Here is a 115343-nt window from a genome sequence, read left to right as displayed (position 1 = left end):
GCTGCCGCTCGCCGCGGGCAGCGTCCGCGTGGGCTTCCGGGATCGCGACGGGGCGCCGGATGCGTTCGCGCTCGAGGGCGCGTCCCTCCAGCGCGGCGCGGGCGCCGCCGCGCCGCCCGGCGCGCTGCGGCCGGAGCGCGGCGTCCTGAGGCAGGCGCGCGTGCTGGTCGCCGACAAGGAGATCGCGCGCACCGACGTCGCCTGGTCGATCGGCGCGGCCTCCGTCTCCGTGGGCCTCGGCGGCGAGGAGGTGGCCACCGCGCCGCTCCGGGCCGAGCTCCGGCCGCGCCCGTCGCCGGGCGCCGCGATCGAGATCGCGCCGACGCCGCTCACCTCGGTCGCCGCGCTGCTCGGCGTCGACGTCGGCGCGTCGCGGATGATCGTCTCCGGCACGCTCGATCTGCGGCTCGCGGACGGCGCGGCCCGGACGGCCCTGTCGGAGGCGCCGATCGAGGGCCCGATCGCGCTCACGGTGAAGGGCTTCACGCTCCCCCACCCCAGGGAGCTCGACGGGCTCCTGTTCGGCGACACCACGGTCCTCAAGGCGGACGCGCACCTCTCGGCGGACCGCCAGCGCGTCGCGCTCAGCCGCGTGGAGGTCGCCGCCGGCGCGCTGAAGCTCGGAGGAACGGGCACGATCCAGCGCGACGGGGCGGACGCCTCGATCGCGATGGATCTGTCCGGTTCCATCCCGTGCTCGCTCCTGGCCGGCTCTGCCGCGCAGGCGCACCTCGCCGGCGTCGTCGGGCTGCTCGCGGGCGACCTGGCGAGGCGCACGCTCGCGGGCACGGTGGCGGTCCGGCTGCGCGTCGATGCGCGCGCGAGCCGCCTCACGGCCGCGCGTGTCGATCCGAGCGCGATCTTGCGGTGCAAGGTCCGCTTCTAGGGCGGCGCTCGTTCCGGAGGCGGGCGGCGAGCGTTCCGCCGGCGGATGGCGCTCGTTCCGCAGGCGGGCGCGCGCGGGAATACCGCTTCCCCTCGGTCGCGTCGCACGCTAGGGCACCGGGACCGGTGCTGATCCTACCGAGAGAGCCGCGCCCAGACCTCGACCTCGTGAAGGACGCGATCGCCGCGTTCCGCGAGAAGGGTCGCGAGCGCGTCCGGCCGAACGACCTCGACGCGCGCGATCCGGCGTTCATCGCCCGGGTGCTCCCGCTGCTCGGCCTCCTCTACGACGACTACTGCCGCTGCGAGACCGAGCTCGAAGAGGAGCTGCCCGATGGCCCCTTCCTCGCCATCGGCAATCACAACGCGATGACCGGAATGCCGGATATGTACTGCCACATGACGGCGTTCTGGCGGCGTTACGGGACCTCTCGCCCGGCCTATGGGCTGATGCACGACCTCCCGTTCAACGTCCCGAAGGCCGGCGCCTGGCTCAACGCCAGCGGCGCCATCGCCGCGTGCCCGGAGAACGCCCGGCGAGCGCTCGCCCGGGGCGCGGCGCTGCTGGTCTTCCCAGGCGGCGATCTCGATGCGTGCAAGCCCACCTCGGCGCAGTACACGATCCGCTTCGGCCAACGCCGCGGCTTCGTCCGGCTCGCGATCCGCGAGGGCGTGCCGATCGTGCCGATCGTGAGCGTGGGCGCGCACCAGTCGCTCTACATCGCCACCGACGGGCGCCGGCTCGCCGAGTGGCTCGGCTTGCCCCGCCTCGCGCGCTCGAACGTCGCGCCGCTCGGCCTCGCGCTGCCATGGGGGCTCATCGTCGGCGTCCCGATCCCCCACGTGCCGCTGCCTGTGAAGATCCACACGCGCATGCTCCGCCCGCTGCACCTCGGGCTGCCGAGGGGCGCGGCCGACGACCCCGTCCAGGTGGAGCGCGCGTTCGAGCGGATCGTCGCCGTGATGCAGGCCGGGCTCGACGAGCTCCGGGCGGCGGGCCGGCACGGCCTCTTCCCGCGCGCCGAGCGGGGCTCTCCGCGCGTCGAGCGGGGCGCCCCGCGCGCCGAGCAGGGCGGAGCACCGCGCGGCGGCGCGGCCGCAGCGTTCGCGCCGAACGTGTGGGCCGGCGCGCACGCCGCGCCGGGAGCAGCGCGCGCGCGACAAAGGGCGGTCGGCCTCGCGGGGCTCTCGGAAAAATGAGCCCGTTCATGTAGGCTTGACCGCCAGCCGTGACCCCCGACCGCACCGCGCAGCTCCTCGCACCGCTGGCCCAGCCCGGAGAGCTCATCGCGGCCAAGTACCGCGTCGAGCGGGTCATGGCCATCGGCGGGATGGGCGTCGTGCTCGCGGCGCGCAACGAGGATCTCGATCAGCAGGTCGCCATCAAGATCCTGCGCCAGGACGCCCTCGCGAACCAGGAGGCCGTGGCGCGCTTCCTGCGGGAGGCGCGCACCGCGGCGCGCCTCCAGGGCGAGCACGTCGCGCGCGTGTTCGACGTGGGCACCACCGAGGGCGGCGTGCCGTTCATGGTGATGGAGTTCCTGAGCGGGCTCGACCTCCAGCAGGTCATCGACACGCGCGGCCCGCTGCCCGTCCAGGATGCGGTCGACTACGTGCTCCAGGCGCTCGAGGCCGTGGCCGAGGCGCACGCGGCCGGCGTCGTGCACCGGGACATCAAGCCTTCGAATCTGTTCCTCGCCGAGCACGCGGACGGGACACGGCGCATCAAGGTCCTCGATTTCGGCATCTCGAAGGGGCAAGGCCTCGACTCGCCCGCGGAGCCGGGGCTCACGTCGACGAAGCAGGTGATGGGCTCGCCCGGGTACATGTCGCCCGAGCAGATGATGACGCCGAGGAGCGTCGACGGGCGCGCCGACGTCTGGTCGTTCGGCGTGCTGCTGTACACGCTCGTGACCGGCGAGCCGCCGTTCCAGGGAGAGACGGTCGCGGCGGTGATGGCGAACATCCTGCACCAGCCGGTGCCGCGGCTGCGCGACAAGCGCAGCGACGCGCCTGCCACGCTGGAGCGGATCGTCGCCCGCTGCCTGGAGCGCGACGTGAACGCCCGGTACGCCAACGTCGGCAAGCTCGCGCAGGCCCTCGAGCCGCTCGGGTCGAGCTTCGCGAAGCTGTCGACGTCGCGCATCCAGAGCGCGATCGGCGCGGCGTCTCCGGCGGGACAGACGCTGCTCAACGCGAAGGGCGCCGAGGAGAGCGACAGCCTGTCCGGCGCCTCGTGGACCCGCACGAACCTCCGCGGAAGGTCACGCCGCAGGCTGCTCGTGGCCGCCGGCGTGACGTGCGTGCTGGCCGGCGTGGTCACCGCGGCCGTGTGGCTGATCGCGGGTCCCCGCGGGGCGCCGGACACGTCGGGCCCTGTGGCGGCGCGCGAGCCCGAGCGCGCGAGCCCGAGCGCCGTGAGCTCCGGCGCGCCGCTCGGCGCCGCGTCGCCGAGCGCGCCGTCTGCCGTCCCCGGGACCGCCGAAGCGGCGAGCCCGGCGGCGCCGGGGCCCGCGCCGTCCGCGGCCTCGTCGACGACGCCGGGGCCCGCGCCGTCCGCGGCCTCGTCGACGCCGCCGGGGCCCGCGCCGTCCGCGGCCTCGTCGACGCCGCCGGGGCCCGCGCCGTCCGCGGCCCCGGGGGGCACCGCCGCCTCCTCACCGCCGAGGGCCTCCTCCTCCGGGGCGCCGCTCAGGCCCGCGCCGGCGCCAAGGCCGCAGAGATCGATGAGCGAGGACGATATGCTGAGGAACCGCCATTGAGATCATCACGACCGCGACACACGGGTGCATGGTTGCTCACGCTGCTCTTTGGGATGAGCCTGTCCGCGCCGCTGCGGGCCGAGCCCACCGCGGCGGACAAGGCCCTGGCCGAGGGGCTGTTCCAGGACGGCAAGCGGCTCATGGACGAGGGCAGGCTCCAGGAGGCGTGCGCCAAGCTCGCCGAGAGCCAGCGCGTGGATCCCACCGTCGGGACGCTGCTGAACCTCGCCGTCTGCCACGAGAAGGAAGGCAAGACGGCCAGCGCGTGGGCCGAGTTCAAGGAGGGCTCGTCGCTGGCGGCGAGCCTCGGGCAGCAGGATCGCGCCGAGTTCGCGGCCAAGCGCGCGGCCGACTTGGAAGCCCGCCTGACGCGCCTCGTCCTCGAGGTGGCGGACGCGACGCCGGGGATGGTGATCACGCTGAACGGCAACGAGCTCAGCGCGGCCGCGGCCACCGGCTCGGGCATCCCGGTCGACCCGGGCGAGGCGACCATCGAGGCGAGGGCGCCGGGCAAGCAGCCCTGGCAGATGCGGGTGACGCTCGATCCGGGGCCGAGCGCGAAGCAGGTGACCATCCCCGCGCTCGCGAACGCCCCCGCGCCCGCCGAGGCGAGGCCGGCGTCCCCTCCCCCGCCGCGCCCGCCGCCGGCGCGCCCGGGGGTCGAAGCGACGGGCAACTCGATGCGCACGCTGGGCTTCGTCGCCGGCGGCGTCGGGCTGGCGGGCATCGGCGTGGGATCGGTGTTCGGGGTCATGGCGATGCAGAAGGCCGGGGAGGTCGAGGAAGGCTGCAGCGGCAACTTCGGCTGCAGCCCGGCGGATGTGGCCAACAACGACGACGCCCGGACGAGCGCGATGGTCTCGAACATCGCGGTGGGCGCCGGGCTCCTGTGCCTCGGGGCCGGCGTCGTGATGGTGCTGGTGTCCCCGTCGGCGGAGCGCGCCGTCGCGGGACAGCCGATCTGGGTCGCGCCCAGCGTCGCCTCGGACGGGGGGCGCTTGACGCTCGGAGGCCGATGGTGATGCGAAGCTCAGCGACGACCGCCGTGACGCTCGCGCTCGCCGCGCTCGCGCCGTGTCTCCACGGCTGCGGCGAGATCGCGGGGATCGAGGATCGCGAGGTGATTCCCCTGATCGTCATCGCGGCGAACCAGACGCAGCCCCACGCGATCGCGCTCGACGAGGAGGCGGTCTACTGGACCAACCTGGGCAACGACGGCACCCGGGGCGACCACACGGGCGGCTCGCTCCGGAAGCAGATCAAGGACGAGAGGGAGATCATCGACCTGCTCGCGCCCTCTGGCGAGGCGCCTTACGCCCTCGCGCTGGACGCGACGCACATCTACTGGTCGCTCACCGACAACGACCTGCCCAGGGGCTGCGCGGACACCAACATCGAGCGCGACAAGCTGCGGCGATTGTCGAAGCAAGAGCCATTTCCGGCGACCTACGCGCCGAGCCTCTGGGGAGGCTGCGGCAAGGCAGAGACGATCGCGGTGGACGCCACGCGGGTCTACGGCGCGCGCCCCACCGCCGACCGCGTCACCTGGGTACCCAAGGAGGACGAGGACAGCGACGGCAAAGGGGTGTCGCTGGAGACGAACGGAGATCCCACCGGCGTCGCGACGGATGGTGCGCGCGTCTACTGGACCGACAGCGCCCTCGGGAGGCTCGCCGTCACGGATCCGAGCGAGGCGGATCCAGATACGATAACGGTCCACGTCGAGCGCGCTGGTGCTCAGCCAGGCTTGCTCGTGATGGACGACGTCAACCTGTACTGGCTCACCGAGGACAGCGTCCTGCGATCTCCGCGAAGCCCGTCGCCCGCGACGGCCGAGCCGGTGGTCCTCCGCGGTGGCCTGGCGCGCCCTGCCGGGATCGCCGCCCACGGAGAGTACCTCTACGTCACCGACGCGGAAGAGGGGGTCGTCTATCAGATCCACAAGGATCAGAAGGTCCCGACGAGGGCGATCGCGGAAGGCCAGGACGGCCCGACGGGGATCGCCGCGGACGACACAGGCGTCTACTGGGTGAACAAGACCTCCGGCGAGGTCGTGAGGTTCTTCGAGGGCTGACACGCGGCCGCCACCCGCCGGGCAGCGGCGCCGCGGGGAGCGCTCGGCGGCTCCGGCTCCATCGACCTGCGGGTGGACTCCGTCGACCCGCAGGCGGGCTCAGTCGACCCGCAGGCGGGCTCAGTCGACCCGCAGGCGGGCTCAGTCGACCTGCAGGTGGAAGTGCGGCGGCCGCGACTCTTCGAGCGCGAACACGCCGCCCACCTCCTCCACGCCGTCGAGGAACGCGCGCTTCTCGGCCGAGGTCATGTCCCGGTTCCGGATGTCCACCGCGCCCTCCCGGAGGTGCGCCGAGATGAACACGCCGCGCTCGACCTGGGAGCGAATCACCTCCTCGATGGCCGCGGTCACGGCCCCGGGCGGCAGCCCGGCCGACCGCGCCTCCTCGTAGGCGCTCAGGATCTCGCGCGCCGCCGTCTTGTCCCTGTACAGGCCGAGGACATCGGCGCCGTGCCGGAAGAGATCGAGCATCGCCTCCGCCTGCCGCGCGGGATCCCGCGTGCCGCTCGTGACCACGATCTCCTTTCCGGTCCGCCGGAAATAGGCGTCGGCGATCTCCGCGACCTTCTGCTCCACGGCGGGCGCGAGGGTGATGCCGGTCAGCAGCACGTAACGGCGCTCCTCCTCCGGCCCCGGCGACGGCGCGCGCCGCCGGGAGGAGGCGCGCGCCTCCCTCCCGGGCTCGTCCGGCCCGTCGTCGCCCTCCGGGACCTGCAGCGACAGCACCCTGGCCGCGGGTCCGTCGGGCATCCAGAAATGAATCCCCACCTGCGCGCCGGGGGCGCTCGCGGAGGGCGACGCCCGTCGCGCGCCGGAGAGCTCGGGCTCGGGCGCGGGCCGGGAGGCGCAGCCTCCGGCGGCGAGCGCGAGGAGCAGGGCCGCGGCGAGCCGGGCGCGCTGGAGAGAGGAGGATCGCGAGCGCAACTTGCGAGCCACGGGCGCCTCCTACTTCGTGATCGTGAACGAGGCGCGCGCGAGCTCGCCGCCCGCCGCGTCGCTGACCGCCACCGACCAGACCCCCGCCGCGCGCGCCTTGCGCGTCGCCGCCCACGTGCGAAAGCGCCGCTGCGCGCCGACCGGGAGGCGGATGCGCAGCGGCGCGCTCCCGTCGGGCGGCGTGAAGGTGACGCGGATCTCGGAGGCGGCCTGCTCCTTGTTCGAGAGCTCGACGAAGGCGTAGAGGCGGTCGGCCTCCGCGCGAGAGAACGAGGTCGCCGCCTCGATCGGCTCGCGGCCGGCGATGCCGCGTGAGACGACGAGCCGCACCACCTCGAGCTCGGGGACCGCGACCGCGCCCCCGTCCTCCGCGCCGATCTGCGCCCCGCGCCCTGCGCCGTCCGCGGCGCGCGCCGTCGTGGCCGATCCCGACCTGCGACGCCGCTCCTTTGCCGCCCCGCGCGCTGCCCGGGACGCGCCCTTCTCCGCGACGCGCTCTGCCCCGCTGTCCTCCGCTCCGGCCACGCCGTCCGCGGGCGCCGAGCTCGGCGGCGCGTCGCCCTCCGGCCCGCTGCCCGGCCTCTCCTGGGCCGCCCGGCTCAGCGCGGGAGGCTCCTCCCGGACGATCCGCGCGATGGCCTCGCTCGGATCGCTGCAGCCGGACGCCGCCCCGCCGAGAGCGGCGGTCGCCAGCGCCAGGATCCTCATCCTCCGTGTCGTTCCCCGGGTGTCCACGCCCGACGAAGTGCCACGGTTCAGCCGAACGGGCGAAAAAACGGCCACCCGGCCGCCGGGGCCCCCCTGTCACCGCGGCGCCGCGCGCCGGTCCGTCGGCGGGGCCCCCTCCCGGCGCGCGCCTCGAGGCGCCCCGCCTCAACGCTTCAAGCGGGACCAGCGTGGGCTGTTTGCCAATTCACCTTCTGACGCATCACCGAAATCCGTCACCGCGCTGTCTTCGATCATGAGGATGAGCAGCCCCCCGCTCGCACCTCGTGCCGTCGTCGCCCGGGATCCCTGGCTTGCCTCCCGAGACGGATGGTCCGAGCCTGCCGCTGCGATCTGCTTCATCTCCAGCTCCTTGCCCCCTTCAACATCGAGACGCACGCCCCGTCCGGCCTGTCTGCACTCTCGTGCACCGTACCCGAGGCGAAAACCGAGCTAGGCGCGGGAACGCCAGTGTTCGCAGAATAGTCATAATCCCGACTGAAAATCACCAGAAAAATCTCTTCTTCTGGGTTCTGTCCATCGTCTTTCATGTCGCATGCTCCCAGGGCTCGCGCGGTTCGCGTGGTTCGCGTGGCGCACGTGATGCGACAGGACACCGAAAGTTCTGCCCGGACCGCACTCTTCTGTTACGGCTCTTCAGGAGCGCGATACCAGCAGGAACGTGAGGTCTGGTGACTTCGCGCCTGCGCGTCGGCCCCGGAGGCACCGTGGCTCCTGACCCGGCGGCGCTCGGAAGACGGGTTGCCGTGTAAGCCCTGGGCCCTGCTCGTACGTAATAGCTACGCCCCGGCCTGAGAGAGGAGACGGCGCGCATGGAGCAGATCGGCGATTACCTCGTTCGGCGCCTCCTCGGCGAGGGGGGGATGGGCAAGGTCTACGAGGGCGAGGAGCGCCTGTCGGGCCGGCGGGTCGCGCTGAAGGTGCTCCGCCCGGAGCTCGCCCGGAGCGAGCAGGGACGGCGCCTCTTCCTCAACGAGATGCAGATCCTCGCGCGCCTCGAGCACCCGAACGTCGTCCGGAGCCTCGCCAGCCTGGAGGCCTCCGGCGAGCTCGTGATGGTGCTCGAGTACCTCGACGGCCAGACGCTGCGATCCGTGCTGGGCGCCGCAGGTCGGCTCCCCTGGCCGGAGGCGGTGCGGATCGTCGCCTCCGTGGCGAGCGCGCTCGCCGCGGCCCACGGCCAAGAGCCGCCGGTGATCCACCGCGATCTCAAGCCCGAGAACATCATGGTGCAGCGGGATGGCAGCGTGAAGGTGATGGACTTCGGCATCGCCAAGGTCGTGGAGGCGATGAACCAGACCAACACGCAGAGCGTCGGCACCCTGCAATACATGAGCCCTGAGCAGATCGACGCGCGCTCCATCGACCACCGCTCGGATCTCTATTGCCTCGGGCTCATCCTGTACGAGGCGCTCTCCGGGCGCCCGCCGTTCCAGTCGGCCTCGCCGCGGGAGCTGCTCAACCTGCAGTGCACGGCGGAGCCGCCGCCGCTCGACGACGACGTGCGGGGCGCGTTGCCCCGCGGCATCGAGCAGCTGCTCTTCGCGCTGCTCGAGAAGGCGCCCGAGGACCGACCGTACCTCGCGCAGGACATCGTGGACCGGCTGGAGCCGTTCCAGGCGGCGACGACATCGCCGCGCGGGACAGGCGGCGACCGCGGAACCAGCGGCGACCGCGGAACCAGCGGTGACCGCGGAACCAGCGGCGACCGCGGGACAGGTGGCGAGCGCAGGACCGGCGGCGACCGCGACGCGACGCCGTCGCCGTCGCGCCCGGGCCGCGCCGCGCGGGAGAGCGCGCCGGGCGACGCGCGCATCTCCTCCGGGGCGGGCGCGCCGCCCGCCGATACGATCGCCCTCGTCGACCAGCTCGACCGGACGCGCGACGTCCCGACCGGGGTCGCGATCGCGATCATCGTGGCGCTGTCGGCGCTCGCGGGCCTCGGGACGTACGCGCTGCGCTCGACGCCGAGCGCGCCGCAGCCGCCCGACAGCGCCGCCATCCCGGCCCCGCCGGCGGGGGCGCGGTGAGGCGCGCATCGCCGGCCCCCGCGGGCCGCGGCGCGATCGCGCGCCTGCGGCAGCTCGCGCCGCTCGGCGTGGGCGCCCTGGTCGCCGCGGCCGCGCTGGCCGCGCTCGCGCCCTCGCGATCCGGCCCCGGGGCGAGCGCGCGGCCGAGCGCCGCCGTGGCGCCGGCCCTCCCGCTCGCGCAGCCGCGGACCTCGGCGCAGGACTGCGCCGCGTGCCACGGCCGCCAGGCCGCGGAGTGGCGCCGCTCGGTGATGGCGCACGCGGTGACGAGCCCGCTCTTCAACGCCCTGGAGAGCCTCATCGAGGAGCAGGTCGGGCGCGACGCCGGCTGCCCGGACGGCGCGGGCATCCTGCGCAAGGCCGATCCCGCGCGGGCCTGCCGCGATCGGCAGAGCGGCCTCGCGGTGACCGGCTCGGGCGGCGAGCACTGGTGCGTGAACTGCCACGCGCCCGCGGAGAACCTCGACCCCGCCATGCCCGCGTGGGACGGCCGCCCCGGCGGCGATCCGCGCACGCGCTTCCCCGTGCGCGACCTGCTCACCCGCCGCGGCCTCGAGGGGATCTCGTGCGGCTTCTGCCACCAGGTGCACGGCCCGGTCGGCCCGCGCGAGCGCGCCGGCTACCAGGGCAACCCGACGTGGAGGTCCACCGTGACGGGCGCCGTCTTCGCGGCGCGCCCCGAGGACGTGCGCGGCCTGTTCGGCATCGCGAACAGCGGCTACGCGCTGCGCCCGGACGAGCTCCTGCTCCCCGCGGGCCGGAGCGCCGCCCTTCGCGCCGGGCCCCCGCCGGCGGACCCGGGCGGCGGAGCCGATCCCGTGGTGCACGGGCGACCGTCGGGACGCGCGAAGGCCTACCTGCGCTCGAGCGAGTTCTGCGGCGCCTGTCACGACGTGCGCCTGTTCGGCACCGACAGCCTCGCCGCGGCGAAGGGCGAGCATTTCAAGCGCCTGCGCAATGCGTACACCGAGTGGTCGGACTGGGCGAGATCCGAGGAGCGCGCGGGCCGCCGCGCGGCGACCTGCCAGGACTGCCACATGACCACGTACCCGGGCGTCTGCGAGGCGGCCCCCGGGGCGCCCGGGCAGGATCCCGAGTGCCCGCCGGGCACGCGCTTCACGCCGCGCCCCCCGGGCGCGCGGCCGCGAGGCCGGGTGGCCCACGACTCCGCCGCTCCGTCGGAGGTCGCGACGCATTACTTCTCGGGGGTCGATGTGCCGCTCTCGGACGAGTTCCCCGACGCGCTCGTCGACGAGCCGTCGCTCGATGTCCACGGCATCCCGGCCAGCGCGCGCCGCCGCCGCGACATGCTCCTCCGGCGCACGTTCCGCTTCGGGCTGGGCGCCGCGAGGCGCGCGGGCGCGGGCGGCGATCGCCTCGAGATCCCGGTCGAGATCGAGAACACAGGCGCCGGACACAAGGTGCCGGCCGGCTTCAGCCAGGAGCGCGAGATTTGGATTCACCTCGCGGTCAAGGATGGAAACGGGCGAGTGCTCTACGAGGTCGGGCGCGTCGACCGCGCCGACGAGGATCTGCGAGACAAGGTGTTCGCCCGCGTGACCACGGATCCGGACGCAAACGCCCCCTTCGGGGCAACGAGCGCCCGAGGAGGCCTGTTCGGCGCCGACGTTCGCGACGGCCCCGATGTCCCCCGCTGGGATCCACCGCCGCGGCTCGGCGGCACGTCGTTCCGCGGGCGAGGGCTCATCAACTTTCAGAACGGGTTCCTGCGGTGTGTCCGCTGCATCGGCGTCGTGGCCGCGGACGGCACCTGTCAGCCCGGGCCAGGCCAGGGGCTCCACCACGCCGACCGCTTCGCCGACGGCGACTACGACCCGGACACCGGGGCGTGCGGCTCGAACCTCTCGGGGCCCAACGCGTTTCTGGAGGTCTATTTCCCGGTCGGCGCGCTGGACGCGAGCCGCGGAGTCGTCAAAGGGCCCGACGCGATCATCGACACGCGCTCCGTGCCGCCGGGCGTGCCGATCCGGTACACGTACGAGCTCTCGACCGGGGGTCGGCGCGGCCCCTTCCGGGCGGAGGCGAGGCTGCTGTTCCGGGCGTTTCCCCCCTTCCTGATCCGCGCCTTCGCCGCGTACGAGCGGGAGCAGGCGCGGCGCGGCCTCAGGCCGAGCGGACCGCTCGTCACCGGCGCGATGCTCGATCGCCTCGAGGTCGTCGAGCTCGCGCGCGCCGAGGTGGAGATCCGCTGACGGGAGGTCACCGCGATGGATCCGCCGGAGAGACAGGCGCCCCGACGCGCCGGAGCACAAATAGGGGCGAGCCCCCACCCCGGCCTGCGGGGTAAGGGCTTCGCTGAGGTGGAGCTGGAATGTTCAGCCCGTCGCGCTCATGAGAGGTGTCCCGGACGATCAGGGAGGAGGCGGGGGCGGCTCGGTCGACTCCGGCGGAGGCAGCTTGACCAGCCTGGCGATCCGGTAGGGCTGCTTGGACGGGGACTCATAGCTCTTCAACGACGAGGTGAGGCTCCAGGTATAGCCGAGCAGGATGTCCGTGCTCGAGTCCGTGTACACGCGCATGTAGCCCACCCCGATGCCGCCCTCGCCGGTCGCGCACCTGCTGTCCGAGTACTCGCCGAGGTTGCACCCGTGCGGCGAGTTGGTCGAGTCCACGATCGGCACCATGTACTGCTTCGTCCCCGAGTAGCGGGGCATGATCTGCCGGGTGAGCTCGACGGCCGGGCCCGTGATCATGACCGTGTGACCGCTGTAGAGCACCTCGTCCTCGATCCCGTCCCCGTCCTCGTCCCCGTCCTCCCTCACGAGGCCGACGACGAGGACGTCGCCCTTCTGGATATCCACCGCCTTGGTGACGCGGCGGAAGTGCGTCTCGACCCACGGGGTCGGCGCGCCGAGCGCCGGGCTCATGCTGATGAGCTGGAAGTAGTAGTCGGACGTGGGGCTGGTCGAGTCCCACATGTTGTAGAGGTCTGCCGGCGAGTACCCCATCGCCTTCCGCAGCGACAGCGTGAAGAAGCACGCGGCCTTGGTGCTGGCGGACCACGCCGGATGGGTCTCGGACGGCTCCTCCCAGTTGACGTAACACCCGCCCTCGGTGCTGGAGCTCCACTCGTTCACGACCGCGTTCTCGGCGATCTCGAGGGCGTAATCCACGTGGTCCTTCTGGACCTGGGCGCTCGCGGGCGCCGGATCGAACGTGACGAAGGACGCGGCAGCCAGGGATGCGACAGCTAAACTCGTCGTGCGCCTACTCATACATCTACCTCGTTGATCTGAATGACCTTGCATGTGTGCTCTGGAGCAGATGCCCGTCATTTCATGCTGAGCCACCAAACGAACCCTGGCGCCGAAGATGCCGAGTATAGCAGGATGGATATTCACGACGTTCGGCTTGGGTGTCAAGGCCCTTCTCCGGGCGCCGTCTTTTTTTTTCGTTCGCTTCTGCTTGTTATGTGTTCCTCGAACATGAAGTAAGACCATGTCGTCCTTCGAGACAGCGGATGCGTGATGGTATGAAGCGATGATGTCCCGCGGAGTGGTGCGTCGTCGCCCGGGCGCGCGTCTCGGGGTCGATCTTCGCGGCGAATTTCCCTTCATTTGCGAGACGTTGGCTCCGATCGCCGGCCTGCCCCTCCGGAGCCTACCCCCGCCCGCAGCGACCGGGAGCCGTGCTGATGCCCTCATCAGACCACACGCGAGAAAACGTGCACGATGCAGAATTCCAACGCGACCACATGTGGCCGCCAGGGGTGTTCAACACACCTTGGCTGCGAGGGCTCGACGAGCGCGCCCGGCGAGAGATCGCCGGGGCGGGCAGGCTCCGTTCGATCGCTCCGGATGAGGTCGTTTATCGCGCCGGCGACGCCGGCGACGCCTTCTTCGTCGTGGCGTCCGGGCGCGTCGGCCTGCGCGCGACGCGCCGCGGAGACGACCGCGACACGGAGGTGCGCGCGGCCGCTCCGGGCGATGTCCTCGGCGAGGAAGCCGTGGTGGGCACCCCGCGCAGGACCACCGCGGTCGCGCTCGCGCCCAGCGTGCTCGCCGAGATCCCCGTCCACCTGTTCCGCCGCGCCGCCGGCCGCTCCGGCAACGCCGAGGCGGCCGAGGAGCTCGAGCGCGCGCTCTGGAGGAGCGCCACGCGCGACCTCCTCGGCACCCTCGCCTTCACGCGCGATCTCGATCCCGGAGACCTCGACGCCCTCCTCGACGCGGCGAGCCACCGCCGCTTCGAGCGGGGGCAGGCCGTCTATCGCGCCGGGGATCCGGCGACCGAGCTGTGGCTCATCGCCGACGGCATGGTGCAGATCCAGGCCGAGGAGGGCGATCGCATCCATGTGCGCGCCTACCTCACCCGGGGCGATTTCTTCGGCGATGTCGAGCTCGACGACGGGCGCTGCCGGGAGGCGACCGCGGTGGCCAGCGGGGCGACGACGCTGCTGTCCGTCCCCGCGGGGGTGTTCGCTGCCCTCGCGCGGAAGCACCCGGGCCTGATCCCGCGGCTCCGGCGCTTCACCGGCGAGCGCCACGCCGCGCAGGACGCGGTCGTCGCCGGCCCCGCGCGCCACCACACGGCGCACGTGTTCCGGGATCTCTACCGGCTGCAGATCGCGCGGTCGCTCCTGGTCATCGACCTCGAGACGTGCGCCCGGTGCGGGCACTGCGCGTGGTCCTGCGCCGACCTGCACGGGGCCTCGCGGCTCGTCCGCCGCGGCGACAAGGTGGTCGCGCGCGTGGAAGAGAGCGGCGACGACGCGGGGCGGATCGCCCGGCAGGCGGCGCCGCGGAGCCTCCTCCTGCCGAACTCCTGCCAGCATTGCGAGCGCCCCGCCTGCATGATCGAGTGTCCGACCGGCGCCATCGGCAAGGACACGGGGGGCGAGGTGGTCATCCGGGACGCGCTCTGCACCGGCTGCGGCGCCTGCGCCAAGGCGTGCCCCTGGGAGAACATCGTGATGGCGCCGCGGCCCGCCTCCGCGCCGCGCCCGGGCGGGGGCGCGCGGGGAGGCGCCGATTTCCCGGACCTCGCGGTCAAGTGCGATCTCTGCCGCGAGCACGACGGCCCCGCGTGCGTGCAGGCCTGTCCCACGGGCTCGATATTCCGCGTCAACCCGGCGGAGGAGATCGCCGACGTCCGCGATCTGCTCGGCGGAGCGCGGCGCGCGCAGGAGCGCGGCGCGAGCGGGGGCGCGCCGCGGGGCGACGCGGCGCTCCTCGCCGGGAGCGCGATCGCCGCGGCCGGGATCGGCGCGGCGGGGCTCATGGCGCACGCGGGCGGCGGGGCGCGGCCGGGCGAGGGCGCCGCCCTCTGGGCGGGCGCCGCCGCGGCGGCCGGGATCGCGCTGCTCCTGCTGTACGCCGTCCCGAAGCGCGCCGCCCGGTGGCTGTGGATGCGGCCCCGGCGGCGGGGCGGCGCGGCCAGGGGCGCCGGCGACGCAGCGACCAGGGAGACCGGCGACGCCGCGCCCGACGCAGCGACCAGGGAGACCGGTGACGCCGCGCCCGTGCGGAGCCGACTGCGCTGGCACCTGTCGGGTCACCTCGCGACCGGCCTCGTCACGGCCGGCCTCGCGCTCGCGCACGCGCCGTGGCCGCGGTCCGGCCGCCCGACGCTCGGGGCGGCCCTGCACCTCGTCTTCTGGGCGACCGCGGCGGCCGGCGCGTTCACGGCCGCCGCCTACCGGCTCGCGCCGCGGCGCCTCGCGCGGATCGAGCGCACCGCGGCGCTCCCCGAGGATTTCGCCGCGGCCCGCGCCGAGCTCCTCGAGCGCCTCTACGGCGAGGTGAGCGGCCGCAGCGATCTGGTGAAGAAGATCGTCGAGAAGGTCCTCGTGCCCTACGTGCGGAGCCCCCTCGGCCCGCTCGCGCTCCTCGCGTCGGGGCGCGGCCTGCGCGCCGAGGAGCGCGCGCTGCGCGCCCGCATCGACGCCGTCCTCGAGGGGCGCGGCGCGGAGCGCCTCGCCGGCCTGGCCGAGCTCATCCGCATCGCGGTGGAGCTGCGCGCCCTGCGGGCCCAGCGCGCGCTCCTCCTCGCGCTCCGCGCGGGCCTGCCGGTGCACATCGTCACCTTCGGCGTCGCCGTCGCGTTGCTCGCGCTCCACGCGATCACGGCCGCCAGCGGGGTTCGATGAGCGCGATACGCCACGCACCATTGCCCACATCGCATCATGCGCCGTCGCCCACATCGCATCACGCACCGTCGCGCACATCGCCTCATGCGCCGTCGCCCACATCGCATCTCACGCACTGTCCCCCACATCGCGAGGGACCGCGGCGCGGCCGACGGTCGGCGATCCACCGGGCTCGCTATGAAACCGTTGCGAGGCGCGGCATTTCTTTGTGCGTCGCGAGGCGCGCCGCCCGGCCCTCTCCGCGCCCGGGGGCGCCGCGCGCGTGCGCTGCGACCGCTTTTCGCGCGCTCCGCTGCGCGTTGACGACGGGCCTGGACTTTGCCTTCTGCGCCCAGGTACAATTTTCCGAACTGCACCCGAGTTGGAGGTAGAAAAGCCGATGGCTGGCCCCTCGACCAAGTGGAAGGGAGCGCTCTCCCGATCAGGCTCCGCCGAGGCGTGGGCGCCGAGAGCGTTGCTGCTCATCACGCTGTTCACGGCCGCGGCGGTCATCGCCGGCGCGTGCAGCGGGAACAACAGCGGCCTCCCGGGGCCCGGGGACGGGGCGGCCACGGGCGGCGGCTCCGACGGGGGGACGGGCGGACCGTGCGCCGAGGGCGAGGTGGTGGAGTGCCACCTCACCGTCGGCGAGCACGCGGGCGTGCTGACGTGCCTGGACGGGATCCGGCGGTGCGAGGGCGGGAAGTTCGGCGCGTGCAGCGGCACGACGACGATGCGGAGGTCGCCGCTCGGCCCCGGGCCCCGCGGGGGCGGCGAGGGCGCGAATCCGCGCCCGCTCGCCAACTCCGAGGCTTCGAATGGGGGTCTGTGCGCGACCAATCCGTGCGACCCGAGCTGTCAGTCGTTCGAGGAGACGCCGGACGGCGGTCCCATCGTGCTGGAGGGGGACGGCACGTCGTACACGTGGTCGGTCGGGGACATCAACGAGCTGCCCGAGACGGTCGCGCGGCAGGGAACGCACCAGCCCTGCACGACCGCCGAGGATTGCCAGTTCGACCAGTACTGCTCCGCCCCGTCGGTGGGCGCGTGCGCGCACGACCTGTGCGCGGACGGCGGCGCGCTGCTCTCGACCTGCAACGCCTGCGTCACGAAGGTCTGCGAGGAGAACCCGGCCTGCTGCGTCCAGACCGCCGTGCCGAGCGAATGCGGCCACGACGCCTGCGAGGTAGCCACCGGGATAGCCACCGACATGAACACGATCTGCGGCGATCCGTGCATCGCGGCGATCTGCGAGGCCGATCCGCGCTGCTGCGCGCCGCTTTGCAACCCGTTCCCCGACGATCTCTCCGAGAACCCCCATCTGCCGTGCATCGCAGCAGTGGGACCGGGGAGCGAGTGTAAGCCCGGAGGCAAGTGCAGCAGAATAGCCGGTATGGATTGCCCGCCAGGGCTGGTTCCGGACGGCACCACCGCGTGCAACGGCAGCTGGACCCAGCACTGCGTCGACCTCGTCGCCACGCACTGCCCTGGCAAGACGTGCGTCTCGTCCTCGGGCTGGACCAACGCCTGCGTGGAGCTGGCCGAGGCGAGGTGCGGCGCGAGCTGCGAGACCAGCGGCTCGTGCGCCCATGACAAGTGCCACACCGGCCCCCGGCTGATCGCGAGCTGCGATCCGTGCGTCACCCAGATCTGCGCTGAGGAGCCGAGCTGCTGCGCGCTCAACGGCGAGTGGTCCCAGCGCTGCGTGGATCTCGTGGAGACGGTCTGCGGCGAGACCTGCCCGCAGCGCGGCCTCTGCAAGTCGTACCTGCCGAACGAGACGAACCCCGACTGCGGCGGCGTGGACCTCACGCTCGGCGTGCCGTGCGGCGGGACGATCCCCGTGTGCAACCGCGGCAACACGCAGGCCCCGGCGGGTATCGAGATTCGCGCGTACCCCGCGGGCGCGGGGCAGCTCCCGTCCTCCGCCCCGGGCCGGATCCTGGACGCGTGCAACCCGACCGGGGGCACCGTCGCCTGCACGACGGCGCTGCCGATCGATCCCGGCGAGTGCATCAGCGTCGCCGATTGCGCGGGCCTCACGGATGGAATGGAGCTCTTCGTCAATCCCCCTGGCCCGGACACGGTCGTCGAGTGCCAGTGCGGCAACAACGGGAGCGTCTACCAGTCGGCCGAGTGCCAGTCCCCTGGCTGCATCGCCACGGCCAGCATCTCGCTGGTCCGGCCGGTCACCTTGTTCGTGTCGCTCGACAAGTCGCTCTCGATGGTGCGGAACAACGCGAATGAGGACGTGAGCGACGATCGGTGGGAACCGGCGACCGACGCGTTGAAGGACTTCTTCGCCGATCCGGAGTCGGCGGGGCTCGGCGTCGCGCTCAGGTTCTGGCCGCACAACAACCCCGGGAACTGCAACGGCGATCCCTACTGCCAGTACGACGGCTGCGCCAATCCGATCGTCCCGTTCGACGGCACCACGGCCCAGCGATTGACCGCCGACCTCGCGCCGATCGATCAGCAAGAGGTCAGGCTCATCAGCGCGATCGATAGCGTCGAGCCGCCCGCCGGCGGGACGCCGATGTACGGCGCGCTGCACGGCGCCACGACCTGGGCCATCAACTACAAGAACGCCCACCCCGAGGAGGAGGTCGCGGTCGTGCTGGTCACCGACGGCATCCCGACGGACTGCGTCACCGCCCCCAACACCATCGCGGACCTGGCGCGGGACGCCTTCCAGAATCACGGCGTCCGCGTGCACATGGTCGGGTTCGGCGGCTCGAACCCCGAGGTCATCAACCTCATCGCGGACGCGGGCGGCGGACGGGCGTTCAACCTCAGCGCCGGAGGAACGCTGCGGGGGAGCCTCCGCAACGCGCTCGTCTCCATCCGCGGCGAGGTGCTCCCCTGCAACGTCACCGTCCCTGTCGCCGGCGCCTCGGACCCGAACGCGGTGTCCGTCATCCACGTCAACAACGCCGGCACGGAGACCCTGCTCACGCGCGTGCCCGACGCCGCCAGCTGCGGCGCCGGCACCACCGGCTGGTATTTCCCGGACGCGACGTACTCGAGCGTGCGGCTCTGCCCCGGGACCTGCGAGAGCGTCCGCGAGCAGGCGGGCGGGAAGGTCCGGGCGATCGTCCCCTGCGTGGAGACGGGCCTGTCGGCCATCGACACGAGCTGGGAGCGCTACCACGCGGTCTGCCCGCCGGGGACCAAGGCGCAGTGGGGGTACCTCCGGTACCGCACGTCGACCCCCGGCGACTCGCGCATCGAGTTCTTCGTGCGATCGGCCGACGACCCCGAGGCGCTCGAGGCCGCGACGGTGAGGCAGGCGGCGACCGCCAGCGCCACGCCGACGGACACCCAGATCTGCGACGAGACCTCGACGCCGACCTGCGCGGTCGACCTCTTCGAGGTGCTGGGTGAGCTGCCGGATGCCCGGCGGGACTACCTGGAGCTCCGGATGAGGCTCCATCCGACGAGCGCCAGCGAGGGCGGCGCGCAGGTGCAGGACTGGGAGATCACGTATTCATGTCCAGATTCGGAGTGAGCCGCACCATCGCGGCAGTTGCCCTGCTCGGCGCCGCGACGGCGGCGGCCTCGGCGTGCGGCGGAGACGACGGGGGGCCCGCGAGGCCCAGGCCGGGGACGACCGGGACCGGCACCGCAGGCGGCGATGGCGGCGCCGGGAGCGGTGCGGGCGCCGGCGGCGCGGGCGGCGGCGGAAGCGGCGCGGGCGCCGGCGGCGCCGCCCCGGCCACGTGCGGGAACGACGTCGCCGACCCGGGCGAGGCGTGCGACGGCCCCGATCTCGGGATCGCGAGCTGCCGGAGCTTCGGGTTCGACGACGGCGAGCTCCGGTGCAGCGCGGCCTGCACGGTCGACACGTCGGGCTGCTCGGGGGACGAGGGGTGCCAGGACGGGCGGGACAACGACGGTGACCGGCTCGTCGACTGCGCGGATCCGGATTGCAGCGGGGCATGCGCGGACATGTGCGCCGCGCCCCAGGACCTGTCCGACCCGGCGTTCGTCACGGGAGACACGAGTGGTCACGCGACCGTCGCGAGCGCCTGCACGCTGGGGAGCCCGGGGGTCGCTTACACGTTCACCGCGACGACCACCGGGTTCCTGGACATCGTGCTCACGCCGCGGACCGACGCGAGGCTCGCGGTCGTCCTGCGCAGCGCCTGCGACGACGCCGCGTCGGAGATCGAGTGCAGCGGCTTCAGCGCGGGCACGGGCGTCGACACGCGGCTCACGGTGCCCGTGCGCGAGGGCGACAGCATGTACGTGGTCGTCACCGGCGCGGACGGGGACCAGGCAGGGCCGTTCGAGCTGGCCCTCAGGAGCCGAACGACCGTCTGCGGCGACGGGATCCAGGATCCGACCGAGGAGTGCGACAACCCCCTCGGGCAAGAAGGCGACGGGTGCAGCGATGAATGCCGGCTCGAGCCAACCGAGGTCGAGCCCAACGAGACGGTGGCCTCGGCCACCCCCTACGAGACGCCGTTCTATGCCGCCATCGCGCCGGCCGGCGATGTCGATGTCGTCAGCGTCGTCGTGCCGCAGGGCCCCACGGTGCTCATCGCGGAGACCATCAGCGTCACGACCGCCGACTGCATCGGCAACCGGCTCGACAGCACCCTCGAGATCCTGGACGACAGCGGCGATCTCCTCGTGCGCGCCCACCGGGGCGGCACCGGGCAGTGCGCCCGCGCCGTCGCGCCGTCGCTCGCGGCGGGCACCTACCACGTCCGGGTCACGGCGGGGCCCGGCGCCGCGCTGCCGACGTTCCCGTACCGGCTCGACGTCACGATGATCGAGGAGGTCTGCGGCGACGGGGACATGACCGCCGGCGAGCAGTGCGACGACGGGAACACGACGGCCGGCGACGGGTGCGGCCCGACCTGCCGCTTCGAGCTCGACGAGACCGAGCCCAACAACACCCCCGCGCAGGCGAACGACCACGCCGCCCCGTGGCTCGCCGAGATCGCCCCCGCGGGCGACGTCGACGTGATCGCGGTGAGCGTGCCAGGGCCGAGCTCGACCTTGAACGTCGTCGTCAGCGACAACGGCACCGGCGCGTGCATGGCAGGGCAGCTCGACAGCTTCATCGAGATCCTGGGCAGCGACGGGAGCACCGTGCTGGCATCCGACGAGGATTCGGGGCTCGGGTACTGCTCCTTCGCCTCGGTGCCGGACCTCGCCGCGGGCACCTACTACGTGCGGGTCCGGGCCGCGCAGCTCGTCCCCGACGCGACCTTCTTCTATCGACTGAATGTCACGCTCCTCTAGCGCGACCGGGGGGGGCCGCCGGGCGGATGCACCTCCCGGCGGCGCCGCGGAACAGGCGGCGTCGCGCTCTCCCGATCCCGCGTCGCGCTCTCCCGATCCCGCGTCGCGCTCTCCTGCTCTCTCGAGGACGCTCTACCGCGCGGACCTGTCCGATCCGCGCCAGCGCGCGGCGCAGCCGCGGGAGGTCGTGCGGGGGCGCGCCGCGCGCCGCGCGGAGCTGACGTCCGACGTCACCCGCTTCCGCGGCCTCTTGCCGGCCACGCTCGCGGGCGCGGTCGTGGCCGGCGCCGCGGCGCTCCTGTTCCCCCCGGAAGGGGGTCACGCGGCGCCGGGGCCGCTGTCGCTGCCCCACGCGCGCGCGGGGCTCACGTGCGCGTCCTGCCACGCCCACGCCGAGCAGGCGCCCGAGCCCGCGGCGGCACGGCGGTCCGCCGCGGCATCGAGCCCCGCGGCGGCACGGCGGCCCGCCGACGCCGGAGGGCCCGCCGCGGCGCCGGAGGATCGGCCGGGCGCGCGGCGGCTCGACCAGGCCTGCACCGGCTGCCACGGGCCCCACGGCTCGACCCGCGCGCGCCACGGGCAGCTCCTCGCGAGCGGCGCGCTGCGCTGCGCCACGTGCCACCCCATCCACCGCGCGGACCAGGGGGTCGTGTTCGCGCCGGGCAAGCCGCCGCTGCGCTTCGCGCCGGGCGCCCAGGTGGAGCTCCCGGCGACCGCCTTCCGCCCGAGCCAGCCGGCCACCGTCGCGATCGTCACCGCCGGGAGCTGCGCGCCGTGCCACGACCTCGGCGCCCCGCGCGACCCGGTCGCGCGCTGCCTCGTCGCGGCGCAGGCGGCGCTCGGCGATGCCCGCCCGGTCACCTGCTTCGACGAGCACCGCCCGGCCCTCCCGGAAGCCGCCGGAGGAGCCCGCGGCGGCCCCCGGGACGGCGTCTGCGGCGGCCAGCACACCGAGGACCGCGCCCTCGCCTGGGACGCGGCGCGCGAGGCCGCGGCGGCCGCGCCGGTCGTGGCGGCGGCCGGCGCCGCGGCGCGCGGCCCCCTGGATCGCCGCGCGCTGCTCTGGATCGGCGCGGGGCTCGCCGCCGCGGCGCTGACGCTCGCGGGCGTCCGCGGCGGCCACGCGCTCCGGGCGCGGCGCGCGCGGCGGGCGGCGCAGCCCGCGGCCGACGCGGCGCTGCGACCGCCGGCGCGCGCGCGCCTGCCCCGCATCGACCCCACCACCTGCCTCGGCTGCTACGCGTGCGTCGACGCGTGCCCGTACGACGTGCTCGCCGTCGAGCGGTACGTCGCGGTCGTGGCCCGCCCCGAGGCGTGCTGCGGCCTCACGCTGTGCGAGCAGCGCTGCCCCAACGGCTCGCTCACCATCGAGGGCGGCGCGCCGATCGCAGGCCGGCCGCGCCTCGGCGACGACCTCGAGAGCCTCGACGTGCCGGGCCTGTACCTCGCGGGCGACATCACCGGCCTGCCGCTCATCAAGAACGCCATCCACCAGGGCGCGTATGCGGTGACGCGCATCGCGGAGGATCTTCGGCGCGGCGGCCCGGGCGGCCTGGGGCTCGACCTGATCATCGTGGGCGCAGGGCCCGCGGGGATCAGCGCCGCGCTGCGCGCCAGGGAGCTCGGCCTCTCGTTCGAGGTGATCGAGCAGGGCAGCGTGGCGCAGAGCATCCAGAGCTTCCCGCGCGGCAAGCTGGTCTTCGATCAGCCGCTCGACCTGCCCGTGGCCGGCAAGCTGTGGCTCAAGGAGTCGACGAAGGAGGAGCTCCTCTCCCACTGGCTCCGCATCGTGCGCAAGGAGCGGCTCCCCATCCTGCAAGAGACCCGGATGGTGTCGGTCGCGCGCGGCGCCGCGGACGCGGCGGCTGGCTTCGTCGTGGTCACCGAGCCGCGCGAGGGCGGGCCGCGCACCGAGCGCCGGGCGCGGCGCGTGCTGCTCGCGCTCGGCCAGCGCGGCTCGCCGCGCCGGCTCCCGTTCGACCTGCCCGCCGACGTGGAGGGCCGGGTGTACTACCACCTCGCCGACGCCAGGAGCCTCGCGGGCTGCCGGGTGCTGATCGTCGGCCTCGGCGACGTCGCCATGGAGGCCGCCGTCGCGCTGTCCCGCCAGCCGGCCACCGCGGTCACGGTCGCCTACCGCGGCAGCGGCTTCCGCCGCGGCAAGTCGCGGAATATCGAGGAAATACGGCGGCTTGCGGCCGCGTCGCGGCTCTCGCTCCGGTTCGAGACCGACGTGACCGCGCTCGCCGGAGGCCCGGACGGCGCGCTCGTGGCGACCCTCTCCTCGCCGTCTGGGACGCAGGCGCACCCCTGCGACGCCGTGCTCGTCCTCATCGGGAGCATCGCGCCCTGGAGCGCGCTCCGCGCCGCCGGCGTCCGGCCGACGGAGATCGCCGAGGCGTCAGATCGTTCGGGAGCGGACGACGTACAAGGCACCACGCCCCCGGGCCCTCCGCCGTAAGCTCGAGGGTCGCCCGGAGTTCTCTGGAGGAGCCATGAAGCCGACCCACGTCGCCCTGTTCTCCGCCCTCGGCATGATGTTCACGAGCCTCACCGTCCACTCGCTGGCGCCGTCGTGGGACCGGAGCGCCACGACGGCCGTCGGTGAGGTGATCGCGGAGCCGCCCCGCGCGACGGACGAGGCGGCGGGCGGCGCCGTAGCGGCGGCGGATCCGAGCCGCTTCACCGCCGGGTCCAGGCTGAGGCTCGAGGGGCGCGCGGGGCACGCGCGCCTCCCCCGCTCGGCGCGCGAGACGTTCCTGATGTTCGAGGTGCGCGGCGACGCGTCGCCCGCGGAGGCGCAGGCGCAGGCGGACCTCTCGCTCGTCATCGATCGCTCCGGCTCGATGAAGGGCACCCGCCTCGCCAACGCCGTCCGGGCGGCGACCACCGCCGTCGGCCGCCTGAACGACGGCGACGTCGTGTCGGTGGTCACGTTCGACACCACGACGCGCGTGGTCGTGCCGCCCACGCCCGTCGGACCGGACACGCGCGGCCGCATCCTCGCGCGCATCGAGGGCATCGCGCTCGGCGGCGACACGTGCATCTCCTGCGGCATCGAGGAGGGCCTCGCCCTGCTCGATCCGGCGAGCGGCCGCGTGAGCCGGATGCTCGTCCTCAGCGACGGCGACGCGAACCACGGGGTGCGCGACGTCCCCGGCTTCCGCGCGATCGCGCAGCGGGCGCGCGATCGCGGCGTGAGCATCACGACCATCGGCGTCGACGTCGACTACAACGAGAAGATCCTGTCGGCGATCGCGCTCGACTCGAACGGCCGCCACTACTTCGTGGAGAACGCCGCCGGGCTCGCGCGGATCTTCGAGGCGGAGGCGGAGCAGCTCACCGCGTCCGTCGCGAGCGGGGCGGAGCTCGCGATCGACCTCGCGCCCGGCGTGGAGCTCGACCGGGTCTTCGATCGCTCGTTCCGGCGGGTCGGGGGCCGGGTCGTCGTGCCGCTCGGCGCGTTCGCGGCGGGCGAGGTGAAGACGGTCCTGCTCAAGGTGCGCCTCGACGGCCTCGGCGCCGGGCAGGACGGCGCGTCGCCCCTCGCCGGCGTCGAGCTCGCGTACCGGGATCTCGTCGCGGGGGCCGACGCCCGCTGCGAGGGCGAGCTGGGCGTCGGCGTCGTGGATCGCGACGTCGACGCGAGCGAGCTCGACGCGCTGGTCGCGGGGCGCGTGCAGCGCAGCGAGACGGCGGCGACGCTCAAGCAGGCGAATTTCCTGTTCGAGCAGGGGCGGCTCGACGAGGCGCGCCGCGAGCTCGCGGCGCAGCAGAGGGCGCTCGAGGCCGCGGCCGGCAAGGCGAAGCTCCGCGCCCCGGCGAGCCGCGCAAAGGACGTGGAGCGCGACTTCGAGGGCCAGATCGCGGCGCTGGAGAGCGCCACGTCGGATTTCTCCGCCGCGCCCTCGTTCGCGACGCCGCCGCCGGCCCCGGCGAGGCCTGGCGAGATCGCGGCGGCGCCGGCGGCGCGGCCGGCGCCGGCGCAGTCCCGCGAGGGCAAGAGCGCGGTCCGGCGCAACGAGGTGCAGGCCCTGGATCTCGCCCGCTGACGTGCGCGGCCCGGGCGCGGAGCGTTGACAGGGGTCGAGCTTTCGGGTTTTCACTCTCGCCGTGGGCGTGCGACCGAGGGCGAGCCGACCGGGAAACCGCCGTACGGGTGGCGACGGCGCGCAAGGGACGCCCTCGCGCGAGCCCCCTCCGCCCCGGAAGGCGGCCCCCGCGCGCCGCGCGCGCGGCGCCGGGGCAGGGCAGCGCGCGCCGGCGTCGCGGCGCCCGGCGCAGCACCGCCCGGGGCGCCGGCGGGCGCTGCTGATCGGGCTCGCGGGCGCGCTCGCGGTGGTGGCCGCGGGGCTGACCGCGCTGGTGCTCTGGTTCGGGCGCACGAGGGCCCCGGATCGGGGGCGCGTCGTGGAGATCAACTGGCCCGACGGGCTCGACGCGGACGAGGCGGCGGCGCTGCTCGCGGCCGAGGGGCTCGTGAAGAGCGAGCGCGCCATGGCGCTCTACCTGCGCACGACGGGCGGAACCCGGGCGTTCGTGCCGGGCCCGCACCTGCTCTTCGAGGGCGCGACGCCGAAGGAGCTCCGGCAGCTCCTCACGCGCGCGGAGGGGCGGCCCACGGCGAAGATCACGATCCCCGAGGGGTGGAACCGCTTCGACATCGCGGCCCGGCTGGAGAAGCTGCGCATCGCGGGGAAGAGGACGTTCCTCTCCGCGACGGCCGACGGCGCGTTCCTCGAGGCGCTCGGCATCGAGCGCGGCGGCGCCGTCGGGGCGGAGAGCGCGGAGGGGTATCTCTTTCCGGCGACGTACGAGTTCGCGCTCGACACGGACGCGCGGAGGGTCGTGAAGCGCCTCGTCGACGAGTCGGACCGGCGCTGGAAGGCGCTCGTGGCCCAGCGCGCGGACGGGCTCGCCGCGCTCCAGGCGACGCTCGGGTGGGGGCGGCGCGAGGTGATCACGCTCGCCTCGCTGGTCGAGAAGGAGGCGGTCGTGGAGGAGGAGCGGCCTCTCATCGCGAGCGTGTTCCTGAACCGGCTCCTCGACCCGACGTTCCGCCCCCTGCGCAGGCTGCAGTCCGACGCGACGGCGCTCTACGGCTGCGTGGCGTGGCCCGAGGAGGCGCCCTCGTGCGCAGCGTGGGGGGGGAGACCCACGCCCGAGGTGGTGAGGGATCCGCGGAATCGGTACAGCACGTATGCTCACCCGGGATTGCCGCCGGGGCCGATCGCGAATCCGGGGGCGGCGTCGATCGCGGCGGTGCTCGCGCCCGCGGCGACGAAGTATCTCTATTTCGTGGCGGCGGGAGGGGGGAGGCACGCCTTCAGCGAGAGCCTGGATGCGCATAACCATGCGGTGAGGAAACGCCGCGATGCGGTGGCGCCGCAGCAATGAGGAAGGCGGAGTCGTAGGGGGGTTCGTTGCGTCGTCACACGCCTCCTGTCGGAAGCTTTCCTCTCCGCGACGGAAGCTCCGCGCGCGCCGGAAGCCCTCCAGCCCACGCTCGACGTCTCCTCGCCCTCGCCCCCAGAAGCTCGCGAGCCCCCCCAAGGTCTTCACGCGCACCGCGCGCCTCGACGGGACGCGGCCGACGCTCGGGTGCACGGCGGCCCGCATCGCACAACGCACAGCGTCATCGTTTCCTGGACCACTGCGCTCACCGCAGTAGATTCGCGCGCCATCATGCGCCTCCCCTCCCCGCTTGCCTTCGCGCTCTGCGCTCCCCTCGCCCTCGCCGCGGCGGCGGGCTGCTCCTCGAGCGCCCCGCCGACCGCCGAGCGCGCCGCCATGCCCCGGGCCGACGCGGCCCAGCCCACCCCCCCGAGCGCCGCGCCAGCGCCGCCCGCGCTCCCGCCCGCCTCGGCCGCGCCCTCCGCCTCGGCCGCGCCCTCCGCCTCGGCCGCGCCCTCCCCCAGCGCCAGCGCCGCGCCTTCCCCGGACGCCAGCGCCACGCCCGCCGACGCGACCCCGCCGCCCGCCGCCGACGATGGACCGCTCCCCGACGTGAAGGTCGCGAACATCGGGATGCACATCGGCGGAGGGCCGCACGACGACGTCACCAAGGAGCCGATCCGGCGCTCGGTCGCGCCGCACTTCGACGCGTTCCGCCGCTGCTTCGCCCTCTCCGAGGACCCCACGAAGGGCGGCGACTTCGGCGTCGACCTGCGCATCGAGAAGGACGGCGGCAAGGCCAAGGTGAGAGCGCCGCGGACCGCCCTCAAGGGCGAGGCGTTCACGCGCTGCGTCGTCGGCGTCTTCGAGCGGATCGACTTCCTGAAGCCGCGGCGCGGCGCCACCGTGGTGAGCTACTCGCTCCGGTTCACGCCGTGAGCGGCCCGCGGCTCACTCGCGCGACGCGAGCGCCGGCAGCGAGCCGCGCGAGGCCTCGGCGGCCGTCTCGCCCGTGCGGTCGAGCGCGTACTTGAACAGGATCGGGCCGACCATCTCGTTCAGCGCGACGCACCCCACGACGAGCGCCCGGAAGCCGGCCCCGAGGCTCGGGAACGCCCGCTCGATGGTCAGGCTGATGCCCAGCGTCAGCCCGGCCTGCGAGATCAGGCCGTACCACGACCACTTCCGGAGCACCGGAGGGTCGTCCGCGACGCGGCTCCCGATGCGGCTCGCGACCCAGGTCACGAGGGCGCGCGACCCGCCGAAGAGCAGCGCGACCGGCCACATCTGCGCGAGCAGCGGCAGATCGAGGTGCGCGCCCGCGGTCGCGAAGAAGAGCACGAACACCACGCTCGCGGCGTCCTCGACCGCGTGCACCAGCTTCTCGCCCTGCCGCGACAGGTTCGTCACCACGAACCCGGCCACCACGAACACGAGCAGCGCGTCGAAGCGGAGATACCGGAGCATCTCGGTGGCGCCGAAGCCGAGCGCCACGAACACCAGGATGAGCTGCCGGCCGATGAGCCGCATGTACGCCGCGAGCGCGAGCCCGAGCGTCGTGCCGATGGAGATGCTGCCGAGGATCTCGCGGCCGAGCACCTCGATCTCGTGCATCGACATCGTCGCGCCCGGCTCGATGAGCGGCCGCACCGTGGACAGCGTGATCGCCGTGACCACGATGACGATGATGTCCGACGTCATCACGAAGGCGAGCGTGTGCATCGCGACCGGGCCGGTCGCGCGCGTCTGGGAGAGGATGCCGAGCACGGCCGAGGGGCTGCGCGTGACCGCGATGACCCCCCAGAGGATGGCCACCCCGAGCGCGGCGGTGGTCGAGAGCTCGGCGGCGAACGGGACGAGCGAGCGCGCGGCAAAGAAGACGCCCGTCATCGCCACGAACACGAGGACCGTCTGCACGAGGTTGTGCACGAGGAGGCTCTTCAGCCCCCTCTTGACGATGTCGATCCGGAGCTCGGCGCCGCCGGCCAGCGCGATGAGCGCCAGCGCGAGCGCGTTGACCCGCGAGATCTCCTCGACCGCGTGGTGATCGACCAGCTTGAGCACGTGCGGCCCGGCGATGAGCCCCGCGAGGATGTACCCCGAGAGGTGAGGCAGCCGGAGCGGCTCGACGAGCTCGCTCGCCAGCGTGCCCGCCAGGAGGAGGAAGCCGATCGAGGCGATGGTCCCCGCCGGCCCGTTGTCGTGCGGGACCGCGCGCGTGGTCGCGTACAGCACCCCGAACAGGAGCACGAGCGCCACCGCGTGCGTGAGGTGGCTCACCGGCCCCTTGGGCGGCGACGCGTGGGGGTGTCCGCCGGCAGGGCCGTGCGGCTCGGTGGGCGCAGCGGGCGCGACGGCGGGCTCGGCGGCGGAGGTGGCTGCGGCGCTCATGGTGGCGCCTCGTTCGTCGGTCGCACCTGGGTCTTGTAACCCTGTCGCGCCCGCCGGCATATCCCCAAGGGCTGGCGGCGGGTGGGGGTCGCGTCGGGGGAGCTCACCTCCGGGGCGTGCGTTCCTGCGGGCCCCTTTCGTGGCCCGCGTGCACGCGAGCCCCTCCGGCGGGCGGGCGCTACGGCCCCGCGGGCGTCAGGGCGAGTAGATCTCGGCGCTCGATCGCCATGCGCTGGCCCCGCTGCTGCCCACGGCCAGCACCCTGCCGTCCCCGAGCAGGAGCGCGGCGTGGGCCATACGAACGTCGTTCATGGAGTCGACCGCGGTCCAGGTGTTCGACACCGGATCATGGATCTCGGCGGACGAAAGCGCGGCGACGCCGCCGGAAGGGCTGTAGGTCCGGCCACCTGTCACCAGCACCCTGCCGTCATCGAGCCCCGTCGCGGCGTGCAAGGAGCGGCCGACGCCGAGCGACGGACCCGACGTCCACGTGTCGGACGACGGGTCGTAGATCTCGGTGCTCGCCAGGTAATCGAGGGGGCTGCTCTCGCCGCCGATGATCAGCACGTCGCCGTTACTCAGCAGCGTCGCCGTATGGTACATGCGCGCGCTGCTCATCGAGGTCGCGGGCGACCAGGTATCCGTCGCCGGGTCGTAGATCTCGGCGGTCGCCGCGTAGGCGGTGGTGCTGAAGCCTCCCGTGACCAGCACCTCGCCGCTCCCGAGCAGCGTCGCGGTATGGCCAAAGCGAGGGGCGCTCATCGACGCCTTCGCCGTCCAGGTGTTGGTCGCCGGATCGTACAGCGCGGTGGTCGCCAGGAGGGTGCTGCTCGTGCCGGCCTGCCTCCCCCCGATGAGCAGCACCTTCCCGTCGGCGAGCAGCGTCGCGGTGTGCTCGTACCGGGAGACGGTCGATGAGCCCACGGACGACCACGTGTCGGTCGCGGGGTCGTACAGCTCGGCGTTCGTCGCGACCGTCGTGCTGGAGTCTCCCGCGACCAGCACCTTGTCGTTCCCGAGTCGCGTGAGGGTGTGCCACCTGTGGCTCCCTGCCATCGGAGCGGCTCCTGTCCAGGTGTCCGTGGCCGGATCGTACAGATCGGCGGTCGTATGGGACACGCCGTCGGCGCCCGCGGCCAGCACTCGGCCGTCGTGGAGCAGCGTCGCGGCGCGCCAGCCGTGCGCGTTGGCCATCAACGGCGTCGATATCCACTGCATGGCCGCCGGGTCGTAGATCTCGGTGCTCGCCAGCGCCGTGGTCGAGGAGGGGGGGGCATACCGACGGCCGCCCGTGACCAGCACCTTGCCGTCCTGGAGCAGCGTGGCGGTATGCGAGCTGCGCTGGTCGGTCATGGCCTGGAGCCCGGTCCAGGCGTTGGTCACCGGGTCATAGACCTCGACGGTCGCGGTCGAGCTGTGCGAGCTCGACGAGGCGGTTCCGCCCGTGACCAGCACCTTGCCGTCCTGGAGCAGCGTCGCGGCGTGCCCGTTACGATTGATGCTCATCGAAGGGGCAGCCGTCCAGGTGAGGGAGGACGGGTCGAAGATCTCGGCGCTCGACAGCTCGAGAGACACCGAGTTGTAACCGCCCGTCACGAGCACCCGGCCGTCCTGGAGCAGCGTCGCGGTGTGGGCGTAGCGGGCGGTGCCCATGGCCCCGACCGATGACCACGAGTCGGTGCTCGGATCGTAAATCTCGGAGCTCGTCAGGAACGTGTTGCCCTGTTGCCCGCCGGTCACGAGCACCCGGCCGTCCTGGAGCAGCGTCGCGCTGTGCAGGTGGCGGCTCGTGCCCATCGGCGCGGCCGACGACCAGCTGTTCGTCGTCGGATCGTAGAGCTCGGCGCTCGTCAGGGCGGCGGTGACGTTGTTCCCGCCGGTCACGAGAACCCGGCCGTCCTGGAGCAGCGTCGCGCGGTGCCCCCAGCGCTGCGTGGCCAACGGCGCGGCCGACGACCAGGTGTTCGTCGCCGGATCGTAGAGCTCCGCGCTCGCGAGCCACGCTGAGTTGATGAAGTTCGTCCCCCCCACGACGAGCACCTTGCCGTTGCTCAGGCGCACCGCCGCGTGCGCGCGGCGGGCGGTGGCGAGCGATCCGGCCGGCGACCAGGTGTTGGTGGCGGGGCTGTAGAGCTCGGCGCTCGCCAGGACAGAGAAGTTGTCTCCCCCCGCCACAATCAGCACCTTGCCGTCCTGGAGCTGCGTCGCGGTATGCGACCAGCGCTCCGTGCTCATCGTGTCGGCCGGCGCCCACACCGGGTCGACCAGCGCGGGCTCGCCGCCGGCGTCGGCCCACAGCTCGAGGGTCGCCCCGCGCACCGCGAGGCGCGCGGCGATCGGACGCCCGCCGCGCGCGTACGCGGCCGGCGCCGTCACGCGCAGCCGCGCCGCGCCGGTCTCGTCGACGACCTCGACCGCGTCGCCCTGCTGCCTCAGCGTCGCGCCCTCGACCTCCCACGCCGCCGCGGGCGCGCCCGCGCGCGCGACGCCGGCGTCGAGCAGCAGCCACTCCTCGTAGCCTCCGTCGATCGCGGACCAGAACGACGTGCCGCCCTCGCGCGGATACGCCACCGCGCGCTCGACGACGGCGCCCTCGCCCTCGGCGCCGAGCTCCCGCACACGCACCTCGAAGCCGCCGGGCAGACGAAGCCGGATCGCTCCCTCGCCGCGCGCTGGCAGCGCGGCCTGCAGGTCGCCGCGGCGCCGGGGCGACGCCTCGACGTCGAGATCGAGGTTCAGGTCGCCGATCGAGGCGCGCGCGAAGCCGTCCTCGATCGCGACGAAGGCCCCGCTGGCCTCGAGGACCTGCGGCGCCTGCTCAGGGAACCGACGCCGCAGGTCGTCGCCCGCCGGCGACTCGGGGCCGAGCGCGCAGCCGATGCCGCTCGCCGAGAGCGCTCCACCCAGGAGCAAGGAAGATAAGATGAACAGCCAGCGTTGAAATGCGGAATGAAAGTGCATCAAGGAGCTCCTGTTCGCACCCTTAGTATTGCCGTCTGCCGCTCGGGCGGCGCTTTAGGAGAGAGAGCGCCGCCGAGGGACAAAGCAACGGACGCGCCAGCTCATCCGCATTGAGGCGCGCGCCTGCGCCGCAGCGCCGCGCCTTGGGTCGCCGCAGCCCCCGAGCGTCACGACCGCAACGAGCCCTGCGTCACCGAAGTTCGTCCCGGGGTCGTCGCGGAGGGGCCGGTGCGCAGGCGGGCCACAAAAGGGGCCCGCTCGGAGCGCACGCCCCGTGAGCGACGACCCCGGGACGACCTCCGGCGACAACGTACCCGCGCCGCGGCAGGAGGCCCCTTCACCAGAGGGCCAGGGCTAGGCGGCGCCTCTTGCTGAGTCGCTACTGCGATGTCATGGAGGGCAGCGTGACATGTCACGTTGCCTTTCGTGGCATGTCACGTGACATGTCACGCTGCCCGGGCCATCGCGGGCGCGCTCACCCCTCCACCTTCCCCGGCGGCGACGGCTGATCGCTCGGCGCGCCGTCGCGCGCGGGCCGGGCGGCCAGCGCGCGGCCGAAGAAGATCGACTCCCGCTCGGGCGCGGCGAGCTCGCCGGCCTTGCGCAGGGTGGAGCGCAGCGCCTGTGGGCCGACGAACTCGCCGAAGACGGCCGCCGCGGCCGCGACGAAGAGCACGGTGTGCCCGACCGGCCCGGGAAAGCGCAGCGCGAAGGCGAGGCCGACGCTCACGGCCACGGCGCCGGACGAGAGCAGCCCCACGCCGAGCCAGGGCGACGTGCCGCGCGCGTCGGGCGTCGCGACGCGCAGGACGAGGCCGGTCGCGAGCTTGCCAGCCACCCGCGCCGCGAGCGCGGCGGCCGCGACCCACGGCAGGAACGGCGCGGCCTTCGGGTTCAGGTGCGCGCCCGCGAGCAGGAGCGCCGGCAGGATGACCGGCCCCTCGGTCGGCGCGACCATGGCGACGATCTCCTCCCGGTGCTTCGAGACGGCGGCGATGGTCACGCCCATCGCGAACGTCGCGAAGAGCGGCGACAGGCCGACCCGGCCGCTCGTGCCCATCGTCAGGAGCGACGTGCCGAGCAGCACGCCCCAGCTCTGGATCAGGCGGAAATCGCTGCCGAGGAGCACGACCGCGATGAGCCCGAGCAGGACGCCGATGAGCGCCGTCACGATCGTCCACCCCCAGAACGGGATCTGCCAGAGGACCGTCGCCTGCGGCGAGAGCGCGAACGCGCCGCCCATGATGAGCAGCGGCCCGAGGTCGTCGCAGTCGGCCATGTCGGAGATGAGGTCCGAGAGCTTGCCGCTCGCGCTGTAGCGCTGCCGCACCCAGAGCACGGCGTGGCGCGTCGTCTCGGACGAGACCGCGCCCACCCCGGCCGCGAGCAGCAGCCGGTCGGCGTCGCCCAGCGACGGCGCGCCGCGGGCCGCCACGAACCAGGCCGCGACCGCCACCGCGAGGCCGGTCGCGAGGCTGAGCGACACGCCGAGCGCGATGCGGGACCGGCGGACGCGGCGGTTGCCGACGAAGCCGAAGTCGAGGCCGACGACCAGCGCGAGCCAGCCGAGCGCGACGCCCGCGATCGGCTCGAACGCGGCGATCGACGAGGGCTCGAGCAGCCCGAGCGCCGAGGGCCCGAGCACGAAGCCGAGCACCACGTACTCGGCGCCCGAGGGGAGCCCGATGCCGCGGAGCACGCGGCCGCTCACGAGCGAGCTGCCGAGGTACGACAGCACGAGCAGCCCCATCAGGAGCCAGATGGCGTTCACGAGGAGGCGCCCCGCTCGGCCGGTCCGCCGCGCCGCGCGCGCTCGGCGAGAGACGAGGAGAGCGGCGCCCGCCCGAGCGGGATGCCGGCCGCGGCGAGGGCCTGCGCCACGGCGGTGAGCCAGCGGCTCCGCACGTCGTCGCCGTCGCACGCCATCGTGGCCCGGAAGTGCGCGCCCCCCTCGTCGAGCGCGACCAGCGAGGCGCGGGCGCGGCTGCCGAGGCCCGAGCCCGTCTTGATGAGGAGCTCCCGCACCCGGTCGAGATCGGCCGCGGGGTCGACGCTGATCTCGACCGCGACGAGCGGAGGCCGGCCGCGGACGCGCGTCGGGTGGAACAGGCTGAGCAGGTGCGGCACGCGCACGACGCAGCCGTCCTCGTCCTCGAGGCGCGCCTCGATCAGCGTCAGCTCGCGGACCCGCCCCGACCGGCCGCCGACGTCCGCGATGTCGCCGACGCGCAGGCGCCGCCCGTAGATGACCGCGAGGCCGCAGGCGGCCGAGGCGATGAGCGGCGTGCTCGCGAGCCCGGTCGACGCGAGCACCACGAAGCCGACCCGCGTGAGCGCCCCCTCGTCGGTCCCGGTGATGAGCGGGGCCGCGAGGAGCAGCGCGGCCACGAGGATGCCGAAACGGACGAGCACCCCGGTGACGACCGCGAGATCGGACGGGAGCCACCCGAGCGATGTCTCGCCCCGGCCGACGCTCCCGAAGAACAGGCCCACGAAGCGGACGACGACGAAGACCGCGAGCGTCGCGACGGTCGCGAGCACGAGGACGGGGACGCTCCGGGCGATCCGCCCCATGAGCTCCGACACCGGCGCGAGCACGAGGCCGGTGAGCTTCTCGCTGTAGCCGCTCGTGGACTCGAACAGCGAGAGCGCGAAGAGGATCCAGATGTACGCGATGCCGGCCCGCGCGAGGAGCCCGGCGCCGCCGAGCGCGACCGAGAGCGCGCCCTGGGACGCGGCGGGCCGGAGCATCTCGATGCCGCGGACGTGCAGGGCCGGCAGCCGCTCCGGGTGCTCGGCGACCCAGGCGCGCGCCCGCCCGACGAGCTCGCCGACCTTGCGGAGCAGGAGCAGCGCGATGAGCCCCGAGAAGACGAGCAGCGAGAACGAGAAGACGCTCGTCGCGAGCCGGCTCCTGCTGTGCTCCTTGGCGAGCACGTCGCGCACGGTGGCGGCGATGCCGGCGGCGTGGACCGCGACCGTCGTGTCGCCCGCCGCGGCGGCGTCCTCGGGCCCGAGGTGCACGAGCGGGCTCTCGCCGACATAGATGATCGCCACCCCCGTCCGCTCGTCGATGCGGACCTCGGGGACGGTCTTCTCGTGGGCGGCGCGCTCCAGCACCTTCGCGGCCTCGCGGGCGCGCTCCTGGGGCGAGAGGCTGCCCCGGTTCACGCGGAGGCTGAAGACCGTGCGGCCGAGCAGCTCGACGTGCGCCTCGGGCTGCTCCACGACCGGCGGCGCCGGCGGCGGCGGGGGGGGGTCGGGGGGGCGCGCTTCGCCCTGGTCCGCGGGCGGCGCGCTCGGCGCCGGCGGCGGCGCGCTCGACGCTGGCCGCGGCGCGACCCGCGCGGGCGGCGGCGGGAGCCGCACGGGCGGCGGCGAGACCTGCGCGGACAGCGACGGCGAGATCCGCAGGGGCAGCGAGTCCGCCGGCGGCGACGGCGCGTCCTCGGCGGGCGGCGCGGCCTCCGCGGATGCCGGGGGCGAGGCAGCGTCCTCGTCGGGTGGCGCCGCCCTCGCGGGCGCCGCCGCCTCCGCGGAGGACGCCGCCTCCGCGGGCGGCGCGGCGGGCTCAGCGAGCGGCGACGCGCTCCGCGCCGGCGACGCGCTCCGCGCCGGGGGCGAGGCCGACCGCGCCGCCGGCGGCGACGGCCGCGCCGGCGGCGACGGCGCAGAGGGCGTGCGCGATGACGAGCGCGCGGGCGCAGCGGCGCCCGCCGGCTCGGCGAACGCAGCGCCGGCGTGCGACATGAAGCCGACGAGCGCGACCAGGAGCGCGGGGAACAGCCGCTGCACGCCGGCACTTTCGACCGGAGGCGGGGCGCGGGTCAAGCGAGGAGGGAGGCGGGCCGCCGCGAGACGTCGCGCGCGAGGTGCCGCCGCGCCACGGCCAGCGCGCGATCGATCGCCGCCCCGGGGCGCCCCGCGGCGATCTCTCCCGCCGCGTCCGCGCCCGTCCGCTGACGGATCGCCTTGCCGCCGAAGCGGGGCGCTGGCACGGCGGCCGCGTGGCAAGGACCAAGAGACCCGCGGCGCCGTCGCTGCTCGTCGGCGACATCGGAGGCACGAACACCCGGCTCGCGCTCTATGGCGCCTCCGGCGACCGGCCGCTCTCCGAGGCCGTCTTCCGCAGCCGGGAGCACGCGAGCTTCGAGGAGATCGCCCTCCCCTTCCTGGTCCGCAGCGACGCGCCCCTCCCGACCGTCGCCGTGCTCGGCGTCGCGGGGCCCATCAAGGACCACGTCGCCCACGTGACGAACCTGCCCTGGCGCCTCGCCGAGCGCGAGCTCTCGCGCCGGCTCAAGATCGCGCGCGTCGTGCTCGTGAACGACCTCGTGGTCGGCGCGCGCGGCTGCCTGCACGTCTCCCGCGCGTCGATCTCGCCGCTCACCGAGCGCCGGCCCCGGCCGCAGGGGAACAACCTCGCCGTCATCGCCGCCGGGACCGGGCTCGGCCAGGCCCGGCTCCTCTGGGACGGCGCCCGCCATGTGACGATGCCGGCCGAGGGAGGTCACGCCGACTTCGCCCCGCGCAGCGCGATCGAGATCGAGCTCTGGCAGTTCCTCGCCGAGCGCCACCCGGATCACGTGAGCTACGAGCGCGTCCTCTCGGGCGACGGGCTCGGCGCCCTCTTCGATTTCTTCGCCTCGCGCGCCGCCCGCATACCGCGCGCGATCGAGCGCCGCCTCGCCGAGGGCGATCGCAACGCCGCGATCGCCGAGCTCGGGCTCGCGCGCGCCTTCCGGCCCGCCGCGCGCGCGGTGGACCTGTTCGTCGAGATCTACGGCGCCGAGGCGGGCAACCTCGCCCTGCGCGAGCTCTCGCTCGGCGGCGTCTTCGTCCTCGGCAACATCGCGAGGCACCTCGTCGCCGCCCGGCGCGAGCAGTTCATGAAGGGCTTCGTGAAGAAGGGGCGCCTCACGCCGCTCCTCGAGCAGGTGCCCGTGGCGCTGGTCACCGATCCCCTCGTGGGCGTGCGGGGCGCGCTCGCCATCGCGCGGGAGCTCCTCGCCGAGGAGGAGCGCCCGCCCCGGGCCACGCGCCGCCGCTCCTGACGACGGGCCCCCGGAGAGGGGCCCCGGGGCCGAGCGCGGGCGGTGGCTAAGCGACCTGGGCGGCCGCCGCGTCGAGCAGCCAGACGAGCCGCCCGGCCCCGCCGCGCGCGACGCGCGCCGGCACCTCGTCGGCGGGCCCTGGTCGCTTCGCCTGCGCCACGACGTCGCGCTTGCCCGCCCCGCGCGCCAGCAGCAGCTTCAGGCGCGCCTCCCGGAGCACCGGCGCCGTCAGCGTGAGCCGCGCCTCGAGCCCCTTGTCCGGCTGCGCCGGGATCGCGGCGACCAGGCGGTCCTCGATGTGCACCGCGCCGGTCCCGGGGAAGAGCGACGCCGTGTGCGCGTCGTCGCCGATCCCCAGCGTCATCACGTCGAACGCCGCCGCCGCGGCGACGCCGAAGCGCGCGCGCAGCAGCGCCTCGTAGCGCGCCGCCGCGCCGGCCAGATCCGGCGCCTCGCCCTCCATGCGGAAGAAGCGCGCCTCCGGGATGCGGGCCGCCGCGAGGTCCCGGCGCGCGGCGCCGTAGTTCGAGCGCGGGTGCTCGGGCCCGACCGCGCGCTCGTCCACCCAGTACCACTCGGTCTGGTCCCACGGGAGCGCGAGCGCCGCGAGCCGCTGGTACGCCTCCGACGGCGTGCTCCCGCCCGAGAGCGCGATCCGCGCCACGCCCCGCGCCTCGATCGCCTCCGTGATCGCGCGCGCCATGAGCTCCGCCCCGAGCCGCGCGAGCTCCGCCGCGTCGCTCGCGACGCAGGTCTCCTCACCACCGTTCATCTCGTCGTCCCTCCGTGCAGCGCGCTGAAGGACGCGGCCGCGAGCACCGCGTCGCGCAGGAGGCGATCGCCCTCCAGCGCGTCGATCGTCTTGGCCAGCACCCACGTCTCGTCGCGGTAGCCGAGCGGGTGGAGGTGCTCGGCCGAGCGCGCCCCCGCCATCGTCCAGCGCACCGTCCCGGGCGCCCTGTCGAGCCGCACGCACGCGAGCTCGAGCGGCTCGCCGCGGAGCGACGTGGAGATGCGGACGCCGTCGAGCCGACGCCACCCCGGCTCGCCGGCCGGGGGCCCGTCGACCAGCGCGATCTCGAGCGGCCCGCCGTCCGCGCCGCGGGCGCGGCCGACCTCCGCGGGCGCCCCGCCCCCGCCCGGCCCGGGCCCCCTCGACTCGAACACCCAGCCGAGCCGCGAGCCCATCCAGCCGAGGAACAGCGCCGCCGGATCGGGCTTCGACCCCACGCTGCGCGTGATCTCCACCCGCCGGATCGACCGGCACGCCTCCGGCATGTCGTCGAAGAACCGGGCCACGAGCTCGCGGAACGAGAATGTCCGCACGAACGCGCGGTCCGCGAGCGGCGCCCGCGTCCCGCGCGCCACGTCCGCGATGCGCTCGATGCACGTCTCCGCCGAGTCGAACACCAGCCGATCGCAGATCGGCGCGAGCTCGTCGCCGAGCACGTTCGGCGCGCCCGGCGCGAGCTCGACGATCACGGGGACGTCGGAGATCGTGAGCGCGCTCACCACGGAGGCGGCGCGCTCGGCGGCGGCCACGCCGAACGAGAGCTCCACGCGGTCCTGGCAGATCGGCACCTCGCCGTCGCGGCGGCACGTCGCCGACCAGTCGGCGTCGACGCTGAGCGGCGCGAGCCGGTCGTCGATCGTGATGAGCAGCGTGCGGCCCGCGTGCGTCTCCGCGAGCGCCTCGGTCTGCTCCTTCAGGCGCTCGACCTCGGCGCGGCTGCCCACCGCGACGAAGTTCATCGTCGACGCGCGCGTCTTCGCGATCGGCTCGCCCCCCGACGCGTCGGGCGTCGACCAGAACCGGGCGAGCTCCGACTCGACCCGCCCGATCACCTCGGCGATGGATCCGGTGCTCACGGCCGCCTCCAGATCCGCGGCCGGCCCTTCCCCTCGGCGCCCTCCGCGCGCGGCGAGGGCGACAGCTCGACCAGGTCGTCGGCCTCCTGGGGCCCCCAGCTGCCCGCGGCGTAGCGCGCGATCGGCGCGTCGTGCGCCCTCCACCCCTCGAAGATGGGGTCGACGAAGCCCCACTGCGCCTCGACCTCGTCGGCGCGGGTGAAGAGCGTGGCGTCGCCGCGCAGCGCGTCGAGCAGCAGCCGCTCGTACGCCTCCGGCGTGCTGGGGCCGAACGCGGCGCCGTACCGGAAGTCCATCGTCACGCCGCGGATGGCGATGCCGCCGCCCGGGATCTTGGCGGCGAACCGGAGCGAGATGCCCTCGTCCGGCTGGAGGCGCATGACGAGCGCGTTCGGCTCCTCGGTGGCGCCCGGGGCGCCCCGGAACAGGCCGTGCGGGAGCGGCTTGAAGTGGAGCACGACCTCGGCCACCCGCTTCGCCAGCCGCTTGCCGGCGCGCAGGTAGAACGGCACGCCGCCCCAGCGCCAGCTGTCCAGGTGGAGCCGCATGGCGACGTAGGTCTCGGTCGTCGAGCCCTCCGCCACGTCCGGCTCCTCGGTGTAGCCCGGCACCCGGTCGCCGCGCACGATGCCCGGCGCGTATTGCCCGCGCACGGTGGACGTGAGCACGTCGCGCCCCGTGATCGGCCGCAGCGTGCGGAGCACCTTCACCTTCTCGTCGCGCACCGCGTCCGCGTCCCACGACGACGGCGGCTCCATCGCGACCAGCGTGAGCAGCTGGAGCGCGTGGTTCTGCACGATGTCCCGGGTGATGCCGACCTTCTCGTAGAACTTGCCGCGCCCCTCGACGCCGATCTCCTCGGCCACGGTGATCTGCACGTGGTCGACGTGCTGGCGCGACCAGAGCGGCTCGAAGATCGTGTTCCCGAACCGGAGCACGAGGAGGTTCTGGACCGTCTCTTTCCCGAGGTAGTGATCGATCCGGTAGATCTGCGACTCGGCGAGGTGGGCGAGCAGGTCGCGGTTGAGGGCGCGGGCGCTCTCGAGGTCCTCGCCGAACGGCTTCTCGATGACGACGTGCTGGAAGGGCGCGCCCTTCTCGTGGGACGGCGGCACGACGAGGTTCGCCGCGCGCAGGCCGCGCACGATGGTCGCGAACTGGTCGGGCGCCACGGCCAGGTAGAAGACGCGGTTCTTGCGGGTGCCGCGCGCGGCGTCGAGCCGCTCGAGCTCCGCGGCGAGGCGCGTGTACGTCTCGGGCTCGTCGATCGACCCCTGCACGTAGCTGATGCCCTTCTCGAGCTCGCTCCAGGTGGCCTCGTCGAGCGGGCGCCGCGAGTACTTCCCGACGGCCTCGCGCATCTCTTTTGCGAACTCCGGCTTCGGACGCCGCGCCACGCCGACCACGGCGAAGCCGCCGGTCAGGAGGCGGCTGAGCGCGAGGTTGTAGACCGCGGGCAAGAGCTTGCGGCGGGTCAGGTCGCCCGAGGCGCCAAAGATCACGAGCGCGGCCGGCGACGCCGTGCGCTCCTCGGGCATCCCTTCTCGAAGGGGGTTCTTCTCGGCTTCAGTCATGGTGGATGAGCTCCGGTCGGTGCGACGGCGCGATGCTCGCGCGCCGCGGGGGCGTAGGGTAGCCCCTATTGCACGTGCGGAGCCCGGCGGGGCCGAGATAAGCGGCGGAGGGCGCTCGTTTCGCGGGCGCGCCGCGCGGCGAGGGCGGCGGGGAGGGCGCCCTCGCGTCATGAGCGTGCCCGCCGGCTCTCGGCGCCCTTCCATCCGATCGCGACCGGTACTAGGCTCCTCCGCGCGATGGCCGCGCCGGTGCTCCCGCGAATCCGCGTCCCCCACCCTCACGTGCGGTGCGACAGCCAGGTCCTCGCCGGCAGCCCCCATGTCGTCGGGTCGCGCGTCCCGGTCCGGCGGCTCTGGGCGTGGCACCGCGGCGGCGCGTCGGTCGAGACGCTGCTCAAGCGTTATCCGAACCTCGGGGCGGCGCGCGTGCTCGACGCGCTCGCGTTCGCCTACGACAACCAGGAGCTCATCGAGGCCGACATCGCGCGCGAGCAGGCGCTCTTCAAGAAGAAGGGCGGCCCCACGGTCGGCGCGCGCCCGCTCTCGCAGCTCTCGCTCCCGTTCGACGAGGACGACGAGTGAGCGCCGCGCCCGGCGGGGCGCGGTGTCGGGGTGCGACGTCCTCCCCCCGCGCGCACGGGGTGGCACACCTTGTTTCTTTACAGCCCACGTGACTTGGGGCAATACGGGCCGTCTCTCGCTGGGGCCCGGAGTGCGGGGCTGCTCGGAATCTCGAGCGAGAGCCGCGCAGGATCGCGGCTGTCCCAGCGTTCACGGTCGCGGTCACCCATGTAGGGTCCGCGCTCCACGGGGTACCCATCGAGGTGCCGGAGGGTTTCTTAAATGAGCGTCAATCGATGGAAGTTGTTCGCGATGCCCGTGGCCCTTCTCGGGCTGGCCTCGCCTCTCCTCGTGAACTGCGGCGGCAAGGGGATCCCCGGCGCCGACAGCCTCCCCGGGCCCGCCGGGGACCTGGCGTCGGCCGCGGGCGGCTGCGAGGAGATGAAGAACGGCGGCATCGCGAACCTCAAGTTCGACGGCGGCGCCGAGGTCGAGGGCAAGATCAAGGGCTTCCTCGAGGCCGCGGCGTCGCTCGACAAGCTCACGGCGGACATGGAGGCGGATCTCATCGCCTCGTGCGGCAAGCTCGGCAAGGACCTCGGCATGAAGGACGAGGAGCTCAAGGCCGAGGCGGGCGGCGGCAAGGGCGCCGAGAAGGTCTGCAACGCGGTCTCGGCCAAGGTCAACGCCGCCGTCAAGGCGAACGCCGAGGCGAAGCTCTCGGTCCAGATCGACCCCCCGAAGTGCTACGCCGACATCCAGGCCATGCAGACGTGCCTCGGCGAGTGCGGCTCGCCGGTGCAGCCCGGCAAGCTCGAGGCGTCGTGCGAGGGCGGCGAGATCAGCGGCAAGTGCGACGCCGAGTGCAAGGGCTCGTGCACCGTCGACGCGGGCGCGCAGTGCAGCGGCACCTGCAAGGCGAGCTGCTCGGGCAAGTGCGACGCCGGCTTCAAGGGCACCTGCGGCGGCAAGTGCGACGGCAAGTGCGACGGCAAGGACTCGAAGGGCGCGGCGTGCGCGGGGGTCTGCGAGGGCAAGTGCGACGCCAGGGCCGAGGGGACCTGCACGGGCACCTGCGACGGCTCCTGCTCCGGCACGTGCGAGCTCAAGGCGGCGGCGAAGTGCTCGGGCTCCTGCTCGGGCGGCTGCAGCGCCGAGATCAAGGAGCCGAAGTGCTCCGGTGAGTTCAAGCCCCCGAGCGTCGATCCGACCTGCCAGATGCAGTGCACGGCGAAGACCGCCGGGCAGGCGAAGTGCGACGCGCCGAACGTCCGCGTCGTGGCCAACGGCAAGGTGAACGCCGACGCGCAGAAGCTCGTCGCCGCGCTCCAGACGTCGCTCCCGGCGATCGCGAAGGTCCAGCTCGGCACCGGCAAGAAGCTGGCGGCGGCGGTCTCGGGCGTCGCGAAGGCGGGCGCCGAGGTCAAGGACGTGGCGCTCAAGGCGGGCGGCAAGGCGGTCGCCTGCGTCGCGACCGCCATCGACGCGTCGGCGAGCGCGACCGCCTCGATCGACGTCAACATCCAGGCGAGCGCGAGCGTCAGCGGCTCGGCGAGCGGTTCGGCCAGCGGCGGGACCTGATCCCGACGCGGCGTGAGCCCGGCGGCGGCGGTCCCCTCCCGGAGGGGGCCTGCCGCCGCTGTCGTGTTCAGCGCCCGTGACATCCTTGTAACCACCGCGTTTCCTGGCCGGACATGCGGGTGCAGCGAGGCCGCTCCGGCGCGCCGCGACCCCGGCGAGCGGACCGGCGCGATCCCCCTTCTCCCCGATGCCCCCCGCGCGCCGCGGGCGTGGCGGACCCGAACGCTCTTCCCCCGTCCCCGCTTCAGCGCCGCGCCGCGCGCGTTCAGCGTCGCGGCGTCCATTGCGCGCCATCCCGGCGCCGCGTCCGGGCTATGATGGCGCTTCGCTTGGCAGTGCGACGGTACTCTTCAGGGCAGGTGCGATGGTCGGCGGTCCCTTGATCGAGCGAGGAGCCAGGATCGGCGAGTACACGATCGACGAGCCGCTCGGCGAGGGTGGCTTCGGCGCCGTGTTCCGCGCGCGCGACGAGGCCGGGAACGACGCCGCCATCAAGATCTTCAAGGACATGAGCGCCCAGAGCGCCGGGCACCTCTTCGTCCAGCAGAACGAGATCGAGGCGCTGCTCCGGCTGCGCCACCCGGCGCTGGTCAAGCTCTGCTCGTACGGCGTCCTCGACGGGATCGGCCTCTACCTCGCGATGGAGCTCGTGCGGGGCGAGACGCTCGATCGCTACCTCGCGCGGATGGGGCGGCTCGACACCATCGAGGCGCTGCGCATCGCGCGCCGGGTGGCCGAGGCGCTGGCCCACTGCCACGCGCTCAACGTGCTGCACCTCGACCTCAAGCCGAGCAACATCGTCCTCACCGATCCTTACGAGCCCAGGCTCAAGATCCTCGATTTCGGCCTGGCCACGCTCACGGTGAGCTTCCAGCCCGAGCACACCCGCGTCAACGCGGGCACCATCGCCTACCTGGCGCCCGAGTGCCTGAAGCGGGGCGCGCTCGCGCGGCCGAGCCCCCGGATGGACCTCTACGCGGTCGGCGTGATGCTCTACGAGCTGCTCTCCGGCCGGCTGCCGTTCTCGGGCAGCACCGTCGCCAGCATCATCAACCAGAAGGTCTACGGCGCGCTCGTGCCGCTCGCCCAGGTCGCGCCCGAGACGCCGGCCCAGGTCGTCTCGCTCGTGGACGAGCTCATGGAGCGCGATCCCGCGCGGCGCTTCTCGAGCGCGGCCCGGCTCTGCGCGCGGCTCAAGGAGCTCTACTACGTCACGCTCCACGGCGCCCCGCCGGCGCTCGGGGCCGAGGGCGCCCCCGACGAGCGCGACGCCGCGTCGCCCGAGGCGCTCGACGACACGCCGTTCCTCGGCCGCGAGCAGGAGCTCGGGCGCCTCGTGGATCTGCTGCAATGCGCGGTGCGCGGCGAGCCCCGGCCGGCCGTGGTGGTCGGCGACACGGGGGTCGGCAAGAGCCGCCTCATCGCCGAGCTGCTCCGGAGCGCGGAGGAGGCCGGCGCGGCGATCGTCGCCTACGGCCGCTGCCGGGAGCTCTCGGGGCTCGTGCCCTACTCGGCGCTCCGCGAGGCGCTGTCGCAGATCGCGCTCTGGCTGGAGCGCAACAGCGACAACCGCGCGGCGCGCATCCGGAAGCTCGTCAGCCTGGTGGTCGCCGAGGACGCCGGCCTGCTCCGCGAGCTCGTCCCGGAGCTCCTCCGGGCGGTCGGGCTCGCCGACGAGGGCGGCGCCATCGGCCCGGGCGGCACGCGCTGGATCGCCGATCTGATCCTGCGGCTGCTCGGCGCGATCGCCGAGGAGATCCCCGTCGTCCTCGCCATCGAGGACGTGCACTGGGCCGACGAGGCGACGCAGGAGGTCCTCACGCGCCTGTCGGACCAGCTCGGCGAGCGGCCGGTCCTGCTGCTCGGCACGGCGCGGCCGCCCCACGCGAGCGGGCGCGGCGCGCCCGGCTCGACGATGCCGCCGCCGGGCTCGGTCGGGCTGCGCAGCGGGCCCGGCTCGTCGCCGATGACGCCGCGGGCGGCGGGCTGGCTCTCCTGGAAGGACGTCGAGCGGCTCGATCTCGGCCCGCTCCCCCCCGAGGCGAACCGGGCGCTGCTCTCCGCGCTCGGTCGCGGCGCCGGCGACGACCTCGTGCACGAGCTCGTGCGCCGCGTCCCGCTGCTCGCCGCCGGCAACCCGCTCTTCAACATCCAGGTCGTCCGCAACATGGAGACCGAGGGCTTCCTGCAGCGCGGCCGGGGCGGCGCGCTCGAGCTCTCCCGCGGCGACGCGCACTACCGCGCGCCCGCGTCGGTCTCGGACGTCCTCTCCCGCAGCATCGAGGCGCTCGATCCCACGACCGTCCAGGTCCTCGGCGTGGCCGCGCTCATCGGCCGGCAGTTCCTGCGCGACGACCTCGAGGAGCTCGGCCTGTTCGACCCGGCGGAGGTCGACCGCGCCCTGCGCGACGCGGCCGAGCACTACGTCTGCCTGAGCGAGGACGGGCGGCTCACGTCGTTCTCGCACGACGCGGCGCGCGAGCAGCTCGCCGCGCGCGTGCCGGCCGAGGAGCGCGGCGAGGTCCACCGGCGGATCGCGCGGCGCATCGAGCAGCGCGGCGGCGATCCCGGGACGCTCGCGCACCACGCCGAGCGCGCGGGCGATCTCGACCGGGCCGCGTCGACGTACCTGCTCGCGGCCATGGAGGCCGATCGCCTCCAGGATCCGCTCGGCGCGAGCCGGCGGCTCCGGCAGGCGCTCGCGCTGCTCGAGCGGCTGCCGCTCGACCCGGCGCGCGTCGAGCTCCGGGCCCGCTGCGCGCACGAGCTCGCGCGCGTGGCCTGCCTGCTCGGCAGCACGGCGGAGCCGCTCGACCTGCTCCGGCGCGCGGCCGGCGCGCTGCCGGAGGCGCCGCTCGTCACGGCGGCGCTCTCCAGCGCGCTGTCGCGCGTGCACTACGTCCGCGGGGAGTTCGCGGACGCCGTTGCCCACAGCCGCAAGGCGCTCGCGGCGGTCGGCGCGAGCCCCGAGCTCCGCCCGTACCAGTGCCTGCCCGCGAACATCCTCGGGCGCGCGCTGTGCGCGGCCGGCAAGGTCGGCCCGGCGCTCGAGCCGCTCCGCCGCGGGTGCGAGCTCGCCGAGGCGGCGGGCGAGTACATCGAGCTCTGCCACTCGCGCGGCATCCTCTGCGTCGCGCTGAGCCAGGCGGGCCACTACGCCGAGGCCGAGCAGAACGTCGCCGAGGCCGCCCGCATCGCCGAGCGCCTGCACGACCCGGTGCGGCTGCTCGGCACGTGGTTCTACAACGCGGTGCTCGCCGAGGGCCGGTTCGACTGGGAGCTCGGCGTCCGGTCGACCACGCAGCTGCTCTCGTACGCGGAGGAGCACGGCCTGAGCGGGCTGTACCTGTACCTCGGCACGATGTACGCGGGCCGGCACCAGTTCCACGTGGGCCACCTGTCCCGGGCGCGCGTGCTGCTCTCGAACGCGTGCAACCTGAGCGGCGTGCTGGGCATCGGCATGGGGCGCGGCTGGGCCGAGGGGTTCCTGGGGGACGTGTTCTTCATCCAGGGCCTGCTCCCGGAGGCGCTCGCCGCCTACGAGCGGGCGATCGAGATCGGCTCGGCCGGGACGGGCGACGCCTACGCCGTGGGGCTCGGCCGGATCGGCAGGATGCACACGGCCGCGCTCCAGGGCCGCGACGCCGCCGAGGTGAGGGCGCAGGGCGACGAGGCGCTCGAGCACATCCGCGACTCGGGCAACCGCTCGCTGCTCGTGACGGCGCTCGAGCGCTTCGTCGAGGCGCTCGATGCGGTCGGGGACGCGGACGGCGCGCGCGCCGCCCGCGACGAGCGCGCGGCGCTGGTGCAGGTGCTCGGCCTCACGGCGCCGACGTTCTGGCCGCGGCCTCCGGCCGAGGCGGGCTCCCAGGGCTCCCCGCGGGACTACTGGACCGCGCTGCCGCGCGCCTCGCGGGCGCCCGGCCCGGGCAGCCTGGGCACGACGGAGATCGTCGGCGCGACCCTGGCGGGGCTGGCGGAGGCGGCGACGCTCGCGGTCCCCGAGGAGGGAGACGCCTCGGCCCCGACGCGGGTGGCGCTCCCGCGCCTCCGCCGCGTGACGCTGCTGGAGACGCTCGCCTCGGTGGAGGGGTTCGTCCCGTGCTTCGACGGGCCGGAGGCTCCCCCGGCGGCGCGGTGAGCGCGGCGCGTTCCGGCGGGGCGCCGGCGCGGGTAGCATGGGGATGGTGCAACCTTCCGATGACGGCGTCGCGCTCGGCGCCGGGGTGCGAAGAGGACCTGTCGAGGGCGTGCGCACGGCGCTGGCCTGCGCCTGGGCGACGCTGTTCCTCCTCGTCCTGCTGCCCATCGGCCTGGTCTGCTTCCCGTTCGATCGCCGGCAGCGGATGCACGATCGGCTCTCGGTCGTCTGGGCGCGCGGCGCGCTCTGGCTGGTCGGCGTGCGCGTCGAGGCCGAGGGCGTCGAGCACGTGCGGCCGGGCGAGCGTTACGTGATCGTCGCGAACCACCAGAGCGCGCTCGACATCCTCGCGTTGCTCGTGGTGCTGCAGGCGCGGGCGCCGATCCGATTCCTCGCCAAGCGCGCGCTGTTCCGCGTGCCGCTGCTCGGCTGGGGCATGCGCCTCTACGGCCACACGCCGGTCGACCGGAGCCGCGGCCGGGGCGCGGCCGCGGATCTCGACGAGGCGCGGCGGAACGTGATGCAGCGCTGGTCGACGGTGTTCTTCCCCGAGGGCACGCGGAGCGCGACGGGCCGGCTCCTGCCCTTCCGGCTGGGCGCCTTCCGGACGGCCTCGGCCGCGGGGGCGCGCCTCCTGCCGGTCACGCTCGACGGCTCGGGCGCGCTCCTGCCGAAGGGCCGCCTCGCCGCCGCGCCCGGGGTGGTGCGGGTCGTGGTGCACGCGCCGCTCGCCCCGCCCGCGGCGTCGCTCGCGGAGCTCCACGCCGCGGCGGAGGCGTGCGGGGCGGTCGTGGCGGCGGCCCTGCCGGAGGCGCTGCGCCGGGCGGGGTGAGGGAGCACGCTTCAGCGCGCTCCCTGGCGGCCCCCGCTCGGCGTCCTAGGTCGACTCGCCGCCCGGCAGCTTGCCGAACCGCTGCTCGTACGCTGCCAGCCGCGCCGCGAGCAGCTTCGCCTCGTCCTCCGCGGCGCGCGCGCGCCCCTCGGCGGCGCGGGCCTGCTCCTCGGCGGCGCGGGCCTGCTCCTCAGCGGCGCGGGCCTGCTCCTCGGCGGTGGGCAGCACGCGCCCCTCCGCGTCGAGCCAGCGCAGCCAGTCGACCTCGAGGTTGTGATACGTGCCGCGACGGACGCCGAGCCCGAGGTGCAGCCGCGAGCTCACCACATCGCCGTTCGCCGCGGGCGCGACGGGCACGTAGGACATCGTGGCGAGATCGAGCGTGTAGGCCTCGAGGACGCCAGTGAACGGATCGAACAGGTAGTACTCGGGCACGCGCAGGAGCTTCGCGTAGATCCGCATCTTGTCGGTGCGATCGACCTTCTCGGTGCTCTCGGAGAGCAGCTCGATCACCACGTCGGGCGTCCTGCCGTCCTCTTGCCAGACGACCCAGGACTTGCGCTCGCGCTTCACCGTATCGAGCACCACGAAGACGTCCGGCCCGCGGAAGTCGTTCTTCTTCGCCTGGAGCTCGCTGAAGTAGATCGCCATGTTGCCGCTGACGTACACGTCGTCGCGGTCCTTCCACAGCAGATCCAGCACCTCGATGAGGAGCTCCATCTGCTTGCGATGCCGCTGAGACTCCATCGGCTCTCCGTCGTCGTACGGCAGCTCGTCCTCGCCCGGCGGCGGGATCGGGACGAACGAGGTATCGCTCTGAAAGGCCATGCGTCGCTCCTTCGAGGAGGGTACCGCTCCTCGTCCCCTGGGTCGAACGCGTCGCGGGGCCCACCGCTACCACGGCGCGGCGCCGACCGCGACGATCGCGCCGCGCCGGCAGGCCCGGCCGGGATGAACGCTGCATGAAACGACATGGGGCGAGCGCGTGATGAGCGGGACGTTTACGGGATGGCCATGAATTTCGTCGTGGTTCGTGGTGGGATGTGGGCTGCTCGGAGCCCGGCAAGGCGACCGCCGCGAAACCGGCCAGCGCGGCCGCTGCGCGCGGCGACCGCGACAGGCTCGCCTCCGCCGCGGAGGAGCCGAGGGCCAGCGCCCCACCTCGCGCCGGCGCGCGCCGCGGCGGACCGGCGACGCGTTCTCCTTCGGGCCCCCTCCCCGCCGACGTCAGGTCACGTCGGGTGGGCCATCTCGACGGCCTGCTCGGGGGTGCCGAGCAGCTCCGTGCGCATGCACTGCTCCACGATCTGCCGGACGAAGATCAGGTGGTCCTCCTCCTCGTGCAGGCGCTGCTTGAACGCTTCCCTCGCCTCGTCGTCGCCCGCCTCGTCGGCGAGCTCGAGCAGGAGCTGCCAGCCGGAGTTATCGACGAGCTCCGCGGTGAGCATCGCGTGGAGCGTGTGGGTCGGGCTCGGGTCGCCGTCGAGCACCACCTGCTCAAGGCCCTTCGACTCGAGCGTGATCAGCCGTGACATCTCGGTCTCGGCGTGCGCATCCCCGCCGAGCGCGCGGATCTGCTCCTCGAGCCACTCCTCGTGCTCCTTCTCCTGATCCCGGTACTTCTTGAGCTGGCCGAGCAGGTTCTGCAGGCCGGGATCGGCCGTGCGGCGGATCTTCTCCATCGTGGAGTCGTACAGTCGGACGCTCGCGCGCTCGAACGTCAGCCGCTCGTTGAGCAGGTCGACGGCCTTGTCCTTGTTCATCTGTGCAAGCTTCTGCATGAGTGCCTCCGACCAGGGCAGATGCGATTCGCAGGCCGCGCGCTGACCGGCGACCACGCGCGCCCGGCCGGGGCGACCAGGCGTCGTGGACCGGTCTGGACGCCGGGCCCTCCAGGGACGCTCACCAGGATCGCGTGAAGGCGGCCCGGCTCGATCGCGCGCCAGCGGGGCGATGTCGGACGGAGCTCCGTCAGCTCGTGATGCGCCGGAGCACGATGACCGGCCGCCCCGCCTCGCGCGAGCGCTCGAGATCGACCTTGCAGTCGAGCATCCAGTCGTTGTCGTCGTCCGGATCGACGATGATCTGCTCCACCCCCCACGCCCCGCCGTCCTCGGAGGGGTGGATGATCGTGTTGCCCGGGCTCCGGGCCGCCGGATCGGTGCGGATGGAGGCGTGCTCCGCGTAATAGCCCCGGAGCGCCTCCTCCAGCCGATCCGCGGTCCAGGGCTGCTCCTCGCCCTCCACCATCTCGGCGGCGAGGTCGTAGTCGCGGCGGGACAGGGCGCGCAGGAAGAAGAACAGCTCGTTCCTGACGAGCACCGTGAACTCCTTCGGGTTCCTGGTGACGTCGAACGCGGCCGGCTCGACGACGCCGCCGGTGGCGGCCGCGCGGGGCTGGAACGAGGGGTCGCGCATCCGCTCCCACTCGTCGACCAGGCTCGAATCGACGCCGCGCACGATCGCCCGGAAATAGGCGATCATGTCCTCGGTGTCGCTGTCTTTCGCGTAGTCGGGGACCGTCTGGACGAGCGCCTTGTACACCTCGGAGACGTACCGGAGCAGGAGCCCCTCCGCCCGCTCCAGGCCGTATTCCTTGATGAACTCGCCGAACGACAGGTACTGCTCGTACATCTCGCGCGCGACGCCCTTCGGCCGGATGTTCTCCTGCCCGACCCAGGGGTGCCGCCGCGCGTAGTCGTTGAACGTGCCGTAGATGAACTCCCGGTTCGGCTTCGGAACCTCGAGCTTCTCGAGCTCCTCGATCCTTTGATCGTACTCCACGCCCGCCGCCTTGAGCTCCGCGAGCTTCTCGGTCTTCAGCCGATCGAGCTGCTTCTGCAGGATGAGATCGGGGTTTTCGAGGATCGACTCGACCAGCGTCAAGAGATCGAGCGGGTAGGTGCCGCTCTCGGGATCCAGCTTGTCCACGGTCTCGAGGACGTAGAGCGAGAGCGCGTGGTTCAGCGAGAAGTCCTCCTGGAGATCCGCGTTGATGCGGATGCGCTTGCCCCGCCCGTCCTCCCTCGGGACGAACTCGATGATGCGCGCCTCCACGAGCGAGCGGAAGAGGAGCATCGCGGTCTTGCCGTGCTGGCGCCGGACCGCCGGGCGGTCGTGGGTGCCGCGGATGAGCCGCTTCAGCGCCTGACACCCGCCCTCCTCGCGCCCGAGCACGTTGACCAGCATGCCGTGCGTGACCTGGAAGCGCGACACGAGCGGCTCGGGGGGCGACTGGATCAGCCGCTCGAACGTGCTCCGGTCCCAGTGGACATACCCCTTCTCCGGCGGCTTCTTCTTGACGATCTTCCGCCGCTTGGCCGGGTCGTTCCCCGCCTTGGCCTCGAGCCGCATGTTCTCGATGACGTGCTCCGGCGCCTGGGCCACGACGCTGCCCTGCGTGTCGTACCCTTTCCGGCCGGCGCGGCCGCTGATCTGCTGGAAATCACGGACGCTCAGGATCGCCGTCTTCTCGCCGTCGAACTTGCAGAGTTTCGTGAAGAGCACCGTGCGGATCGGGATGTTCACGCCCACGCCGAGCGTGTCCGTGCCGCAGATGATCTTGAGGTGCCCCTGCTGGGCCAGCTTCTCGACGAGCAGCCGGTACTTGGGCAGCAGCCCCGCGTGGTGCAGCCCGATACCGTGCTTCACGAAGCGCTGGACCTCGCGGCCGTAAGGGCTGGAGAACTTCACCTCGGCGAGCGCGGCGGTGATCGCCCGCTTCTCTTCCTTGGTGCAGTAATCCTGGCTCATCAGGTTCTGCGCCTCCTCGGCGCAGGCCCGCTGGGTGAAGCTCACGATGTAGATCGGGGCCTTGCCGCTCCTCACGAGCGTCGCGACGGTCTCGTGGAGCGGCGTCTCGCGGTACTCGTAGTCGAGCGGCACCGGGCGCTCGGTCGACCGGACGATGGCCGTCTCCGCGCCGGTGAGCCGGGTCAGCGCGTCCTGGAAGAACTCGGTGCCGCCGAGCGTGGCGCTCATCAGCAGAAACCTCGCCTGCGGGAGCGTGAGCAGCGGGATCTGCCAGGCCGCGCCGCGATCGCGATCCGAGTAGTAGTGGAACTCGTCCATGATCACGTAGTCGCAGAGCGCCCGCTCGCCCTCGCGGAGCGCGATGTTCGCGAGGATCTCCGCGGTGCAGCAGAGGATCGGCGCGTCGCGGTTCACCGACGCGTCGCCGGTCAGCATGCCCACGTTCTCGGGGCCGAAGTCGTTGCAGAGCGAGAAGAACTTCTCGCTCACGAGCGCCTTGATCGGGCACGTGTAGAACGACTTCATCCCCTCCGCCATCGCCTTGAAATGCATGGCGGCCGCGACGAGCGACTTGCCCGATCCGGTCGGGGTGTTGAGGATGAGGTTCTTGCCGCCGAAGATCTCGAGGATGGCCTCCTCCTGCGCCGGATAGAGCTCGAGCCCCCGATCCGCGACGTAGTCGAGGAAGCCGTTCAGCAGATCGTCGGCGGTGAAGTCGTGGGGCGACGGCGGGAGGCGCGCGTAAAGCGGGGCGACGGCGTGATCCATGGCGGCAGTGTGACGCCCGTCGGGGGCGCACCCTGCACAAGCCTGGTTCCGGGGGAAAATGCAAGCAAACTCCTCCATGTCTCCGCCGGATCGCCGACCTCTGCCGCGCGACGCAGGACGGACGGGGCTCCCGGGACAGCCGGGAGTCGCGGGGCGGCGCGAGCGGGGCTGCCGTCCTGCCCTTGCGCCGCGTGCTCGTGATACCGTTGCCGGACGAAACAGGGGGGACGCCGCGCGCACACGTCCAGGGGCACCTTCCGGATCGGCCTGGTGCGCGCGGGGGATCGGGAGGCCGGGGCGGACAGCGATGCACGAGACCGCCGGACGACGAGCCGGGGCGACGCGATCCTCGGGGAGAGGGTGCGCACAGATCGATGTGTCGAGCGGCCTCATCGTGCGCGCGGGCGGCGCGCTCTGCGGCATCCTGGGGTACGCCGAGCAGGAGCTCGCGCAGAAGCGGCTCCCGGATCTCGCGCCTCCGGAGGATCGGACGGGCTCGCTCGCGGCGTGGCGCGCGCTGATCGAGGGCGGGACGGACGAGCGCGCGTTCGAGATGCGATGCCTCCACAAGGATGGGAGCGTCCGGAAGCTCCACCTGACGGGCTTCCTCGTCCATGACATCCGGGAACCGCCCTCGTGCGCCGTGGTGTTCATCGAGGACATCACCGCCATGGAGCGCGCCGAGGCGCCGGGGGCCGCGACGGGCTGCGCGCTCGACACGACGGCGTTCCAGCGGACGGAGGAGACATTCCGGAGGAGCGAGTGGATCTTCCGCGCCATCGGGAGATCCATCGATTACGGCGTCTGGGTCAGCGACCGCGACGGCCGGAACGTCTATGCCAGCGAGGCGTTCCTGCGGATGGCGGGGATGACCCAGGAGCAGTGCTCGGAACACGGGTGGATCGACGCGCTCCACCCCGACGACCGGCACAAGGTCGCGATCTTCGAGCGGTGCGTGCGGACGGGTGAGCCGTTCGAGGAAGAGCTCCGCTATCTGGGCGAAGGCGGGGCCGTGCACCCCGTCCTGAACCGGGGTGTCCCCGTCCGCGACGAGCGGGGCGAGATCTGCTGCTGGGTCGGCCTCTGCCTGGACATCAGCCGTCACAAGCGCGCCGAGGAGGCGCTGCGCGAGAGCGAGCGCCGGCTCCGCGCGGCGCTCGACGAGGCGCGGCGGTCGCTCGCCGAGCGCGAGCGCCTCGAGGACGAGCTCCGCCGGCGCGAGCGGCAGCTCGCGTCGCTGATGGAGCACTCGCCGGACGCGATCTTCCGCATCGATCTGGGCCTGCGCTGCACCTTCATGTCGCCCACCTCGACGGGGGTCACGGGGTTCCCGCCGGAGCACTACCTGGGCAAGACGCCCCGCGAGTGCGGGTTGTCGGCCGAGGTGTGCGAGGCGGGCGAGGCCGCGTGCCGCGAGGCGCAGCGGACGCGCAGGCCGCAGCGGGCGGAGCTCAGCCTCGGCGAGCGGCGATACCGCATCCGGCTCATCCCCGAGCTCGGGCCCGACGGCGCGGTGGAGTCGTTCATGGGGATCACCGAGGACATCACCGCGGAGCGGCAGGCCGAGGAGGCGCGCTGGAAGCTGCTCGAGAGCGAGCGCGCCGCCCGCGACGAGGCGGAGCGCGTGAGCCGGGTCAAGGACGACTTCGTCGCGACGCTCTCGCACGAGCTGCGCTCGCCCATCAACGCGATCCTCGGCTGGGCGCGGATCCTGCAAAGCCGCCAGGGCCACGCGCCCGACGCCCACGTGCTCGCGCGGGGGCTCGAGGTCATCGAGCGCAACGCCCGGCTCGAGGCCGACATGGTGTCGGAGCTGCTCGACATGAGCCGGATCATCTCCGGGAAGCTGCGGCTCGACGTCCAGCCGGTCGACCTGCCCGCGATCATCCAGAGCGCGATCGAGTCGATCAAGCTCGCCGCCGAGGCCAAGGAGATCACGGTCGCCACGGCCATCGCCCTCGGTCCGACCTGCCTCCGGGGCGACCCCACCCGGCTCCAGCAGGTCGTGTGGAACCTCCTGTCGAACGCCGTCAAATTCACGCCCGCGGGGGGGCGGGTCGACGTCACGCTGCGGCGCGTGGGGGCCCACGCCGAGCTGTCGGTGAGCGACACGGGCGTGGGCGTCGGCGCGCAGTTCCTCCCGCACGTGTTCGAGCGTTTCCGGCAAGCGGACGCGTCGTCGGCGAGGAAATACGGCGGGCTCGGCATCGGGCTGTCGATCGTCAAGCACCTGGTCGAGCTGCACGGCGGCACGGTGGCGGTCGCGAGCGAGGGCGAGGGCCGGGGGACGACGTTCACCGTGAGGCTGCCGCTCGCGGGCGTCTCGCAGGAGGCACCCGGCGCGGCGCCGTCGAAGGGGGCGGCCCGCGCCGCGGTGCTGCTCGACGACGCCGGCGCGGAGCTCACCGGCGTGCGGGTGCTGGTGGTGGACGACCAGGCCGACGCGCGCGAGGTGGCGCAGCGGGTGCTGGCGGAGTACGCGGCGACCGTCACGACCGTGGCGTCGGCGGCGGAGGCGCTGGCCGCGCTGGAGCGGGAGCGGCCCGACGTGCTCGTGAGCGACCTGGGGATGCCGGTCGAGGACGGGTTCCAGCTCATCCGCAAGGTGCGGGCCCTCGGCGCCGAGCGCGGGGGGGCGACGCCGGCCGTGGCGCTCAGCGCGCTGGCGCGGGCCGAGGATCGCGCGCGGGCGCTGGGCGCCGGGTACCAGGCGCACATCGCCAAGCCGCTCGATCCGGCGGAGCTCGTGGGGGTGGTGGGCACCCTGGCGCGCGGGCGCGACGGCTGACGTGGCGGGCGGGGGGTGCGCGGTGGGGGCGCGCCTCCGGGGCTTGCGTTCCGGCGAGCCACTCTTGTGGCTCGCCTGCACTCCAGCACCCTCCGGTGCGCCCCCACCGCGCCCCCCCGCCCGCCACGTCAGCTCAGGTGTGGGGGGGGAGGAATGGGGGCCAGCTCGGGTGTGGGGGAGGAATGGGAGAGCTGCTGCGGTGGATCTTGATATAGGGTTCTTCACAGCATCGCTCCGCGCAGGAGGGTGAGCAGGCCATGGTTCAGCAGATTTCCGTGAAGGAGCTCTTTCTCAAGCTGAAGGCGAGGGAGCCCGTTTACCTCCTCGACGTGCGCACGCCCGGCGAGCACGAGATCGCGGCGCTGCCCGGCAGCACGCTGATCCCGCTGAACGAGCTCGCCGAGCGCGCGGAGGAGATCGACGCGAACGCGGACGCGCTCATCGTCGCGTATTGCCACCACGGGGTCCGGAGCCTGTCGGCCGCCGCCATCCTCGAGAAGCTCGGGCACGAGCGCGTGGCCTCGCTCCAGGGCGGGATCGACGCGTGGTCGGTCCATATCGACGAGAGCATCCCGCGGTATTGACGCGACCCGCGGGCGCCCGGCGAGGGACGAGCGCCCGGCCGGGCGCGGGCAGGGAGCGCCGGCGCCGCGGCTCACGAGCGGGGCGGCGCGGCGTGACGGCCGGGGTGGATCAGTTGAGGGCGGCGCCGCCGAGGCGGAAGTAGAGCAAACGCCCCGCGCCGCACGCGCTGCAGGCGACCTTCGCCACGCGGAGCCGTACCCCGTCCAGGGTCTCGGCCGTGTGGTCCTCCACGCGGAGGGCGCCGCGGCAGCGGGGGCACGGGATCGCGCGGGCCGCCACCTCGACCTGCGAGGCGGCGTCGAGCGCGATGGCGCGCCCGGGGGTGTGGCCCGGCTCGAGCAGCGCGAGCCGCTCGATGTCGCGCGTGAGCTTCTCCGACGCGCGATCGCTGGCGCGCCGTGCGGCGCGGGCCGAGAGCTTCTTCTTCGCCATGATCTCCGTACTCCCGTGCCCCGCCGCCCGACGTGGCGAGGCGGACCCGGGGCGCGGGAAGCATACGCGAAGCCGGGACCTCCACGGCGCGCGTGGAGAGGGGCGGGCGGCCCGACGGGCGCCCGCCGGCGGGCGGTCAGGGCGGCAGCGCGGCGAGCAGCGCGTCCACCCGGTCCGCCTCGCCCGATATCCCGAGGCGGCGGTAGAGGGCGAGGGCCGCAGCCCATCGCGCGCGGGCCTTCGCGTGATCGCCCTCTGCGCGGTCGATGCTGCCCAGCAGCTCGAGGCACACGGCCTCGTAGACGAGGCTGTGCGGGCCGCTCGTCCGCGCCAGCGCGTCGTCGAGGCGCTGCCGGGCCTCGCGGCGCCTGCCGTCGTCCAGATCGAGCGCGGCCAGGCCGAGGAGCGTGGCGATCTCGGCGTCCACGTTTCCGCTGCGACGCGCGGGAGCCAGCGAGAGATCATAGAGCCTGCGCGCCTCGGCGGCTCGGCCCGCCGCCTCCTCCAGGCGAGCGAGCGCTTGCAGCGTCTCGGCTTCCCCCCAGGCGTTCTCGATCCGCCGCCGGAGCGCGAGCGCCCCTTCGAGCTGCGCGCGCGCCTCGTCGGCGCGCCCCTCCTTCGCCGAGAGCAGCCCGAGCAGGTGCAGCGCCTCGGCCTCTCCCCACGGGTCCTCCAGCCGCCGCCGGAGCGCGAGCGCCTCCTCGTAGAGACCACGCGCCTCAGCCAGGCGTCCCTGCATCGCCTCCAGGGACGCGAGCACCTGCAGGGTCCCTGCCTGGCCAAACACGTTTCCGATGCGGCGCGTCAGCGCGAGCGCCGCCCTGTATCCCCGGCGCGCCTCGTCGAGGTGCCCCTCTTGCGCGTCCATGTTCGCGAGCGCATGCAGCGTCTCGGCTTCCCCTTGCAGATCCCCGCTGCGCCGCCACAGCGACAGCGACGCGCCGTAGAGCTCGCGCGCCTCGGCCGCTCGCCCCTCCCGCTCCGCGACGAGCGCGAGCGCGTGCAGCGTCTCGGCTTCCCCCGCCGCGTTCCCGGCGCGCCGGTCGAGCGAGCGCGCCGCCTCGTGGAGCTCGCGCGCCTCGGCCGCTCGCCCCGCTTGCACCTCCAGCCACGCGAGCTGGCGCAACGTCTCGGCCTCCTCCGCCCCGCTCCCGGCGCGCCGCCACAGCGACAGCGCGCCCTCGTAGAGCGCTCGCGCCTCGTCCGCTCGCCCTTGCTGCGCCGACAGCCACGCGATCCGGCGCAGCAGGCGGGCCTCTCCCCGCATGTCGCCGGCGCGCCGCCGCAGCGACAGCGCGCGCTCGTAGAGCGCTCGCGCCTCGTCCGCTCGCCCCGCCACGGCCTCCATCGCGGCGAGCTCGCGCAGCGCGAACGCGAGCCACGCGTGATCATGGTTCGCCTCCGCCCACCGCTGGATCGTGAGGAGGTGCTCCCGCGCGGCGTCCACCTTGCCCTCGAGCGCGTCGACGGCCGCGAGCTCGGCGCGCCCGTGCTGCTCCCAGCGCCCCGCGCCCGCCGCCGTTGCCGCCTGGAGGAGCGCCGCGGCCTGCTCCCGCGCCGAGACCAGCTGGCCCTCCATCCGCAGGGCGTACGCGCGCTGCTGCTGCGCCCGCAGCGCGTCGGTGCCCGCGAGCGCGCCGCGGCGCAGCGCATCGCCCAGGTGAACGTGCGCGTCGGCGTACCGCCGCGCCTCGTGGAGCGACGCGCCCAGGATCGCCGCGGAGAGCGCCGCGGGATCCAGGGACCGAGCGCCTTCGAGCGTGAGACCCGGCGCGACGAGGTCCTCCGGCGCGCCGGACCACTCGTCCGCCGGGAGCCTCAGTCGCCCCGGATCCACGACGGTGAGCCGAGGCAGCGCGCAGTCCGCCCGATCGCAGCGCATCGCGCCCCACACCACGACGTGGGCGCCGAGTCGCTCGCCGAGGGCCCGCGCCTGCGCGTGCCCGCCGTCTGCCGCCCCGGCGCCCCGCACGAGCTGGCCGACCTCGTGGCGCACCGAGACGCCCTCCGCCCCCGCGGCAGCGCCCCGGAGCGCGCTCGCCAGCCGCTCGGCGACCCCCCTGCCCGCCTGAAGCGACCGCGCGTCCTGCGCGCCGGCCGGCGCGAAGCTGAGGACGACGATCGACACCTTCGCGGTCGCGGACATTTCCTCGGCAGGGCGCAGGTACACGACCGGCTGCCCTTCGGCCGGAGGCTCGCCGTGAGCCGGCGCCGCCCAGGCGTGCCGATCGCCGAGCGCCTCGATCCGCACCCGGCCAGCGATCCCGCCCTCGTCCCCTGTCGGGTGCACCGCGTAGACATCGCCCACCGCGGCGCCGTCCTCACGGCCGACGCCGAGCAGCGCCCGGCCCCCCTCGACCCGCACCACGCGGCCCACGAACTTCTGCAGCGGCGGCCGCTCACCGCGGTCGATCCTGCGCGCGCCGGCCCCGTCGAGCCGCGCTTCGGTCTGGTACAGCACGCGCACGCGCGCGGTGTCCTGGAGAGCCTCCGCGACCACGGCGACGCCGACCGGCCGCGCCGCCGGCGCGCCAGGCGGCCCGTGCGAGAGCACCACCCAGTCACCCCGCTGCCAGCCGTGGCCGTGCGGCAGGCCCACCACGAGCGGCGCGCCGCCGTCCGCCGGCAGGCAGAACACCGGGCTCCCCGCCGCTTCCGGGCACGGCGATGGCGTACCGGCCACGGGCGCAGGCCTTCCGGCCGGCGAGCGCACGGGCGCAGGCGCGGCGCAGCCCGCGGCGAGCGCGAGCGCCGTCACGAGCCCCGTCCAGCAGCGCACGGCGCGTCGCACGCGCGCCCTTCTGGAGCCGGGATCGCGGAGGTCGCGGCACGGGCAGGCAGGCATGTGTGGAAGATACAGGAGCCATCCCACGCTGGCGACGGCCTGCATGAGCCTGATCCGCGGCGGCGCGCTGGACACCGAGGCCCGGAGGCCGACCGCCTCGGCCGGCAGGTCGTGTCGTTTCCACGAGACCCGTGAGCCCGTTGACGCACCGGAGCAGGCGCCTGGCTGTGCCGACCGTGCCCGTCAACAGGACACGCGGAATGCCGGACGGGCGAGCGCGGGGACGGGCGCCCGGCGGCGGGCGATCAGTGCGTCGCTCGCGGCGCCGGCGCGCGCAGCCGCTGCATGCAATACATGAGGCCGGCCCGCAGGTTGGCCTTGGTCACGATGGCGCTCAGGTCGAGCCCCAGCTCGACCACGGTCTGCGCGACGGTCGGGCGGATGCCGCAGATGATCCCCTCGGCGCCGAGCAGCTGGATGGCCCTCACGAGGCGGATCAGGTGATCCGCGACCTTCGTGTCCACCATCTGCACCCCGGTGAGATCCAGGACCGCGAAGCGCGCGCTGCGGCTGCTGATCGCGTCGAGCAAGCTCTCCATCGCCTCGGCGGTCCTCGCGCTGTCGACGACGCCGATCATGGGCAGCGCCAGCACGCCGTCCCACACCTCGATGATCGGGGCCGTGAGCTCTCGGATGACCCGCTGCTGCGCCTCGATGACGTCGAGCTTCATCTGGAGCACCTGCTGCGCCTGCCTCTCCTGCGTGACGTCGAGCGAGAACCCGATGACGGACTGGACCTGCCCCGTGGTGTCGTGGACGGGGACCACCCACGTCTCCCAGGCGTGACCGTGCGCCTCGGACAGCGCGCGCCCGGGGTGCCCCATCATCGCTCTCCGGAGCGCGCCCGACTCGTCGCCGTAAAGGTCGAAGACGTTCTGTCCGATGAGCTGGCCAGGGGTCTGGCCGGAGACCTTCATCCCGTTGCCCTCGTGGTAGGTGAACACGCCCCTGGGATCGACCACCCACACCACCACCGGGAGGGTCTCGACCAGGGCGCCGAGGATCCGCTCCCGCTCCCTCAGCCGGAGGACCTCGTCGAGGGCGCCGTCGTCGGGGGGCAGATCGCGGAACGACCCGTGGACCAACCCGTCCGCGGACGCGCCGCGCACCACGCACGCGACGGGCCTGTAGCCGCGCCCCACGCTCAGGATCCGGCCGCGGATCTGGATCGGCGTCGCGCTCGCGCGGACCTCTGCCCACCTCGTCGTGAGCGCGCCGCGATCCTCCGGGTGGAACAGCTCGGAGAGCGGGGTCCCCCGCGCCAGTAGAGGCCCGACGGTCCGGCCCAGGAGATCGCTCCATCGCAGGAGCGCGCCATCGACGCCCGCGACAAACAGCATCTCTGTCGAGTGTGCGACCAGGTCATCCAGCGAAACCAGCGTCCCATTTGCGTTGGCCATGGCACCGCGCCTCCCTCCCGCAAGCGGACAGATACGGACTCACGCAGGCTACGTTGGTGTCCGCACGTGTATAGTAGGGCGCAATCCGGAACGCGTATCAGGGCTCCGCCTTAATCGATCTCTCGAACGCACAGAGCGGAATCGGCGCCCGGAGCACCGTGATCACGCGACCGCCAGAGCACGTATGCCTCGCACAGATCGCTTCGTCTGTGCGAGACGCACGATGCGCGTCTATCGCCTCGTCCGGGAGAGGCGCACGATGCGTGTCCATCGCTTCCTTCGCGCGAGGCGCGTGTTGCGAGTCTGTCGCTTCGTCTGTGCGAGACGCACGATGCGCGTCTCGCTGGCTCAGCCACGCGACGGCTCGTGCTCGAAAGCGCTCCTCCCGGTCGACCTCGGTCGGGGCCACCGCCCGGCGCCGCCGCGCGGCCAGGCGCCTGGACGTCCCGCGCGCCCCGCCGAGGCGCTAAGCTCCCGCGCATGCCCCCGCCCCGCTCCCCGGAGCCCGCCCTCGCCCTCGCCCCCGCGCCCGCGCGGCCCGGCCGCCGGTGACGCCCATGCGCTCCTCCCGCTTTCGTCCGGGGCTCGGCCCGCCGCGCGGCGCGCTCGTCGAGACCGCCTGGTTCGCGTTCCACGGCGACGAGCTCCTCGTGCGCGTCGCCGCGCCCGGCGACCGCTTCGACATCCCCGTCGCGGCCGATCTCGCCGCCCTCGGCGTCCGCGTCGCGCGGGACCAGCCGCTCGGCGAGCTCGACGGCCGCCCGTGCCGCTCCGCCGAGCTCGCGCCGGGCTCCCCGGCGCCCGAGGGGTACGCGTACGTCTCGCTCCGGCGCCTCCACGGGCGCATCGACCCGGAGCTGTTCGACGTCTCGGGCACGGCCTACCAGGTGCAGTACTGGGACAGGACCCACCAGTACTGCGCGGCCTGCGGCGCCGCGCTCGACGCCGGGCAGGACGAGCGCGTCAAGCGCTGCGCCCGCTGCGCGAGCAGCTACTTCCCCCGGGTCACGCCCGCGACGATCGTGCTCGTCGAGGACGGCCCCCGCGTCCTGATGACGCGTCAGGCGCGGTTCCCCGCGGGCATGTACGGGCTCGTCGCCGGCTTCGTCGAGCCGGGCGAGACGCTCGAGGCGTGCGTCGCGCGCGAGGTCCGCGAGGAGACCGGCATCGACGTCGCCGACGTCGCCTACTTCGGCAGCCAGCCGTGGCCGTTCCCCCACCAGATCATGGTCGGGTTCACCGCGCGCCACGCCGGCGGCGAGCTCCGGGTCGACACGCGCGAGCTCGAGGACGCGCGCTGGTTCCACCGGGACGCGCTGCCGCTGCTGCCGCCGCCGCTCAGCATCGCCCGCCAGCTCATCGACGCGTGGCGCGCGCGCCCCCCGCGGTAGCGCCCCTCCGCGCCTCAGACCAGGCGCCGCTTCCAGGCGCCGCGGCGGAACAGGAGCCCGCCCGCGAGCGCGCACGTCGAGAACGCCACGGCGATGGCGATGAACACCCCGAGCGGGCCGAGCCCGAGGGCGCGCGCGAGCGCCCACCCGAGCGGGATCTCCCAGAGCCAGAAGCAGGCGAAGTTCAGCATCGTGGGCGTCCACGTGTCGCCCGCGCCGTTGAACGCCTGCGTGAACACGATGCCGAAGCCGTAGAACAGGAACCCGCACGCGACGACCCGGAGCGTCTGCGTCCCGAACCCGAGCACCTCCGCGTCGCCCGTGAACGCGCCGACGATCGGGCCGGCCGCGACCAGGAACACCGCGCCGACGACGCCGAGCACGACCGTGTTCCAGAGGCCCGCGCGGTAGACGGCGGCCTCCGCCCGCTCGGGGCGCCCCGCCCCGAGGTTCTGCCCCACCATGGTCGCGGCGGCGTTCCCGAGCCCCCACGCCGGCAGGATCGCGAAGGCGATGATCCGCATCCCGATGGTGTAGCCGGCGAGCGCCGCGCTCCCGAAGGGGGCGATGATGCGCACCATGCCGATCCAGCTCGCGGTGCCGATGATCGCCTGCAAGGCGCCGCTCGCCCAGAGGCGGAGCAGCGTCGCGAGCGCCCGCGGGTCGGGGACGAGGTGCCGCGCCCGGAGCTTCACCCGACCGCCGCCGCGCACGAGCAGCGCGAGCCCCAGCGCGGCCCCGGTCCCGCGGCCGAGCGTCGTCGCCACGGCCGCGCCGGCCACGCCGAGCTCCGGGAACGGGCCGAGGCCGAAGATGAAGCACGGGCCGAGCGCCATGTTCAGCGCGTTCGAGAGCCAGAGCACCCGCATCGACAGCGCCGCGTTGCCGGCCCCGCGGAAGACGGCGTTGATGACGAACAGCAGGAGGATCGTCGCGTTGCCGAGCAGCATGATCGCGGCGAAGGGCGCGCCGGTCGCGATGACGCGCTCGGTCGCGCCCATCGCCGCGAGCAGGCGCGGCGCGAGGAGCGCGCCGGCGGCCGAGATGGGGAGCGACACGAGCGCGCCGAGGGCGATGACCTGCCCCGCCATGGCGGCCGCCTCCTCGGGGCGCCCCTCCCCGATCCTGCGCGCGACGGTGGCGGACGCGGCGACCGAGAGGCCCATGCCCACGGCGTACACCACCGCGAGGAGCGACTCCGTGAGCCCGACGGCCGCGACCGCGTCGGCGCCGAGGCGCGAGACCCAGAAGACGTCGACCACGGCGAAGAGCGACTCCATGAGCATCTCCATGACCATCGGGATCGCGAGCAGGACGATGGCCCGGTCGATGGATCCGCTCGTGAAGTCGTGCTCCCCGCCGCGGACCGCGTCGCGCAGCGTCGACCAGAGGCCGGCGCCGCGGGGCGCGCCGGGCGAGGGCGCGTCGGCGCGGAGGCGCGGGGTGGGGACGGACGGGGAGGCTTCGCGGGGCATGGGGCGAGCAAGCTGATCGCGGCGGCGCGACGCGTCCAGCGCCTTGTCGAGCGCGGAACCCCGGCGGCGTGGGGTGCCGCTCCCCGGCGGCGCGCGGCGCTTCGCGCCGGACGGGAGGGGCTCGCCCGTCGCGGGCGCCTCGGGTCGTGCCCCTGCGGATCGGAGGCCGCCTGGCCGCGGTCGATCTCTGGAGCTTGCGTCCGTGTCGGTCGCGTTTCCGTTCACCCGTGTTCAGCGGTCGTCGAACCGGCGAAGCCACGCCTGGCTGCGCTCCAGATCGAAGCGGAGCCCCGGGCCGGCGTACTGGAAGGGCCGGTGCTTCGTGATGCGGATCGGCTTGAGATACTTCGACAGCTTCACATACAGCTCCGGCCAGATATTGCGTTCCGCATCGCCGAGCTGCGGACGCGGGCCGGCCTGGATCATGATGCCCCCATCGAACCGATGGACGACGAACCTGGGATCCAGCGCGTCTAGATCAGCCTCGATCTTGTCCAGACCCCCCATCTCCTGGACCCATCGGTCCGCCAACACCGTGAGCCAGTTGACTCCCTTGATACCCTCCCCACCACACCTGCCTTCTTGGAGCCAAGTCGAGTGGCTGGTAGGATAGTCGGCCTCCAACCCAGGAAAACGCTGAGCCCATTGATAGACAACAGGCTCATATAGGTTACTAACCGAACTATCAGCAGATTCGACCGCGCCAATGCCGCCATAGCCGCTCACCGGCTTCAGCTTGCGGCACACCTCAAGCATCACCTCCGGGAAAGACTCCGACGAATCCGCAAACCAGAGAAGCGGGAACGCCATCCGGAAGAATCCAAGCTGCACGAAGGGTCTACGAGGCAGCCCCAGCGCGCTCGCGAAGAAGGCATTTGCACCGCGGTCGTACTCGGCGCCGTGATAGATGAGCGAGAAGCTCTCATCTTCATCAAACCCCAAGAGCCACGCGCGAGGGAACGAGCCTTTCCCCTTGCCATACGGCTCCATCAACCGCCTTTCTGGGTGCAGCGCCCAGCGCAGGCGATGGCCGCAGCGACGAAAGTAGTCCTCACAACATGAGACCACCGCCTCGCGCACCTCCCGCTTGTACGCGTCCTCGAAGTACAGGGTCGCCAGGAGCGCCACTTGCAGGACCGGGCGCCCCTCGTCATCTTTTACCGTCAGGTGCTCGTCGAGCATCTGCATCATCTCGTTCGTTTCCTCTGACATCATCTCCTCCATCATGGAACAACCACTGGGCCCCGGAGCAGAGGCGCGAGCTTGCCGAGGATCCGCGCAATCGCGGGCGGGATGGCCACATCGTCGGCCTGCCCCCCGGGTACGGCGTCATTCAGCACCAGCGCCATCACGAGCAGCGTCAGCGCTGCCACTTCTGCTACGTCACCGGCCGTGATCTCCTGCGCCTGCGACTTCGTCTGGCTCGGGCAGCCGCACCGATCAGGTCCAAGCTCTCTAAACGGGGCTTCTCCGGCAATTGTTTCGTACTCTGTTCGCTGCTCATACCCGAGCTTGTCTGGAGGGAACTTGATCTCGATCACCTCCTTGATGTTGTCGCGCATGGGCGGCCTCGTACCATCCTTGACCACCACGACGTCGGGGATCCTGCTCCCCTTCGGGCTGCCCCGCGTGGCTCGTCGCGGGTCGTTCTTGCTCATGATGGGCTCTGGCGGCCGCTTGCTCATATCGTAGGGCACCTCAGCCTTGAGCGGGCTCGTGTGCGCCGAGGCATCCTCGAGCGCCCGGATGTGCCTAGTCACACATCGCTGCCGGAGTCGCTCCTCCTTACACCGGCAGATGAAGCCGCACACCGCGCCCTCCTCCGGTGTGAGCGGCCCACCTCCGCCGACGCCCCCCGCCTGCATCGGCGGCAGCCCCCCCGCGAAGCCGAGCAGCGGCAACCGTACAGGATCCGCCCGTACCGGCGCGCCCGGCGGCAGCACGGGCAGCGCCGGCCGCGCCGCGGGCGCCCCGCCAGGCGCGCCCCCTTGTTTGATCCTGACCGCTCCCCCGTCGATCGACACGCCACTCGCGTCGATCCGCACAAAGCCCCCCGGCCCGCGCAGCGTCACGTCGCCCGCCTCGATCACGATCGCGCCACCAGCCTTCAGATGGATCGCGCCGCCCGCCTCCAGCGCCGCCACCCCGCCGACCCGCTCGTGCCGATCGCCGTCGACCGTGAGCGACCTCACGCCGCCGACCCGTTCGCGCAGCTCCCCCTCCACGGTGACGTGGGCGTCCTTACCCACATACCCCACCGCCCGCCCTTCGGTCCGCGCGCACTCGTCGCCGCCGACGCTCTTCGCGCGGCTTCCGCGGACCACGAGCGCCTCGTCGCGCCCCACCTCGGTGCGCAGCTCCCGCTCGGCGCGCAGCGCCACCAGCTCCGCGCCCTTCCGATCCTCGAAGCGCAGCTCGTTGAAACCGCCGCCGCCCGGCGACGACGCGCTGCGCCACAGGCTTTGCGTCCGCTCCTCGGGCAGCTTCAGCGGCACCGGGTTGAGGGCGTTGGACACGCGTCCGACGACCACAGGCTGGTCGGGATCACCTTCGAGAAAAGCGACCAGCACTTCCTGCCCCACGCGCGGCAGTGCGAAGAGCCCGTACCCCGCACCCGCCCAGCCCTGGCCCACGCGCAGCCAGCACGAGCTGTGCTCGTCGTGCCCGCCGAGCCGATCCCACGGAAACTGCACCCGCACCCGCCCGTGGGCATCGGTATGGATCTCCTCGCCGGGCGGGCCGACCACCACGCCGCTCTGCATCCCGTGCACGCGCGGCTTCGGTGTGCGCCGCGCCGGCCGGTACGGCGCCGACGCGCGTACCGCCGTGCCGCTCACCGACCAGCCGCCGCGTGCGCGACCCTCGATCGAAAGCGACGTCACCAGCAGCCCCACGCCCGGGTCGAGTTCTGGCCGCGGGTGGCCATCGACCGCAAAAACCGTGCCGGGAAGCAGGTCGAGCGCGCTCGTGTGAAACGAGATCGCGCACGCGCCCGCAAGCTCCGCCTCCAGCGCCTGCGCCGCGAGCCTCGTCGCGCGCCGGTCCTCGTGCAAGGCGCCCCCGTCGCGTTCGACGAGGCACGCGCCTGGTTGATACCGGTAGCGCTCGGTGCGCGCGTCGGTGCAGCCGGCGCTCCGCGCCTGCCCGACCAGCGCCCACGACGGGCGCACAAAGTCGTGATCGCGCAGGGCGATCGCGCCGGCGCGCGCGTGCTGCTCGATCGCAACGCGCGTCACCCAGGCGTGCGCGCGCACGTCCAGCGGCTGATCGACGTACGCGAGCGGCGCCTCCCGCCGCGGCGCGCTCCGGTGCAAGGCATCCGCGAGCACCAGCCGCGAACGCTCCCCGTCGTCCAGCAGCGCGTACGCGATCCCCGCTTCCTCCAGCAGCCGATGGAAGAAGTCGAGGTCCGTCTCCCCGTACTGCACCTTGTACGCAAGCTGCGGGTGCTCGTCCTTGTCGATCTTCCACGTCGCCTCCAGTCCCCACGCATCCAGCAGCGCGCTCGCGATCTCGGGCGCTGAGAGATGCTGGTAGATCCGGTGGTCCGTGCGCAGCGAGAGCTGCCAGAGCGCCGGCACGATCGTCAGCGCGTACGTCGAGACGCCGAGCTCGCCGCCGCGCAGCTCCAGCGCGCGCACCTGCCGGACATGGCTGCACACGCCGGACCACACCCGCTCGCCGTGCAGCCCGCTGCCCTCGCCGGCCTCGATCCGCAGCGCCGCCGGCTGGCCGGCGATCGCGTCGAAGTCGACGCACGGCTCTGGCGACACCGCCTCCACCTCCACCGTGAAGGGCGACGACACCGCCTCGCGGATCGCCACCCGCTCGACGCGCAGACGCTCGCCGCACGCGAGCGACAGCTCGATCCGCAGCACCGCGTCGCCGCGCATGTCACCCACCCCCAAGGCGCGCCAAGACGCACGTCACGTTGTCCGGCCCGCCATGCTCGTTCGCGAGGTCGACCAGCAGGCCCGCCGCCAGGCTCAGCTCCCCGTGCCCCCGCAGCACGCCCGCGATGCGTTCCTCGGGCACCGGGCCCCACAGCCCGTCCGAGCATACGAGGAACACATCCCCCGGCGCCGTCGCCTCCACCCGCGACGCGATCTCCACCGTCTCATCGCACCCCAGCGCCCGCGTCACTGCGTCCGCCCGCTCGCTCAGTGCCACCGCGGCCTCCAGCACGCCGTCGCCGTCCTGCAAGAGCTCCTCCAGCAGCGTGTGATCCTGCGTCAGCCGCTCCAGCTTTCCCCCGCGCATCCGGTAGACGCGCGTGTCGCCCACGTGCGCGATGTACGCCATGCCCGGCGCGAGCAGCACCCCCGCGAAGGTCGTCGCCATCCCGCGCATCGCTTCCTGCCGCTGGCTCGCCTCGTAGATCGCGCGGTTCGCGCGCCGCACGCTCAGCACGAGCCGCACCTCGTCCCGCTCGCGCAGGCTTGCCTCGCCGCGCGGCCACGTCTCCTCCAGCTCGTCGTCCTCCTCGAAGCAGCTCTTGACCACCTCGATCGCCATCCGCGACGCCACCTCGCCGGCCGCGTGGCCCCCGAGCCCATCGGCCACCATGAACAGCCCGAGGTAGGGCAGCGCCGCGAAGCTGTCCTCGTTCCGACTCCGGCGGCGGCCCACGTCCGACTGCGCTGCCGCCTCGATGGCGAGCTGTGGATACACGATCGTCCTCCTCGCTGCTCGTCCACACGACGAGCCGAGCCAAGGCGCGCCGCGCTGCGCGGCGCGCGTCTCTCCGGTTTCTCTTGGTCAGGCCGCGCGGGGCGCGATCTCCGCTATCGCGCCACGCCCGCGCGGCCTTCGCTACGTCGTCACGTCAGCGCAGGCGCAGGATCGCGAGCACCACGCCGCACAGGATTCCCAGCACGAAGATCACCGTGCCGAGCAGCGCGAGGCGTGACGTGCGCTGGTCGCCCTCACGCTTCACCGGCACCGCGCTCACCCATGCCTCGCTCTGCTCCTGCTCTTGCTCGGCGGCGGCCAGCTTCGCCGCCCAGCCGGCCATCGCCACACGCACATGCTGCAACCTCGGGTCGTCCGCCCACGGCGCCCTCATCCCCTGCACCTCACGGAACAGCACCGACCCGCGTGCCTGCGCGTGCCCGAGCCTCCGGAGCTGCTCGTTGCGCGCTTCCGGCGTCGTCATGCCCCAGATCGGATCGACCCACGGCGGCAGCGGCCCCGGCGGTTTCCTCGGTGAGCTCATCACTTCATCCCTCCACACGGCGCTTGCGCCGCAAAATCCCAGCAACTCCCCTCGTTTCCCGACGCGCCCGCGCTCTCCGGCGCTCCTCCGGGCCCGGCGGCGCCGCCGAGCCCCGCGGTGCCGGCCGTGTACTGCACGACCGGCGCTTCGCTCGGCGCCACCGCATACGCAATGCCTACGGCGTAGCCGCCTCGCCCGCCACCTCCGGCCCCCCCGGGGCCTCCAGCACCACCCTTTCCGCCGTCGCAACCCGATTTGGAAGGCGCCGTTCCCGAAGCCAGTCCACCCGCGGCGCCATTGCCGCCGGCAGCGCCGCTTTGCCCCGCAGCCCCATCGCCTCCCTTCCCGCCCTGGCCCACCGCGATCGTCACCCCGGTCAGCGTCAGCCGGTTGCCCAGGCTCACGATCCCGATGCTCGATCCACCTGCCTGGCCTCCTCCGCCTCCCTTGCCGCCGCAGCCGCCCGCGCCGCCGCCTCCGCCGCTCGCCCCGGCGCCCTCGATCGGCACCATGGCCGCGTCCAAGCAGAACAGCCCCGCCTTCGCACCGCCGCCTCCGCCACCGCCTTGACCGCGCGTGCCGGTTGTGCCTCGGCCGCCATCGCCGCCGGCGATCCCGCCGAGCTCCAGCGTCGCTCCGGTCCCGCCGGTGCCGGGAACGCCGGCGGCCCCGCTCTTTCCGTTCGCGCCTTGCTCACACTCCAGGTCGGCCGTTTCACCAATCCCTCCAAGTCCTCGCCCCGTCGGATTCTCCTCCGGCACCGGCTCGCCATCCGCCCCCGCCTGTCCGTTGCCCTCGTTCATCCCGACGAGCCCGCCCGTCCCGCCGAGCCCGCCGGCCGTCTCGCCGTCCTCGCAGCTCGTCACGGCCCCGGCCCCGCCCAGCACCGTCTCCTCCGCCGCGCACGCCGCCGACACCTCTGCCGGCGCTGCCGCTCCTGCCATCGGCGCCTCGCTCGGCGTCGTTCCTCTCGCCCCCTCCATCCCGGTGCCCGCGGTCACCTCCACCGCCACGAGCTCCGCCTCCACGTCCGCCACCGCCACCCCGATCGACGACCCGCCTGGCTGCGTCGCGTCCGCCGCCCGGATCGCGAACCCCTCCACCCGCGCCCCGTCCGCGCCTTCCCCGATCGTCAGCGCCACCGTGTCCGCAGGCCCCTCGATCCCGCTCTTGCTCCCCTCCTCCAGCGTCCACCCCGCGCACGCGAACCCCCCGATCACCTCGATCCCGGCCTCGATCCTCACGCTCTCCTCGAACGCCTCCCCCGCCTCCGCGCACGCGTACACCCGCTTCCCTTCCGCGCCCGCCTTCTCGATCGCCTCCTGCAGCGACCCGTACGGCCTCTCCCTCGTCCCCTCGCCCTCTCCCGTCCCTTTCGCGCCTGCCCTCGCGAACACCCCGCACGTCTCGCTCACCGCGCTCGCGTCCTCGCGCGGATCCCCCTCGCACGGCCCCGGCGGCTCCCCGCCCCCGCCGCTTCCGACGCCGCCGCTGCCGTCGCACGCCGCGCCCGGGAACACCGCGCAGTCGTTGAAGTCCACGCCGAACACGCACCCTGTGCCGGGCACCATCGCCGCCCCGGCGGCGATCGCCGTGATGCCCATCAGCCCGCGCCAGTGCCGCATGCGTCGATCCTCCTCGCGCCTTCCTTCGTTCCTCACCACGTCCCCCGGATCACGAGCGCGCCGCCGCGGGCGGTCACGACGGGCGCCGCTGCAACGCCCGGTCGCGACGCGCTGCCGCCCCAGATCGCATAGGCCCCGGTCGCGAGCCCCACGGCCCCGGCGCCCACGAAGGTCCACAGCGCGGCGTTCTTCAGGTCCGCCGCGTCCTCCAGCGTGTCGCGCAGCGCCCCGCACCCCGGCGCCTCCCCCGCGCACGCCGCCGGGCCGCCGGCCTCCACGAGCACCTGCCGCTGCACGTCCGCGTCCCGGTCCCGGCCGCCCGCGAGCACCGCCAGCACGACCCCCGCGACCACGCCCGCGCCGGCGGCCACGCCGCCCGCGACGAGCACCTCCGAGCGCGGCCCGCCCGTGTCCGCCTCGGCACGCACCGGCACCAGCGCCGGCGCCTCGACGCGCGGCGGCGGCGCCGGCGGCGCCGGTGGATCCAGCGGCGGCAGCAGGGCGAGGCTCGCGGTGTTCGTCGCGCCGGCGGGCACGTCCAGCGTCACCCGCGCCGGCTCGTGCCCCGCGAGCCGCGCCTCCACCACGATCGTCCCGGGCTGGACGAACACCTCGTGCCGGAACGGCGTGCGCCCGATCGACTTCCCGTCGAAGAAGACCTCGGCCCCGTCCACGTTCGCCCGGACGACGATCGATCCCACCTCCTTGCGCACGGCGCGGAACTGCGCCCGGATCTGCTCGTGCTGCGCCGAGCTGCCCGTCGCCGGATAGCTACGCAGGCAGAACGCGAGGTGCTCCGCCGCCTCGATCTTCATCCCGCGCTGGAGCTCGGTGTTGGCGAGGTTCGCCGCGATGTCGTAGCTCTGCTTCAGCGACCACGCGGTCCGGTACGCCTCGTACGCGGCGTCGAGCTTCCCGAGCCGGTACAGCTCCTTGCCGCGCAGGAACGCCGCGTCCGCGTCGCGGGACGCTTGCGACGCCGGCGCCCCCGCCGGCGCCCCTTGCGCGCCCGCCGGCGCCCCCTGCGCGCCCGCTTCCGCGCCCGCCGGCGCTCCCGGGGCGCTCACCGGCGCTCCCGGCGCTCCCGCCGGCGCTCCCTGCGCGCTCGCCGCGCGGGGCGCCGCGACCACGGCCCCCGCGACCAGCACCAGCCAGCCCGCCGCGCGGGCCCTCCTCGCTCTCGCCTTCATGTCAGAACACCTCCGGTGGCAGGGAACCCGGACTCGCGCTGCTCTCCGGCGGCGGCGGCGCCCCTGCGGGCGCGGAGCTTACTCCGCTCGCCGTGGGATGGGGCGCCGCGACGCGGCCCGGCCGGCGAGGCGCGGAGGCGTCCGCCGTTCCCTTCGGGACCGCCGACGCCGCTGGCGGCGCCGCGCTCGCCGACGCCGCCGCGCTCGCCGGCGCCGCCACGCTCGCCGACGCCGCCGCCCGCGAAGGCCCGCCCCGGCTCCCGCTCCCCGCCGCTGCCGGCGCGGGCTCCGCGCCCCGGCTCCCGCTCCCCGCCGCCGCCGGCGCGGGCTCCGCGCCCGCCGCCGTCAACACGCCGCTCGCCCTTGGCGCCGGGGCGGGCTCCGCGCCGGCCGTCGTACCCTTGCCCGCCGGCGCCGCGCGCGACGGCGTCGGCGCGGGCGCCGCCGCGCCGCCGCGCCCCGCGGGCCACAGCGCGACCGCGCCGCCGATCCCCAGCAGGGCGGCCGCGAGCAGGACGATCACGCGCCGCCGCAGCGCGCGCGGCGGCGCCTCTGCCGCGCCGCCCGGCGCCGCCGCGCCGCCCGGCGCCGCCGCGCCGCTCGCCGGGGCGGCCACGCGCCGGGGCGCCTTGCGCCCGGCCCCGCGAAACCAGCGCCGCGCGACCGGATAGAATGGATCGCCGCCCTGCCCGTCGTGCCGGAGGTCCTCGATCAGCTTGTCGAGCCTTGGATCGTCGCCGGGCTTCACCACCGGTCGCTTCGGGTCGTCCCTACGCATCGCTCGTCCTTGTTCCACGCTCATTCGCGCGGAGGCATCTCCGTCACCCCGCCCTCGAGGAGCGCCGCCGCCAGGCGGTCGAGCAGCGCGTCGTGGCGGCGCCGCGCCGTGGACAGCGAGACGCCGAGCCCCGCCGCCACCGCGTGCATCGGCAGCCCCTCCACGTACCGCAGCGCATACAGCCGGCGATCCGCCTCGCCCAGCGCGGCGTACGCCCCGCGGACGAGCTCGATCGCGCGGCGCCGGTCCTCCACGTCGGCCGCCGCGTCGTCGAGGGTGTCGCCGGCCTCGACCACCCCGAGCGCCATCGCCCCCACGAGGCGCCTCGCGTAGTCCGCGAGCCGGGCGCCGTTCGTCGCCTCGTCGTCCCAGATCACGTCGAACCGGTCGGACGTCTCCGCGACGAACGAGCGCGCTGCCCAGCTCGCCGCGCGCTGCAGCCGGCGCTGTTGCCGCTCCCGCCGCAGGCAATCGAGGATCTCGCCGTCGATGAACCCGTACGCGTAGGTCGTGAACCGGACCCCGAGCGCGGGGTCGAACCGCGAGGCCGCCACCACCGCCCCGTAGTGCCCCCACGCGAGGAGCTCCTCCTTTTGCTCGGGCCGCGCATACGGCGCGCGCTGCTCCACCCTGGCCCGGACGAGGCCGATGACGTCCTTGACCAGGGCCTGCTGCTCGGGGTTGAGCGGATCCGGAGGCACCACGCGGAGCCGGCTCATCCCGCGCTCCCGCCGCGACGCCGCCCCTTGCCCGGTCGGCCGCGGCGCTCCACCGCCTCCTCCTCGGCGCCGGGCGCGCCGCCCCGCGCGAGCTCGTGGCTCTCGTCGGGCGGCGGTCGCCGCTGCATCGCCTGGAGCAGCGCGACCGGGTAGGGGTGCGCCGACATGAGCACCAGCGCCTCCTCGCGCATGTGCTCGATGAGCTCCGGCGACAGCTTGCCGCGGTACGGCGCGAGCGCGCGCTCCACCGCCTCCACCAGCACGGGATCGAATTCGCGCAACATCGTGGTCATCTCCGCCTCGCTTGGAACCCTCCAGGGTGGGGCTCGCCTCTCCGCCGGGACGCCCGGTCCCAGGTCCTCGCATCTCCAGTTCGCCCTCTCGTCCAGTTATCCAGGGATCCCCACGGGGCGGCTCACGAGCGCCGGGGAGCGCCGGGCGAGGGCGCCGCCTTCGCGGCGTTTCCGGTCGAGCACCCTCCCGGCCAGGTCGCTACTCCAGGAATTCGTCATAGAAATTGGGGTGCTGATAGGCCGGCTTGCGCTTCGGCTTCGGCCTCGGCCTGAGGGCCGGCGGCGCGGCGCTCGACGCCGCCGGCGCGGGATCTCGCGCGGGCGCCGCGGCCAGCCCGCCCTCGCTCCGCCGAGCTCCGCCGTCGCTCTCCGCGGGGACTGCCCCCGGTGGCCCCTCGGCGCCCGCGCTCGCGCTCACGGAGGGCACCGGCGCGGGACGGGCTGTGCTCGGGCTCTCCGCCGTCCCCGTCGCCACGAGCGGCTCGAGCGTCGCGGCCTCCGCGGCGCTGACGGGCAGCGGTCCTTGCGCCGACGTCGAGGTCGGCGCGCCGGCCCCCCTCGCCCCGCTCGCCGGCGGGACGCCCTGGAGCCGGAGGATCACGTCGATGGCCAGCAAGCTCAGCACCGCCCCCAGCGCGAACCCGAGCACCAGCGCGGGCGGCGTGACGTGCGCCCGCAGCCACGCATCGACCGCGCCGAGCGGGCGCGCCGCCGCCGCGGGCACTGCGGCCGGCGGCGTGCCCGCGCGAACGCCCCCGGCGGCTGTCGCCGCCCGGGGCAGCGGCACCGTGTGCTCCACCGGGACCCACACCGGCCCGGCCTGCTCCGGCGGCGGGTCCAGCGCGCGCTGCGCGAGCGCCGCGACGCAGCTCGGATCCCGCTGGCGCTCCGGCAGGCGCTCGGTCATGGCCCAGCCGACGCCGGTCTCCCGCGGCGCGGTCTCACCGCCGGCCTGCTGACCGGACGGCGCCGCCCGTGTCCCCGCTCCTCCCCCCGGCCCGGCCGCCGCCGCGGCCGGGTCGTCGGCGCGCACGGCCGCCTCAGCGCGCTCCGGCGCCGCCGGCCCCGTGGCCGCAGCGCGCTCCGGCGCCGCCGGCCCTGTGGCCACGACGATCGCCTCGTTGCCCCACCGCAGCACCTCCGAGATCCCCGGCTCGCCCGGGTTCGTGTCGCGCGCCCCCGGCGCGTCGCGGGTGGCGAGGAACGCGTCCCACAGCGCCTCGGCGAACGCCCGCCCGTCCCGGTGCCGCTCGCGCGGGACCTTGGCGATGGCCCGCGCGATCACGTCCGAGATCGGCTCAGGCACGCCGATCCGCAAGAGCGGCGGCGGCACGTCGTTCAGGTGCCTGGCGAACAGGGCGTCGATCCGACCCGTGGCACGGGCGTCGCCGAACGGGTGGAACCCGGCGATGGCCTCGTAGGCCACCAGCCCGAGCGCGTACACGTCGGTCGCCGACGTCGGCACCTCGTCCCGGATCTGCTCCGGCGCCATGTAGAGCGGCGACCCGTGGGTCTGCGCGTCCAGCGTGTCCGGGGTGCCGGCGAGCCGCGCGAGCCCGAAGTCGAGCAGCTTCACGTCGCGCGGCTCCCGCAGGACGAACAGGTTCTCCGGCTTGATGTCGCGGTGGACGCCGCCGAACGCGTGCAGGTGGCCGGCGCCGAGCGCGGCGGCGCGCAGCGTGGCGCACGCGAGCGCGAGGGAGAGCGCCCCGCGGCGCTCGAGCTCCTGGCGGAGCGTCATGCCCTCGAGCAGCTCCATCCGGTACCAGGCGATGTTCCCGCCGGCGAGGCCGACCTCCTGGACCTGGACCACGTTCGGGTGCCGCATCCGCGCGAGCACGTCTCCCTCCCGCAGCAGCCGGCGGCGCTGGCCCGGGTCGTCGAGGAACTCGGATCGCACGACCTTGAGCGCCCAGGTCCGGCCTTTCTCCGTGACGGCGTACACCGCCCCCATGCCGCCCTGGCCGAGGAGCCGATCGACACGGAATCGCCGCAGGAACCAGGTGCCTGGCTTGAGGAGCGGGAGACCGGTCCGGTGGGCCGTCGGCGGAGGCGCCTCGCGGCCGCGCCTGCCGGCGGCCTCGTCGTTCTCGTCCTCTGGCCTCCGCTTCACCCGTCCACCTCCGCACCGCGCCCCCGACGCCCGGGACCTCGCCCGGGCGCAGCGCTCCACACACGCCTCACGCCGCCCCGCGTCGCTTTCGTGCTGGTTATCCGCGGGTGACTTCCAATGTGTTCACAGCGCTGGCTGGAACGCCCGGCGCACGCCGCGCGCTTCATTGCTTCGATCGCGGGGGGGGTAGGGAGCATGAGGCTCATGGTCTTCCGCCGCCCCGCGACGGAATCAACGAGAGGTGTTCCCCTCATGGCCAAACGTTCTGCTCCGCTCAAGAAAAATCCAGCTCCCAAGAAGCCCGCGGCGCCGCCTCAGGCGGCAGCGGCATTCGACAGGGTCCTTCCCGAGATCGACGCGATGAGCACGGACGCGCTCATTCCCATCAACCTCGATATCCCCCGTGCGGTCTCCCAGGTGCTCGGGGTGCTGCCCGGCCTGCTCGCGTTGCGCCCCACCATCGCCGAACGCCTGCCGACGCATGATGTCGGGGTGCTCGACCGGCTGGAGACCTATGCGCTCGCTGCCTGGTATGCGCATCTGCTGTGGCTGTCCAGCGGAGGCGCGGAGAACGCGCTGAAGCCGCTCCTCGGCGAGGCGGTCCCGCTCCGCGAGAACCTCCTGAGCGACGCCGGGGCCCTGGCCCGCCGCGGCCTCCTCGACGCAGACGCTGTCGCGGAGGTCCGCGCGGGACACGGTCACATGGACACGGCCAACGACCTCGTCGCGCTCTCCGCGCTGTTCAGCGCGAGCTGGCCCGAGATCGCCAGCAAGACCGCGGCGACCGAGGACGAGGTGAAGCGCGCGGGCGAGCTGGGGCCGCTGCTCCTCGCCGCCCTCGGCGTGCGGGAGCACGGCGCTGCCCCCCTTCCAACCGACGCCACGGACAAGAGAGCGCGCGCGTTCAGCCTGTTCGTGCGCGCTTACGATCAGACCCGCCGCGCCGTCGCCTACCTTCGCTGGGATGAGGGGGACGCCGACGAGATCGCGCCGTCCCTCTACAAGGGCCGTCGAGGCCGCGGGGCCTCGTCGAGCGACACGGACGAGCAGGAGGCCGCGCCGCCAGCGCAGCCTGGCGGCGCGGCCGGGTCGGCGCCGGCTGGCACAGCGGTGCCTGCGCCGGCTGGCACAGCGGTGCCTGCGCCGGCTGGCACAGCGGTGCCTGCGCCGGCTGGCACAGCGGTGCCTGCGCCGGCCAGCACGGCGGCCCCTGCGCCGAACGGCGCGCCACCGAACGGCGCGCCACCGAACGGCGCGCCACCGGCGAGGTGAAACGCACGCTCATGGGGCTCCCCCGCTCCCTGGAACGGCGGTGAATGGGGGCACCTGCGCCGGCGCGGTCGACCTCGGCGCCGGCCGCGCCAGCCCTGAACGGTGGGGCACCGCAGCTTGACAGCACACGCGACCTCACGCGACCTTCACACACCGTGGGGAAGGTCACCGCGCTGGGGATGGATACGGTCCACGAGGGCTCCGGCCATCAGATGACCGGGATGGCCGTGAGCGTGTGCACCACGCCCGCGGCGCCGAGCCCCGTCCCGATCCCCTACCCCACGATGGGCACGGTGGCCGAAGGGGTCGTCGATCCCCCGATGCGCACGAAGATCGAAGGAAAGAAGATCCTGACGGTCGGCGGGTGCATGAAGGCGTGTCACGGCAACGAGCCGGGCACGCTGAAGGAGACATTGAGCCTCAACACGGGCGATCCGTGCTTCCCGTGGCTCGGCGCGCCGAACGTGTTCAAGGAGCGCGCCGCGGCGCTCGGGCCGGGGTGGGCCTTTACTTACGATCAATGGATCGAAGAGGGCGAGCAGGTCCTCGCGCTGCGCGACGGCGAGGGGCGATGGATCTGGTTCGAGAAGGTGGAGCCCGGCGAGACGACGTTCCACCGGCGCGAGCGGCTGGAGCTCCATCGCGATAGCGCGCGGGAGTACCGGGTGGTGGAGCTCGAGTCGCGGCAAGAGCGGGTGTTCGCGGCGGAAGGCGGGGCGAGGAGGGCGCTTCTGCGCGCGATCCGCGATGTGCACGGAAACGAGATCCGCCTGGACTACGAGGGGGAGCAGCTCGTCCGGATCGTCGACACGGCGGGGCGAGAGCTCAACAAGATCCGCGAGATCGACGCGCTCGGCAACGAGACGCGGTGGGAGGTCGAAGGCGACCTCGTCGTGCGGCAGATCGGCCCCGAAGGGCGGGTGACGCAGGTGATGCGCGACGCGCGCGGCGAGGTGAGCGCGGTGCTGCTGCCGACCGGCGAGGCATACTCGATCGCGCGCGACGGGCACGGGCGCGTCACGGGTATTTACGGGCATGACGGCCAGCTCTTCGGCTACGAGCACGACCCGCAGCACAACGTGATCGCCGAGACGGACGCGCGGGGCGCGCGGACGGTGTACACGCACGATGCGCTGGGCCGGCCGGTGACGACGACCGACGCGCTCGGGCGGACCACGCGCGTGACGTACGACCCGATGGGACGGCCGATCCGCGTGGAGCGGCCCGACGGGACGAGGACGTCCACGACTTACGATCGGATGGGCAACCCGGTGCGCCTGGTCGACGCGCTGGGACAGACGACGCAGCTCGCTTATCAGGGCACGGGCGTGCTGGCTCAGATCGCCGAGCCGGGCGGCGGCGTGTGGCGCTTCGAATATACCAAGAAGGAGCGACTGCACGTCATCATCAACCCCAAGGGCGAGAAATACGTCTTTCGTTATGACAGTGCGGGCCGGGTCGGCCAGGAGGACACGTTCGATGGCCGCAGGCTGCGGTATGGATACCGCAGCTCGGGGCGGCTCGGGCGCATCGAGCTCGCGGCGGACAAGACGTGGCGCAACCTGTTCTATGACCGCGCGGGGAACCTGATCGGCGACGAGACGCCGGACGGGGTGATCGGCTACGCGCGCGACCGGATGGGGCGGCTGGTCGGCGCCGTGCTCGAGGAGGCGAACGGGCAGCGCGTCGAGACGTGGTTCGAGCGCGACGCGTTCGGGCGCGTCGTCTGCGAGCGGCAGGGCGACAGGACGGTGCGGTACGCCCACGACGCGCGCGGACGACGCGTGGAGCGGGTGATGCCGAACGGCGCGACGACGCGGTATGCGTACGACGCGCTCGATGCGCTGATCGCGATCGAGCACGATGGGCACCGCTTGGGGGTCGAGCGCGACGTGCTCGGGCGGGAGATCCAGAGGACGAGCGGCGCGGTCGGCGAGACGGGCGAGGCCGCGATCGCGGTGCGCAGCGCCTATGATGCGATGGACCGGCTCATCGAGCAGCGCGCGACGGCGCCGGCGCCGGGGGTGCCCCAGGTGCTGATCGCGCGGCAGTGGCTCTACGACGCGCGAGGGCGCGTCGAGCGCATCGACGACGCGCGCTGGGGGGCGACGCAGTATCGCTACGATCGCGCCGACCGATTGCTGTCGGCGCAGCGCGGGAGCGTGCGCGAGGTGTTCAGCTACGATCCGGCTAGGTCGATCACGCGCATGCTTGAGGAGATCGCCGAGCGCGGTGGTGTTGGGCTGCTCGCGGAGGCCTCGTCGCAATCGTCGCAGGACTGGATGCAGCCGTCGTGGCAGATCGAGCGCGGCGGCGTGCTGCGCAAGACCGAAACGGCGGCCTACGAGGTCGATGCGCGCGGGCGGCGGACCGCCAAGGTCGAGCTCGCGCACTACCGCGCGAACCACCCGGACGGCGGGGCCGTGACGGAGCAAGACCTGACCCGGTATGCGTGGGACTGCCGCGACCGGCTGCGCGAGGTGCGCCTGCCCGATGGCACCCGGGTCGCGATGACCTATGACGCCTTCGGGCGGCGCGTGCGCAAGGAGGTGATCGGCACGGCCAGGGTGGGCCGGCCGCGCAGGGTGGATTTCGTGTGGGACGGGGACGTGCTCGCGGCCGACGTCGACAGCGAGCGGGGGGCGCGGACGTTCGTGCACGCGCCGGGGACGCTCGTGCCGCTGCTCCAGCAGCAAGACGGACGCGTGCTCACCTACGTCAACGACCACCTCGGCACGCCCAAAGAGCTGCTCGATCCACGGGGGCTCGTCGCCTGGGCAGCAGCGCACTCCGCGTGGGGCAAGATCACCGAGGTGTGGCGCGATCCGATCAGCGTGCTCAACCACAGGACCCCCGTGGAGTCGCCGTTCAGGCTGCTGGGGCAGTACGCCGACGACGAGACGGGACTCTGCTACACGCGCTTCCGGTTCTTCGATCCGGAGACGGGAGGATGGTGCACCCCGGATCCGCTGGGGCTCGCCGGCGGGCGCAACTTGTTCGCGTTCGACGGCGCTCCGAGCATCGATGTCGATCCGTTCGGTCTATCATCCTGCCTGAAACTGAACGTCCCCGTCGGCTCGGACAATATCGGTCGCGACATGAACCGAGAGGCGGTCGGGCACCTCGTCACGGCGCGGAACAACGGGGCGACCGCGCGGGAGATGGCGGATATGTACCAGGGCATGGTGAAGCAGATCCACGTTGCTGCGACCCAACACGGCCAGTCCTGGGGCGCAGCACGAATGGATTGCGTCGATGGCTCATTCGCTTTCAAAGGCGAGGGCGGTGGACGCGAGCTGGTGATCGCGCCGGACACGAAGATCCATGTCGGCCCGCCCGGGCTCATCAACACGGATCCCAGGCAAATCACCTTTGACCGGAGCGCATCACCGCCGCGGCTCCTCATGGGACCGCCCAACTTTCCTGGCCCGCCGGGGACAAGGACGGTCTGATCCCATGAGCGAGTCCGACGTCATCGTGCACGGCCAAGAGGCGTTTCAGCACCTCGACTCGATCCCCGACCGGTTCACACGAATGCTCACACATGAAGGCCTCATTGACCTGCTATCCTCGTACCGCCTGCTGCCCGGCGATTCGCCGCTGCACCTTGATATGCTCACATACACGCACTGCCTTGAGGCGATCTATGCCGACCGGGCGCGCATCGCAGCCATCGCGTCAGGCAGAGCGAAATCAATCGGCCCTGACGAACTCCGCGCGCACGCCACGGCAGCAGCAGCGACGGGCGCGATCAAGCGCGCAAGCGAGGCGCTCGCTCACTGCGAGGCGCTGCCGGACGGACCAGTACGAGAGCTCGAGCGCTTCGGGCTCGTAATATCGTCGCAAATCATCGCGGCGCGAGGATCACGCGCCCCCCCGGTCGACTTCTTCGTGCATGCGCGGTTGCTCGAGGCTTCCTTTCGGAAAACGCACTTCGTGCAGCACGTGGCCGAAGGCAAGGATCCCTCGCCCTTCATCTGAGGTCACGGAAGACAGGGTGACCGCGAGAGCGCCTGCAGACCGCGCTCGCGCCGACATCGGGGCAATCGAACGGCCGGCGGAGGAACGGCATGCCCTCAGAGGAGATGCAGAGCGTGCCGCGCTCGTGCGCATCGGCTTCAACCGGACCCCGCGACGGCAGGCCGGTGCGCCGGCGCCAGCGCACCCCCGGCACGGCGCCGCCTGCGCCGCCCGGCGCTGCGCCAAACGGCGCGCCAGCCGCCGGCTGAGCCTCCGCCGCCGCGCCGCCTCGAACCCCATCGCCGCCGCGCCGAGCGCGGCGCTGACCCGCCGGCGATCGGCGCTCAGCCCGCAGGGCCGGTCGGCGAGGCGTCCCGGCGGTCGCCCGCGGGCTCCGGGGAGCCGGCGCCCCGCGGCAGGGGCAGCGCCACGTGGAAGCTCGCCCCCTGGCCCGGCGCGCTCTCGACCCGGATCGTCCCGCCGTGGGCCCGCAGGATCTGGTCCACCACGTACAGGCCGACGCCCAGCCCGCCATAGGAGCTCGTCGGGACCGCCCGCTCGAAGCGCTCGAAGATCCGGCCGAGGTGCTCCTCCGCGATCCCGATGCCCTGATCCACGACCTCCAGCACCGCGGCGTGGCCGTCGACCGCGATCCGGATCCGGATCGGCTTGTTGCAGCCGTACTTGATGGCGTTCGTGAACAGGTTCGTGACCACCTGCTCGATGCGCAGCCGATCCCAGAGGCCGAGCACCCGCTCGGGCAGGTCGAGCTCGAGCGAGCAGCCGGACCTCTGCATCTCCGGCCCGAGGCGGGCCGCGACCTCACGCACCACGTCGCACAGGTTCACCTCTTCCAGGCGGAGCTCGATCTCCCCGCTGTCGATGCGGGTCACGTCGAGCAAGGTGTCGATGAGCTGCGAGAGCCGATCGATCTGCCGATCGGCCTGGGACAGCCGCGCGAGCGTCTGCTCCGCCGGCAGCGCGCCGCCCGCCCGGCGGATCGCGCGGATCAGGCCCTGGATCTGGAGCGTCAGCGCGCTGAGCGGCGTGCGGAGCTCGTGCGAGGCGACCGAGACGAACTCCTCGCGCACCTGGACGGCCTCGCGCGTCAGCCGCAGGAGGCGCGCGTTCTCGAGGCAGAGCGCCGCGCGCTGCGCGATGTCGAGGGTGACCGCGACGTCCGGGGGCTCGAAGCGCTCCTCCGGCTCCACCCAGACCAGGCTGAGGGTGCCGAGCACATGACCGCGCGCGGCGAGCGGCACGCACAGGTAGCTGCTGGCCCCGAGCTCCTCGATGACGCCGGGATCGCCGAGCCCGAGCGCCTCCGCGACGTCGCGCGGGGAGCACTCGACGCGCATGTCGGGCCTCCCGCGCCGGAGCACGGCCCCGCGCCCGCCCTCGCCGCCGAGGAGATCCTGCGGGGCGAGGCGCTCCACGAGCGGCGCGGCCTCGCGCCGCCGGTGCGCGGCGGCCACGCGCCGCGCCGCGCCGTCGTTCCGGAGGTCGAGCACGCACCAGGTGCAGATGCGGTCCGCGGCGAGGCGCGCCAGCGCCGCCGCGACGCTGCCCTCGTCGAGCGACACGGAGAACGAGCTCGACGCCTCCGCCAGCAGCTCCGACCGGCGCACCGCGGCCTCGGCCTCGACGCGGGCGGCCCGCTCGCGGCTCAGGAGGTGGATGCGCTCCTCCTCGTGGCGCTTGCCGTCGTCGATGTCCGTGAAGCTGCCGAGCCAGCCGACCACCCGCCCCTCCGCGTCCCGCTCCGGGAGCGCCTGGCAGAGGTGCCATCGATAGACCCCCTGAGCGGACCTGAGGCGGCACTCGCCCTGGAACGGCTCGCCTGACGCCACGGCTCCCCGCACCTGGTCGACGAACGGGCTCAGATCGTTCGGGTGCACCGCGGCCTGCCAGCCCCAGCCGAGGAGCACCTCGGGGGCGAGGCCCGTGTAGTCGAGCCAGCGCGCGCTGACGTACGTGACGCTGCCGTCGAGCGTCGCCGTGAACACGCATTGCGGGATGGAGTCGGCCAGGCTCTGATACCTCGCCTGCGCGGCGCGCCGGAGCTCCTCGACCTCGACGTCGCGCCGGCGCTGCTCGGCCTGGCGCAGGAGCTCCGCCTGCTCCTTGAGCTGCTCGCCGCGCCGGTAGAGCTCGACGAAGACGGCCACCTTCGCCCGGACGACGTCCGGATCGAGGGGCTTCGGCAGGTAGTCGACCCCGCCGGCAGCGTACGCCGCGTGGATGGCCGAGACATCGTCGGTCGCCGCGGTCAGGAAGAGGATCGGCGTGTGGCGCGACCGCTCGCGCCGCTTGACCAGCGAGGCGACCTCGAATCCATGGATGTCGGGCAATCGCACGTCGAGCAGGATGACGGCGAAGTCCCCGGACAGGACCTTGACGAGCGCCTCCCTCCCGCTCGCGGCGGTCACGAGGTGATATCTCTCGTCCGCCAGGATTACCCGGAGCGCAGCCAGGTTCTCTGGCCGATCGTCGACGAGGAGAATGCTGGGGGTCGCGGGAGCGGAGTACACGGTGTGGCCTCGTCGTTCCGTCGAGCCTCAGCTCGCGTGACAGGGCGAACAGCGGCGCCCGTCGCGCGCCCGCGGCTGGTCGTCCCAGGGCGATCGGCGATCCAGCGCTGCTGCTCCGCTGCCGTACAACGATTCCATGGCGATGACGCAAGAGGTGAGGCCGCGTCGGCGCGTCGCGTCACCGGCAAAAGGGCACGACGAAGGCGCGAGCGAGATACCCGAGACGAATCATCCTTCAAATTGTCAGCTCGACAAGAATGAATTGCTCCCTTCGACACCCTTTCTCTGGATGCCTTCCGTGCATCCAGTCGCTACCAGGCTCTCCCTGATGCGCTCAGAGGTCGAGCAGGCGCTTCCGTGATGCATGCCTGTCACGCTGGCACCGGTGTTGCCGCTCGATCCGCGGCTCGAATCGCGTGCCGGCGCTCACGATCAGAGGTCGAGCTCCTCGATCGAGGAAGCGTCGAAAGGCATGCGATCCGACACGCCGTCGTGACGCGGGTGACATGGCACATCTCCGGCGAGGAAGCGCCGCTCGGCGCCGCCGTGGAAGCGCGCCACGGCCCTTTCAACCCGATCGTCGCTCTAGCGGATGGAGAACGGATCCCGGTCGCGGAGGCTGACGTCGACGCGGAGCGACGGGATCTCGGCGCGGAGGCGCGCGGCCAGGCGCTTCAGCGCGGCGCGCTCGCTGTTCGAGTGCAGCGCCGCGACCACGGTGACGCCCGCGCTCGCGGCGCGCAGGGCGTCGTGGTGGCGCAGCTCGCCGGTGAGGAAGAGCTCGGCGCCCTGCGCGATCGCGTCGTCGAGGAGCGCGCCGCCCGCGCCGGCGCACGTGGCCGCGCGGGAGACGACCCGCGCTTCGGGGCCGGCCACGAGCAGGGCGTCGATCCCGAGGCCCGCCTTGATGCGGCCCAGGAGCTCGGGGACCGGCGCGGCGCCGGCGAGCGGGCCGATCCGGCCGATGCCGGCCCGGAGCGGCTCGACGGCGAGCTCGACCAGGTCGAACGCCACCTCCTCGTACGGGTGCGCGGCGCGCATGGCCTGCAGGGCCGCCTCGGTCCGGTCGCGGGGGACGACCATCTCCAGCCGGACCTCGGCGACCCGCTCGAGCCGACCCCTCTCGCCGACCGCGGGGTTCGAGCCCTCCTCGCCGAGGAAGGTGCCCGTGCCGGTCGTGCGGAAGCTGCAGCGGGAATACCGCCCGATCCGGCCGCCGCCCGCGGCGGCGATCGCGTCGGCCACCGCGTCGGCGTGCTCCTCCGGGACGAAGACGACGAGCTTGTGCTGCCAGGCCCTGGACGGGGCGCGCTTGAGCGGGGCGCGCGCCGCCGCCATGCCGAGCGCGTCGGCCAGGACGTCGTTGGTGCCGCCCTCGGCGACGTCGAGCGCGGTGTGGGGCGAGTACAGCGCGATGCCGTCGCGGATCGCCTCGAAGACGGGGCTCGGCGCGACGACGCGCTTCACGGCCTCGAACAGCGGCGGGTGGTAGGCGACCACGAGGTCGCAGCCGAGGTCGCGCGCTTCCCGGGCGACCTCGGGGGTGTAGTCGATCGCGAGGAGCGCCGCGGACGACGGCCGCGCCGGGTCGCCCGCGAGCAGCCCCACGTTGTCCCAGGGCTCGGCGAAGCGGACCGGGGCGATCGACTCGAGCGCGGCGAGGACGTCCTTGAGGAGGGCCATGCGCCTCTATACCAGACAGGGAGGTCCGCCCGACCCGGGAGGCCCGCGTCGCGTCCTCCCCGGCCCGGGGGGAGCGCTCAGCCGGCAGGCTCGGCCGCGGCCTCGTAGAGCTCGGAGACGTCGAGCCGCGCGCCGATGGAATCGAGGTGCGCGACCTCCCCCTCGCGCGCGACGGCGGACGTCCACCCGCCGCCGGCGTCGCGGGTCCAGACCTCCACGCAGCGCTCCCGGTGCGATACGAGGACGTACTGGCGCAACGAGGGCAGGGTCTTGTAGTGCTCGAACTTGTCCCCCCTGTCGTACACCTCGGTGCTGCGACTCAGCACCTCGACGATGAGCGTGGGGTTCGTCACGGCCTGCTCGTCCCTCTCGTCCCGCTCGATCGGCCCGCACACGACCGTGACGTCGGGATAGGTGGCGAGGCCGGTCGAGGGCACCCGCACGCGCAGATCGGCGTCGTGAGCCCGGCATCGCCCCCGGCGCAGCTCGGGGAAGAGGAGGCCGATGACCGCCGCCGCCAGCGCGGCATGCTCGGGGGTACCCCCCGCCATCGCGTAGATCTGGCCGTCGAGGAACTCGTGCTTGACGTTGCTGGACGCCTCGAGGGCGAGGTACTCGGCGTACGTGTAGCGGATGCGATGGGCCGGGGCGACCATGGCGATGCGGCATCATGACACGGTGAGCATCCGGCGCCTGCGCCTCCGGGACCGGGCCCCCGGCGCCTGGCGGGGCGGGCCGCCTCGGGCCCCGCCCCCGGGCCGATCCCCTCCCACCGCGCGGAACCTCGCCCGGACCCGTCGCGGAGCCCACCAGATCGCGCCGGATCCGTCTACAGTGCGCCGCCATGGCCAACCCGAACGACGCCGATCCGACCCGTCCGAGTGAAGCTCCCCCCGCGTTCTTCCGCGGAGCTCCGACACCGGACGCGCGCACCGGCATGCACCCCCTCGCGCTCCGCCGCGCCTTCGCCGACCACCTCCACTACTCCCGCGCCCGGGACACCCAGAGCGCCACGCCGTTCGACCGCTACGTCGCCCTCGCCCTCTCGGTGCGCGACCGCCTCGTCGACCGGTGGACCAGGACCCAGCAGACCTACTACGCCAGGGACGTCAAGCGGGCCTATTATCTCTCGGCGGAGTTCCTCCTCGGCCGCGCCCTCGTCGCCAACCTGCAGGCGCTCGACATCTACGACAGCTACCGGACCGTGCTCGCGGAGCTCGGCCACAACCTCGACGACCTCGTCGAGCAGGAGCCCGACGCCGGGCTCGGCAACGGCGGCCTCGGGCGGCTCGCCGCCTGCTTCCTCGACTCCATGGCCACGATCGGCCTGCCCACCTTCGGGTACGGCATCCGGTACGAGTTCGGCATCTTCGAGCAGACCATCCGCGACGGTTACCAGGTCGAGCGCGCCGACGAGTGGCTCCGCTTCGGCAACCCCTGGGAGGTCGAGCGCCCCGAGCACGCCGTCCCGGTCTCGTTCGGCGGCTACACCGAGCGCATCCCCGACCGGCGCGGCGGCTTCCGCGTCATCTGGCGCCCCGCCGAGCAGGTCATCGGCGTCCCGTTCGACACCCCGATCGCCGGCTTCCGCTCGAACACCGTCAACACCCTCCGGCTCTGGTCCGCCCGCGCCGGCGAGGAGTTCGACTTCGAGCTCTTCAACGCCGGCGACTACGTGCACGCCGTCCACGAGAAGAACCAGTCGGAGGTCATCTCCAAGGTCCTCTACCCCAACGACAACTTCGACAAGGGCAAGGAGCTGCGCCTCCGGCAGGAGTACTTCTTCGTCGCCTGCTCCATCGCCGACATCGTGAACCGCTACCGCCGGGTCCACCCGGACTTCTCGCGCTTCGCCGAGAAGAACGCCATCCAGCTCAACGACACGCACCCCGCCATCGCCATCGCCGAGCTGATGCGCGTCCTCGTCGACGAGCACCTCGTCGCCTGGGAGGACGCGTGGAAGCAGACGGTCGCGTCCTTCGGGTACACGAACCACACGCTGCTCCCCGAGGCGCTCGAGCGCTGGCCCGTCTCGCTCTTCGAGCGCCTGCTGCCGCGGCACCTCGAGATCATCTACGAGATCAACCGGCGGTTCTTGCGCGAGGTCATGGACGCCCACCCGCAGGACCACGAGCGCGTGGCGAGGATGTCGCTCATCGAGGAGGGGCACGAGCGCCACGTGCGCATGGCCCACCTCGCCGTGGTCGGCTCGCACTCGGTCAACGGCGTGGCCAAGCTCCACTCCGAGCTCGTCAAGCGCGACCTGCTCCGCGACTTCCACGACCTCTGGCCCGAGCGGTTCAACAACAAGACGAACGGCGTGACGTTCCGGCGGTGGCTGCTCGCCTGCAACCCGCAGCTCGCCCAGCTCGTCTCCGAGAAGGTCGGCCCGAGCTGGGTGACGGAGTTCGACCGGCTGCGCGAGCTCGAGCGGCACGTCGACGACGCGGGGTTCATCGACCGCATCGCCGAGGTCAAGCGCGCCAACAAGGTGGCGCTCGCGCGCATCATCGAGCGGACGCTCGACGTCAGCGTCGACTCGACGTCGATCTTCGACGTGCAGATCAAGCGCCTGCACGAGTACAAGCGCCAGCTCCTCAACGCGCTGCACATCGTCGCGCTCTACCTGCGCCAGAAGCGCGGCGAGCACGTCACGCCGCGGACCTTCATCTTCGGCGCGAAGGCGGCCCCCGGCTACCGGCAGGCGAAGCTCATCATCAAGTTCATCCACGCGGTCGCCTACGTGGTCAACGGCGATCGGCGCCACAGCGCGATCCGGGTCGCGTTCATGCCGAACTACCGCGTGTCGCTGGCCGAGCGCATCATCCCGGCCGCCGACGTCTCCGAGCAGATCTCGACCGCGGGCATGGAGGCGTCGGGCACGGGCAACATGAAGCTCGCGCTGAACGGCGCGCTCACCGTGGGCACGCTCGACGGGGCCAACATCGAGATCCGCGAGGCGGTGGGCGCGGAGAACTTCTTCCTGTTCGGCCTGACCGCCGACGAGGTGATCGCCCGCCGCCGCCAGGGCTTCCAGGGGCGCGACGCCGTCGCGGCCGATCCGGAGCTCCGCGAGGTGATCGATCTCATCGCGTCGGGCTTCTTCTGCCCGGAGTACCGGGAGCTCTTCCACCCGCTGCTCGATCGCCTGCTCGGCCACGACGAGTACATGATGCTCGCGGACTTCACGGCCTACGCCGCCTGCCAGCGCGAGGTGGAGGCGGCCTACGCCGACCGGAAGCGCTGGATGCGCAAGGCGGCGCTGAACATCGCCCGGGTGGGCGAGTTCTCCTCCGATCGCACGGTGCGCGAGTACGCGCGCGACATCTGGGGCCTCTCGCCCGTCGAGATCGACCTCTCCGGCACGATGTCGCTCCGCTGAGCGCCTGAGCTCGCCAGGACGCCCCCGGTGGGCCCGCCCGGGGCGAGATCGCCCCGCCGGGCGGCCGGGGGGAGAGGGCGGCCGGGGGGGCTCCCCTCCGGGGCTTGCGTTCCGGCGTGCCCCTGTCGTGGCTCGCCGTAACGAAGGCCCCTCCGGGGAGCCCCCCCGGCCGCCCTCTCCCCCCGGCCGCCTTCGCTGCGAGCAGGCCTCCCGGGGCCGAGGCGGCGTCGCGTAAAATCAGCGCGGAAAATCCCATCCCGTGCGCGTGCAGAACTACCGCGGACGGAGCATGCTTCGGGAGCGGGAGCCGTCGTCGTCGGCCGCTTGCCGGGGCGGGGCTCTTGCTATCCTTCCCGACGGATTTATGCCGAACGATCCTGAGGAAAGAGAAGACTGGGAAGGCGATCTCGCGACGGAGAGGGAACGCAAGGTCGAGCGGGCCCGCCGTTACAAGGTCGTGCTCCACAACGACGACTACACGACGATGGAGTTCGTCGTGCTCGTCCTCATGAAGTTCTTCCACCGCACCGAGACGGAAGCCACGCACATCATGTTGAGCGTGCACCACCGCGGCCACGGCGTCGCGGGCGTGTACACCAGGGATATTGCGGAGACCAAGGTCGCCCAAGTCCAGGACTTCGCCAAGGAGCACGGGATGCCCCTTCGGTTGACCGCCGAGCCGGAATGACCATGCGCATCAGCCACGAAGTAGAGATCGCCTTCTCGGTCGCCACCCGGGAGGCCTCGCGCCGCCGGCACGAGTTCGTCACCATCGAGCACCTGCTCTACGCGCTGCTCTTCGACGAGGAGACCGCCGAGGTCGTCCGCCACGCGGGCGGCGACGTCCCGCGGCTCATGAAGAAGCTCGAGCGCTTCCTCGACGAGGAGATCGAGGCGCTGCCGGAGGACTCGGACACGAACCCGACGCTCTCGCTCGGCTTCCAGCGCGTGGTCGGCCGCGCCGCGATGCACGTGCAGTCCTCGGGCAAGAAGGAGCTCAAGGGGGCGAACGTGCTGGTCGCGATGTTCGCCGAGCGCGACTGCCCGGCGGTGAGCCTCCTCGGCGAGCAGGGGGTCAGCCGCCTCGACGTCGTGAAGTACATCTCGCACGGCATCTCGAAGGCGGGCCAGGAAGACAGCCTCCGCGAGGAGCCCGAGGAGGGCGCCGAGCCCGGCAACGCGCAGCCGGTCAAGGACCCGCTCGACGCGTTCACGACCAACCTGAACCGGGAGGCGGCCGAGGGGCGCATCGATCCGCTCGTCGGCCGGGAGCTCGAGGTCGCCCGCACGATCCAGGTGCTCGCGCGGCGCCGCAAGAACAACCCCCTGCTCATCGGCGACGCCGGCGTCGGCAAGACGGCGATCGTCGAGGGGCTCGCGCAGCAGATCGAGAAGAACGAGGTGCCGGTGCCGCTCCGGGGCGCGACCGTCTACGCGCTCGACATGGGCGCGCTGCTCGCCGGCACGAAGTACCGCGGCGACTTCGAGAACCGGCTGAAGGCGGTGCTGCGCGCGCTCGAGAAGCAGCCGGGCTCGATCCTCTTCATCGACGAGATCCACACGATCATCGGCGCCGGCGCCGCGAGCGGCGGGACGATGGACGCCTCGAACCTGCTCAAGCCCGCGCTCGCCTCCGGCCGGCTGCGCTGCATCGGCGCGACCACGTTCCAGGAGTACCGCGGGCACTTAGAGCGCGACAGCGCGCTCGCCCGGCGCTTCCAGCGCATCGAGGTGACCGAGCCGTCGATCGACGAGACGACGAAGATCCTGAAGGGCCTGCAGAAGCGCTACGAGGAGTTCCACAAGGTCACCTACACGGACGAGGCGATCGAGGCGGCGTCCAAGCTGTCCGCGCGTTACCTCCAGGATCGCCGGCTGCCGGACAAGGCGATCGACCTGCTCGACGAGGCGGGCGCGGCGGCGCGCCTGCGCCACGGCGACGGGTACACGGTCGAGGCGTCGGACATCGAGCTCGTCGTCGCGAAGATGGCGCAGATCCCGCCGCGGCAGGTCTCGACCTCGGACAAGGCGCAGCTCAAGGATCTGGAGCAGTCGCTGCGCTCGGTGATCTTCGGCCAGGACGAGGCCGTGAAGCAGCTCGCGTCGGCGATCAAGCTGTCGCGCGCGGGGCTCCGGGCGCCGGAGAAGCCGATCGGCTCGTTCCTGTTCTCGGGCCCGACCGGCGTCGGCAAGACCGAGCTCGCGAAGCAGCTCGCGAAGGCGCTCGGCATCGGCTTTTTGCGCTTCGACATGAGCGAGTACCAGGAGCGCCACACGGTCTCGCGGCTGATCGGGGCGCCGCCCGGCTACGTCGGCTTCGATCGCGGCGGCCTGCTGACGGAGGCGGCGGCGAAGACGCCGCACGCGGTGCTCCTGCTCGACGAGATCGAGAAGGCGCACCCGGACGTGTTCCAGGTCCTGCTCCAGGTGATGGATCACGGCACGCTGACGGACAACAACGGCAAGAAGAGCGACTTCCGGCACATGGTGCTCATCATGACGAGCAACGTGGGCGCGCGGGAGCTCGCGCAGGCGCGGGTCGGCTTCGGCGAGCGGGGGACGGCGGGCGACGACGACAAGGCGTACAAGAACACGTTCAGCCCGGAGTTCAGGAACCGGCTGGACGCGCGCATCATGTTCCGGCCGCTCGATCCGTCGGTGATGGGGAGCATCGTCGACAAGTTCATCGGCGAGCTCGCGGCGATGCTCGCGGACCGGGAGGTGACCGTCGAGGTGAACGAGCGGGCGCGGGGCGAGCTCGCGACGCGAGGGTACGACCCGGCGAACGGGGCGCGGCCGCTGGGGCGCGTGATCGAGAACGAGATCAAGCGACGGCTCGGGGACGAGCTGCTGTTCGGGGCGCTCGAGAACGGGGGGACCGTCGCGATCGATTTCGATGGGAAGGAGTTCACGTTCGCGTTCTCCGCGAAGGAGGGGGCGAACGGGGGGGGCGAAGGCGAGAAGGCGAGGGCCGCGGTCAGTTCAGCGAGTGCGGCATCGCCAGCGTGAAGGGCGCAATCTCCGCGTCGAACATCCGGCCGTCGGGGCGGTGCATCTGATAGGTCCCTCGCATCGTCCCGCGCGGGGTCTCCAGCACACAGCCGCTCGTGTACTCGAAGTGCTCCCCTGGCTTGAGCGAAGGCTGCTGCCCCACCACCCCCGGCCCGCGCACCTCCTCCACCTTCCCGCTCCCGTGCGTGATGATCCAGTGCCTCGTCTTCAGCTGCGCAGGCTCGGTGCCTTCGTTCGCGATCCGCACCGTGTAGGCGAAGACGTACCGATGCTCCGTCGGCGAAGACTGCGTGGGGACGTAGACGGTCGAGACAGTGATCCGGATGCCCTGCGTGATGGCGGTCGACACAACCACGCACTGCCACCGCTGCGCCGCGCGCACAAGGGCCCGGTAACAGGAGAAGCTGGCCAGGCGCGACCAGAGGCGCCCGGTGGTGGCCTCGTTCGGGGGGCTCACCTCCGGAGCTTGCGTTCCGGCGGGCCTAGGTTGTGACCCGCCCACATTCCAGCCCCTCCGGTGAGCCCCCCGAACGAGGCCACCACCCGCCCCGTGCGCCGGCGTTGACAGGCTCCGAGCTCGTCCGCACGTTTCGTCGACCGTGGCTGAACGAACCGTGGAGGAACGCGCCGTGGCGGAACAGGAGCGGATCGGTGCTGGAAATATGGACGGCGAGCGGTTCGTCCCGATCGCGCTCCTGCCGCCCCGCGGCGATCGGGCGGCGATCCTCCAGAGCAGCGGCACCCCGGGCGAACAGCGGGAAGACCACGGGCTCGGATTGACGGCGATCGGGCCCATCACGCCGGAACGCAAGATCCGCGAGTGGGCCCTCGTCCTGCAATCGAGCGAGCTTTGGCACGCCGTCCGGTACACCTCGGCAGGCTGGGTGCTCCTCGTGCGCGACGAGGATTACGCCCTCGCCGCAAGCTCGATCGATCGGTACGAGGCCGAGAATCGCGACTGGCCCCCTCGCCGCCCCCGCGAGCGCCTGCGCCACCCGCCCTCCCCGGTCGCGGCCATCCTGTTCGCCGCGGCCGCCCTCTTCTTCTTCCTGGTCACCGGCCCCGCGAGCGGCGGAGGTGTCTGGTTCCGGCGCGGCGCGTCCGTCGCCGATCTCGTCATCGGGCCCGAGCCGTGGCGCGCCATCACCGCGCTCACGCTGCACGCCGACTCGGGCCACGTGCTCGGCAACGTCATCTCCGGGACGGTGTTCGCCTCCGCCGTGCAACGCCGCCTCGGCCCGGGCGGCGGCGCGCTCGCCGTGGTCGCCTCGGGCACGCTCGGCAACCTCGCGAACGCGCTCTGGCACGAGAGCATGGGCCAGCACCACGCCTCGATCGGCGCCTCCACCGCGGTGTTCGGCGCGATCGGGCTGCTCGCCGCCACGCAGCTCGTGCTCGACCGCGCCCAGGACAGCGCCGGAGGCGAGAAGCGCGGCCTCATCCAGATCGCCGCGCCGCTCGCCGGCGGCCTCGCCCTCCTCGGCGCCCTCGGCGCGAGCCCGCGCTCCGACCTCGGCGCCCACCTCTTCGGCCTGCTCAGCGGCGTCGTGATCGGCCTCGTCGCCGGCCTCGCGCTGCGCGGTCGGCCCGCGAGGGCCCGCCCCCTCGTCCAGGTCGCGCTCGGCGCCGCGGCGGCGGCGATCCTCCTCGGCGCGTGGCAGGTCGCGCTCATCGCCTGACGCCGCACCACCCGCCGGCGCCGCGCGCTCAATCCACCGGCCAGAGCCCCACCGTCCCGCCCACCCAGGTCAGTTCCCGGTTCTGATCGACCCCGAGCATCTTCCCGCGCGACAGCCGGACCAGGTTGAGCACGAGCGAGAGCGCCGGCTCGTCCGGCGCGCGCAGGAACATCATCCGGACCTCGGCCTTCACCCCGGCGCCGTCCGGCATCACGAGCGCCGGCTCGTACGCGACCTTCTCCTGGAGCAGCCACCGCGCGCGCTCGCGCGCCGGGATCGCCGCGAGATCCGCGGGCGTGACGTCGACCTTCACGCCGGAGCCCGCGAAGGAGAACAGCGGCTTGAGCACGTAGCGCTCGAGATCCGCGGGCGCGCGATCGATCTCGCTGAGGAGCCGCGCCCGCGGGACCGCCGGGTGGTCGACGTGAGGCAGCGTGTACTTCGACCACGCCCAGTACCAGTTCGGGTGCGAGCACCACGTGACGTCGAGCGGCTCGCCGTACCGGAACGGGAGCTCGACCCGCGTCGACTCGAGCTCGTCGAACACGACGCGGTTGTACAGCCGGCGGACCGGGACGAGGCGCCCGTTCACGCGGCGGTACAGCCGATCCTTCTCCCGGACGAGCGCCGTCGGGCAGACCGCGTCGACGCCGAGGAGCTGCTTCGTCGCCACGAAGTCCGGATAGGTCTTCTGCCGCTCCGGGTGGAGATCGAGCAGCACCACCGCCTCCTCGGGCTCGCCCGCGAGCACCGCCCGGCGCAGCCACGCGACGACCTCGTCGTGGCTCCGACCGCCGAAGCAGCACGACCAGCGCCGATCGAGCCCCGGCATGCCGGCGAGCGTCTCGGCCAGGATCTCCTCCTGGACCAGCATGAGCGCGTAGAGCGAGGGGAACGCCTGCAGCTCGACCACCTTGCCGTCGAGCTCGCCGTCCGGGCCGCGCACGATCGCGAAGTCCACCTGCGCGCAGTTGGGCAGCGCGTCCATCCCGGGCGCGTCGAGGTGCGCGGGGATGGCGCGCTTCATCGCCTCGACGAGCGCGGGGCTCGAGATCTGCCGCACGATCTCGGTGGCGCTCCGCTCGAGGCGCTCGCGCAGCCGGGCCGGCAAGAACAGCGGCGTCTCGGCGACGCGGAACGGGATCCGGCACGCGAGCCGCCGCTCGAGGCGGCCGAGGTAATCCCCGTAGGTGGACGGCCCGAAGGCGGCGTTGAAGGCGCGCCGGAGAGTGGGTTCCATGAATTTTGGTGGTATCACGGCGGCCAGCGCGACTGCACGACCCGGCCGCGCCGAGCGCGGCGACCGGGAAGCGCCCCCACGGATCCGATCCGGCTTGAGGCGCCGTGCGCCGCGACTAGAGTCGCGACGAACCCTCGCCGAGGCCTTGCCACGATGACGATGATCACGCTCCGTTACGCCAAGGTACTGCCGCTCGTCGCCGCGCTGGCCGCGGCGTGCTCGAAGACCCCGCCCGAGCCGACGGCCACATCCACGCCCGCGGCGCCGGCGACCGGCCAGGCCACCGCGGAGGCCCAGGCGCCGGCCGCCCCGAAGCCGGCGCCGGCCGCCGGGCAGGCCGGGGGAGAGCTCGCCTGGGACGCGCCCGCGAGCTTCGAGAGCGCGCCGAACCCGAACGCGATGCGCAAGGCCACGTACAAGATCAAGCGCGCCCCGGGCGACGCCGAGGACGCGGAGCTCAGCGTGAGCCGGGCCGGCGGCAGCGTGGAGGCGAACATCACGCGCTGGATCGGCCAGTTCTCCGAGAAGAGCGGCGAGCCGAAGCGGCACGAGCTCAACGTGGGCGGCATCAAGGTCACCGTGGTCGAGATCCGTGGGACCTTCAGCGGCTCCGGGATGCCCGGCATGCCCGCCTCGGCGCCGAAGCCGAGCCAGGCCATGCTCGGCGCGATCGCCGAGGTGCCCTCGGGCGAGAGCTGGTTCTTCAAGATGACCGGCCCCGAGAAGACGGTGACCGCGGCGCGCGGCGACTTCGACAAGCTCCTGAACAGCCTGCGCTTGAAGTGACGCCGGCTCACGCGGCGACGTCCCCCTCGAAGAGCCGCGCGAGCGCCGGCGGCAGCGCCTCGGGGCCGACCGGCGCGGCGTCCGCCGCCGCGCGCGCGCTCGAGAGCGTCTGCCAGAGCAGGATCGTCTCCGCCGGGCGCTCCCGCCCGATCTCGCGCAAGGCGGCGAGCGCCTTGCCGCTGTACGTGACCTCCCCCGGCACGCCGATCAGCCGCTCCACCTCGGGGATCGCCGCGATCGAGGCGGGGGTCGGGGCGCCGTAGCCGGGGCCGACCGCGCGGTGATCGATCTCGAAGCGGACGTCGGGGAGCCGGCGCCGGGTGAAGCGCGGCGCGCGCCGGGCGAGGTAGCGCATCATGCTGCCGATCTCGTACCGGACGACGGCGCGGTTCGAGGCGATGCGCTCGGTGATGCGCACGCCGACGATCGTGGTCGGCCAGCCGAGCATCGCCGCGCCGAGCGCGAGCCCCGCGACCGTCCCGCCCGTGCCCGTGGGGACGACGATGCGATCGGGGCGCGGGGCCTCGCCGCGCCGGACCTGCTCCGCGAGCTCCAGCATCGCGTCGACGTAGCCGAGGCACGGGAGCGCGGACGACGCGCCGGGCAGGATGAAATAGGGGCGATCGGCCCGCCCGAGCGCGCGGAGCGCGCAGAGCGCCGTGGTCGCGTACCCGCCGCCGTGGACGAGCTCCGCGCCGCTCTCGGCGTCGGCGAGGAGCGCCCGGCGGGCGAAGCGGGTCACCGGCTGATCGAACAGGACCGCGGTCACGGCGAAGCCGAGCGCCCGGCCGAAGATCGCCGTGGCCGTGACCTGCGTCGACGCGAGCCCGCCGACGGTGACGAGCGTCCTCGCCCCGCGCCGCTCCGCGTCCGCGAGCAAAAACTCGAAGCGCCGCACCTTGTTGCCGCCGTAGAGCGGCGAGATCCGATCGTCGCGCTTCATCCAGACGCCGCCGCGGCCGAGGTAGCCCTCGATCGCCGCGCAGGGGACGACCGGCGTCGGCGCGTGCGCGAGCGGGCGCCACGGGACCTGACCCGCGAGCTCGGGCAGCTCGGCGAAGAGCGGCAGCTCCCTGGCAGCGGGCAGGGAGCCGCGGGCGGCGCGCCGACCGTCGTCCCGCTCAGGCACGCGCCGCCGCGCCGTGCCCCGCCGGAGGGCCGCCCGGGCCGGCCTGCGCCCCCGCGTCGTCGGCGTCGTCCTCCGTCGCGGCGCCGGGCTGGCCGGCGCGCACGACCAGGGGATCGCTGAGGTACGTGTCCGTCAGCCGCTTCGGCCCGGCGAGCCCGAGCAGCCGGAGCGGCAGGAGGAGCACCGAGAGCACCCACGACGCGAGGCCGAGCGCGAGCTTGCCGGCGTACGCCTCGGCCACGAGCGCGAGCTTGCGGGCGGTCGACATCGACGAGATCGGCGCCGCGGTCAGGCCGATCCGCATGAGGCGGAGCTCCGCGATCCGCACCGAGTGGCGGACCAGATCGGGCAGGCGCCGCAGCGCCGGGTGGTCCATCGGCAGGCGCTTCTTCATGAACGCCTCGAGCCGCGACACGCCCCAGAGCGACACCAGCGCGAGCCCGAGCAGCCGGCGCCGGAGCGCGGGCCTGCCCGCGATGGCCTTCCTGGTCTGCTGCTCGCCGAAGTCGACGTGGCGCTCTTCCTGCCGGACGCCGCGCTTCAGGATGGCGACGATCTCCGGCTCGTCCACGGTGTCGATCATCGCGTAGAAGGCCTGGAGGACGAGGCCCTCGCCGAGCGCCATCTCGAGCGCGACGTGCTCGGCCCAGTCGCCGCCCATCAGCCCGGTCGCGAGGAACCGGACGCTCCACGCGGCCTTCTCCGGCGGCGCGCCCAGGATCTCGAGGATGCGGAGGAAGTTGCCGACGTGCTGGAACTCCTCGACCGCCTGGCGCGCGAGGAAGCGCGCGGACTCCAGGTCGGGGGCGTTGTAGAGCCAGTGGCCGATCTGGACGCCGGTGATCTCCCCGTAGAGGAACTGCTGGACCGCCCAGACGATCACGTCCTTGTCCTTGACGGGATCGAGCTTGGCGCCCTGGAAATCGAACGCCATCTCTTCGCGGGTCACCAGCATCGCTCGCCCTCCGGAGCGATGAATCTAGCCCAGACCGCGGCCCCGGGCAGGCCCGCGATGCGCCCGCCCGCGCGGCGGAGGGCGGTGGGGCACGCCACACCGCGCGGCTCGGCTCGCCCGGGCGGAGCCTCCGTCGGCCTCGTGGTATACGGCCGCGGCGGCGGCTCAGGAGCCGCCGACTCGAACCTCAGGAGAAGCACCATGGCGCGCGTCCACAACTTCAACCCTGGCCCTGCCGGGCTCCCCCTCCCCGCCCTCGAGCGCGCGCAGCGCGAGCTCATCGACTTCGAGGGGACCGGCATGTCGATCATCGAGCACAGCCACCGCGGCAAGGCGTTCGACGCGGTGCACAGCGAAGCGATCTCGCTGCTCCGGCGGCTGCTCGACGTGCCGGACGACTACCACGTGCTGCTCCTGCAGGGCGGCGCGTCCATGCAGTTCGCCGTGGTGCCGATGAACCTCCTGCCGCCGGACCGGAGCGCCGATTACCTCCTGACCGGCGGCTGGTCCGAGAAGGCCTTCGCGGAGGCGAAGCGCGTCGGCAAGGCCCGCGCCGCGGCGAGCACCGCGGTGGACAAGCGCTACACCCGGATCCCCCGTCAGGGCGAGCTGTCGCTCGATCCGGACGCCGCCTACGTCCACATGACGACCAACAACACGCTCTTCGGGACCCAGTGGCACTGGCTGCCCGAGACGGGCGATGTGCCGCTCGTCGCGGACATGTCGTCAGACATCATGTGGCGCCCGATGGATATCTCCAGATTTGCCCTGATCTACGCCGGCGCCCAGAAGAACATCGGGCCGAGCGGGCTCACGATCGTCATCGCCCGGAAGGACCTCGTTGACAGCGCGAGAAAGGATATTCCGGTCATTTTCCGTTATGCCACTCACGCAGCCAGCAACTCGCTCTACAACACACCTCCGACATTCGCAATCTACCTCATGCGCAACGTGCTCGCGTATACGCTTGAGGTCGGTGGGCTCGAGGAGGTCGAGCGACGCAACCGCAAGAAGGGGGAGCTGCTGTATGCGACCCTGGACGCAAATCCGGATTTTTTCCTGGCTCCGGTCGAGAAGGAGAGCCGTTCGTTCATGAACGTGGTGTTCCGGCTGCCCAGCGAGGAGATGGAGAAGCGCTTCGTCGCCGAGGCCGCAAAGGAGGGCATGGTGGGGCTCGCCGGACACAGGTCGACCGGGGGTATCCGGGTTTCGCTCTACAACGCTGTATCCGTTGAGTCGGTGGAGCGCCTGACGGCGTTCATGCGGGACTTCGCCAAGAGGGGTTGAGCGGCCGCGGGATAACGACATTCTCGTCATTTCCAGGCTCGCCGAGGTTTCCACATGCGTCCTCGGCGAGCTCCGTTGAATTCGTCACGTCCCAACCTTCAGCCCGCTTGACGTTGTTCCGCCCGGCACAACAGGCCCCCGCGGAAAGGGTCTGTCGACCTTTCCACTGCTTGGAAGGGGGGCGGTGAACGCCGTTCCCCGACCGGCGCCGGGAGGGGATGGCGAACGCTGATCTCCGACCGATATCGGGAGGGGGCGGTGAGCGCCGTTCCCCGACCGGTACCGGGAGGGGATGGTGAACGCCGTTCCTCGACCGGCTCGCAGCCCCTGTTGGATACGTGAATCGAGCGAGCCAACCGTAAGGAGAGGATGATGGCGAGCATGGATGATCGTGGGATGGTTTCCAGGATTGAGGAGGACCAGGAGGGGAAAGGGGCCTTGCCGAGCGAGCCCCCGCCGTCGTCAGCGACGCAGAGGCCGGCGAGCGAGCGCCAGCAGCGAGGGTTCGCCGCCATGGATGAGGAGCGCCAGCGCAAGATCGCCAGCAAGGGCGGGAAGGCGGCGCACGAGAAGGGCACGGCCCACGAGTTCACGCGCGACGAGGCCCGCGCCGCCGGCAAGAAGGGCGGCGAGGTCGTCAGCCAGAACCGCAAGCACATGGCCGAGATCGGCAGGCGGGGCGGCGAGCGCGTGAGCCAGGACCGGGCTCACATGGCCGAGATCGGCCGCAAGGGCGGCGAGGCCGTGAGCGGCGACCGCCAGCACATGGCGGAAATCGGCCGCAGGGGCGGCGAGTCGCGGGGCGATCAGCCGCGCGGAGACCAGCAGCGCTGATCGGGGGAGGCGAGGGGCCCGGCGCGGTGGCGCCGGGCCAGCCCCTCTCTCTGCCCCACGCGCGCTGCCCTCGCCCCGCGGCGCCCGGCCGTGGCCCCACAGGGCGCCTCCCCGACCCCACAGGGCGCCTCCCCGAGGCGACGGCGAAGAGCCCCCCTCGCGCGACAAGGGGGGTTGAAATCACCCGAAGAGAGAGGATCTCGGATCCGTCGAGGCGCCAGGGACGCCGGGAACAGAAACCTGTCCCGGCGGGTGGTGCGGCCCTGGCCGCTCTGCCTGATCCGGTGGGAGGACGGCGCGGGCGTCAGCCCGGCGCGATCGCGCCCAGCGAGACGTCGCTCGGCGTCTCCTTCGGCCCGGGGATCCACTCCTCGTCAGGCTCCTCCGGCGGCAGCACGACCGGGGCGCCATCGTAACGCAGGCGCTTTCCGGGCCAGATGAAGCTGCGGAACACGTAGGCGAGCAGCGACGGCTGGTCGAGGCTCGGGTGGATGAACGGGGCCACGCGCCGCGCGTGCTCGGCCGGCAGGAGGCTCCAGTGCAGGCCGGGCTCCATGTGGTGAATGGAGTGAAAGCCGTTGTTGTACGTCCACCAGTTGACCAGCCGGCCGACGAAGTTGCGCGAGTGGTTGTACTCGCTGCGCTCGTCGCAGCCGTCGTGCTGGAGGTAGTTCATCGTCACGATCCCCCACGCGGCGTACTGGTGGGGGATCAGCACGTAGACGAGGAACTTCTCCCAGTCGAGCGCGAGCAGCGCCCCCATCGTGCCGAGGAACACCACCGACTCGAGGGCCATCTGCCGGAACCAGGGCGGGTTCCGCCGGTACATCGCCTTGAAGTAGCGCATGTCCGCCGGCAGGATGTCCCGGACCACGCGGCTCATGAAGAGGAGCCCGTTGAGCAGGTTCCATCGATAACGCACCTTCGTGGTGCGCATCACGTCACGCCGGGACTGCGTGTACTTGTGATGGCTGAGGTTATGGCCCGGCACGTACGCGCTGACCGGGTGCCCGTACGTCAGCGTGAGCGCGACCTGGAAGGCGCGGTTCAGCCATCGCTGGTGGAACACCGGGCAATGGACCGTGTTGTGGGTCGCGACCGCGCCGAGGAACGAGAGCACGCAGGTCATCGCGACGAGCGGAATCGCGAGCCAGAGCGCGGTCGGCGCGTAGATCCACTGCACGGCGACGAGGACGAAATAGGCAGCGACGAAGAGGAGCGTCTTGATATCGGCGCGGTAGCGAAGCATGGCGTTCTGCGCGGCAACGAGGGCCGCTCGCCTGTCCCGGCCGGCCAGGACGCGGCGCGAGGCGTCGCTGGCCAGGCCCGGCGGGCGCGGCGGCCCGTCGAACTGTCGGAGCTCTTCGTAACCGCATTTCGTCTTGCTCGGAAGCGCCAATTTGGCGCAGCACGGAAGCTTCGAGTCGTCTTCCGTCGTCGCGCTCACCATCGGATGTGTGCTCGGTGCGATCCGTCCTACGCACCTCGCCCCCTCCGCGCGCGCGGCGCGAGGGCAATGCGGGTGTGGACCACGCTCTCCCCTGTCCTGCGCAGCGCGCGCCGGAGCGCTCCGGCGCGCTCCGGCGCGGCCCTGGCCGAGCTCGGCTCGCGCTTGACGACCCCGTCGCGAACCGCCAACGTGGCCCCCGTGAGCTCATCCCCTCCCGGCTTCGATCCGAACGGTCCTGCGCTCGGCCACGGGATCTACGGCTTGCCGCACACCCCCGACGAGGCCCGGGTCGTCCTCATCCCGGTGCCCTGGGAGCCCACGGTGTCCTATCGCCGCGGCGCCGCCAAGGGCCCGGCGGCGATCCTGCGGGCCAGCCGGCAGATCGACCTCTTCGACCTGCACACGGGCAGGCCCTACGAGCAGGGCATCGCGATGCTCGACGTCGACCCCGACATCGCGCGCTGGAACGCGGAGGCGTGCGCGGCGGCCGAGCCGGTCCTCGCGGCGCACGGGGAGGTCGCCGGCGACCGGGACCTCGAGGCGCGCCTCGCCGCGGTGAACGCGCTGTCGCGCCGGCTGAACGAGCGGGTCGGGGAGATCGCCAGGCGCTGGCTGGAGCGGGGCAAGCTCGTCGGGCTCGTCGGCGGCGACCACTCGGCCCCTTACGGCACGATCGCGGCGCACGCCGAGCGCTACCCCGGAATGGGGATCCTCCACGTCGACGCGCACGCCGACCTCCGCGACGCGTACGAGGGGTTCACCGACTCGCACGCTTCGATCCTGTACAACGTCGCGACCCGCCACCCGAAGATCGCGCGCATCGTGCAGGTCGGGCTGCGCGACATGAGCGAGGACGAGGCCAGGTTCATCCGCGCGTCGAACGGGCGCATCGTCGCCCACACCGACCCCGCAATCGCCGACCGGCTCTTCGACGGGGAGCCCTTCCACCTGATCACCGACGCGATCATCGAGGACCTCCCCCGCGACGTCTACGTGACCTTCGATATCGACGGGCTCGATCCGATGCTGTGCCCGAGCACCGGCACGCCCGTGCCCGGCGGGCTCACGTTCCAGCAGGCCGTCGCGCTCATCGGCCGCATTCACAAGAGCGGGCGGCGCATCGTGGGCTTCGACCTGAACGAGGTCGCGCCCAGGGACGACGGCGACGACTGGGACGGCAACGTCGGCGCGCGGCTCCTCTACAAGCTGATCGGCTTCGCGCTCCTCTCGCAGGACCCTCGCTGACAGGCGCGGCGGGCCCCGCGGACAGGCGCGGCGGGCCCCCGCGGACAGCGGCGCGGCGGTCACCCGCCGAGGGCGCGGCGGTAGGTCTCGATGGTGAGGTGCACGTCGAGCGTGCCGGCCATCTCGCGGCAGGAGTGCATGCTCAGCATCGGCGCGCCGACGTCGACGGTCGCGATCCCGAGCGCGGCCGCGGTGATCGGGCCGATCGTGCTGCCGCACGGGAGATCGCTGCGCACGACGAACCGCTGGGGGGCGTAGCCCACGTCGTGGCAGAGCGCCTCGAGCGCGGCCGCGGTCGCGCCGTCGGTGGCGTAGGACTGGTTCGCGTTCGACTTGATCACGAGCCCGCGGTTGATCTGCGGGGCGTGGCGCGGCTCGTGCTGATCGGCGTAGTTCGGGTGCACGGCGTGGGCCATGTCCGCCGAGATGAGCAGCGACCCGGCGATGGCCCGCGCGAACGCCTGCGGCTCGCGCGCCGGGTACGCGTCGACGATCCGCGCGAGCACGTCGCGGAGCACGCTGCCCGCGGCGCCCACCGCGCTCCGGCTGCCGCACTCCTCGTGGTCGTAGAGCGCGATGACCCGCGTCGCCGCCCCTGGATCGCCCGCGCCGAGGAGCGCGGTCGTCGCGGCGTGGCAGCTCGCGAGGTTGTCCAGGCGGGACGCGAAGATGAGCTCGTCGGAGAGCCCGCCGAGCGAGGCCTTCTGCGTGTCGTACAGGCAGAGATCGAAGCCGAGGACGGCGTCGCGCGGCGCGTCGAGCGCGCACGCGAGCACGGCCTTCAGATCCGCGTCCTTGCCGAGGCCGATCACGGGGACGAGGTGCTTCTGCGCGTTGAGCACGAGCCCGTCGGAGTTCACCCCGCGGTTCAGGTGGATCGCCAGGTTCGGCACCCGCGCGACCGGGCGGCCCAGGTCGACGAGGTGGTGCTCGACCCGGCCCTCCCTGCGGACGTGCACCCGCCCGGCCACGCTGAGATCGCGGTCGAGCCAGGTCGCGTAGAGCACGCCGCCGTAGACCTCGACCCCGAGCTGCTGGTAGCCGCTCCGCGAGAGGTCGGCGTTCGGCTTGACCCGGAGGTTGGGCGAGTCGGTGTGGGCGCCGAGGACGCGGAAGCCGCCCCGCGCCGGGTGCTCGGCCCCTGCGACGAACGCGACGAGGGTCGAGCCGCCCCGGATGACGAAGCGGCGATCGCCCGGCGCGAGCGCCCAGGCGTCGCGCTCGCCGAGCTCCGAGAAGCCGGCCGCCGTGAGCCGCGAGGCGACCTCGCGGACGGCGTGGTACGGGGTCGGCGCGCGGTCGATGAAGGCGCACAGGTCGCGGGCGGCCGCGATGCCGCGCGCGCGCAGCGACGCCATCTCGTCCGCGCTCCTCGGGAAGCGCTCGCCAAGGTCGGTCGATGGCTTGGGATCGCCTGCGCGATCGAGGATCTCGGGGGCCGTCATGGGCCGCCGAGTCTAGCAGAGCCGGCGCGCGCGCCGATCTTCGCGTCGCCCGCCCGCCCGCTCGCGTCGCGACACACGCGCGCGGCGCGCCATGATATCGCCCACCGCCGCCGCGCCGCCGGGCAGCGCAAGACGCCGCGCGCCGCGCGCCCGCACGTAGGAGACGCCCCCGATGTACCGCCTCGTCCGACCGCTCCTCTTCGCGCTTCCACCCCGCCTCGCGCACGAGCTCGGCATGCTCGCGCTCGGCCCGCTCGAGCACGTGGAGCCGCTCCGCGCCCTCGTGCGCGCCCGCCTGGCGCCCCGGGACGGGCGCGTCGCGGTGCGCGCCATGGGGCTCGATTTCCCCTCCCCGCTCGGCGTGGCCGGCGGCTTCGACAAGGACGCGCGCCGCGCCCGCGCGCTCGCCGCCCTCGGGTTCGGCTTCGTCGAGCTCGGGACCGTCACGGCGGTGGCGCAGGCCGAGAACCCCCGGCCGAACCTGTTCCGCCTGCCGGCCGACCGGGCGCTCATCAACCGGCTCGGGTTCCCGAACCAGGGCGCGGCGCGCGTCACCGCGCGGCTGCTCGATCGGGGCGGCGCGGCGGCCGTGGGCGTGCCCGTGGGCATCTCGATCGGCAAGTCCCGCGTCGCGCCGCTCGACCCCATCGAGCCCGCGATCGAGGACTACCTCGCGAGCTTCCGGGAGGTGCGGCGCGCGGCCGACTTCGTGGTGATCAACGTGTCGTCGCCGAACACCAAGGATCTGCGCGCGATGCAGGGGCCGGCGATCGCGCGGGCGCTGCTCTCGGCGATCGCGCGGGAGAACCGCGGCGCCGGGGCGCCGGTGCCGCTGCTCATCAAGGTCGCCCCGGACCTCGGCGACGAGGAGCTCGAGGCGCTGCTCGCGGTCGTGGAGGAGGTCGGCCTGTCCGGGGTCATCGCGACGAACACGACCGTGCGGCGCGACGGCCTCGCGACCAGCCCGGCGGTCGTCGAGGCGATGGGCGCGGGCGGGCTGAGCGGTCCGCCGCTCCGGCAGCGTTCGCTCTCGATGGTGCGGCGGATCCGCGCGCGCCTCGGCCCCCGCGTCACGGTGATCGGCGCCGGGGGCGTCGAGTCGGCGGAGCACGCCCTGGACCTGCTCCGGGCGGGCGCCGACCTGGTGCAGCTCTACACGGGCTTCATCTACGGCGGGCCCCTCCTGCCCTCCGCGATCGCGCGGGGGCTCTCGGAGCGCGTCGCGCGGTCCGGCGCGCGGTCGCTCCAGGACCTGATCGGGAGGCCGGAGGGCGCGGCGCACGCTACCATCGGCCATGGAGCTTGAGGCGCACGTCCACGAGACGATCCGCGAGATCCCGGAGCGCGAGTGGGACGCGCTCCACGGCGTGGACGAGGCGCCGTTCCTCTCGTGGGCGTGGTTCGACGCGCTCGAGCGGACGGGGTGCGTGGGCGAGGAGGCGGGCTGGCTGCCCCATCACATCACGCTCCGGGCCGAGGGCGCGCTGCTCGCCGCCGCGCCCGCGTACCTCAAGGACAACAGCGAGGGCGAGTTCGTCTTCGACCACGGCTGGGCCTCGGCGTCGTACCAGATCGGCGCGCCGTACTACCCGAAGCTGGTCGTCGCGGTGCCGTTCACGCCGGCCACGTCGCCGCGCCTGCTCGTGCGGCGGGCCGAGGACCGGCCGGCGCTCCTCCCGGTCCTCGCCGAGACGCTCCGCAGGCTGGTCGAGCGGAGCCGCCTCTCCAGCGCGCACGTCTTGTTCCCGACCGAGGACGAGGCCGCGGCCCTCGCCGGATCGAGGATGGCGCACCGCCACGGGATCCAGTTCCAGTTCGAGAACGAGGGGTACGGGACGTTCGACGACTTCCTCGGGCGCTTCAACGCGAAGCGACGGCACCAGATCCGGCGCGAGATGCGCGAGCCGTCGAGGCAGGGGATCTCGATCACCACGCTCCGCGGCGCGGAGATCACGCCGGAGATCGTGGACGTCATGTTCGGCTACTACGCCTCCACCGTGCGGAAGTTCGCCTGGGGGAGGCAGTACCTGAACCGCGCCTTCTTCGAGGAGATCGTGGCCCGGCTCCGCGGCCGCGAGGGCGGCGCGGGCGCGGGGGGCGTCGAGATCGTCCTCGCGCGGGAGGGCCGGCGGCCCATCGCGGGCGCGTTCAACCTCGCCGGGCCCACGGCGCTCTATGGGCGCTACTGGGGGGCCTCGGAGGAGCGGCCCTTCCTGCATTTCAACGTCTGCTACTACCATCCGGTCGAGGACTGCATCGCCCGGGGCCTGCGCCGCTTCGAGCCGGGCGCGGGCGGGTCGCACAAGCTCGTGCGCGGCTTCGCGCCGCGCGTCACGCACAGCGCCCACCACCTCGCCCACCCGCGCCTCGACGCCGCCGTGCGCGAGTTCCTGGCCCGCGAGCGCGCCGCCGTGCGCGAGCGGACCGCGGACGCGAGCGTGGCGTTCCGCTGAGCCGCCCGCACGCGGTGTTGACGTCCCGCGCTCCCGGGAGAGATGCTGAAGGACATGCGCGCATGGCTTGCCCTCCTCGCCTCCCTCGCCCTCACCGGGTTCGTCGCCAGCGGCGGCTGCTCGAGCGACCCGACGGCCGACGCGACCACGACCACGACCGCGACCGCGACGGTCGCCGCGGCGGGCGGCTCCGTCGGCTTCGGCTGCTTCGGCGGCAGCCCCGATGGGCGGTGCACGATCCTCGCCCAGGTCCCGGAGAGCTGCGGCTGCCCCGACTGCGCGGATTCGGCGAGCTGCCTCGGCCACTGCAACGACGACGGCGTGTGCGATCTGCGGGAGGACGCTCCGGACAGCGAGGACTGCACCTGCGCCGACTGCGCCGGCAGCGTCGCCGCCTGCAGCCCGCGCCGCGGGTGCAACGACAACGAGGGGTGCAACGCCAACGAGGATTGCACCTGCCCCGATTGCACGGACACGCCGCGGTGCACGGACCACTGCGAGGACAACGGCTCGTGCGCGGAGTACTTCGAGGGCTGCTCCTGCGCGGATTGTCGCGGCGCGGAGCGCTGCGGCGGCGGCGGCCCGGCCACCACCACCGCGACGACGACCACCACGAGCGGCGCGGGCGGCAGCGGCGGCGCGGGGGGAGATCCTGCGGCCGGCGGCGGCGGCGCCGGAGGTGATCCGGCGGCCGGCGGCGGCGGCGCCGGCGCGGCCGGCGGCGCCGGCGGCCGCGCCGGCGCGGGCGGCGCCTAGCTCGCGTCGGCGACGAGCCCTCGCCCCTAGCCCTGCTTCGCGTTCAGCCCGTGCTTCCTCAGGAACATGCGCACGTGGTGGCGCTCCATGCCCGCGCGGCGCGCCATCTCGCTGATGTTGCCGCCCGTCGCGCGGATGAGATCGCTGAAGTAGCGCTGCTCGAACGCCGCGACCGCGCTCCGCTTCGCCTCGCCGAAGGCCGACGTCGGCGCGACCACGTCGCCGCTGCCCTCGAGCGGGAGGATCGCCGCCATCGCCTCGGCCCCGGGCGGCAGGCTCGCGGCCACGCTGGTCACGTTGATGAGCTCGCGGACGTTGCCCGGGAAATCGTGCTGGCCGAGCGTCGTGGTGATGAGGTTGATCATCTCCACGGCGCGCTCCGGGCACCCCATGCGCTCGCACACGCTCTGGACGAGCGGCGGGATGTCCTCACGCCGCTCGCGGAGCGGCGGCAGATCGATGCGCATCTGGGCGATACGGAAGAAGAGGTCGCTCCGGAAGCGCCCGGTGTTCATGACGCGGCCGAGATCGCGGCGCGTCGCCGCGATGATCCGCACGTCGATCGGCTCGTGGAGCCGCGACCCGACGCGCTTCAGCTTGCGCTCGGTGAGCACGCGGAGCAGCTTCGGCTGGAGCTCGGGCGGCAGCTCGCCGAGCTCGTCGAGGAAGATCGTGCCGTGGTTCGCCTCGTGGAAGGCGCCGTCCTTCCGCTCGAGCGCGCCGGGGAACGCGCCCCGCTCGTGACCGAACAGGAAGCTCTCGGCGAGCGCGCCGGGCAGCGAGGCGCAGTCCACGACGACGAACGGCCCGCCGCGCCGGCTCGACGCGTCGTGGATCGCCTGCGCGACGAGCTCCTTGCCCGTGCCGGTCTCCCCGGTGATGAGCAGGGAGAGATCGGTGGGAGACACCTCGCGCAGCAGGCGGAACAGGTGGCGCATCCGCGGCGAGGCCCCGATCAGCGGGCCGAAGCTCTCGTCGAAGCCGACCTCCACGCGCTCCTTCTCGAGCGGATCGAAGCTCAGCATCGACCCGCCGACCTGGATCGGGCACGCGGCCGTCAGGATCGCCTCGCGGACGCGGACCGCCGACACGAACGTGCCGTTCTTGCTGCCGAGATCGCGGAGGAGCACGCCGGGGCCCTCGGCGCGCAGCTCGCAATGCGTCGAGCTGACCTCCGGATCGTCGACGACCACACCGCAGCTCGGGTCTCGCCCCACCACGATCGGCGCGACGCCGATCCGGACAGGCTCCCGGCCCGCCACGCGCAGCGTGCCGCCGCGAACGAACCACTGAACCGCGCGAGCGCGGGTCGCATCCCTCGTCGAGCTCATATCCAACGGTTATTCGATTTCCCCGCCCTTGACCACATCGACGCACGCCCCCTGCCCCGCCGCCGGCGGCGCCCACCTGGGCGCACCGGGTACGCGGCTTCCCGAGCGGCCGCGGCCATCGCCGCAAACTTCCACAAACACGAGAGAAACCGCGGAGATTTTCGATCCATGAGTGTGCTCCGCGCGTAGCGGGCGAGGCCCTCGAGAGGTTAGACTACGAGGCTACGCAAGAGATGATGGGGTGCATGATCCCCTCGAGTCATCGAGGCGTATCTCACCGAGGCAGAGTTGAACGACAGCCCGCGTCGGGCCTGTCGAGATGGTTCGATCAACGCGATTCGGGGCTCCACTCTCCCGGTCCCCTCACCGCGGGGGCGGGCGCCCCCGAAGAGGATGCTTATGCCGAGAACAGGATGGATATTCCGGAGGCGCGCCGCGGCGGTCCTCGGGCTCCTCGGGCTCACCGCGGGCGCGGGCGCGCTCGGGACCGTGGCCACGGGCTGCGCCGGCGACGACGGCGGCCCGTGCCTGTCCGACGAGCAGTTCTTCGCAGAGAAGGTCTGGGCCCCCATCCTCTCGACGAAGTGCATCGGCTGCCATAACCCGCAGGGCCAGGCGGCGAGCTCCAAGCTGGTCCTCGCCGGCAGCAGCGAGGCGGGGTTCCTCGACAGGAACCTCGCGACGTTCAAGTCGCTCGCCAGCCTGGAGCGCGACGGGACGTCGTACGTGCTGCTCAAGCCGACGAGGCGCATCGAGCACGGGGGCGGCCACGTCATCGACGAGGGTGGCTCCGAGTACGAGGCGCTCAGCGAGATGGTGGCCCGCACGAAGGAGCCGTCGTCATGCGAGACGGACGTCAACGCGTCCCTCGCCGGCGTCGTGATGAGCGGGCCGGAGGAGACGCTCCGCATGGCGAGCCTCGAGCTCGGCGGGCGGCTGCCCACCGAGGCCGAGGAGCAGGCCGTGCAGCAGGGCGGCATGGCCGCGCTCGACCCGATCCTGGACCAGCTCCTCACCGAGGAGGCGTTCTATGAGCGCCTCAAGGAGATCTATAACGATCTCTTCCTCACCGATCGTTACCTGAACGGCGGAGAGGCGGCCATCGATCTGCTGAAGAGCGAGGCGTACGATCCGAAATGGTACCAGAGCATCCCGCAGGACCCGGCGCTCATCCAGAAATACGGCGCGCGGGACCTGGAGGACGTCACCGCCAAGCTGAGGACCTGGACCAACCGCGCCATCGGCCGGGAGCCGCTCGAGCTCATCGCGTACATCGTCCGGAACGACCGGTCGTTCAAGGAGGTGCTCACGGCGGACTACACGGTCGTGAACCCGTTCTCCGCGCGGGCGTACGGCGTGGCGGCCGAGTTCGAGAACGACGCGGATCCGTACGAGTTCGTGCCGGCGAAGCGCGATCCGATCCCGCTCGCCGGCGTGCTCTCCACCATCGTGTTCCTCACCCGGCACCCGACGACGAGCACGAACCGGAACCGGCACCGCGCGCGCGTGGTCTACGAGTTCTTCCTCGGCACCGACATCCTGAAGACGGCCGAGCAGCCGCTCGATCAGACGAAGATCACGGACTTCAACCCCACGATGAACAACGCGGCGTGCACCGTGTGCCACGTCCCCCTCGACCCGCTGGCCGGCGCGTTCCACACGTTCGACGACCTCGGCCGGTACAAGGCCGACTCGACGTGGTACGAGGACATGCGGCCGCCGGGCTTCGGCGCCGAGTCGGTGCCGTTCAGCGAGTTCCCGAGGGCGATCCAGTGGGTGGCGAAGCGCGTCGCGGACGACCCGCGCTTCGCGCTCGCCGCGGTCACCACGATGTACACGGGGCTCACCGGGAAGAGGCCGCTCACCGCGCCGGCGAACGACGATCCGGAGTACAGCGCGCGGTTCCGGGCGTACCTCGCCCAGTACCACGCCTTCAACGCGATCGCGCGCGACTTCGCGGAGAGCGATTACAACCTGAAGACGGTCGTCAAGGGGATCATCAAGAGCCCCTATTTCCGCGCGCGCAACGTGGCGGCGGCGTCGTCCCGGGGCGACGCGCTGCCGGATCTCGGCGGCGCGCGGTTCCTCGGGCCGGAGCAGCTCCACCGCAAGATCTGGGCGGTGACGGGCTACCCGTGGCGCCCGAGGGCGTTCGAGGACGACGGGAATCGCTACGACTTCCTGCTCCGGCGCGACGCCTACCGCCTGCTCTACGGCGGCATCGACTCCGAGGAGGTGACCCTGCGGATCACGGAGCCGAACGGGGTCATGGCCAACATCGCCGACCGCATGGCGAACGAGATGGCGTGCATCGCGGTGCCGCGCGATCTCAACCTGCCCGCGGAGGAGCGGCTCCTGTTCCCCTACGTGGAGACGACCTTCGAGCCGAGGGACGCGAACGACTTCGAGGTCGTGCCCGCCGTCGACGCGATCAAGCGGAACATCCAGCACCTCCACAAGCGGGTGCTGGGCGAGCGGCTCGAGCTCGACGACCCGGAGATCGAGCGCACCTACCAGATCTTCCTGGGCACGTGGGAGGAGGGCAAGGCGGGCATGGCGAAGGCGGAGGGCGAGGAGGGGCGCCTCTCGAGATCGCTGCCCGGCGCGTGCCAGGTGCAGAGCGACTACTGGACCCGCGAGGGGCTCCCCGACGACCAGAAGCTCACGAGGGACGAGAACTACACCGTCCGCGCCTGGATGAGCGTCATGACCTATCTCCTGTCGGACTTCAGGTTCCTTTACCAGTAGGAGCAGCCATGGAACGTCGAGAATTCCTCAAGCTTGCATCGATGGCTGGCCTCGGCGTCGTCGCGGCGGGCTCGCTGTCCAGGGACGCCGCGGCGGCCGACCCCTACACGGGGCCTCTCTGGGTCCACATCCACGCCGGCGGCGGCTGGGATCCGACGAGCCTCTGCGACCCGAAGGGCGCGAGCAGCCCCGAGGAGCAGGAGACCCGGGACGCCATGAACCGCAGCTACCTGGCCGCCGACATCGAGGCGGCGGGCAACCTCCGGTACGCGCCCGTCGGCAACAACGCCGCGTTCTTCCAGAAGCACTACAGCAAGCTGCTCGTCATCAACGGCATCGACACCGGCACGAACAGCCATGACGCGGGCGTCCGCAACACGTGGAGCGGGACGCTCCGCGAGGGCAAGCCCGGGTTCGCGGCGCTCGTGGCGGGCGTCCACGGCGGCGCGCTGCCGATGGGGTTCATCAGCAACGGCGGCTACGACACGTCGGCGAACGTCGTCGCCGTCACCCGCGTGCCCGACACGCGGCTGCTCCAGCGGCTCGCGTACCCCAACGTCATCGATCTCGGGGCCGAGCGGCAGGAGCTCTATCACACCGAGGCCACGATGACGCGGATCCTCGAGGCCCGGCAGGCGCGGCACGCGGCGAAGCTCGAGCAGCAGCGCCTCCCCCACGTGAAGCAGGCGATGAGCACGCTCTTCACGTCGCGCGTCGGGCAGAACGAGCTCAAGCAGCTCATCCAGTACCTGCCCGAGGAGTTCGAGAACGCCTCGCTCCGACGGCAGGCGCAGCTCGCGCTCGCGGCCTACCGCGCGGGTATCTGCGTGAGCGCGAACCTGTCGCTCGGCGGGTTCGACACGCACGGGAACCACGACGACAGCCACATCCCGCGGCTCGACCAGATCTGCGACGGCGTGGACTTCCTCCTGACCGCCGCCGAGGAGCAGGGCATCGCCGATCGGATCGTCATCGTCGTGGGCTCGGACTTCGGGCGGACGCCGGGGTACAACCAGGGCAACGGCAAGGACCACTGGAACATCAGCAGCATGATGCTGGCGGGCGCCGGCATCCCGGGGAACCGGGTGATCGGCGTGACGGACGAGCGGCACAACCCGATCGCCCTCGACCCGGCGACGCTGGAGCCGAGGGAAGGCGGCATCCGGATCAAGCCGGGGCACATCCACAAGGCGCTGCGCAAGCTGGCCGGGATCGCGGAGGACCCGCTCGTGCAGCGGTTCCCGCTGACCGAGGAGGAAGACCTGCCGCTGTTCGGCTGAAGCGGCTCCGCCGGGATGCCTCCGCGGGCGGCGCGGCGAGGGCCGCCCGCGGGCGATCCCGCGCTCAGACGGGGAGAGGCTCCGCGCTGCCGTTCCGGTAGTCGCGCAGGAACGTCAGCACCTGGCGCGCCTCCTCGATCAGGTCGTCGTAAGTCATCAGGGTGATGCCCGCCATGAAGCTGTTGTCGAGCGCCAGGCGGTCCCGTTCGCGCTGGCTTCCGGTCCTTCCGATGACCACGAAGCCGCGCGGCCGGTGGAGCGACACGCGAAGGCCTTTACGGACCTCGTAGCTCAACGGCCCCCCTGTCTGCTTCTCGGCGAGGTCGATGTACTCCATGACCTGCCCCACGGCCCGCGCGCACTCCTCGCTGTGGTGGAGTCGGTCACCGTACCCCTTGAAGACCGGCTGGTCTGGGCGCTTCAGCTCCCAGAGATCGGGAAAGTCGTCGTGCCGGACGAAGAGCAGGTCGACCTTGACGCCACGATCGAGCTGGTACTGCGGATGGCACGCTCGATACCGGGGCCCCAGGAGGACACGCCAGCTCTTCTGGAGGAAGATCCGGATCTCCTCCTCTCGCGGGTTCCGCGCGATGAGCTCCTCGAAGGCCCGCACCGTGCTTCGGGCCACGTACGCCGGGCTCTCCAGCGCGACCGCCACGGCCCGGAGCACCGCCGCGCGGAGATCCTCGTCGTCCTTGAACAGGAAGTGGCCGCCGCGGTTGCGCTGCATCACCTGGCGCATCAGCTCGCGGTTCCGGCTGTGCGCGGTCGCGACCACGACGGGGCGGAACGGGTCGGCGCGGAGGAGCGCGTCCAGCGCGCGGAAGCCGTGGTCGGTGTGCTCGTCCGCCCGCCCCGGCCGCGAGGGGATCTGCAGGTCGAGCACGACGACATCGGGCTGGAAGCGCTCGGCGGCAGCGAGGCCGTCCTCCGCGGCGGCCGCCCGCTCGACCTGGTAGCGCTGCTCCCGCAGCCACTCGATCGCCGCCTCGGCGTTCGTCTCGTCGTCCTCCACGAGGAGGACCCGCCTGGGCTGCCTGTCGCTCATTCGCCTTCCCTCCACGCCACGAGGTCCACATAGAAGCACGTCTCGGGCGCCGTTTCATCGAGCCCCACCTGCCCGTGCATGTGCTCGGCGTAGCGCCGGGCGATGGACAGGCCGAGGCCGGTGCCGCGCGGCTTCCCTGCCCCGCCCCGCTTCGTCGTGACGAGCGGCTCGAAGATGCGCCGCCGATACGACGACCTCCTCGATCGGCTCGTCGGGCGCGGTCTCCCAGAGTCGCGTGCGCTCCGCGAGGCTCTGGATGAAGCGCAGCTCGTCCTCGATCTGCTCGAAGGGCCGCGAGAGGGCGGCGGCCCTCTCCCTGCCGATGCCGTCGCGGATCTCGCGGAGGCGCGCGCGCACCATGCCCACCGGGCGGTTGAGCAGATGCGCGAACGTCAGTTGCAGCTTCCGCTCCACCTCGCTCCGGACCTTCTCGTCGAGCTGGGCGACGCGGCCTTGAGTCACGTGCGCGGAGACCTCGGGGGCGACGAGCGCCAGGAACAGGAACACGAACGGCGGGAATTGATATCGAAGCAGGGTCTCGGAGTTGCCGGCGCTCACCTCGCGAGCGATCTTCCGAGCGATGTAGTAGTCGCGCAGCAGGGGGTTCTTGAGCTCGACCTCGGTGATATCAAGCCATGTCCGCAGCACATGTCTCAGCCCCCCGGGCACGGGGAGCCGATCCGAGCGGCGCAACCCCATGGCGAACTGCTCCAGCGCCAAGTTTTCGAGAGCTCGCGACAGCTCATCCTCCCCTTCCATCCCCGATGGCGGGAGCGGTCGTTCCCCGAGCCTCAGGGCATCCACATAGGCCACGATGACGGAAGCGATCCATGCATCGACCGACGCAGGTCGGTCCACAAGCTCGATGCTCTGCACCGCGGACACGATGTACTGCAGGTTTGGCAACGCATCCGACAACGAGCGAAAGCTATCGTTTTCAGCGCGGGCGCGCGCAAGCTGATCATGATGATCGCGACCGCGCGATCGGCTCTCCGCGCCACACGAGCCGATTCGAGCTCGGTGAGCGTGGCGTTCAGGTCTTCGGGAGGTTGAGGGAGCACACGGAAGTAGGTGCGAGGGCGGATGAAGCCGCTGCGCGGCGTGGCAAACCAGTCGGTCACCCCTTGCTCGAGCCCGACGGCTTGCTGAACCTCGTACTCACAAGCCTCGAGGATCTCGTTGACCTGCGCCTCCAGGGACTGCGGCCTGCTCCTCTCTTCTTCCATCGACCGTTCCCTTCCGTCTCGTAGAGCTAACGAAGCGCAGGACCAGCGTCCACCGAACCCCCGGGACCTCGCTCACGGGGTGGAGAACGGGGACCTCACTCCACCCGGAACTCGATCTCCTCGCCGGCCCGCGCGCCGTCCGCCTCGGCGCGGAGCCGGTGCGCGCCGGCGACGAGCGGCCAGTCGAGCGCGAACGGCGGCCCCACCTCGATCGGCCGGCCGTCGAGCACGAAGCGCGCGCGGCGCACGCCCGGCGGGACGTCGGCGCGGAGCCGGATCGCCTGCACCGAGTTGACCGAGGGGTCGAGGACGAACCGGGCGCCGTCCGGCGGGTACGCGACGCGGACGCGCACCGTGGCCAGGGGCGCGCCGGCCGCGCCGGGGAGCGGCGCGCACAGGGGCGAGGCCTCGTCCGGGGCGACCGGCCGGCCGGCGGCGCGCGCCCACGCGGTGAGCTCCGCGTCGTACCGCTCGAACGTCCGCTCCTCGACCTCCGCGGCGGGGCAGGCGCCCGCGCGCAGGCCGTTGCGCCGGTCGATGCGCACGATCTCGTGCATGTCGCACGGCGCGAGCGCCGCGGCCTCGCCGCGCGGGAGCAGCTCCCTCCGGCGGTGCGGGCACGCGGCCGCCGGCCGCATGCCGGACAGGCTGCAGACCTCGACCTCGGCGAGCTGCTCGGGATCCGGCGGCTCGAACGGCCGCGGCGGGTAGAGGCGCGCGGCCGCGAGCATCGCGTCGCGGAACAGCGGCCCCGCGCCGGTGATGCCGCTGACGCCGCCCATGGGCGAGCCGTCGAAGTTGCCCACCCACACGGCCACGGTCACGTCGGGCGTGAAGCCGACCGTGAGGTTGTCGCGGAACCCCTTGGACGTGCCCGTCTTCGCGGCCACGGGGAACGGCAGGTCGAGCGCGCTGCCCTCGCCGAACGACGCGAGCCGCGCCTTGTCGTCGGCGAGGATGTCGACGATGACCCGGGCGCGCACGGGGTCGAGGACGCGCGCGCCGCGCCCGGCAGGCGCGCCGCCTGTGCCCGGCGCGAGGTCGGCGCCCGGCGCGATCGGCGCGCCGTCCGGCCCCCGCGCCGCGCGCACCGCGCGCACCGGCAGGAGCACCCCGCCGCGCGCGAGCGTGGCGTACGCGTTCGCGAGGTCGAGCAGGCGGACCTCGCCGTCGCCGAGCGCGATCGCGACGCCGTACACCGACGGCTCGCGATCGAGCGAGCCGAGGCCGAGCTCCCGGAGCCGCGCGACGACGCGAGCGGGCCCGAGCGCGGTCGCCGTCCAGACCGCCGGGACGTTGTACGAGCTGGCCAGCGCCTCCCGCAGGCGGACCGGGCCGTGGAACCGCCCGTCGTAGTTCCGGGGCGCGTAGCTGCCGCTCGGCGTCGGGAACGAGAGCTCGACGTCGGGCAGGACCGTCGCGGCCGTGAACCCGAGCTGCTCCATGGCGAGCTCGTAGACGAACGGCTTCAGCGCCGACCCGGGCTGGCGCAGCGCGAGGACGCCGTCATTGTGGCCGAGCCCGGCGGCGTCCTCGATGTCGTGCGAGCCGACGTACGCGAGGATGTCGCCCGTCGCGTTCTCGAGGACCACCACCGCCGCGGCGCCGACGTCGCGGTCCGACAGGCCGCGGACCGTCTGCTGCGCGAGGACCTCGATCTCGCGCTGGAGCCCGCGGTCGATGGTCAGCGTGATCGAGCTCGCCCGCCCGCGCAGCGGCGCCGCGCGCTCCGCGGGGGCGGACGCCGCGCCGCCGGCCGACGAGGCGCCGCCGGCGGCGCCATCGGCCGACGCGGCGCCGCCGGCCGACGAGGCGCCGCCGGCGGGGGGAGCGCCGCCGTCGCCCAGCGCGCCGGACAGCACGGCGCGCACGAGGTGCGGCGCGCCGAGGCCGGCGCCCCGCGGGGCGAGCGCGATGGGCTCGGCGCGCGCGATCGCCACCTCGCCCGCGCCGGCGAGCCCGGCCGCGAGCATGCGATCCAGGACCCGGTTCCGGCGGCGCTCGAGCGGCCCCGTGCCGCGGCGCGGGTCGTACAGCGCGGGGCCGCGCGGCATGCTCGCGAGCGCCGCGGCCTCGGCGAGCGACAGGTCCCGCGTCGGCTTGTCGAAGTAGAAGCGGCTCGCGGCCTC

At 73.2% G+C, this 115343-nt stretch carries 80 protein-coding genes (2 of these 80 only partly in view); 38 read left to right on the top strand and 42 right to left on the bottom strand.

Annotated features, from left to right (window positions below):
• The 5 genes from WMF31_RS16695 to WMF31_RS16675 all read left to right on the top strand — a co-directional run.
• Window positions 1–886, top strand: partial view of a hypothetical protein gene (locus tag WMF31_RS16695; RefSeq protein WP_436602893.1) — the 3' portion only. 452 nt of this gene lie to the left of the window's left edge; the window shows 886 of its 1338 coding nt (coding positions 453–1338); its start codon lies off the left edge, out of view; its stop codon occupies window positions 884–886.
• A 125-nt stretch (window positions 887–1011) separates the two neighbouring features.
• On the top strand, window positions 1012–2085 hold the full coding sequence (locus tag WMF31_RS16690) for a 1-acyl-sn-glycerol-3-phosphate acyltransferase (protein ID WP_436602892.1): 1074 nt from the start codon (window positions 1012–1014) through the stop codon (window positions 2083–2085).
• 29 nt (window positions 2086–2114) lie between these two features.
• Window positions 2115–3647, top strand: coding sequence for a protein kinase domain-containing protein (locus WMF31_RS16685; protein ID WP_436602891.1), 1533 nt, complete (start codon window positions 2115–2117; stop codon window positions 3645–3647).
• Window positions 3648–3700: 53 nt separating this feature from the next.
• A complete protein-coding gene (locus WMF31_RS16680; RefSeq protein ID WP_436602890.1) occupies window positions 3701–4669 on the top strand; it encodes a hypothetical protein in 969 nt (322 codons plus the stop codon).
• Window positions 4669–5721: a hypothetical protein gene (locus WMF31_RS16675; protein WP_436602889.1), complete on the top strand. Its 1053-nt coding sequence runs from the start codon at window positions 4669–4671 to the stop codon at window positions 5719–5721. Before WMF31_RS16680 ends, WMF31_RS16675 begins: the two co-directional genes overlap by 1 nt.
• 141 nt (window positions 5722–5862) lie before the next feature.
• Here the strand turns inward: WMF31_RS16675 and WMF31_RS16670 are convergent, their stop codons facing one another.
• The 3 genes from WMF31_RS16670 to WMF31_RS16660 all read right to left on the bottom strand — a co-directional run bounded on the left by WMF31_RS16670 (window position 5863) and on the right by WMF31_RS16660 (window position 7725).
• Complete coding sequence (locus WMF31_RS16670) at window positions 5863–6657, bottom strand: hypothetical protein (RefSeq protein WP_436602888.1); 795 nt, start codon at window positions 6655–6657, stop codon at window positions 5863–5865.
• Window positions 6658–6666: 9 nt separating this feature from the next.
• A complete protein-coding gene (locus WMF31_RS16665; protein ID WP_436602887.1) occupies window positions 6667–7365 on the bottom strand; it encodes a DUF2914 domain-containing protein in 699 nt (232 codons plus the stop codon).
• A 165-nt stretch (window positions 7366–7530) separates the two neighbouring features.
• Complete coding sequence (locus tag WMF31_RS16660) at window positions 7531–7725, bottom strand: hypothetical protein (RefSeq protein WP_129348796.1); 195 nt, start codon at window positions 7723–7725, stop codon at window positions 7531–7533.
• Between the two features lie 470 nt (window positions 7726–8195).
• On the opposite strand from WMF31_RS16660, the gene WMF31_RS16655 reads away from it, so the two are divergent.
• Both WMF31_RS16655 and WMF31_RS16650 read left to right on the top strand, forming a co-directional pair.
• Complete coding sequence (locus WMF31_RS16655) at window positions 8196–9413, top strand: serine/threonine protein kinase (protein WP_436602886.1); 1218 nt, start codon at window positions 8196–8198, stop codon at window positions 9411–9413.
• Window positions 9410–11626 carry a hypothetical protein gene (locus WMF31_RS16650; protein ID WP_436602885.1) on the top strand — a complete coding sequence of 739 codons (2217 nt, stop codon included), beginning with the start codon at window positions 9410–9412 and terminating at the stop codon, window positions 11624–11626. The genes WMF31_RS16655 and WMF31_RS16650 overlap by 4 nt, the downstream gene beginning before the upstream one ends.
• A 159-nt stretch (window positions 11627–11785) precedes the next feature.
• On the opposite strand, the gene WMF31_RS16645 is transcribed toward WMF31_RS16650, so the two are convergent.
• Complete coding sequence (locus WMF31_RS16645; protein WP_436602884.1) at window positions 11786–12649, bottom strand: hypothetical protein; 864 nt, start codon at window positions 12647–12649, stop codon at window positions 11786–11788.
• Between the two features lie 479 nt (window positions 12650–13128).
• Here WMF31_RS16645 and WMF31_RS16640 point away from each other — a divergent pair, with 479 nt between their 5' ends.
• From WMF31_RS16640 to WMF31_RS16610, 7 genes are all read left to right on the top strand, one after another.
• Complete coding sequence (locus WMF31_RS16640) at window positions 13129–15522, top strand: cyclic nucleotide-binding domain-containing protein (protein ID WP_436602883.1); 2394 nt, start codon at window positions 13129–13131, stop codon at window positions 15520–15522.
• Window positions 15523–15901: 379 nt separating this feature from the next.
• A complete protein-coding gene (locus WMF31_RS16635) occupies window positions 15902–19009 on the top strand; it encodes a vWA domain-containing protein (protein WP_436602882.1) in 3108 nt (1035 codons plus the stop codon).
• The gene (locus tag WMF31_RS16630) at window positions 18991–20754 is read left to right on the top strand and encodes a pre-peptidase C-terminal domain-containing protein (protein WP_436602881.1); all 1764 of its coding nucleotides are present in this window, start codon (window positions 18991–18993) and stop codon (window positions 20752–20754) included. Before WMF31_RS16635 ends, WMF31_RS16630 begins: the two co-directional genes overlap by 19 nt.
• Entirely contained in the window at window positions 20738–23215 is a 2478-nt protein-coding gene (locus WMF31_RS16625; RefSeq protein WP_436602880.1) for an NAD(P)-binding domain-containing protein, read from the top strand. The genes WMF31_RS16630 and WMF31_RS16625 overlap by 17 nt, the downstream gene beginning before the upstream one ends.
• A 34-nt stretch (window positions 23216–23249) precedes the next feature.
• Window positions 23250–24806, top strand: coding sequence for a vWA domain-containing protein (locus WMF31_RS16620; RefSeq protein WP_436602879.1), 1557 nt, complete (start codon window positions 23250–23252; stop codon window positions 24804–24806).
• Window positions 24807–24867: 61 nt separating this feature from the next.
• Entirely contained in the window at window positions 24868–26151 is a 1284-nt protein-coding gene (gene mltG / locus WMF31_RS16615) for an endolytic transglycosylase MltG (RefSeq protein WP_436602878.1), read from the top strand.
• A 288-nt stretch (window positions 26152–26439) separates the two neighbouring features.
• On the top strand, window positions 26440–27087 hold the full coding sequence (locus tag WMF31_RS16610) for a hypothetical protein (protein WP_436602877.1): 648 nt from the start codon (window positions 26440–26442) through the stop codon (window positions 27085–27087).
• A gap of 12 nt (window positions 27088–27099) precedes the next feature.
• Here the strand turns inward: WMF31_RS16610 and WMF31_RS16605 are convergent, their stop codons facing one another.
• The 5 genes from WMF31_RS16605 to WMF31_RS16585 form a co-directional block, all read right to left on the bottom strand.
• On the bottom strand, window positions 27100–28539 hold the full coding sequence (locus WMF31_RS16605) for a cation:proton antiporter (protein ID WP_436602876.1): 1440 nt from the start codon (window positions 28537–28539) through the stop codon (window positions 27100–27102).
• A 195-nt stretch (window positions 28540–28734) separates the two neighbouring features.
• Complete coding sequence (locus WMF31_RS16600) at window positions 28735–31500, bottom strand: Kelch repeat-containing protein (protein WP_436602875.1); 2766 nt, start codon at window positions 31498–31500, stop codon at window positions 28735–28737.
• Window positions 31501–31975: 475 nt separating this feature from the next.
• Window positions 31976–33271, bottom strand: a complete 1296-nt coding sequence (locus WMF31_RS16595) for a cation:proton antiporter (protein WP_436602874.1) — start codon at window positions 33269–33271, stop codon at window positions 31976–31978.
• On the bottom strand, window positions 33268–35295 hold the full coding sequence (locus WMF31_RS16590) for a mechanosensitive ion channel family protein (protein ID WP_436602873.1): 2028 nt from the start codon (window positions 35293–35295) through the stop codon (window positions 33268–33270). Before WMF31_RS16590 ends, WMF31_RS16595 begins: the two co-directional genes overlap by 4 nt.
• Before the next feature lie 32 nt (window positions 35296–35327).
• A complete protein-coding gene (locus tag WMF31_RS16585) occupies window positions 35328–35498 on the bottom strand; it encodes a hypothetical protein (protein ID WP_436602872.1) in 171 nt (56 codons plus the stop codon).
• 9 nt (window positions 35499–35507) lie between these two features.
• Between WMF31_RS16585 and WMF31_RS16580 the strand changes: the two genes are divergently transcribed.
• Complete coding sequence (locus WMF31_RS16580) at window positions 35508–36554, top strand: glucokinase (RefSeq protein WP_436602871.1); 1047 nt, start codon at window positions 35508–35510, stop codon at window positions 36552–36554.
• Window positions 36555–36600: 46 nt separating this feature from the next.
• Here WMF31_RS16580 and pgl read toward each other — a convergent pair whose 3' ends face one another.
• From pgl to zwf, 3 genes are read right to left on the bottom strand one after another with little or no spacing between them, the layout of a single operon-like run.
• A complete protein-coding gene (gene pgl, locus WMF31_RS16575) occupies window positions 36601–37326 on the bottom strand; it encodes a 6-phosphogluconolactonase (RefSeq protein ID WP_436602870.1) in 726 nt (241 codons plus the stop codon).
• Window positions 37323–38423, bottom strand: a complete 1101-nt coding sequence (locus WMF31_RS16570) for a glucose-6-phosphate dehydrogenase assembly protein OpcA (RefSeq protein WP_436602869.1) — start codon at window positions 38421–38423, stop codon at window positions 37323–37325. The genes pgl and WMF31_RS16570 overlap by 4 nt, the downstream gene beginning before the upstream one ends.
• Window positions 38420–39997, bottom strand: a complete 1578-nt coding sequence (zwf, locus tag WMF31_RS16565) for a glucose-6-phosphate dehydrogenase (RefSeq protein WP_436602868.1) — start codon at window positions 39995–39997, stop codon at window positions 38420–38422. The genes WMF31_RS16570 and zwf overlap by 4 nt, the downstream gene beginning before the upstream one ends.
• A 237-nt stretch (window positions 39998–40234) precedes the next feature.
• Between zwf and WMF31_RS16560 the strand changes: the two genes are divergently transcribed.
• The 4 genes from WMF31_RS16560 to WMF31_RS16545 all read left to right on the top strand — a co-directional run bounded on the left by WMF31_RS16560 (window position 40235) and on the right by WMF31_RS16545 (window position 47112).
• A complete protein-coding gene (locus tag WMF31_RS16560) occupies window positions 40235–40579 on the top strand; it encodes a DUF433 domain-containing protein (RefSeq protein ID WP_129348828.1) in 345 nt (114 codons plus the stop codon).
• Window positions 40580–40840: 261 nt separating this feature from the next.
• Window positions 40841–42139 (top strand): hypothetical protein, encoded by a 1299-nt coding sequence (locus WMF31_RS16555; RefSeq protein WP_436602867.1) that lies wholly within the window; start codon window positions 40841–40843, stop codon window positions 42137–42139.
• A gap of 379 nt (window positions 42140–42518) precedes the next feature.
• Window positions 42519–46280, top strand: a complete 3762-nt coding sequence (locus tag WMF31_RS16550; RefSeq protein ID WP_436602866.1) for a serine/threonine-protein kinase — start codon at window positions 42519–42521, stop codon at window positions 46278–46280.
• Between the two features lie 43 nt (window positions 46281–46323).
• Window positions 46324–47112, top strand: coding sequence for a lysophospholipid acyltransferase family protein (locus tag WMF31_RS16545; RefSeq protein WP_436602865.1), 789 nt, complete (start codon window positions 46324–46326; stop codon window positions 47110–47112).
• A gap of 45 nt (window positions 47113–47157) precedes the next feature.
• Here WMF31_RS16545 and WMF31_RS16540 read toward each other — a convergent pair whose 3' ends face one another.
• The 3 genes from WMF31_RS16540 to WMF31_RS16530 form a co-directional block, all read right to left on the bottom strand.
• The gene (locus tag WMF31_RS16540) at window positions 47158–47940 is read right to left on the bottom strand and encodes a Uma2 family endonuclease (RefSeq protein WP_436602864.1); all 783 of its coding nucleotides are present in this window, start codon (window positions 47938–47940) and stop codon (window positions 47158–47160) included.
• A 404-nt stretch (window positions 47941–48344) separates the two neighbouring features.
• Window positions 48345–48893 carry a DUF892 family protein gene (locus WMF31_RS16535; RefSeq protein ID WP_436602863.1) on the bottom strand — a complete coding sequence of 183 codons (549 nt, stop codon included), beginning with the start codon at window positions 48891–48893 and terminating at the stop codon, window positions 48345–48347.
• 190 nt (window positions 48894–49083) lie between these two features.
• A complete protein-coding gene (locus WMF31_RS16530) occupies window positions 49084–51633 on the bottom strand; it encodes a DEAD/DEAH box helicase (RefSeq protein ID WP_436602862.1) in 2550 nt (849 codons plus the stop codon).
• A gap of 307 nt (window positions 51634–51940) precedes the next feature.
• Here WMF31_RS16530 and WMF31_RS16525 point away from each other — a divergent pair, with 307 nt between their 5' ends.
• Both WMF31_RS16525 and WMF31_RS16520 read left to right on the top strand, forming a co-directional pair.
• Window positions 51941–54421 carry a PAS domain S-box protein gene (locus tag WMF31_RS16525; protein ID WP_436602861.1) on the top strand — a complete coding sequence of 827 codons (2481 nt, stop codon included), beginning with the start codon at window positions 51941–51943 and terminating at the stop codon, window positions 54419–54421.
• A 257-nt stretch (window positions 54422–54678) separates the two neighbouring features.
• Window positions 54679–55005 carry a rhodanese-like domain-containing protein gene (locus tag WMF31_RS16520; protein ID WP_436602860.1) on the top strand — a complete coding sequence of 109 codons (327 nt, stop codon included), beginning with the start codon at window positions 54679–54681 and terminating at the stop codon, window positions 55003–55005.
• 109 nt (window positions 55006–55114) lie between these two features.
• Here WMF31_RS16520 and WMF31_RS16515 read toward each other — a convergent pair whose 3' ends face one another.
• From WMF31_RS16515 to WMF31_RS16505, 3 genes are all read right to left on the bottom strand, one after another.
• A complete protein-coding gene (locus WMF31_RS16515) occupies window positions 55115–55438 on the bottom strand; it encodes a hypothetical protein (protein ID WP_129348844.1) in 324 nt (107 codons plus the stop codon).
• A gap of 136 nt (window positions 55439–55574) precedes the next feature.
• Window positions 55575–58229 (bottom strand): tetratricopeptide repeat protein, encoded by a 2655-nt coding sequence (locus WMF31_RS16510; protein WP_436602859.1) that lies wholly within the window; start codon window positions 58227–58229, stop codon window positions 55575–55577.
• 299 nt (window positions 58230–58528) lie between these two features.
• Entirely contained in the window at window positions 58529–59623 is a 1095-nt protein-coding gene (locus WMF31_RS16505) for a PAS domain-containing protein (protein ID WP_436602858.1), read from the bottom strand.
• 617 nt (window positions 59624–60240) lie between these two features.
• Here WMF31_RS16505 and nudC point away from each other — a divergent pair.
• A complete protein-coding gene (gene nudC / locus WMF31_RS16500; RefSeq protein ID WP_436602857.1) occupies window positions 60241–61074 on the top strand; it encodes an NAD(+) diphosphatase in 834 nt (277 codons plus the stop codon).
• A 14-nt stretch (window positions 61075–61088) separates the two neighbouring features.
• Here the strand turns inward: nudC and WMF31_RS16495 are convergent, their stop codons facing one another.
• The 11 genes from WMF31_RS16495 to WMF31_RS16445 form a co-directional block, all read right to left on the bottom strand.
• Window positions 61089–62549: an MATE family efflux transporter gene (locus WMF31_RS16495; RefSeq protein WP_436602856.1), complete on the bottom strand. Its 1461-nt coding sequence runs from the start codon at window positions 62547–62549 to the stop codon at window positions 61089–61091.
• Between the two features lie 231 nt (window positions 62550–62780).
• The gene (locus WMF31_RS16490; RefSeq protein ID WP_129348852.1) at window positions 62781–63776 is read right to left on the bottom strand and encodes a type VI immunity family protein; all 996 of its coding nucleotides are present in this window, start codon (window positions 63774–63776) and stop codon (window positions 62781–62783) included.
• Window positions 63773–66442 carry a type VI secretion system tip protein TssI/VgrG gene (tssI, locus tag WMF31_RS16485; RefSeq protein WP_436602855.1) on the bottom strand — a complete coding sequence of 890 codons (2670 nt, stop codon included), beginning with the start codon at window positions 66440–66442 and terminating at the stop codon, window positions 63773–63775. The genes WMF31_RS16490 and tssI overlap by 4 nt, the downstream gene beginning before the upstream one ends.
• Window position 66443: 1 nt before the next feature.
• Window positions 66444–67220, bottom strand: a complete 777-nt coding sequence (locus tag WMF31_RS16480; protein ID WP_436602854.1) for a PP2C family protein-serine/threonine phosphatase — start codon at window positions 67218–67220, stop codon at window positions 66444–66446.
• Between the two features lie 154 nt (window positions 67221–67374).
• Complete coding sequence (locus WMF31_RS16475; RefSeq protein ID WP_436602853.1) at window positions 67375–67764, bottom strand: hypothetical protein; 390 nt, start codon at window positions 67762–67764, stop codon at window positions 67375–67377.
• Window positions 67764–69389: a hypothetical protein gene (locus WMF31_RS16470; RefSeq protein ID WP_436602852.1), complete on the bottom strand. Its 1626-nt coding sequence runs from the start codon at window positions 69387–69389 to the stop codon at window positions 67764–67766. Before WMF31_RS16470 ends, WMF31_RS16475 begins: the two co-directional genes overlap by 1 nt.
• 32 nt (window positions 69390–69421) lie before the next feature.
• Complete coding sequence (locus tag WMF31_RS16465; protein ID WP_436602851.1) at window positions 69422–70579, bottom strand: PEGA domain-containing protein; 1158 nt, start codon at window positions 70577–70579, stop codon at window positions 69422–69424.
• Window position 70580: 1 nt separating this feature from the next.
• Window positions 70581–71357, bottom strand: coding sequence for a hypothetical protein (locus WMF31_RS16460; protein WP_436602850.1), 777 nt, complete (start codon window positions 71355–71357; stop codon window positions 70581–70583).
• Window positions 71358–71377: 20 nt separating this feature from the next.
• Window positions 71378–72076, bottom strand: coding sequence for a sigma-70 family RNA polymerase sigma factor (locus WMF31_RS16455; RefSeq protein WP_436602849.1), 699 nt, complete (start codon window positions 72074–72076; stop codon window positions 71378–71380).
• A complete protein-coding gene (locus WMF31_RS16450) occupies window positions 72073–72360 on the bottom strand; it encodes a hypothetical protein (RefSeq protein WP_436602848.1) in 288 nt (95 codons plus the stop codon). Before WMF31_RS16450 ends, WMF31_RS16455 begins: the two co-directional genes overlap by 4 nt.
• 208 nt (window positions 72361–72568) lie before the next feature.
• Window positions 72569–74482 (bottom strand): protein kinase domain-containing protein, encoded by a 1914-nt coding sequence (locus WMF31_RS16445; RefSeq protein ID WP_436602847.1) that lies wholly within the window; start codon window positions 74480–74482, stop codon window positions 72569–72571.
• Window positions 74483–74734: 252 nt separating this feature from the next.
• Here WMF31_RS16445 and WMF31_RS16440 point away from each other — a divergent pair, with 252 nt between their 5' ends.
• The 3 genes from WMF31_RS16440 to WMF31_RS16430 all read left to right on the top strand — a co-directional run bounded on the left by WMF31_RS16440 (window position 74735) and on the right by WMF31_RS16430 (window position 79735).
• Window positions 74735–75754, top strand: a complete 1020-nt coding sequence (locus WMF31_RS16440) for a hypothetical protein (RefSeq protein ID WP_436602846.1) — start codon at window positions 74735–74737, stop codon at window positions 75752–75754.
• A 155-nt stretch (window positions 75755–75909) separates the two neighbouring features.
• Window positions 75910–79206, top strand: a complete 3297-nt coding sequence (locus WMF31_RS16435; RefSeq protein ID WP_436602845.1) for a PAAR-like domain-containing protein — start codon at window positions 75910–75912, stop codon at window positions 79204–79206.
• Between the two features lie 4 nt (window positions 79207–79210).
• Window positions 79211–79735, top strand: a complete 525-nt coding sequence (locus WMF31_RS16430) for a hypothetical protein (RefSeq protein WP_436602844.1) — start codon at window positions 79211–79213, stop codon at window positions 79733–79735.
• 323 nt (window positions 79736–80058) lie between these two features.
• On the opposite strand, the gene WMF31_RS16425 is transcribed toward WMF31_RS16430, so the two are convergent.
• From WMF31_RS16425 to WMF31_RS16415, 3 genes are all read right to left on the bottom strand, one after another.
• Complete coding sequence (locus WMF31_RS16425; RefSeq protein ID WP_436602843.1) at window positions 80059–82245, bottom strand: ATP-binding protein; 2187 nt, start codon at window positions 82243–82245, stop codon at window positions 80059–80061.
• A gap of 585 nt (window positions 82246–82830) precedes the next feature.
• Window positions 82831–83928: a Nif3-like dinuclear metal center hexameric protein gene (locus WMF31_RS16420; protein WP_436602842.1), complete on the bottom strand. Its 1098-nt coding sequence runs from the start codon at window positions 83926–83928 to the stop codon at window positions 82831–82833.
• A gap of 77 nt (window positions 83929–84005) precedes the next feature.
• On the bottom strand, window positions 84006–84584 hold the full coding sequence (locus tag WMF31_RS16415) for a Uma2 family endonuclease (protein ID WP_436602841.1): 579 nt from the start codon (window positions 84582–84584) through the stop codon (window positions 84006–84008).
• A 188-nt stretch (window positions 84585–84772) separates the two neighbouring features.
• On the opposite strand from WMF31_RS16415, the gene WMF31_RS16410 reads away from it, so the two are divergent.
• The 3 genes from WMF31_RS16410 to clpA all read left to right on the top strand — a co-directional run bounded on the left by WMF31_RS16410 (window position 84773) and on the right by clpA (window position 90319).
• Window positions 84773–87310, top strand: coding sequence for a glycogen/starch/alpha-glucan phosphorylase (locus WMF31_RS16410; protein ID WP_436602840.1), 2538 nt, complete (start codon window positions 84773–84775; stop codon window positions 87308–87310).
• A gap of 364 nt (window positions 87311–87674) precedes the next feature.
• The gene (gene clpS / locus WMF31_RS16405; protein WP_129348887.1) at window positions 87675–87998 is read left to right on the top strand and encodes an ATP-dependent Clp protease adapter ClpS; all 324 of its coding nucleotides are present in this window, start codon (window positions 87675–87677) and stop codon (window positions 87996–87998) included.
• The gene (gene clpA, locus WMF31_RS16400) at window positions 87995–90319 is read left to right on the top strand and encodes an ATP-dependent Clp protease ATP-binding subunit ClpA (RefSeq protein ID WP_436602839.1); all 2325 of its coding nucleotides are present in this window, start codon (window positions 87995–87997) and stop codon (window positions 90317–90319) included. The genes clpS and clpA overlap by 4 nt, the downstream gene beginning before the upstream one ends.
• Here clpA and apaG read toward each other — a convergent pair.
• Window positions 90288–90671, bottom strand: coding sequence for a Co2+/Mg2+ efflux protein ApaG (gene apaG / locus WMF31_RS16395; protein WP_436606568.1), 384 nt, complete (start codon window positions 90669–90671; stop codon window positions 90288–90290). The two genes, clpA and apaG, sit on opposite strands and share 32 nt — an antisense overlap.
• Before the next feature lie 280 nt (window positions 90672–90951).
• On the opposite strand from apaG, the gene WMF31_RS16390 reads away from it, so the two are divergent.
• Window positions 90952–92001 (top strand): rhomboid family intramembrane serine protease, encoded by a 1050-nt coding sequence (locus tag WMF31_RS16390; RefSeq protein ID WP_436602838.1) that lies wholly within the window; start codon window positions 90952–90954, stop codon window positions 91999–92001.
• Between the two features lie 28 nt (window positions 92002–92029).
• On the opposite strand, the gene WMF31_RS16385 is transcribed toward WMF31_RS16390, so the two are convergent.
• Entirely contained in the window at window positions 92030–93241 is a 1212-nt protein-coding gene (locus tag WMF31_RS16385) for a hypothetical protein (protein WP_436602837.1), read from the bottom strand.
• A 153-nt stretch (window positions 93242–93394) separates the two neighbouring features.
• Between WMF31_RS16385 and WMF31_RS16380 the strand changes: the two genes are divergently transcribed.
• Entirely contained in the window at window positions 93395–94027 is a 633-nt protein-coding gene (locus WMF31_RS16380) for a hypothetical protein (RefSeq protein ID WP_242516389.1), read from the top strand.
• A 7-nt stretch (window positions 94028–94034) separates the two neighbouring features.
• On the opposite strand, the gene WMF31_RS16375 is transcribed toward WMF31_RS16380, so the two are convergent.
• Entirely contained in the window at window positions 94035–95156 is a 1122-nt protein-coding gene (locus WMF31_RS16375) for a 1-aminocyclopropane-1-carboxylate deaminase/D-cysteine desulfhydrase (RefSeq protein WP_436602836.1), read from the bottom strand.
• Entirely contained in the window at window positions 95149–96111 is a 963-nt protein-coding gene (locus WMF31_RS16370) for a ferritin-like domain-containing protein (protein ID WP_436602835.1), read from the bottom strand. Before WMF31_RS16370 ends, WMF31_RS16375 begins: the two co-directional genes overlap by 8 nt.
• A gap of 201 nt (window positions 96112–96312) precedes the next feature.
• Here WMF31_RS16370 and serC point away from each other — a divergent pair, with 201 nt between their 5' ends.
• Together serC and WMF31_RS16360 are read left to right on the top strand one after the other, a co-directional pair.
• Window positions 96313–97398: a 3-phosphoserine/phosphohydroxythreonine transaminase gene (gene serC / locus WMF31_RS16365; protein WP_436602834.1), complete on the top strand. Its 1086-nt coding sequence runs from the start codon at window positions 96313–96315 to the stop codon at window positions 97396–97398.
• Between the two features lie 513 nt (window positions 97399–97911).
• Window positions 97912–98232, top strand: a complete 321-nt coding sequence (locus tag WMF31_RS16360) for a KGG domain-containing protein (RefSeq protein WP_129356734.1) — start codon at window positions 97912–97914, stop codon at window positions 98230–98232.
• A 304-nt stretch (window positions 98233–98536) separates the two neighbouring features.
• Here WMF31_RS16360 and WMF31_RS16355 read toward each other — a convergent pair whose 3' ends face one another.
• Entirely contained in the window at window positions 98537–99481 is a 945-nt protein-coding gene (locus WMF31_RS16355) for a fatty acid desaturase family protein (RefSeq protein WP_436602833.1), read from the bottom strand.
• Between the two features lie 399 nt (window positions 99482–99880).
• Here WMF31_RS16355 and WMF31_RS16350 point away from each other — a divergent pair, with 399 nt between their 5' ends.
• A complete protein-coding gene (locus tag WMF31_RS16350) occupies window positions 99881–100927 on the top strand; it encodes an agmatinase family protein (protein WP_129348904.1) in 1047 nt (348 codons plus the stop codon).
• A 59-nt stretch (window positions 100928–100986) separates the two neighbouring features.
• On the opposite strand, the gene WMF31_RS16345 is transcribed toward WMF31_RS16350, so the two are convergent.
• Complete coding sequence (locus tag WMF31_RS16345; RefSeq protein ID WP_436606567.1) at window positions 100987–102285, bottom strand: M18 family aminopeptidase; 1299 nt, start codon at window positions 102283–102285, stop codon at window positions 100987–100989.
• Between the two features lie 259 nt (window positions 102286–102544).
• Between WMF31_RS16345 and WMF31_RS16340 the strand changes: the two genes are divergently transcribed.
• Genes WMF31_RS16340 through WMF31_RS16330 form a run of 3 tightly spaced genes read left to right on the top strand, consistent with a single transcriptional unit; the run spans window position 102545 to window position 105581 of the window.
• Complete coding sequence (locus WMF31_RS16340; protein ID WP_436602832.1) at window positions 102545–103678, top strand: quinone-dependent dihydroorotate dehydrogenase; 1134 nt, start codon at window positions 102545–102547, stop codon at window positions 103676–103678.
• Entirely contained in the window at window positions 103668–104825 is a 1158-nt protein-coding gene (locus WMF31_RS16335) for a GNAT family N-acetyltransferase (protein ID WP_436602831.1), read from the top strand. The genes WMF31_RS16340 and WMF31_RS16335 overlap by 11 nt, the downstream gene beginning before the upstream one ends.
• A gap of 54 nt (window positions 104826–104879) precedes the next feature.
• Entirely contained in the window at window positions 104880–105581 is a 702-nt protein-coding gene (locus WMF31_RS16330) for a hypothetical protein (protein WP_436602830.1), read from the top strand.
• A gap of 26 nt (window positions 105582–105607) precedes the next feature.
• On the opposite strand, the gene WMF31_RS16325 is transcribed toward WMF31_RS16330, so the two are convergent.
• Window positions 105608–106912, bottom strand: a complete 1305-nt coding sequence (locus WMF31_RS16325; RefSeq protein WP_436602829.1) for a sigma 54-interacting transcriptional regulator — start codon at window positions 106910–106912, stop codon at window positions 105608–105610.
• Between the two features lie 399 nt (window positions 106913–107311).
• On the opposite strand from WMF31_RS16325, the gene WMF31_RS16320 reads away from it, so the two are divergent.
• Together WMF31_RS16320 and WMF31_RS16315 are read left to right on the top strand one after the other, a co-directional pair.
• A complete protein-coding gene (locus tag WMF31_RS16320; RefSeq protein WP_436602828.1) occupies window positions 107312–109660 on the top strand; it encodes a DUF1588 domain-containing protein in 2349 nt (782 codons plus the stop codon).
• A gap of 8 nt (window positions 109661–109668) precedes the next feature.
• Entirely contained in the window at window positions 109669–110940 is a 1272-nt protein-coding gene (locus WMF31_RS16315; protein ID WP_436602827.1) for a DUF1501 domain-containing protein, read from the top strand.
• A gap of 64 nt (window positions 110941–111004) precedes the next feature.
• On the opposite strand, the gene WMF31_RS16310 is transcribed toward WMF31_RS16315, so the two are convergent.
• From WMF31_RS16310 to WMF31_RS16300, 3 genes are all read right to left on the bottom strand, one after another.
• Window positions 111005–111988, bottom strand: coding sequence for a Shedu anti-phage system protein SduA domain-containing protein (locus WMF31_RS16310; protein ID WP_436602826.1), 984 nt, complete (start codon window positions 111986–111988; stop codon window positions 111005–111007).
• Window positions 111985–112164: a sensor histidine kinase gene (locus WMF31_RS16305; RefSeq protein ID WP_436606566.1), complete on the bottom strand. Its 180-nt coding sequence runs from the start codon at window positions 112162–112164 to the stop codon at window positions 111985–111987. The genes WMF31_RS16310 and WMF31_RS16305 overlap by 4 nt, the downstream gene beginning before the upstream one ends.
• Window positions 112165–113309: 1145 nt before the next feature.
• Window positions 113310–115343: the 3' portion of a penicillin-binding protein 1C gene (locus WMF31_RS16300; protein ID WP_436602825.1), read on the bottom strand. The gene runs 609 nt beyond the window's last position; 2034 of the gene's 2643 nt are visible here — the last part of the coding sequence; the start codon falls outside the window, past its right edge; it ends in the stop codon at window positions 113310–113312.

This window comes from Sorangium sp. So ce1036, assembly GCF_051369805.1.
GTDB classification, from domain to species: domain Bacteria; phylum Myxococcota_A; class Polyangia; order Polyangiales; family Polyangiaceae; genus Sorangium; species Sorangium cellulosum_F.
Note: the sequence above shows the minus strand (reverse complement) of the source record. Positions and strands in the feature narration are given on the sequence as shown.

Coding starts and splice junctions, on each gene's coding strand:
- WMF31_RS16680 (WP_436602890.1), top strand. CDS start 3,701: ATGAGCCTGTCCGCGCCGCTGCGGGCCGAGCCCACCGCGGCGGACAAG.
- WMF31_RS16675 (WP_436602889.1), top strand. CDS start 4,669: ATGCGAAGCTCAGCGACGACCGCCGTGACGCTCGCGCTCGCCGCGCTC.
- WMF31_RS16665 (WP_436602887.1), bottom strand. CDS start 7,365: ATGAGGATCCTGGCGCTGGCGACCGCCGCTCTCGGCGGGGCGGCGTCC.
- WMF31_RS16660 (WP_129348796.1), bottom strand. CDS start 7,725: ATGAAGCAGATCGCAGCGGCAGGCTCGGACCATCCGTCTCGGGAGGCA.
- WMF31_RS16655 (WP_436602886.1), top strand. CDS start 8,196: ATGGAGCAGATCGGCGATTACCTCGTTCGGCGCCTCCTCGGCGAGGGG.
- WMF31_RS16645 (WP_436602884.1), bottom strand. CDS start 12,649: ATGAGTAGGCGCACGACGAGTTTAGCTGTCGCATCCCTGGCTGCCGCG.
- WMF31_RS16640 (WP_436602883.1), top strand. CDS start 13,129: ATGTGGCCGCCAGGGGTGTTCAACACACCTTGGCTGCGAGGGCTCGAC.
- WMF31_RS16635 (WP_436602882.1), top strand. CDS start 15,902: ATGGCTGGCCCCTCGACCAAGTGGAAGGGAGCGCTCTCCCGATCAGGC.
- WMF31_RS16630 (WP_436602881.1), top strand. CDS start 18,991: ATGTCCAGATTCGGAGTGAGCCGCACCATCGCGGCAGTTGCCCTGCTC.
- WMF31_RS16625 (WP_436602880.1), top strand. CDS start 20,738: ATGTCACGCTCCTCTAGCGCGACCGGGGGGGGCCGCCGGGCGGATGCA.
- WMF31_RS16620 (WP_436602879.1), top strand. CDS start 23,250: ATGAAGCCGACCCACGTCGCCCTGTTCTCCGCCCTCGGCATGATGTTC.
- WMF31_RS16610 (WP_436602877.1), top strand. CDS start 26,440: ATGCGCCTCCCCTCCCCGCTTGCCTTCGCGCTCTGCGCTCCCCTCGCC.
- WMF31_RS16605 (WP_436602876.1), bottom strand. CDS start 28,539: ATGAGCGCCGCAGCCACCTCCGCCGCCGAGCCCGCCGTCGCGCCCGCT.
- WMF31_RS16600 (WP_436602875.1), bottom strand. CDS start 31,500: ATGCACTTTCATTCCGCATTTCAACGCTGGCTGTTCATCTTATCTTCC.
- pgl (WP_436602870.1), bottom strand. CDS start 37,326: ATGAACGGTGGTGAGGAGACCTGCGTCGCGAGCGACGCGGCGGAGCTC.
- zwf (WP_436602868.1), bottom strand. CDS start 39,997: ATGACTGAAGCCGAGAAGAACCCCCTTCGAGAAGGGATGCCCGAGGAG.
- WMF31_RS16560 (WP_129348828.1), top strand. CDS start 40,235: ATGGCCGCGCCGGTGCTCCCGCGAATCCGCGTCCCCCACCCTCACGTG.
- WMF31_RS16555 (WP_436602867.1), top strand. CDS start 40,841: ATGAGCGTCAATCGATGGAAGTTGTTCGCGATGCCCGTGGCCCTTCTC.
- WMF31_RS16545 (WP_436602865.1), top strand. CDS start 46,324: ATGGTGCAACCTTCCGATGACGGCGTCGCGCTCGGCGCCGGGGTGCGA.
- WMF31_RS16540 (WP_436602864.1), bottom strand. CDS start 47,940: ATGGCCTTTCAGAGCGATACCTCGTTCGTCCCGATCCCGCCGCCGGGC.
- WMF31_RS16535 (WP_436602863.1), bottom strand. CDS start 48,893: ATGCAGAAGCTTGCACAGATGAACAAGGACAAGGCCGTCGACCTGCTC.
- WMF31_RS16530 (WP_436602862.1), bottom strand. CDS start 51,633: ATGGATCACGCCGTCGCCCCGCTTTACGCGCGCCTCCCGCCGTCGCCC.
- WMF31_RS16525 (WP_436602861.1), top strand. CDS start 51,941: ATGCACGAGACCGCCGGACGACGAGCCGGGGCGACGCGATCCTCGGGG.
- WMF31_RS16520 (WP_436602860.1), top strand. CDS start 54,679: ATGGTTCAGCAGATTTCCGTGAAGGAGCTCTTTCTCAAGCTGAAGGCG.
- WMF31_RS16515 (WP_129348844.1), bottom strand. CDS start 55,438: ATGGCGAAGAAGAAGCTCTCGGCCCGCGCCGCACGGCGCGCCAGCGAT.
- WMF31_RS16505 (WP_436602858.1), bottom strand. CDS start 59,623: ATGCTGTTTGTCGCGGGCGTCGATGGCGCGCTCCTGCGATGGAGCGAT.
- nudC (WP_436602857.1), top strand. CDS start 60,241: ATGCGCTCCTCCCGCTTTCGTCCGGGGCTCGGCCCGCCGCGCGGCGCG.
- WMF31_RS16495 (WP_436602856.1), bottom strand. CDS start 62,549: ATGCCCCGCGAAGCCTCCCCGTCCGTCCCCACCCCGCGCCTCCGCGCC.
- WMF31_RS16490 (WP_129348852.1), bottom strand. CDS start 63,776: ATGATGGAGGAGATGATGTCAGAGGAAACGAACGAGATGATGCAGATG.
- tssI (WP_436602855.1), bottom strand. CDS start 66,442: ATGCGCGGCGACGCGGTGCTGCGGATCGAGCTGTCGCTCGCGTGCGGC.
- WMF31_RS16475 (WP_436602853.1), bottom strand. CDS start 67,764: ATGAGCTCACCGAGGAAACCGCCGGGGCCGCTGCCGCCGTGGGTCGAT.
- WMF31_RS16470 (WP_436602852.1), bottom strand. CDS start 69,389: ATGCGGCACTGGCGCGGGCTGATGGGCATCACGGCGATCGCCGCCGGG.
- WMF31_RS16465 (WP_436602851.1), bottom strand. CDS start 70,579: ATGAAGGCGAGAGCGAGGAGGGCCCGCGCGGCGGGCTGGCTGGTGCTG.
- WMF31_RS16460 (WP_436602850.1), bottom strand. CDS start 71,357: ATGCGTAGGGACGACCCGAAGCGACCGGTGGTGAAGCCCGGCGACGAT.
- WMF31_RS16455 (WP_436602849.1), bottom strand. CDS start 72,076: ATGAGCCGGCTCCGCGTGGTGCCTCCGGATCCGCTCAACCCCGAGCAG.
- WMF31_RS16450 (WP_436602848.1), bottom strand. CDS start 72,360: ATGTTGCGCGAATTCGATCCCGTGCTGGTGGAGGCGGTGGAGCGCGCG.
- WMF31_RS16440 (WP_436602846.1), top strand. CDS start 74,735: ATGGCCAAACGTTCTGCTCCGCTCAAGAAAAATCCAGCTCCCAAGAAG.
- WMF31_RS16430 (WP_436602844.1), top strand. CDS start 79,211: ATGAGCGAGTCCGACGTCATCGTGCACGGCCAAGAGGCGTTTCAGCAC.
- WMF31_RS16420 (WP_436602842.1), bottom strand. CDS start 83,928: ATGGCCCTCCTCAAGGACGTCCTCGCCGCGCTCGAGTCGATCGCCCCG.
- WMF31_RS16415 (WP_436602841.1), bottom strand. CDS start 84,584: ATGGTCGCCCCGGCCCATCGCATCCGCTACACGTACGCCGAGTACCTC.
- WMF31_RS16410 (WP_436602840.1), top strand. CDS start 84,773: ATGGCCAACCCGAACGACGCCGATCCGACCCGTCCGAGTGAAGCTCCC.
- clpS (WP_129348887.1), top strand. CDS start 87,675: ATGCCGAACGATCCTGAGGAAAGAGAAGACTGGGAAGGCGATCTCGCG.
- clpA (WP_436602839.1), top strand. CDS start 87,995: ATGACCATGCGCATCAGCCACGAAGTAGAGATCGCCTTCTCGGTCGCC.
- WMF31_RS16385 (WP_436602837.1), bottom strand. CDS start 93,241: ATGGAACCCACTCTCCGGCGCGCCTTCAACGCCGCCTTCGGGCCGTCC.
- WMF31_RS16380 (WP_242516389.1), top strand. CDS start 93,395: ATGACGATGATCACGCTCCGTTACGCCAAGGTACTGCCGCTCGTCGCC.
- WMF31_RS16370 (WP_436602835.1), bottom strand. CDS start 96,111: ATGCTGGTGACCCGCGAAGAGATGGCGTTCGATTTCCAGGGCGCCAAG.
- serC (WP_436602834.1), top strand. CDS start 96,313: ATGGCGCGCGTCCACAACTTCAACCCTGGCCCTGCCGGGCTCCCCCTC.
- WMF31_RS16360 (WP_129356734.1), top strand. CDS start 97,912: ATGGATGAGGAGCGCCAGCGCAAGATCGCCAGCAAGGGCGGGAAGGCG.
- WMF31_RS16355 (WP_436602833.1), bottom strand. CDS start 99,481: ATGCTTCGCTACCGCGCCGATATCAAGACGCTCCTCTTCGTCGCTGCC.
- WMF31_RS16345 (WP_436606567.1), bottom strand. CDS start 102,285: ATGGCGTCGCTGCGCGCGCGCGGCATCGCGGCCGCCCGCGACCTGTGC.
- WMF31_RS16340 (WP_436602832.1), top strand. CDS start 102,545: ATGTACCGCCTCGTCCGACCGCTCCTCTTCGCGCTTCCACCCCGCCTC.
- WMF31_RS16335 (WP_436602831.1), top strand. CDS start 103,668: ATGGAGCTTGAGGCGCACGTCCACGAGACGATCCGCGAGATCCCGGAG.
- WMF31_RS16330 (WP_436602830.1), top strand. CDS start 104,880: ATGCGCGCATGGCTTGCCCTCCTCGCCTCCCTCGCCCTCACCGGGTTC.
- WMF31_RS16325 (WP_436602829.1), bottom strand. CDS start 106,912: ATGAGCTCGACGAGGGATGCGACCCGCGCTCGCGCGGTTCAGTGGTTC.
- WMF31_RS16320 (WP_436602828.1), top strand. CDS start 107,312: ATGCCGAGAACAGGATGGATATTCCGGAGGCGCGCCGCGGCGGTCCTC.
- WMF31_RS16315 (WP_436602827.1), top strand. CDS start 109,669: ATGGAACGTCGAGAATTCCTCAAGCTTGCATCGATGGCTGGCCTCGGC.
- WMF31_RS16310 (WP_436602826.1), bottom strand. CDS start 111,988: ATGAGCGACAGGCAGCCCAGGCGGGTCCTCCTCGTGGAGGACGACGAG.